Source organism: Candidatus Peregrinibacteria bacterium (assembly GCA_016699145.1).
Lineage (GTDB): Bacteria > Patescibacteriota > Gracilibacteria > UBA1369 > 2-02-FULL-48-14.
Genome location: CP064962.1, coordinates 226,246 through 341,588 on the forward strand (window position 1 = coordinate 226,246; position 115,343 = coordinate 341,588).

101 protein-coding genes, 1 tRNA gene and 5 pseudogenes (2 of these 107 only partly in view) are annotated in these 115,343 nt (G+C 47.5%); 55 read left to right on the top strand and 52 right to left on the bottom strand.

The window, feature by feature from the left end:
- A protein-coding gene (locus tag IPG41_01270) for a hypothetical protein (protein ID QQR55176.1) crosses the window boundary here: on the top strand, positions 1 to 1,552 show its 3' portion. It extends 116 nt beyond the left edge of the window; only the last 1,552 of its 1,668 coding nucleotides appear in the window; its start codon lies off the left edge, out of view; its stop codon occupies positions 1,550 to 1,552.
- On the opposite strand, the gene IPG41_01275 is transcribed toward IPG41_01270, so the two are convergent.
- The 9 genes and pseudogenes from IPG41_01275 to IPG41_01315 all read right to left on the bottom strand — a co-directional run bounded on the left by IPG41_01275 (position 1,497) and on the right by IPG41_01315 (position 11,562).
- Positions 1,497 to 2,249: a TatD family hydrolase gene (locus IPG41_01275; GenBank protein QQR55177.1), complete on the bottom strand. Its 753-nt coding sequence runs from the start codon at positions 2,247 to 2,249 to the stop codon at positions 1,497 to 1,499. The two genes, IPG41_01270 and IPG41_01275, sit on opposite strands and share 56 nt — an antisense overlap.
- Positions 2,250 to 2,259: 10 nt before the next feature.
- Positions 2,260 to 3,324, bottom strand: a complete 1,065-nt coding sequence (gene prfA, locus IPG41_01280) for a peptide chain release factor 1 (protein QQR55178.1) — start codon at positions 3,322 to 3,324, stop codon at positions 2,260 to 2,262.
- Positions 3,325 to 3,336: 12 nt separating this feature from the next.
- Positions 3,337 to 4,149, bottom strand: coding sequence for a peptide chain release factor N(5)-glutamine methyltransferase (gene prmC, locus IPG41_01285; GenBank protein QQR55179.1), 813 nt, complete (start codon positions 4,147 to 4,149; stop codon positions 3,337 to 3,339).
- Complete coding sequence (locus IPG41_01290; protein QQR55180.1) at positions 4,149 to 4,370, bottom strand: hypothetical protein; 222 nt, start codon at positions 4,368 to 4,370, stop codon at positions 4,149 to 4,151. The genes prmC and IPG41_01290 overlap by 1 nt, the downstream gene beginning before the upstream one ends.
- Positions 4,371 to 4,423: 53 nt before the next feature.
- Positions 4,424 to 4,684: a hypothetical protein gene (locus tag IPG41_01295; protein ID QQR55181.1), complete on the bottom strand. Its 261-nt coding sequence runs from the start codon at positions 4,682 to 4,684 to the stop codon at positions 4,424 to 4,426.
- 89 nt (positions 4,685 to 4,773) lie between these two features.
- Positions 4,774 to 6,665, bottom strand: a pseudogene (gyrB, locus tag IPG41_01300) (DNA topoisomerase (ATP-hydrolyzing) subunit B).
- A gap of 75 nt (positions 6,666 to 6,740) precedes the next feature.
- Positions 6,741 to 8,981 (bottom strand): hypothetical protein, encoded by a 2,241-nt coding sequence (locus IPG41_01305; GenBank protein ID QQR55182.1) that lies wholly within the window; start codon positions 8,979 to 8,981, stop codon positions 6,741 to 6,743.
- Between the two features lie 20 nt (positions 8,982 to 9,001).
- Complete coding sequence (locus tag IPG41_01310) at positions 9,002 to 9,457, bottom strand: hypothetical protein (GenBank protein ID QQR55183.1); 456 nt, start codon at positions 9,455 to 9,457, stop codon at positions 9,002 to 9,004.
- 17 nt (positions 9,458 to 9,474) lie between these two features.
- Positions 9,475 to 11,562, bottom strand: coding sequence for a DUF87 domain-containing protein (locus IPG41_01315; GenBank protein ID QQR55184.1), 2,088 nt, complete (start codon positions 11,560 to 11,562; stop codon positions 9,475 to 9,477).
- A 97-nt stretch (positions 11,563 to 11,659) separates the two neighbouring features.
- Between IPG41_01315 and IPG41_01320 the strand changes: the two genes are divergently transcribed.
- On the top strand, positions 11,660 to 11,887 hold the full coding sequence (locus tag IPG41_01320) for a DUF433 domain-containing protein (GenBank protein ID QQR55185.1): 228 nt from the start codon (positions 11,660 to 11,662) through the stop codon (positions 11,885 to 11,887).
- A complete protein-coding gene (locus tag IPG41_01325) occupies positions 11,887 to 12,219 on the top strand; it encodes a DUF5615 family PIN-like protein (GenBank protein ID QQR55186.1) in 333 nt (110 codons plus the stop codon). Before IPG41_01320 ends, IPG41_01325 begins: the two co-directional genes overlap by 1 nt.
- A 16-nt stretch (positions 12,220 to 12,235) precedes the next feature.
- Here the strand turns inward: IPG41_01325 and IPG41_01330 are convergent, their stop codons facing one another.
- Complete coding sequence (locus tag IPG41_01330) at positions 12,236 to 12,835, bottom strand: hypothetical protein (protein QQR55187.1); 600 nt, start codon at positions 12,833 to 12,835, stop codon at positions 12,236 to 12,238.
- A gap of 296 nt (positions 12,836 to 13,131) precedes the next feature.
- Here IPG41_01330 and gyrA point away from each other — a divergent pair.
- Positions 13,132 to 15,584: pseudogene (gene gyrA / locus IPG41_01335) on the top strand (DNA gyrase subunit A).
- Between the two features lie 98 nt (positions 15,585 to 15,682).
- On the opposite strand, the gene IPG41_01340 reads toward gyrA, so the two are convergent.
- The 4 genes from IPG41_01340 to IPG41_01355 form a co-directional block, all read right to left on the bottom strand.
- The gene (locus tag IPG41_01340; GenBank protein ID QQR55188.1) at positions 15,683 to 15,976 is read right to left on the bottom strand and encodes a hypothetical protein; all 294 of its coding nucleotides are present in this window, start codon (positions 15,974 to 15,976) and stop codon (positions 15,683 to 15,685) included.
- A gap of 165 nt (positions 15,977 to 16,141) precedes the next feature.
- Positions 16,142 to 16,474 carry a hypothetical protein gene (locus IPG41_01345; GenBank protein ID QQR55189.1) on the bottom strand — a complete coding sequence of 111 codons (333 nt, stop codon included), beginning with the start codon at positions 16,472 to 16,474 and terminating at the stop codon, positions 16,142 to 16,144.
- Positions 16,475 to 16,493: 19 nt separating this feature from the next.
- Complete coding sequence (locus tag IPG41_01350) at positions 16,494 to 17,486, bottom strand: hypothetical protein (protein QQR55190.1); 993 nt, start codon at positions 17,484 to 17,486, stop codon at positions 16,494 to 16,496.
- Positions 17,464 to 18,873 (bottom strand): M15 family metallopeptidase, encoded by a 1,410-nt coding sequence (locus IPG41_01355; protein QQR55191.1) that lies wholly within the window; start codon positions 18,871 to 18,873, stop codon positions 17,464 to 17,466. Before IPG41_01355 ends, IPG41_01350 begins: the two co-directional genes overlap by 23 nt.
- Positions 18,874 to 18,935: 62 nt before the next feature.
- On the opposite strand from IPG41_01355, the gene IPG41_01360 reads away from it, so the two are divergent.
- Positions 18,936 to 19,835, top strand: coding sequence for a hypothetical protein (locus tag IPG41_01360; GenBank protein QQR55192.1), 900 nt, complete (start codon positions 18,936 to 18,938; stop codon positions 19,833 to 19,835).
- Here IPG41_01360 and IPG41_01365 read toward each other — a convergent pair.
- Positions 19,832 to 20,656 (bottom strand): hypothetical protein, encoded by an 825-nt coding sequence (locus IPG41_01365; protein ID QQR55193.1) that lies wholly within the window; start codon positions 20,654 to 20,656, stop codon positions 19,832 to 19,834. The two genes, IPG41_01360 and IPG41_01365, sit on opposite strands and share 4 nt — an antisense overlap.
- 70 nt (positions 20,657 to 20,726) lie before the next feature.
- Between IPG41_01365 and IPG41_01370 the strand changes: the two genes are divergently transcribed.
- From IPG41_01370 to IPG41_01400, 7 genes are read left to right on the top strand one after another with little or no spacing between them, the layout of a single operon-like run.
- Complete coding sequence (locus IPG41_01370) at positions 20,727 to 21,980, top strand: PKD domain-containing protein (protein ID QQR55194.1); 1,254 nt, start codon at positions 20,727 to 20,729, stop codon at positions 21,978 to 21,980.
- Between the two features lie 3 nt (positions 21,981 to 21,983).
- Entirely contained in the window at positions 21,984 to 22,301 is a 318-nt protein-coding gene (rpmE, locus tag IPG41_01375; GenBank protein QQR55195.1) for a 50S ribosomal protein L31, read from the top strand.
- A 2-nt stretch (positions 22,302 to 22,303) separates the two neighbouring features.
- On the top strand, positions 22,304 to 23,434 hold the full coding sequence (gene tgt / locus IPG41_01380) for a tRNA guanosine(34) transglycosylase Tgt (GenBank protein ID QQR55196.1): 1,131 nt from the start codon (positions 22,304 to 22,306) through the stop codon (positions 23,432 to 23,434).
- 25 nt (positions 23,435 to 23,459) lie between these two features.
- Entirely contained in the window at positions 23,460 to 24,029 is a 570-nt protein-coding gene (gene ruvA / locus IPG41_01385; GenBank protein ID QQR55197.1) for a Holliday junction branch migration protein RuvA, read from the top strand.
- A gap of 55 nt (positions 24,030 to 24,084) precedes the next feature.
- A complete protein-coding gene (locus IPG41_01390; GenBank protein ID QQR55198.1) occupies positions 24,085 to 24,927 on the top strand; it encodes a hypothetical protein in 843 nt (280 codons plus the stop codon).
- Positions 24,924 to 25,895, top strand: coding sequence for a hypothetical protein (locus tag IPG41_01395; protein QQR55199.1), 972 nt, complete (start codon positions 24,924 to 24,926; stop codon positions 25,893 to 25,895). Before IPG41_01390 ends, IPG41_01395 begins: the two co-directional genes overlap by 4 nt.
- A gap of 10 nt (positions 25,896 to 25,905) precedes the next feature.
- Entirely contained in the window at positions 25,906 to 26,904 is a 999-nt protein-coding gene (locus IPG41_01400; GenBank protein ID QQR55200.1) for an aminopeptidase P family protein, read from the top strand.
- Here the strand turns inward: IPG41_01400 and IPG41_01405 are convergent.
- Positions 26,874 to 28,298: a hypothetical protein gene (locus tag IPG41_01405; protein ID QQR55201.1), complete on the bottom strand. Its 1,425-nt coding sequence runs from the start codon at positions 28,296 to 28,298 to the stop codon at positions 26,874 to 26,876. The genes IPG41_01400 and IPG41_01405 overlap by 31 nt on opposite strands.
- A gap of 206 nt (positions 28,299 to 28,504) precedes the next feature.
- Here IPG41_01405 and glmS point away from each other — a divergent pair, with 206 nt between their 5' ends.
- The 16 genes and pseudogenes from glmS (at position 28,505) to IPG41_01485 (ending at position 45,783) form a co-directional block, all read left to right on the top strand.
- Positions 28,505 to 30,283 carry a glutamine--fructose-6-phosphate transaminase (isomerizing) gene (gene glmS / locus IPG41_01410; GenBank protein QQR55202.1) on the top strand — a complete coding sequence of 593 codons (1,779 nt, stop codon included), beginning with the start codon at positions 28,505 to 28,507 and terminating at the stop codon, positions 30,281 to 30,283.
- A gap of 10 nt (positions 30,284 to 30,293) precedes the next feature.
- Positions 30,294 to 30,620 carry a hypothetical protein gene (locus IPG41_01415; protein ID QQR55203.1) on the top strand — a complete coding sequence of 109 codons (327 nt, stop codon included), beginning with the start codon at positions 30,294 to 30,296 and terminating at the stop codon, positions 30,618 to 30,620.
- 88 nt (positions 30,621 to 30,708) lie between these two features.
- On the top strand, positions 30,709 to 34,134 hold the full coding sequence (locus tag IPG41_01420) for a hypothetical protein (GenBank protein ID QQR55204.1): 3,426 nt from the start codon (positions 30,709 to 30,711) through the stop codon (positions 34,132 to 34,134).
- Between the two features lie 15 nt (positions 34,135 to 34,149).
- Positions 34,150 to 35,574 carry a pyruvate kinase gene (gene pyk, locus IPG41_01425; protein ID QQR55205.1) on the top strand — a complete coding sequence of 475 codons (1,425 nt, stop codon included), beginning with the start codon at positions 34,150 to 34,152 and terminating at the stop codon, positions 35,572 to 35,574.
- Between the two features lie 22 nt (positions 35,575 to 35,596).
- A pseudogene (ruvC, locus tag IPG41_01430) lies at positions 35,597 to 36,075 on the top strand (crossover junction endodeoxyribonuclease RuvC).
- Positions 36,072 to 37,460: a tetratricopeptide repeat protein gene (locus tag IPG41_01435; GenBank protein ID QQR55206.1), complete on the top strand. Its 1,389-nt coding sequence runs from the start codon at positions 36,072 to 36,074 to the stop codon at positions 37,458 to 37,460. The pseudogene ruvC and the gene IPG41_01435 overlap by 4 nt, the downstream one beginning before the upstream one ends.
- Positions 37,457 to 38,203, top strand: a complete 747-nt coding sequence (locus IPG41_01440) for a prepilin peptidase (GenBank protein QQR55207.1) — start codon at positions 37,457 to 37,459, stop codon at positions 38,201 to 38,203. The genes IPG41_01435 and IPG41_01440 overlap by 4 nt, the downstream gene beginning before the upstream one ends.
- The gene (locus IPG41_01445) at positions 38,200 to 39,237 is read left to right on the top strand and encodes a mannose-1-phosphate guanylyltransferase (GenBank protein QQR55208.1); all 1,038 of its coding nucleotides are present in this window, start codon (positions 38,200 to 38,202) and stop codon (positions 39,235 to 39,237) included. The genes IPG41_01440 and IPG41_01445 overlap by 4 nt, the downstream gene beginning before the upstream one ends.
- A 24-nt stretch (positions 39,238 to 39,261) precedes the next feature.
- Entirely contained in the window at positions 39,262 to 39,684 is a 423-nt protein-coding gene (locus IPG41_01450; protein QQR55209.1) for a cupin, read from the top strand.
- An 83-nt stretch (positions 39,685 to 39,767) separates the two neighbouring features.
- Positions 39,768 to 40,130, top strand: a complete 363-nt coding sequence (locus IPG41_01455) for a hypothetical protein (protein QQR55210.1) — start codon at positions 39,768 to 39,770, stop codon at positions 40,128 to 40,130.
- 55 nt (positions 40,131 to 40,185) lie between these two features.
- Positions 40,186 to 40,335, top strand: coding sequence for a hypothetical protein (locus IPG41_01460; GenBank protein QQR55211.1), 150 nt, complete (start codon positions 40,186 to 40,188; stop codon positions 40,333 to 40,335).
- A 13-nt stretch (positions 40,336 to 40,348) separates the two neighbouring features.
- Entirely contained in the window at positions 40,349 to 40,963 is a 615-nt protein-coding gene (locus IPG41_01465) for a cyclase family protein (protein QQR55212.1), read from the top strand.
- A 206-nt stretch (positions 40,964 to 41,169) separates the two neighbouring features.
- Positions 41,170 to 41,511 (top strand): hypothetical protein, encoded by a 342-nt coding sequence (locus tag IPG41_01470; GenBank protein ID QQR55213.1) that lies wholly within the window; start codon positions 41,170 to 41,172, stop codon positions 41,509 to 41,511.
- A 309-nt stretch (positions 41,512 to 41,820) separates the two neighbouring features.
- Positions 41,821 to 42,450 (top strand): hypothetical protein, encoded by a 630-nt coding sequence (locus tag IPG41_01475; GenBank protein QQR55214.1) that lies wholly within the window; start codon positions 41,821 to 41,823, stop codon positions 42,448 to 42,450.
- Positions 42,451 to 42,552: 102 nt separating this feature from the next.
- Entirely contained in the window at positions 42,553 to 45,606 is a 3,054-nt protein-coding gene (secF, locus tag IPG41_01480) for a protein translocase subunit SecF (GenBank protein ID QQR55215.1), read from the top strand.
- Positions 45,607 to 45,706: 100 nt separating this feature from the next.
- A tRNA-Arg gene (locus tag IPG41_01485) sits at positions 45,707 to 45,783 on the top strand.
- Between the two features lie 105 nt (positions 45,784 to 45,888).
- Here IPG41_01485 and IPG41_01490 read toward each other — a convergent pair.
- On the bottom strand, positions 45,889 to 47,754 hold the full coding sequence (locus tag IPG41_01490; protein ID QQR55216.1) for a DUF1615 family protein: 1,866 nt from the start codon (positions 47,752 to 47,754) through the stop codon (positions 45,889 to 45,891).
- An 82-nt stretch (positions 47,755 to 47,836) separates the two neighbouring features.
- Here IPG41_01490 and IPG41_01495 point away from each other — a divergent pair, with 82 nt between their 5' ends.
- The gene (locus tag IPG41_01495) at positions 47,837 to 48,262 is read left to right on the top strand and encodes a hypothetical protein (GenBank protein ID QQR55217.1); all 426 of its coding nucleotides are present in this window, start codon (positions 47,837 to 47,839) and stop codon (positions 48,260 to 48,262) included.
- Positions 48,263 to 48,265: 3 nt separating this feature from the next.
- On the opposite strand, the gene IPG41_01500 is transcribed toward IPG41_01495, so the two are convergent.
- Positions 48,266 to 50,440 (bottom strand): S-layer homology domain-containing protein, encoded by a 2,175-nt coding sequence (locus IPG41_01500; protein QQR55218.1) that lies wholly within the window; start codon positions 50,438 to 50,440, stop codon positions 48,266 to 48,268.
- Between the two features lie 90 nt (positions 50,441 to 50,530).
- Here IPG41_01500 and priA point away from each other — a divergent pair, with 90 nt between their 5' ends.
- Entirely contained in the window at positions 50,531 to 52,480 is a 1,950-nt protein-coding gene (priA, locus tag IPG41_01505) for a primosomal protein N' (protein ID QQR55219.1), read from the top strand.
- A gap of 2 nt (positions 52,481 to 52,482) precedes the next feature.
- Here the strand turns inward: priA and IPG41_01510 are convergent, their stop codons facing one another.
- Entirely contained in the window at positions 52,483 to 52,950 is a 468-nt protein-coding gene (locus IPG41_01510) for a hypothetical protein (GenBank protein QQR55220.1), read from the bottom strand.
- A gap of 61 nt (positions 52,951 to 53,011) precedes the next feature.
- Between IPG41_01510 and trpS the strand changes: the two genes are divergently transcribed.
- The 7 genes from trpS (at position 53,012) to IPG41_01545 (ending at position 60,945) form a co-directional block, all read left to right on the top strand.
- Positions 53,012 to 53,977 (top strand): tryptophan--tRNA ligase, encoded by a 966-nt coding sequence (gene trpS / locus IPG41_01515; GenBank protein ID QQR55221.1) that lies wholly within the window; start codon positions 53,012 to 53,014, stop codon positions 53,975 to 53,977.
- A gap of 11 nt (positions 53,978 to 53,988) precedes the next feature.
- A complete protein-coding gene (locus IPG41_01520; protein QQR55222.1) occupies positions 53,989 to 54,615 on the top strand; it encodes an S-layer homology domain-containing protein in 627 nt (208 codons plus the stop codon).
- 71 nt (positions 54,616 to 54,686) lie between these two features.
- Positions 54,687 to 56,690 (top strand): S-layer homology domain-containing protein, encoded by a 2,004-nt coding sequence (locus tag IPG41_01525; protein ID QQR55640.1) that lies wholly within the window; start codon positions 54,687 to 54,689, stop codon positions 56,688 to 56,690.
- Positions 56,691 to 56,742: 52 nt separating this feature from the next.
- Positions 56,743 to 58,404, top strand: a complete 1,662-nt coding sequence (locus IPG41_01530) for a CTP synthase (protein QQR55223.1) — start codon at positions 56,743 to 56,745, stop codon at positions 58,402 to 58,404.
- Complete coding sequence (locus tag IPG41_01535; GenBank protein QQR55224.1) at positions 58,376 to 59,752, top strand: hypothetical protein; 1,377 nt, start codon at positions 58,376 to 58,378, stop codon at positions 59,750 to 59,752. Before IPG41_01530 ends, IPG41_01535 begins: the two co-directional genes overlap by 29 nt.
- A 4-nt stretch (positions 59,753 to 59,756) precedes the next feature.
- Positions 59,757 to 60,551, top strand: a complete 795-nt coding sequence (locus IPG41_01540; GenBank protein QQR55225.1) for a prolipoprotein diacylglyceryl transferase — start codon at positions 59,757 to 59,759, stop codon at positions 60,549 to 60,551.
- Positions 60,529 to 60,945, top strand: a complete 417-nt coding sequence (locus IPG41_01545) for a hypothetical protein (protein ID QQR55226.1) — start codon at positions 60,529 to 60,531, stop codon at positions 60,943 to 60,945. The genes IPG41_01540 and IPG41_01545 overlap by 23 nt, the downstream gene beginning before the upstream one ends.
- Before the next feature lie 2 nt (positions 60,946 to 60,947).
- Here IPG41_01545 and greA read toward each other — a convergent pair whose 3' ends face one another.
- Genes greA through IPG41_01590 form a run of 9 tightly spaced genes read right to left on the bottom strand, consistent with a single transcriptional unit; the run spans position 60,948 to position 69,205 of the window.
- The gene (gene greA, locus IPG41_01550; GenBank protein QQR55227.1) at positions 60,948 to 61,457 is read right to left on the bottom strand and encodes a transcription elongation factor GreA; all 510 of its coding nucleotides are present in this window, start codon (positions 61,455 to 61,457) and stop codon (positions 60,948 to 60,950) included.
- Between the two features lie 31 nt (positions 61,458 to 61,488).
- On the bottom strand, positions 61,489 to 62,805 hold the full coding sequence (gene rpoD / locus IPG41_01555) for an RNA polymerase sigma factor RpoD (protein QQR55228.1): 1,317 nt from the start codon (positions 62,803 to 62,805) through the stop codon (positions 61,489 to 61,491).
- Positions 62,806 to 62,807: 2 nt separating this feature from the next.
- Positions 62,808 to 64,565, bottom strand: coding sequence for a DNA primase (gene dnaG / locus IPG41_01560; GenBank protein ID QQR55229.1), 1,758 nt, complete (start codon positions 64,563 to 64,565; stop codon positions 62,808 to 62,810).
- Positions 64,566 to 64,591: 26 nt separating this feature from the next.
- On the bottom strand, positions 64,592 to 65,161 hold the full coding sequence (locus tag IPG41_01565; GenBank protein QQR55230.1) for a hypothetical protein: 570 nt from the start codon (positions 65,159 to 65,161) through the stop codon (positions 64,592 to 64,594).
- A 19-nt stretch (positions 65,162 to 65,180) separates the two neighbouring features.
- The gene (locus tag IPG41_01570) at positions 65,181 to 65,714 is read right to left on the bottom strand and encodes a hypothetical protein (protein QQR55231.1); all 534 of its coding nucleotides are present in this window, start codon (positions 65,712 to 65,714) and stop codon (positions 65,181 to 65,183) included.
- Between the two features lie 25 nt (positions 65,715 to 65,739).
- Positions 65,740 to 66,798 carry an undecaprenyl/decaprenyl-phosphate alpha-N-acetylglucosaminyl 1-phosphate transferase gene (locus IPG41_01575; GenBank protein ID QQR55232.1) on the bottom strand — a complete coding sequence of 353 codons (1,059 nt, stop codon included), beginning with the start codon at positions 66,796 to 66,798 and terminating at the stop codon, positions 65,740 to 65,742.
- A 30-nt stretch (positions 66,799 to 66,828) separates the two neighbouring features.
- Positions 66,829 to 67,473, bottom strand: coding sequence for a tRNA pseudouridine(55) synthase TruB (gene truB, locus IPG41_01580; GenBank protein QQR55233.1), 645 nt, complete (start codon positions 67,471 to 67,473; stop codon positions 66,829 to 66,831).
- Between the two features lie 5 nt (positions 67,474 to 67,478).
- Positions 67,479 to 68,789: a UDP-N-acetylmuramoyl-L-alanyl-D-glutamate--2,6-diaminopimelate ligase gene (locus tag IPG41_01585; protein ID QQR55234.1), complete on the bottom strand. Its 1,311-nt coding sequence runs from the start codon at positions 68,787 to 68,789 to the stop codon at positions 67,479 to 67,481.
- 53 nt (positions 68,790 to 68,842) lie between these two features.
- Positions 68,843 to 69,205, bottom strand: a complete 363-nt coding sequence (locus IPG41_01590) for a riboflavin kinase (GenBank protein QQR55235.1) — start codon at positions 69,203 to 69,205, stop codon at positions 68,843 to 68,845.
- 47 nt (positions 69,206 to 69,252) lie between these two features.
- Between IPG41_01590 and IPG41_01595 the strand changes: the two genes are divergently transcribed.
- Complete coding sequence (locus tag IPG41_01595; GenBank protein QQR55236.1) at positions 69,253 to 69,654, top strand: hypothetical protein; 402 nt, start codon at positions 69,253 to 69,255, stop codon at positions 69,652 to 69,654.
- Here the strand turns inward: IPG41_01595 and IPG41_01600 are convergent.
- From IPG41_01600 to tpiA, 3 genes and pseudogenes are all read right to left on the bottom strand, one after another.
- Positions 69,635 to 70,819: an O-antigen ligase family protein gene (locus IPG41_01600; protein ID QQR55237.1), complete on the bottom strand. Its 1,185-nt coding sequence runs from the start codon at positions 70,817 to 70,819 to the stop codon at positions 69,635 to 69,637. The genes IPG41_01595 and IPG41_01600 overlap by 20 nt on opposite strands.
- Positions 70,819 to 71,808 carry a hypothetical protein gene (locus IPG41_01605; protein ID QQR55238.1) on the bottom strand — a complete coding sequence of 330 codons (990 nt, stop codon included), beginning with the start codon at positions 71,806 to 71,808 and terminating at the stop codon, positions 70,819 to 70,821. Before IPG41_01605 ends, IPG41_01600 begins: the two co-directional genes overlap by 1 nt.
- Positions 71,809 to 71,820: 12 nt before the next feature.
- Positions 71,821 to 72,491 (bottom strand): annotated as a pseudogene (tpiA, locus tag IPG41_01610) (triose-phosphate isomerase).
- A gap of 79 nt (positions 72,492 to 72,570) precedes the next feature.
- Between tpiA and IPG41_01615 the strand changes: the two are divergent.
- The 4 genes from IPG41_01615 (at position 72,571) to holA (ending at position 84,212) form a co-directional block, all read left to right on the top strand.
- Positions 72,571 to 77,826, top strand: coding sequence for a hypothetical protein (locus tag IPG41_01615; GenBank protein ID QQR55239.1), 5,256 nt, complete (start codon positions 72,571 to 72,573; stop codon positions 77,824 to 77,826).
- A 159-nt stretch (positions 77,827 to 77,985) separates the two neighbouring features.
- Positions 77,986 to 82,269, top strand: coding sequence for a hypothetical protein (locus IPG41_01620; protein ID QQR55240.1), 4,284 nt, complete (start codon positions 77,986 to 77,988; stop codon positions 82,267 to 82,269).
- 66 nt (positions 82,270 to 82,335) lie between these two features.
- Positions 82,336 to 83,202: a hypothetical protein gene (locus tag IPG41_01625; GenBank protein ID QQR55241.1), complete on the top strand. Its 867-nt coding sequence runs from the start codon at positions 82,336 to 82,338 to the stop codon at positions 83,200 to 83,202.
- A gap of 41 nt (positions 83,203 to 83,243) precedes the next feature.
- A complete protein-coding gene (gene holA, locus IPG41_01630; protein ID QQR55242.1) occupies positions 83,244 to 84,212 on the top strand; it encodes a DNA polymerase III subunit delta in 969 nt (322 codons plus the stop codon).
- 6 nt (positions 84,213 to 84,218) lie between these two features.
- Here holA and glnA read toward each other — a convergent pair whose 3' ends face one another.
- On the bottom strand, positions 84,219 to 85,583 hold the full coding sequence (gene glnA / locus IPG41_01635) for a type I glutamate--ammonia ligase (protein ID QQR55641.1): 1,365 nt from the start codon (positions 85,581 to 85,583) through the stop codon (positions 84,219 to 84,221).
- Positions 85,584 to 85,831: 248 nt separating this feature from the next.
- On the opposite strand from glnA, the gene IPG41_01640 reads away from it, so the two are divergent.
- Positions 85,832 to 86,602, top strand: coding sequence for a hypothetical protein (locus IPG41_01640; protein ID QQR55243.1), 771 nt, complete (start codon positions 85,832 to 85,834; stop codon positions 86,600 to 86,602).
- A 20-nt stretch (positions 86,603 to 86,622) separates the two neighbouring features.
- Here the strand turns inward: IPG41_01640 and IPG41_01645 are convergent, their stop codons facing one another.
- From IPG41_01645 to gatC, 3 genes and pseudogenes are all read right to left on the bottom strand, one after another.
- Positions 86,623 to 86,967: a hypothetical protein gene (locus IPG41_01645; protein QQR55244.1), complete on the bottom strand. Its 345-nt coding sequence runs from the start codon at positions 86,965 to 86,967 to the stop codon at positions 86,623 to 86,625.
- 145 nt (positions 86,968 to 87,112) lie between these two features.
- Positions 87,113 to 88,571 (bottom strand): annotated as a pseudogene (gene gatA / locus IPG41_01650) (Asp-tRNA(Asn)/Glu-tRNA(Gln) amidotransferase subunit GatA).
- 17 nt (positions 88,572 to 88,588) lie between these two features.
- On the bottom strand, positions 88,589 to 88,879 hold the full coding sequence (gene gatC, locus IPG41_01655; protein ID QQR55245.1) for an Asp-tRNA(Asn)/Glu-tRNA(Gln) amidotransferase subunit GatC: 291 nt from the start codon (positions 88,877 to 88,879) through the stop codon (positions 88,589 to 88,591).
- A gap of 65 nt (positions 88,880 to 88,944) precedes the next feature.
- Here gatC and IPG41_01660 point away from each other — a divergent pair, with 65 nt between their 5' ends.
- Genes IPG41_01660 through recO form a run of 4 tightly spaced genes read left to right on the top strand, consistent with a single transcriptional unit; the run spans position 88,945 to position 91,415 of the window.
- Positions 88,945 to 89,262, top strand: coding sequence for a hypothetical protein (locus IPG41_01660; GenBank protein QQR55246.1), 318 nt, complete (start codon positions 88,945 to 88,947; stop codon positions 89,260 to 89,262).
- Positions 89,243 to 89,761 (top strand): FAD synthase, encoded by a 519-nt coding sequence (locus IPG41_01665; GenBank protein ID QQR55247.1) that lies wholly within the window; start codon positions 89,243 to 89,245, stop codon positions 89,759 to 89,761. Before IPG41_01660 ends, IPG41_01665 begins: the two co-directional genes overlap by 20 nt.
- Positions 89,725 to 90,642 carry an FtsX-like permease family protein gene (locus tag IPG41_01670; GenBank protein QQR55248.1) on the top strand — a complete coding sequence of 306 codons (918 nt, stop codon included), beginning with the start codon at positions 89,725 to 89,727 and terminating at the stop codon, positions 90,640 to 90,642. The genes IPG41_01665 and IPG41_01670 overlap by 37 nt, the downstream gene beginning before the upstream one ends.
- On the top strand, positions 90,639 to 91,415 hold the full coding sequence (gene recO, locus IPG41_01675) for a DNA repair protein RecO (GenBank protein QQR55249.1): 777 nt from the start codon (positions 90,639 to 90,641) through the stop codon (positions 91,413 to 91,415). The genes IPG41_01670 and recO overlap by 4 nt, the downstream gene beginning before the upstream one ends.
- Here the strand turns inward: recO and IPG41_01680 are convergent.
- The 3 genes from IPG41_01680 to IPG41_01690 are packed head-to-tail and all read right to left on the bottom strand — an operon-like array spanning position 91,356 to position 95,027.
- On the bottom strand, positions 91,356 to 93,359 hold the full coding sequence (locus IPG41_01680) for a bifunctional (p)ppGpp synthetase/guanosine-3',5'-bis(diphosphate) 3'-pyrophosphohydrolase (protein QQR55250.1): 2,004 nt from the start codon (positions 93,357 to 93,359) through the stop codon (positions 91,356 to 91,358). The genes recO and IPG41_01680 overlap by 60 nt on opposite strands.
- A 32-nt stretch (positions 93,360 to 93,391) precedes the next feature.
- Entirely contained in the window at positions 93,392 to 94,477 is a 1,086-nt protein-coding gene (locus IPG41_01685; GenBank protein QQR55251.1) for a hypothetical protein, read from the bottom strand.
- Between the two features lie 52 nt (positions 94,478 to 94,529).
- Positions 94,530 to 95,027 (bottom strand): hypothetical protein, encoded by a 498-nt coding sequence (locus tag IPG41_01690; protein QQR55252.1) that lies wholly within the window; start codon positions 95,025 to 95,027, stop codon positions 94,530 to 94,532.
- 86 nt (positions 95,028 to 95,113) lie between these two features.
- Between IPG41_01690 and IPG41_01695 the strand changes: the two genes are divergently transcribed.
- The 4 genes from IPG41_01695 (at position 95,114) to IPG41_01710 (ending at position 98,790) form a co-directional block, all read left to right on the top strand.
- The gene (locus tag IPG41_01695; GenBank protein ID QQR55253.1) at positions 95,114 to 95,869 is read left to right on the top strand and encodes a hypothetical protein; all 756 of its coding nucleotides are present in this window, start codon (positions 95,114 to 95,116) and stop codon (positions 95,867 to 95,869) included.
- A 184-nt stretch (positions 95,870 to 96,053) separates the two neighbouring features.
- Positions 96,054 to 98,111, top strand: a complete 2,058-nt coding sequence (locus IPG41_01700; GenBank protein ID QQR55254.1) for a sodium-translocating pyrophosphatase — start codon at positions 96,054 to 96,056, stop codon at positions 98,109 to 98,111.
- A gap of 169 nt (positions 98,112 to 98,280) precedes the next feature.
- Complete coding sequence (locus tag IPG41_01705; protein ID QQR55255.1) at positions 98,281 to 98,520, top strand: hypothetical protein; 240 nt, start codon at positions 98,281 to 98,283, stop codon at positions 98,518 to 98,520.
- 12 nt (positions 98,521 to 98,532) lie between these two features.
- On the top strand, positions 98,533 to 98,790 hold the full coding sequence (locus IPG41_01710) for a membrane lipoprotein lipid attachment site-containing protein (protein QQR55256.1): 258 nt from the start codon (positions 98,533 to 98,535) through the stop codon (positions 98,788 to 98,790).
- Between the two features lie 50 nt (positions 98,791 to 98,840).
- Here the strand turns inward: IPG41_01710 and IPG41_01715 are convergent, their stop codons facing one another.
- Positions 98,841 to 99,506, bottom strand: coding sequence for a 50S ribosomal protein L25 (locus IPG41_01715; GenBank protein QQR55257.1), 666 nt, complete (start codon positions 99,504 to 99,506; stop codon positions 98,841 to 98,843).
- Between the two features lie 126 nt (positions 99,507 to 99,632).
- Between IPG41_01715 and IPG41_01720 the strand changes: the two genes are divergently transcribed.
- A complete protein-coding gene (locus IPG41_01720; GenBank protein QQR55258.1) occupies positions 99,633 to 99,959 on the top strand; it encodes a YbaB/EbfC family nucleoid-associated protein in 327 nt (108 codons plus the stop codon).
- Positions 99,960 to 99,974: 15 nt separating this feature from the next.
- The gene (gene mltG / locus IPG41_01725; GenBank protein QQR55259.1) at positions 99,975 to 100,973 is read left to right on the top strand and encodes an endolytic transglycosylase MltG; all 999 of its coding nucleotides are present in this window, start codon (positions 99,975 to 99,977) and stop codon (positions 100,971 to 100,973) included.
- Between the two features lie 9 nt (positions 100,974 to 100,982).
- Here mltG and IPG41_01730 read toward each other — a convergent pair whose 3' ends face one another.
- The 12 genes from IPG41_01730 to IPG41_01785 form a co-directional block, all read right to left on the bottom strand.
- Positions 100,983 to 102,167 carry a FecR domain-containing protein gene (locus IPG41_01730; GenBank protein QQR55260.1) on the bottom strand — a complete coding sequence of 395 codons (1,185 nt, stop codon included), beginning with the start codon at positions 102,165 to 102,167 and terminating at the stop codon, positions 100,983 to 100,985.
- Positions 102,168 to 102,176: 9 nt separating this feature from the next.
- Positions 102,177 to 103,607: a chromosomal replication initiator protein DnaA gene (dnaA, locus tag IPG41_01735; protein ID QQR55261.1), complete on the bottom strand. Its 1,431-nt coding sequence runs from the start codon at positions 103,605 to 103,607 to the stop codon at positions 102,177 to 102,179.
- 146 nt (positions 103,608 to 103,753) lie between these two features.
- Complete coding sequence (locus tag IPG41_01740; GenBank protein ID QQR55262.1) at positions 103,754 to 105,364, bottom strand: site-2 protease family protein; 1,611 nt, start codon at positions 105,362 to 105,364, stop codon at positions 103,754 to 103,756.
- A gap of 14 nt (positions 105,365 to 105,378) precedes the next feature.
- Positions 105,379 to 105,936 carry a ribosome recycling factor gene (frr, locus tag IPG41_01745; GenBank protein QQR55263.1) on the bottom strand — a complete coding sequence of 186 codons (558 nt, stop codon included), beginning with the start codon at positions 105,934 to 105,936 and terminating at the stop codon, positions 105,379 to 105,381.
- A gap of 21 nt (positions 105,937 to 105,957) precedes the next feature.
- On the bottom strand, positions 105,958 to 106,662 hold the full coding sequence (gene pyrH, locus IPG41_01750) for a UMP kinase (GenBank protein ID QQR55264.1): 705 nt from the start codon (positions 106,660 to 106,662) through the stop codon (positions 105,958 to 105,960).
- A gap of 2 nt (positions 106,663 to 106,664) precedes the next feature.
- Complete coding sequence (locus tag IPG41_01755) at positions 106,665 to 106,982, bottom strand: hypothetical protein (GenBank protein ID QQR55265.1); 318 nt, start codon at positions 106,980 to 106,982, stop codon at positions 106,665 to 106,667.
- A 40-nt stretch (positions 106,983 to 107,022) separates the two neighbouring features.
- The gene (locus IPG41_01760; GenBank protein QQR55266.1) at positions 107,023 to 107,841 is read right to left on the bottom strand and encodes a cyclic nucleotide-binding domain-containing protein; all 819 of its coding nucleotides are present in this window, start codon (positions 107,839 to 107,841) and stop codon (positions 107,023 to 107,025) included.
- The gene (locus tag IPG41_01765) at positions 107,838 to 108,899 is read right to left on the bottom strand and encodes a type IV pilus twitching motility protein PilT (GenBank protein ID QQR55267.1); all 1,062 of its coding nucleotides are present in this window, start codon (positions 108,897 to 108,899) and stop codon (positions 107,838 to 107,840) included. The genes IPG41_01760 and IPG41_01765 overlap by 4 nt, the downstream gene beginning before the upstream one ends.
- An 8-nt stretch (positions 108,900 to 108,907) precedes the next feature.
- Entirely contained in the window at positions 108,908 to 109,783 is an 876-nt protein-coding gene (locus IPG41_01770) for a hypothetical protein (protein ID QQR55268.1), read from the bottom strand.
- Positions 109,780 to 110,067: a hypothetical protein gene (locus IPG41_01775; protein ID QQR55269.1), complete on the bottom strand. Its 288-nt coding sequence runs from the start codon at positions 110,065 to 110,067 to the stop codon at positions 109,780 to 109,782. The genes IPG41_01770 and IPG41_01775 overlap by 4 nt, the downstream gene beginning before the upstream one ends.
- 100 nt (positions 110,068 to 110,167) lie before the next feature.
- A complete protein-coding gene (gene groL, locus IPG41_01780) occupies positions 110,168 to 111,796 on the bottom strand; it encodes a chaperonin GroEL (protein ID QQR55270.1) in 1,629 nt (542 codons plus the stop codon).
- Positions 111,797 to 111,857: 61 nt separating this feature from the next.
- The gene (locus IPG41_01785) at positions 111,858 to 112,046 is read right to left on the bottom strand and encodes a hypothetical protein (GenBank protein QQR55642.1); all 189 of its coding nucleotides are present in this window, start codon (positions 112,044 to 112,046) and stop codon (positions 111,858 to 111,860) included.
- Between IPG41_01785 and IPG41_01790 the strand changes: the two genes are divergently transcribed.
- The gene (locus tag IPG41_01790; protein QQR55271.1) at positions 112,041 to 112,574 is read left to right on the top strand and encodes a sigma-70 family RNA polymerase sigma factor; all 534 of its coding nucleotides are present in this window, start codon (positions 112,041 to 112,043) and stop codon (positions 112,572 to 112,574) included. The genes IPG41_01785 and IPG41_01790 overlap by 6 nt on opposite strands.
- A gap of 1 nt (position 112,575) precedes the next feature.
- On the top strand, positions 112,576 to 113,985 hold the full coding sequence (locus tag IPG41_01795; GenBank protein ID QQR55272.1) for a hypothetical protein: 1,410 nt from the start codon (positions 112,576 to 112,578) through the stop codon (positions 113,983 to 113,985).
- A gap of 411 nt (positions 113,986 to 114,396) precedes the next feature.
- On the opposite strand, the gene IPG41_01800 is transcribed toward IPG41_01795, so the two are convergent.
- Positions 114,397 to 115,343, bottom strand: partial view of a hypothetical protein gene (locus IPG41_01800; protein ID QQR55273.1) — the 3' portion only. 7 nt of this gene lie beyond the right edge of the window; the window shows 947 of its 954 coding nt (coding positions 8-954); its start codon lies off the right edge, out of view; its stop codon occupies positions 114,397 to 114,399.

Here is a 115,343-nt window from a genome sequence, read left to right on the forward strand (position 1 = left end):
AAATGAGTCCGCAGAAAACGTGCATCTATGGGAATTGGCCAGAAAAGCTGCAATCCAACTGGAAATACCTGAGCAAGTCAATCAACTTCGTAGTGTTTTTGTTTATCTTTTAAGGAATGGCCTTAAAAATTTTGAAGATTTGCCATGCTTACCAGGAATGGACTTAAACTTTAATAAATTAAAAACAATTTTAGCTTCAGCAAAGATAGAGCATGACAAAAAAATGGCAAATCCAACAGAAGGAATGCCAGCAAGCATATTTGAAACAGAAGTCAAAGCACAAACCTCTATTGACCTGATACAAGCCATCGTAGGAGATAATATTCCTGAAAACATAAGGGGAAATCCTGCTTCAATGAGGGAGCAAATAAGCAAAGCCTTGAATGATGCCTTAAAATTATACAAACAACTGGGAGATGACTTATACGAAAATGGACCCAAAGTAGCAGAAATGTACCAAGAATTAACCGGCGACACGGAGCTACAATTGCCACCTAAAAATCCATTAACTGCCTTAGATGGAGACACAGTGGGCTCTCACGGATTCACCGACTTGGCCTTCAACTTTCTCAAAGGAATTCAAGAAGGAGATCATGATAAAAGTGAAAAAGAAGCTCTAGACCTCTATCACACTCAAGAGATACTCTGGTTAACCGTAGTATTTTTCCTATTGAATTTGAGATCGATTCATCTGAAACCAGAAATCAGACAAGTTCTTAGTAGAGAAGTTTTAAATTTCATCAAAAACAATCTTCATGGAGATAAAACACAAGATAAATTTGAACAAATCGATGGAAATGAGGAGCCCATCACATATCGAAAAATAACTGTAGGTGATAACAAATACTTAATCTATGTAGGAGAAAAAACACTGGACGTGAAAAGAAAAGCAGCAGCCCTGTGGAAGGTCATGCAAGGAAATACAAAAGGCTATCCTTTTGCTTTGGTGGATGAAGGACGGGGGGAATTAATGATAGACATCTCCCCTCAAGATTTTATAGAGGGTTCACAAGCTGTTAAAGATGCTATAACCATCCTGGAAGGACTGGGGGAGCACTTAGGGTGTACTATATTACCCAGTGCTACAACTGATTATTTTAAGCTAAAACCAAGAGAAGCAGTTGTAAAAGTGAAAAGAGAGCAACCCAACAAACGCGAGAGCGTTGAGTTCATCAACGTAAAACTCTATTTACACCTCGAAATGTGTGAAACGCCATCCGGAGGCATGGTCTTAATAAAGGATGACGAACAACGCCAGTGGGCAATCGCAAATGGTAAACTGCACACCGTCAGAATGGAATATCGCATTTTAGTCAAAGAGACCTGGGTCAATTCACATTACAATTTAAAACATCCCTCTCACCACATTTTTTATCGACTCACACAGTTGATGGAAATCGCAAAACTGGTCATCCGTCCAGCAGAAAACCCAGCTCTTTATGAATATATGGAGGTAGTGGAGAAAATGCTAACAGCATGTAGAGAAAATATCCCAGCTAAAACAAACGGTCACCATTCCTCCTCACCTGCTCCGCAAACTGCTGAGGCGTAACCCCTCGAAGCTCCGCCAATTTCTGGCCTACTTCCACCACATAAGCCATCTCATTTCGCTGGCCTCGCACAGACTGCGGTGCAAGCCACGGGCAATCTGTTTCAGTCAAAATAAGATCAGCCGGGGCAAGGCGAGCGGCTTCTTGAATTTCTTTGGCGTTCGGATACGTCACCACTCCACTGAAACTGGTCATGTAACCCGCCTCCCAAACCTTTCGGCCAAACTCAGGCCCATAACTGTAACAGTGGAAAATCGCCCGCTTGGCCTTTTCTTCAAGCAAAATCCGCAAAGTGTCTTCCGCAGCGTCCCGAGAGTGCACGATGCAAGGTAAATCCAGCTCATTGGCCAGACGAATCTGCCGACGGAAAGCCTCAAACTGTACGGCTGGACTCGTATCTTTATGGTAATAATCCAGCCCCATCTCCCCCAAACCCACAATGCGTGGATGAGCCGCTTGCTCCCGCAGCAAAGCTAAGGCCTCTTCCGTCAATAAATCAGCCTCACAAGGGTGAATTCCCACCGTCCCCCACGCATCCGGATGAACCTCAATGAGGCGAAGCACCTCCAGGTTGGCAGCGGGGTCATAACCCACCACAATAAACTTAGAAACCCCTGCTGCCCGAGCACGTTCAAACGCTTCGGTTTCTTCCGCCTTCAAAGCACCAGAGAAAGGATGACAATGCGTGTCGATCCACATAAAAAGAGGATTAATTTCCAGCCTGAGCCAAACGCTGCATCTGGTCATTCAAAATCAGCGCATCCACCAAATCGTCGATTTCACCGTCCATAATGGCTGGAATGTTGCTGAAATTTTGTCCCAAACGATGATCGGTTACACGATCTTGAGGGAAGTTATAGGTGCGGATTTTATCACCGCGTTCCCCCGTTGCCGCCTGTGAAGACCGCGCATCTCCCAGTTCTTTGGCACGTTTTTCTTCTTCAAGCGCAAAGAGACGGGACCGCAAAACCCCCAGTGCCTTGATTTTATTCTTGAGCTGAGACTTTTCATCCTGACACTGCACCACCAATCCCGAAGGAATATGGGTCACGCGCACCGCAGAATCGGTCGTATTCACACTTTGTCCCCCACTCCCCCCAGAGCGAAACACATCAATACGTAAATCTTGATCGCGAATCTCCACCTCCACTTCATCCATCTCAGGCAAAACCACCACCGAAGCCGCTGAAGTGTGCACCCGGCCCTTGGCCTCCGTTTCAGGAATGCGTTGCACGCGATGCACTCCACTTTCATATTTCATCCGACCATAGGCCCCCTCTCCATTCACCTTAAAAATCATTTCTTTGAGCCCTCGCTCCCCAGGACTTTCCGAAATCATTTCCGTTGGATAGCCCTTGTTTTTGAGATAACGCAAATACATACGACTGAGCTCTTCCGCAAAAAGAGCCGCCTCATCCCCACCGGTACCCGCCCGAATTTCCATGATGCAATTCTTCTGATCGTTCGGGTCTTTAGGGGCCAGTTCCAGCTTCAATTCTTCTTCCAATTTTTCAAGCGCCGTCTTGGCTTCCTTGAGCTCTTCCTTAGCCATTTCTCGAAGTTCTTCATCGGAGTCTTCTAAAAGTTGCTCACTGCCTTCAATCTGTTTTTCAAGACGTTCCTGCTCTCGGAACAACTCCACGGCCCTTTGAAGCTCACGGCGACGTTTCAGGAGTTTTTGATAACCCGTTTGGTCCGCAATCACCACAGGATCTGCCATTCTCACTTCCAGCTCATCAAACTCGGCTGCCATTTTTTGCAATTTTTCTTTCATGCAGTGGTTGTATCAGATTTCTTCTTTTCTTTCCAGGAGAAAATGCCGGTCAAGCCCCTCCAAATCTTGTCGCAAAGTGAAGCGATAAGCCGGCAGCAAAACCGTCGCAAGTTCTTGAATCGCAAACCCTTGAGTAAAACCGACTTCTCCTAAAATGAATTTGAAATCCCAATTTTTTGCCTCCACAAAAAGACGCCTGTACAAATCGAGTCCATCCAGGCCTGCAAAAAGAGCCAAGACTGGCTCATACTTCAAAACATTTTCATCGATCGCCGCATGCATCTCCGTGCCAATGTACGGCAAATTCGCAAGCAAAGTATCAAAATCTTCCCTCGGCACCTGCCCCAGCAAGTCCGACTGCAAAAATTCCACTTCCAGCCCCAAGCGCTGCGCATTCTTGCGAGCCACCGCGAGCGCATCCAAGCTCACATCCGTAGCCATCACCTGCAGATCAGGCCGCTTGCTTTTCAAAGCCAAGGCAACGGCTCCACTGCCTGTTCCAATTTCTAAAACAGCCTTCTCAGCCACTGAAGCCGCCCAATCCACCAAAAGTTCCGTGCAAGGTCGGGGGATCAAAACCGACTCATTCACAAAAAAGTTAAGGCCATAAAATTCCTTTTCATGCGTCAAATAAGCCACAGGTTTTCCGGCTTTCAGCTCCGTCCAAGCCCGCTGCAATTCGGCCATTTTTTCCACCGGCACTTCTTCTTCTCCATGCGCAATCAAATCGAGGCGAACTTTACCGAGCAAATGACATAAAAAAAGCTCCATTTCGAGACGGAGATGTTCTTTTTGGGCCGAGCTCAGAATCTGAGCGATGCGCATTATTGATAAAACTTGCTGCGTTCCCGTTCAGTACGGAAATCTTCACGCATCAAAGCACTTTGACGAACGAGACGCTTGGTGAGAGGACGTTCGCGGTAACGACGACCTTTTACAAGATCCCCAATGCGAGAACGATTGAACCATTGCTTGAAGCGTGCAACACGCTTCTCAGAAGATTCATTTTGATCCGCACGAACCCAGAAATTGCTTTGACGAGCCATGTAAAAAACTTAAGCGAAGGGAGTATAAGGAAAAGCCACTGCCTTCGTCAACCTCATTTAATAAAATCCTCTTTATAACGCAAATAAGCCCCAATGATCAGTTCATAAACGCTTGAAGAAAGGGCATAGGCTTTGGCTCCTTTTTTTTCCACAATTCCACATTCATAAGTGTCCTGATCCAAGGGATCTTCCACAAACAAATAGGAACCTTTATCCCCCTCAACAGGTTCAAGCCGATATTCCAAGTCCCCCCACGCGGTATTGAGAAGTTTCACCAATGCCTGTAAATCCTTAAAGGTTCCGAGCTCAATCATGAAAGACGTTAAATCTCGTAATTATACCTAAAAAATCGAGGAAAAACAAGACCAAGGCTCCTTGAAAATCACCGTACTAGAAGCCAACTCTAAATATCCAAATTCTTCACGCGTTTGGCGTGGGTTTGAATGAACTTTTTGCGAGCAGAAACTTCCCCTCCCATCAAGGTTTCGAACACATAGTCCGCCTTTTCGGCATCGGTAATGCTCACTCGCAGCATGGTGCGCGTTTCCGGATCCATAGTGGTTTCCCAAAGCTGATCGGCATTCATTTCTCCCAAACCTTTGTAACGTTGAATGGAAGGCTTCTTTTCGCCAAAAGTAGCCACCAGCTCGTCACGTTCCCTGTCGGAATAAGCATAATGCACGGTCTTGCCATGCGCCACCTTATAAAGAGGAGGTTGGGCAATGTAAAGGTAGCCCATCTCAATAATGGGACGTAAATAACGGTAGAAAAGCGTCAACAAAAGTGTACGGATGTGAGCCCCATCCACGTCGGCATCCGTCATGATCACTACGCGATGGTAACGGAGCTTGCTGATATCAAAAGTTTCGCCAATGCTGGCCCCCAAGGCAATCACAAGGTTCTTGATTTCGTTGTTGGCAATCATTTTATCGAGGCGAGCCTGTTCCACATTCAAAATCTTACCACGCAGCGGCAAAATAGCCTGAAATTCACGGTTTCGTCCTTGCTTGGCGCTTCCTCCAGCGGAATCTCCCTCCACAATGTAAAGTTCAGAAGAGTGGGGATCGCGACTGCTGCAGTCGGCGAGTTTACCTGGCAAAGTCATTCCTTCAAGGGCTCCTTTACGAATCACGGTGTCGCGAGCCGCGCGAGCCGCGAGGCGAGCGCGTTGGGCAAGGGAGCATTTCGCCACAATGCCGCGAGCATCGGCAGGATTTTCTTCCAAATACGTCTCCAGTTGTTCTGCAAACACAGCTTCCACAGCGGTGCGCATCTCGGCATTTCCAAGCTTACTCTTGGTTTGACCTTCGAATTGAGGATCGCCAAGTTTTACAGAAATCACAGCCGTGAGCCCTTCGCGCACATCTTCAGCAGAGAAGTTTTGATCCTTTTCTTTTAAAAGTTCAGCTTTGCGAGCGTAATTGTTGAGCACACGAGTCAGAGCACTGCGGAACCCAGTGAGATGCATTCCTCCTTCTGGTGTGTGAATGTTGTTGGCAAAACTAACCACCGTCTCTTGAAAAGCTTGAGTGTATTGCAAAGAGATTTCAATGAGTCCCTCAGGCACCTCTTGCTCCATATAAATCACATCTCCAATTTTTTCACGGTCGCGGTTGAGATGCTGAACATAAGATTTGATTCCTCCCTCAAAATAAAACATTGTTCGCTCCCCATCGCGGTGATCGTGAATGCGAATGGTCACCCCCTTGGTGAGATAAGCCTGTTGACGAGCACGGTTGACGACCGTCGCATAATCAAAATTGCGATCAGGAAAAATTTCAGGGTCTGGAGTGAAGGTGATGGCCGTTCCGTATGCGTCGATTTTCCGGCCTCTTTCACTTCAGAAAGCGGATTCCCTTGCTTGTATTCTTGCACATAGAGTTTTCCATCCCGACTGACTTCAGCTTTGAGATGTACAGAAAGGGCATTCACGACAGAACTTCCCACTCCATGCAAACCTCCAGAAACCTTATAACCGCCTCCACCAAATTTTCCTCCAGCGTGCAGCACTGTGAGCACTGTTTCGAGAGCAGATTTACCCGTTCCTTTGTGCTTATCCACTGGAATACCACGCCCGTCGTCTTCGACGCGCACACTGCCATCAGCATGAATATCAATCTTAATGTTGCGGCAATGTCCCGCCATGGCTTCATCAATCGCGTTGTCCAAGATTTCCCACACCATGTGGTGCAAACCCGCTACATCGGTGGTCCCAATGTACATTCCCGGACGTTTTCGTACCGCTGCAAGTCCCTCCAGTACCTGAATTTGATCTGCTGAGTATGTTTCGGCCATAAATTGTAAAAAACCGGCGGTATTTTAACAAAGAAAGCCGATTCCGTCAGAGAATGTGTTTGACTAGGGAAAATTTTATTCCGTAATCGCAATGTAACTCGCTTCTAAAGCTCCTTCAAAATCTTCCAAATTCAAATCGGGCAAGGTGTGAAGCTCGCTGCCCACTTCCCAAACGATTTCAGAAAGGCGATGGGCATCCGCATCGTAAGTCCCTGAAACTGGCAGATTGAACGCAGAGGCGACTCCTTCAAAAGTGAATGTATTTTCATCCACGTCCACAACGGTGAAAGTGAAGGCGCTCACCTCGAGTCCGGCCACTTCAAATTGGCTTTGAATGAGCTCCAAAGCCACCGATTCCGTCAAAGGAACTTCTTCCACAGGAGCAAGGTCCTCATCATCAGGAACAGGAGCTTGTTCAGCCATGGCGGATTCAATCACCTTGTTCGCGTTTTCCAAGGTCAAACCTGTTGAAAAACGCAGTTCGCCCACCACCACATCATAAAGGATTTGCCCTTCCCTATCGTATTTTCCAGTAAAAGAGTACCCCGCAGTGCGCCCTCCTATGACCTCAAAAAGCCGATGGGCACTGTCGCCCAAGCTTTCCACATCTTTGTATTGAATATTATGAGTGTAAAGCTGATCCTTAGCCTCCGTGGTTGCTTCCTCTAAAGTCAGCCCCGTTGCTTCAGTTTGGCCTTCTCGAATGTTTTGCAAATAAGCATTGAGGTCTTCAAGATCGGCCACTTTCTTTTTATAATCCACCAAGCCTTCTTCAAAAGAATCATAAGAATAAAATTCTGGTGAATTCATGAATTGAACCGACAAAGTGTATTCTTTGAGCTTGGATTCAAAATAGTCCTTCACCGCCACTTCAGAATGGATTCCATTCATATAAGTTTCAGATTCATAAATCAGTTCTTCGGCCAAAGCACTGGCTTCTTTCACCGTGATTTTTTTCTCAAGAACATAGTTGAAAAGATTAGAAAGGAAGCGCAATTTGCTTTGCACAAAAGTTTGACGTTCTTCATCCAAGTTTTCTTCTGCTCCCGCCAAGGCAAAAATTTTCTCTTCCAAGGCTTTGAGCAAATGAGTGGCATCCGTGCTGTAAAACACAGAATTGCTGCGCAGCATCAGTTCCAAAAGAATGTATTCTCGATGGATTTCAGCCAAATGCTCCGCCCCATCAAAAGCGCCGCTGTCGAGCAACGCTTCAAACCGAAGCTGATAACGAGCATAAGCTTGCTCCGCCTCCACCTGAGAAGCTCGTCCCAACAAATCTTCAATTTGGGCATATTCACGGCGCAAAGCGAGCAGGGGCTCTTCATGAGGGAACAGGAGCTGTGCCGTCGCTTCTTTAACAGGGTAAAGTTCATCCCCAGGTAAAACAAAAAACAAGGAGGAATAAAGGTCGTGCAACTCCAGCGGATCTTGTTCATAGCTCTTCCATTCGCTCAACCAATAAGCCGCAGCGTTGGCATCTCCATAAAGAAAATGACTGATGGCATAGGTGAGCGCGGCCGCCTTGCGGTCTTCTTCCAGCCGGGTTTCTGCACTAGGAATCACCGTCACCACCTGTTGAAAAGACTCATAACCATTGGAAACCTGGGAACCCAGACCTGCAAGAGCAGGGCCAAAATCGCTGTTTTCTTGAGTTTCGTTCAAAAAAGCCAAAGTGCTTTCTTCATAACGGGCTTTAACAGAAAGCAAAGCCTCATTCATGGATTCACTTAAATCTTCATCAGAAAGCGCATAAATAGGGAATTCTTTCGAAAGTTTGGCGAGGCGAAGTTTAGCCAAAACCTCGTTGACTTTAAGAGCCGAAACCTTCATACGATGCCCCCCAGGCACATCCAAAGCGTTCAAAAGCTCGCCCTCTTGGGTGAAGGTCAACAAAGCCGGATGTTCCACGGCATAAACCACCAAATCTTCCGTTTCGGAATCCACACTCACCACCAGCAAATTGTGCTGCGAAAGCACCGTGGCATGAGGAGTGATCACCTCCACACTGAGTTCATCGGCAAGGGTGTAAACAAGCACACTGCCCTCTTCTAAAAGCAAATCCACATCAGAAGATTGCTCATCCCATTGCAGTTCCACCTTAGAATCAGGAAAAATCGCTACGCCATCTTTGCCATTCAAAGTGAAGGCACTGTAGTCCTTGACTTCCACGCTTTGATTCAAAGGCAAATGACCTTCATAAACAATGCCTTTTTCAACGGAAGCTTGGGAGGGTTGCAAAAAAAACAGAGTCCACGTGGAAGCGGCCAAAGCCAGAGCACCGAGTGTCAAACTGTTGAGAAGCGTGCTAATTTTCATTTAATCTGTTAGCTATCTGTTCATTGTAGCACAAATTTCAAGAATTTTAAAGCCAATGAACGCGAACGCCGTGGAAAGGCTTCTTCCAGCACCTTGGGCCAATGATTTTTGGTCCACTGTTTTTCATAAGCACTCAAAAGTCCCAGTCCACGCTTACGAAATTCACGTTCAATCACTCCCCCTGCATGCGGCGACTTATACTTGCGCGGCAAAGGCGAAGAAAAACCGTGAGCATAATGCGAAAGTTCGTGCGCCAAAGTGGCTTGCACAATCTGTTCCGGAATTTTTTCGTCGCGAAAAAGGCCATTGACCGTGATCACACTCACTCGCGCGTCTGGACGCATTTTAATGGAGCCAAAACGGCGTTGCGCCCGGCGTCCCCAATGCACATCCAAGCGGTTCACAACGGACAAGTCCGAAAAAGAACCTTTGAGGAGCGAATCGAGTTGAGCTTCCAGCCACTGAGCACTGCGCATAGTTCAAGCCTAGCAAATTATTTTTGTTCTGGAAATTGCACGGGAATGTCTTGCACAGGCGGAGTCAGAGGAGTGGCAGAAGCAACAGGCCCAGGCGGCAGCACCGTTTTAGGCGCTTCAATCGCATGATCCAGCACGCTGGCCACATTTTCAGTGAAACCAGCCTCGAGCTTCTTTTCTTCTCCACCAGCGGGGCTGGGAGCCGGCTCGGGTGTTTCGGCTTCTGTAACTGTTTCTTCCGTTTCAAATTCAGCGCTGGCATTGGATTTGGCCAGCATCTCTTCAGGATTGGTCGTTACAATTTTATCTTCACTGAACGAAGCAATCACTTGAATAGCCACGTGCTTGAGTCCGGCAAAGAAAAGTCCCTGCCCCACGCCCGAGTTGAGCAGCATGTATTTCTCCCCTTCCGTCAGATTGAAAACCTTAGAAAGCGGCTCAATGGCCGAAGGCGACTGCTTGAGCAAAAGTTGAAGCGAAGAGTTGGTGATGATGGGTTTTCCATAAGGACTGCTCACAAAATCTTCCACGTCCTGAGTAATAGTGGTCACACCCAAATAATATTTACGAGCACGCTTCACAAGTCCAAAGAGGAATTTAGCGCTGTCTTCATGTTGCATGAGTGACCAGGCTTCATCAATAACCAGGATGCGTTTTTTGAGCGAAGACCTCACACGATTCCAAATGTAATTCAAAATGATGTACATTGCGACGGGTCGCAGTTCATCCTCCAAATCGCGCACCGAAAAGACCATGAGTCCGGTGTCCAAGGTCACATTGGTCTCTTTATTGAAGACTCCGGCGTAGGTCCCTGTCACGTATTTAGCAATGCGCTGAGCCATATCGGCGGCTCCGTCCATGGCTGAAAGCACGCTGTAAAAATCTGCCATAGTGGGCACGGCGTAAGTCGAGATGTCCACCACATCCATAGTGATTCCCTTTGTGGCGTAAGTGTCGATGAGGGCTTTGTCCAAAATGCCTTCTTCTTGAGCTGAAATCTGCCCGAGCATGAGTCGCATGAGACCCGTCAGGCTGATCACCGAACTGCGCAGTAAATCACCTGGTTTGAGCTCCTCACCCTCCAACGGCGTAGGCAAATCAAAAGGATTGATGCGTCGATCGGAGTTGAGTGACACGTTCAAATAGGTTCCGCCCACTGTTTCACACAAAGCTTTGTATTCGTTTTCAGGATCAATGACAATCACGTCCGTTCCAAACATCAGCGAACGCAAAATCTCGAGCTTCACCGCATAAGACTTCCCGGCCCCGGACTTGGCAAACACCGTGGAATTGGCATTTTCAAGCGAGAAACGATCAAAAATAATGAGGGATTCATTGTGCCGATTGAGTCCATATAAAATTCCGTCGTTCGAGGTGAGTTCTGCCGAAATAAAGGGGAAAGTGGTGGACAGCGGCGAGGTGTTCATGTTGCGCTGCACCGAAAGCTCATCTAAACAGATGGGAATTGTGGAATTAAAAGCGCGCTCCATTTGCAAGTCGGCACGTTTAGAAAGCACCAATTTTCCGGCCAATAAACTTTGTAGCTCCTTACTGGCACGCCTAAGTTCTTCTTCATTGGGAGAATAAATAGTGAAATAAAGTCCAAATTGAAAGAATTTCTCCTGACCTCGTTGCAACTCAGTACGCAGGGTCTCGGCATCTTCCAAAGCGGTTTCCAAAGCCGGATCACGCACATTTCCCTTCTCTGAAGCCATGCGAATGGAAGATTGAAGTTGTGCCACTTTGGTTTTAAGCACCTTCATGATGTCCTCCGAAGAAATCGGATAAATATACTGCGAAACATCCATGGTCACATCAAAATTCACCACCGGGCTGAGCCAATTGGTGTCGATATAACGAGGATAGGTGTAAACGAAAAAAGTTTGAGCAAAAAAACCATCGATTTTGAGGTGATCATAAGCCGTCTCAAAAGAAGAAGGAGCAATCAAATCGCGAATGGAGGCAATGCCTTCTTGAAACAGTTTCTCCGCTTGCAAAATTTTTGCACGATCCGGGGCGGCTTCGGCCTTGGTGTTCACTTTGGACGCAGCGGTGGCTGCAGGGCTTGTTGAAGCGGTTTGTATGGGCGTCGTATTATCGGCCATGGATGGGGTTCTTTTTATCTTATCATCTTATCACGAAATGACCAGATTTACTAGACCTTTGCCTAGATGATGATAGAATAAAGGTACCCACTACATTATGAATCCAAAGTATAAAAAAATCATCACCATAGAGGCGGGAAAACGCGGCGGAAAGGCTTGTATTCGAAATATGCGCATTTCTGTTTATGATGTACTCAAAATGCTGGCTTCTGGGATGAAACATGATGAGATCTTGGAGGATTTTCCAGAATTAACAGAAGAAGACATACAAGCCTGCATGGAATATGCTGCAGAACGGGAACGTAATTTAAGCAGCATAGTCTAGTGAAGCTCTTGTTTGATCAAAACCTTTCGTACAAACTAGTCAACGAGCTCGCTGATCTTTTCCCGGGGTCAAAGCATGTTCGCTTACTGGGTCTTGAAGAAGCAAGTGATGAAGAGATTTGGGATTATGCAGAGAGGGAGGAATTTACGATTATCACCCAAGATTCCGACTTTAACGAAAGGGGTCTATTATTTGGCCATCCCCCTAAAATAATTTGGCTCCGTTGTGGAAATAGAAGAAGCAAAGAAATCAAAATGCTCCTCACGAAGAATCTAAAAACGATCATGAGCTTCTGCCAAGACGAAGAACTAGGATGTTTGGAGATTTATTAGAGTAAGCTGCTCAAACCTATTTAACTTTTTGCAGGGAATCTTTTTTTAAAAGCTCTCGGAGAACTTCAGGAGAAGGCCATCCCGTAAAAGATCGAGAGTTACGATCATACTCCCAATGTCTCTGCTCTACATAAGGAACAACACCAAATTTAGACACAGCGCTCTCAACAGCGCTCTCAACAGCGCTCTGAAAACCCGCATTTAAATTCTGAGCAAACCCACAGAGATCTGGAAGGTTACAGAAAGTTCGGTTAACGAAGAAAGGATAATCAGGAAGCTGAGGCAAAGAGATTTGGCAACGAACGGGATGAGTAGGCATACAGAACCTATCTTCGAGCTCATCTGCGGAAGAAAAAATCGATATTTGCGCCTTAATCGAAGGTTCCTGGCTCTTGGGATCAAGCTCAGTCCCCCACGTTGGATCGCACAAAGCAGATGAAAAACGACCTGCAAAAGGCAAAGCTGGATGCAACGATCGTATGGTCGAACGTACAGGGTCATTTCCACCATTGCTTTTCCTGAAAGAATCAATGATTCTCTTCAATTTGGGATTCTCTGCCCCTCCAAGGTGATCGTAGTAGAGTCGAGCGCTCTCAGAAAGAAATTCTTCAGGCATACGTGAGACAGATTAAGTATGTTTAACAATAAACGAAAAAAAAACTTTGTCAAGCATATCTCACATGCCTAAAAAATAAGCTGTGCTAAACTACGCGCGAAGTTCTTTTTAACTTTTCTATGCCCGACGAAAACAAACTGCCCGAAGACGAAAATTCAGACGAACTCGAACCCGAAGAAACCCAGCCTGAAGCCTCAGAAGAAAGCGCGCCCGAACCCAAAGCTGAACTTGCTCCCGAAAACTCCAACGAACTCTTTGCCGCCGGAAAAATCTTCCCTCGCCACATTGTAGAAGAAATGGAAGAAAGTTATCTCGATTACGCCATGAGCGTGATCGTTTCTCGTGCCCTGCCAGATGTGCGTGACGGAATGAAACCCGTGCACCGCCGCATCTTATACGCCATGCACGAACTCGGCCTCCGCAGCAGCGCCGGGTATCGAAAATCCGCAGCCGTGGTCGGAGAAGTGCTTGCTAAGTACCACCCCCACGGGGACAGTGCGGTGTACGAATCCATGGTGCGCCTCGCTCAGGATTTCTCGCTGCGTTACACCCTGGTGCGCGGACAAGGAAACTTCGGTTCCATCGACGGAGACAACGCCGCAGCGATGCGTTACACCGAGGCAAAAATGGAAAAAATCACGGATGAAATGATGGCCGACATCGATAAAGAGACCGTGGACTTTTTACCCAACTACGACGGACGCTATCAAGAACCCCGCGTGCTGCCCACTCGCATCCCTCAATTGCTCCTCAACGGAACCATGGGAATCGCCGTGGGAATGGCCACCAACATTCCTCCTCACAACCTCACCGAAGTGATGGACGCCCTCATCGCGCTTTCCAAAGACCCCGATCTTGAAATAGATGGCCTCATGGAATACATCCAAGGACCCGATTTCCCCACAGGGGCAACCCTATACGGCAAAGAAGCAATCAAAGGAATGTACACGACCGGACGCGGTGGAGTGACTGTGCGCGCCAAAGCCGAAATTCAAGAAGAAAAAAGTGGACGTTTCCGCATTGTGATCACGGAAATTCCTTACCAAGTCAACAAAGCCAGTCTGGTTGAAAAAATTGCCGAACTGGTGACCGAAAAGAAAATTGTGGGTATTTCTGACCTGCGCGACGAATCCAACCGTGAAGGAATGCGCATTGTGATCGAACTCAAAAAGACTCCTACCCCAACAAGATTTTGAACCAGCTCTACAAGCTCACCCCGTTGCAGATCAACTTCAACGTGAACATGATTGCGTTGGTGGATGGCATCCAACCTCGCCTTTTGAACCTCAAACAAGTGCTGGAGTACTTCATCTTGCACCGAAAAGAAGTCATCACTCGCCGCACGGTTTACGAACTCAAAGTCGCTAAAGCTCGCGCTCACATTTTAGAAGGGCTCAAAATTGCGCTCGACCACATCGATGAAGTCATCGCCACCATTCGTGCCGCCGACACCAAAGAAGAAGCGCACGCCGCCCTCATCAAGAAGTTCAAGCTCTCCGATTTGCAAGCCACGGCCATCCTCGAAATGCGTCTGCAAACCCTCGCCGGCCTGGAACGCAATAAGATTGAAGACGAACTCAAAGAAAAGATTGCCCTCATTGAAGAGCTCGAAGGCATTTTGGCCGATGAAAAGAAGGTTTTGAAAATCATGCAGGCTGAATTCAAGGAAATCAAAGACAATTACGGCGATGCACGCCGCACCGAAATCGTGCCTCACGCCCTCGGTGAATTCTCTGTAAAAGACACCATTCCGAACGAGGACATGGTGGTGGTGCTCACCGAAGAAAATTACATCAAGCGCGTGCACCCCTCCGCCTTCACTCGCCAAGCGCGCGGAGGTCAAGGTAAACTCGCCATGAGCACCAAAGAAGAGGATGAAATCGCCATTTTGCGCTTCGCTCGCAACCACGACAAACTGCTGTTCTTTACGAACACCGGGCGCACTTTCCAACTGCCTGTCTACGAATTGCCCAAAGCAACTCGCCAGGCCAAGGGAACCCCGCTCATCAACCTGATCCAACTCACCAAAGATGAAACCGTTACCGCCATGCTCGTGGTGGTGGACGAAAAATTCGGCGGACAATTCCTCTTCATGGCCACCGAAAAAGGAACCGTGAAAAAAACACCTGTCGAAGACTTTAAAAATGTGCGCAAATCAGGACTCATCGCCATCAAGCTCCGCGAGGACGACTGCCTCTCTTGGGTGAAACAAAGTTCTGAAGGAGACCATATTATGATGGTGACTCGCGAAGGAAAATGCATCCAGTTCGATCAAGCCGACGCTCGCCCGATGGGACGCGCTTCCATGGGAGTGCGTGGCATCAAACTCAGAGCTGGAGATGAAGTCGTAGAAATGGATGTGGTCAAAGACATGAGCTCCGACTTACTGGTCGTGATGGAAAATGGACTTGGAAAACGAACTCCACTTGAGGAATATCGCTTCCAAGGACGCGGAGGGTCCGGCGTGAAAACCGCCAACCTCACCGAAAAGACCGGCAAACTCGTGGGCGCCAAAGTCATTGAACCCGGCACCGAAGGCGACATCATGATTGTTTCCAAAAAAGGAGTGATGATCCGCAGCAGTTTAGACAGCGTGCCCGCTCGAGGACGCGCCACCCAAGGCGTCTACCTGATGCGTGTGAAGGGCGACGACAAAGTCGCTTCCATGTCCTTCATTGAGAAAGGAGAAGAAGGCGAAGGCAGCACCGAAGAAGAAGAAACCACAGAAGAACAGACGGCTCTTGTGTAAAACCCAGGCCACCCTTTCCACGCCCACAAACTCGCCGTCGCCCGCCAAACCAACCTCGACATGCCCCGCAACTTGGCAAAGTCAGTGACGGTGAGATGTTAGAGGCTTGAATCTAAAATATTTTCGCAACCTTTTAGAAAGGAAATAATATTTTTAGGATTTAATCCTATTTTTGGTTTATTCAAAATCACTGCTTCAGTGAGATCATCTTTGGTGCGCAATTCAAGCGATGAATCGCGTCCATCAAAAACCAAACTGTATTCCCTACCTTTATATCTAACAAGAGAGTACCAACTTCCAAAAGAATTGGCATGATAGTGATGTTCAGTCGTTACAAACTGAATTTCCTTCATGCCAACTTCAACTTCAGACATTAATTTAAAATGATCCATTTTATTGCGTGTAGCGATCTTCGTAATAAAGCTCCCGAGTGTCGAGGTGGTATTCTATCGTGTAAACCTTCCAGGCATGCCCTCCTAAAAATTCAGAATGCACAAATTCATAACCATAGTCGGTTGGCCCCCAGATTGCCTCAGTTCCGAGCGCATCGACTGGGTCTACGTCAGGAACGTAGACTTTGATTGTAAAATGGAGTCAACCATGCCTTCTGCAGACATCTCGTCAAGGAAGCGGATGTCGTAATGAACACTAGAGCTTTGAAAGTTATAGTCAGATTCATTCCTTAACACGAGAATATTTTCAGGAATAGCAACATCCGCGATGCGTTCGACTTCATTGCCATCCACGGGGCCACCAAAAAATTCGAGTACAAGCGCAAGTACGACTATAAGTAAACTTGCTAGTATGTAGAGGAAAAATCCTGTTATGCACACTGCAACTCCACCTAAAAGCAAACGACCTAACAATAAAACTGGTTTTTGAATATTCATAAGGCAATCTTATCAAAATTCAATTCCTATCAAAAGGAAATCCCCCCTTCTCAACAGAAATCATTACACTGCGTAAAAGAGGGTTGTGAACAAGAAATTGGTGTAAACCGACCGTATCCATTTCAATTGCAACAGAATCGCCGGGGGAAAGACTCATGCGTTCAGTGATCCCTAGAATTTCGAAATCGAGTACTTCCTCAAGTTCATTTTTAACAGTGAGCATTTGGCCCACTTCGCTACGAGTCCACGTCTCACTGATAAAATCTTCCCGCACTAAAATGGTATTGGCGGGCACCTGTTCTCCACGCCCTAAGTGCCAGGCCTCCCAAAAGAAAAGTCCTACGACAAGAGTCGCAAGCATTATGTAAGGGAAAATACGATTCAAACGTTGCCTTAAAAGTAAAGGCTTCTCACAAAACCATCCTAGCGGAAATCCATAGAAAAGATGCGCACCATAGGCAATGGCCAAGGCTTTGTAAGCTGTTCTTATGCCATAAATAGCTCCAAAAGGAGTCAAAACGGCTAAGGTTTCGAGGAGAAGACCCCACAGCACAGCCCACCCAATGGATTTATTTTTCATCACTAAGGAGTAAATCCATGCAAAAGTGATCCCATTTGAGAAATGATAAAAAAGTCCTGTTAGATCACTCAAAACAGTACTGGACTGCACATTCAACAAATACATTCCGTAAGACTGAATAGGTGGGAAGGGATTAAAGCCGAAAAAATGCATGGGGATGCGCACCAAATCGTAGCCCAAGGTGCCCACAAATCCACCGATCAATCCTAAGAACATTGCTTCGTGAATACTTTTTAAACCCTTCTTATAAGCCCAAAACCATAGCAAAGAAATGAGTAAGAGGCTGGGTAAAAGCACCCATCGACCCAACACGTGCATGGGAGCAGCTCCATATAGAAATCCAAGTAAAGTAAAGATAGAACCAAAGCTCAAAAACCAAAGAGCAGCTCTTACTTGTAATTCTCTATTTTTAGAAACCAAGAATGATTTCATTGTCAGATTTGTTAGGATGTAATTTTTTTTGTTCCTTATATGCATTTTCTAATCCTTTTAGAGTTTTTCCACCGGTGTTCCCGAAATGACCTGGATCATATTTATTACTCCAAGCTCCACCCCAGTCATCAAAACCATGTTGTTTGGCGATTTCACTGATTTTACGCCACGTTCCATTGGGCAGTCTTTTGCCCGCATCATCAAACGTGATCACTTGCCCCTTATTATCAAAAGCAGAAACATCTATAGCACGTCCATAGTTATGCCAACTTTTTCCACCTTTAGCGTTCGTTGCTTTTGAGTTAGTCTTCCGAATTTCATCTTGCTGATTCATAGTACGAAAATGTCCATCAGAATTAACACGCAGTCTAATTCCCATATCTTTTTCTACATGATTAATAAAATCAATGCCATTTTGTATGACGTCTGGATGACAGTCTTTTAAGCGGTCAACATTACGAGGATCCCAAGTAGAAGAAGGTCCCCAAGGATCATTTCCAATGCTTTTAGCTTTTGCTGCTACACCAGCCCCAAAAGCTCCAAAGGTACAAAAGAGACTAGGGTTTAAGCCGGTTTCCAATAAATCTAAAAATCCATCACTCATTAACCATTTTCCAAAAGAACCACCCGCCTCACTCCAACCACCATCATCAGCAGAAACATAATGCGCATCTAAAAGGGAAATAAACACCACTCCATTTATAGCCCAAAAAAATAGATGAGCTACACGAGAGTTATTTTTCTTAAAAAAGAACATGCTGGCAGCACCTACTAAAGCGAAGCCCAAGAGCCATTTCAATGGGACGAAAGCACTCACTATTAAAGTGATACCAAATATGAAAATCAAAATTTTTGTGAACGACTTTGTGAGAAGTGTACTCTTATGAAAATACTTTAACATCTTATGAAGATTCCAAAACAAAAACCTTAATAGAAAGTCCCCGAAAAAATTCCCAATAACAAAGATGATTGTTAGACCCAAAGTAAAACTAAAAGCTTGTCCTAAAAATTTGCCGATTAGTAATGAAGCACCAATGAACCCAAAGAGTAAGAAAAGTTTTTTTTGATCAAGTCGAAAAATCTCTCGAATGATCTCAAATGGAGTAGTTAGGAGTAGATGACAATATTTCTTCAAACCATAGTAAGAGATACTGTCCATTGTAGACCAAAACAAAAATCCAAATAAAAACCATACTAAATAGATCAAAAAAGAGGATTGATCAGTGGTAACATATTGACTCCAAGAATTATCAACCTGGTAATGGAATCCGTCTAACTTGAATGCTAATATGTAAGTATGGAATATCCAGCTACTGAAAAAAGTGATCCCCATTCGTAAAATGAAATGTTTTATGTTTTGTCTGAAAAACAAATCCTTCAAATGCATAGTCAAAGATTAGAACATCTGATCTGGATTTTCAATCTTCAAGCCTTTAAACAACGGTCACCATGCAAGACAAGATTCAAAGCATCGTTGATGCTATCAATCTTTGCTCAAGGAAGAAGCTCAATCTTTTAAATAGATGGCGGGTTCGGGCTATTTCGAAGAGGGTTTTACCAGCGGAAATATATAGACATTACACTCGGAATAATCAATACCTTTCCGAACTTACTTGGATATATCAACTGAAACAAGCGTTTAAAACATCCCAGCCTTTACCAAGTAGTGCGACCATGTGGCACTATGTTAAACAAATTCTTTCCGAGACCATGCAGCTACATGCTCTGATGTTTTTGATTCAACTCACAATTGAAAATGAAGGGGTCAAAGAGGCTATGCCCTATGTTGAAAAATCTTCAAGTTATAGAGCTTACAGGCTGCTATTGGATTATTATGCAGGTGAGGCAGATTTAGAGCATTTTCTGCACTTTTATAAAAAGGCTGAACCTAAAAAAAAGCAGAATAGGATTGGACTGATTAAGTGTAAATTTGTTTCACATTATTCTGATAAGTTTGGTGTCGACCTTGGGTTGAAGTTGTGTCAAAAAGCTCCTTTTAGCCAGACTCAGTTGTACTCGGCTCTGGCACCCCATTTCTCAAAAATAACTTACAAAGAAGCGAAGAAGTTGCTTAAGAGCATACTTCAAAAATACCCTCTTGTCCAAGAAATAGACCACTGTGAAGCTTGTTTTTTAACCATGGCTTTTAGTTCGGACAAGAATGCAGCGCATGCAAAGGACTTCGCAGAACTATTTCAGATAGTTACTGCCATTCCAAAGACAGCGAAAGCTGGTGATTTTCGATTGCGGGATTGTCTTTTACTCGACATTGCAAGGAAGTGTGCAGGAAATGTGGAACAATCGATTCTTTGCAAAAAGGCTATTATAAATCCGAAGCTAAAAAATTAACGTATTTTTTTAAAGTTAAAAATCAGCCATCCTTTATCCAATGCATCGTTAGAATAATATGGGAATATACCTAAAGAGGAAGCGTCTGTTTTAGAACCGTCATTCAGTAATAAATGGTCTGATTGAATAAAATAATCTGAATAAGAAGTCAGTTCATACAAAGCCTGTATATTTTCTTCGAATAGATCACATTTGCGGCAAGAAACAGCCCGACCATTATTGAAGAAACCAGCCAGACCTGCATTAGAACTGTAGAGGTACTGCAAAGTCAACTCGGGTTCTTCTTCAACTAAAAGAGTTTTGATGACGGACTCAATTTTCTTCCTATCGGATGGATGAGGTTCTCTGTAGATAAAAACTAAAGCCTTATCCAGTGAAATTGGATAGTAATGAAAAATATCAGGAATACCAATGTCGGTTGCCACCGAAAATCTATAACCTTGAATAGTGGACTCATTTATGGGCTGAAAATCAAACTCCTCAAAAGGATTTAATCCAGGTACAGAAAATTCATAATTTGATATTATTTTCACAATTTCTTCCTTACTCAAATTTGTAATACCGAAGTTTACAGTATCAGTGCCTACATATTCATTCACTGCATCAAATCTGAGCTGAGCTCCCGCGACAAGATCAATACCCCACTTGTTGAACGTCTTATTACTTTCATCCAACTCCCAACCTTCTGGGTATGCAAGAGAAAAGCCATATTCCTCATTTTCATAAATCATCCAATTTGAATGGTTCACATAGGAATAAATTCCATAAGCCCCAGTGGTCACAATCACCACAATAAGTAAAACAACTTCTCTTGGTCTCATATCCACATTTTAGCACAAATGGAATTTCGGTCTAATCCTCCTCTTGCAAAAAAGCCACCTCCCTATCATAATGCAGCCACCTATTCTGCCCTCCATGCGCCGCGCCCTTCTCGCTCTTTTGAGCCTGGTCTTATTTTCTTCCACTGCTTTTGCAGCCGGAGACCTTTCCTTGAACGCTTCCAGTTTGCAACTCAGTGCCGATTCTTGCCTGGAAGGGCACAGCATTCGCATTTGGGTGTCAGTGAGCAACAACAGCACAGAAGACCTGCTGGGTTCCGTGCGCTTCACCGCAAACGGGGTACAAGTGGGCTCGGATCAAGGAGTTTCCGCCCTTGCAGGGAAAAGTGATGAAGTTTTTTTGAACTGGACCCCTCCAAGCTATGGTACCTTCACCCTCACAGCCAATCTCAGCCCCTGGGAAAATGCAGGTGACGATCCTTCCAACAACAGCGTTTCCAAACAAGTGACCGTAGGCCAAGACACCGACCGCGATGGAGTCGCCAACAGCAGCGACAGCGATGACGATAACGATGGCACCCCCGACAGCGACGATGTTTTCCCAACCAATCGAAACGAAAACAAAGACAGTGACGGAGACGGCCAAGGCAACAGCGCCGACACAGACGATGACAACGACGGCACCTCCGACACAGAGGATCACTTGCCGGAAGATTCCCGCTACACCAAAGACCAAGATGGAGACAGCATTCCCAATGAATTGGATGAAGACATCGATGGAGACCAAGTTTCAAACGAAGAAGAAACCGCCCAAGGCACCATCACAACAGAAGCCGACAGCGACAAAGATCTGGTACTGGATGGCATAGACCTCTTCCCTCTTGATGAAACCGAATGGGCAGACCTCGATGCAGACGGCATCGGCGACAACAGCGATCCCGACATCGACAACGATGGAATTTTAAACGAAACCGATCCCGATCCCAGCAATCCCGCACCTGAAGCAGCAGTGAACGATTCAGTCATCCTCACAAGTTTAGATGAAGAAGTGACCTTCGACGCCAGCGCCTCCATGGACAACAATGAAATTGTAAAATACACCTGGACCTTTGGAGAGGAGGTGGTGGAAGGCAAAACGGTGACCCATCGCTTTGAACAAAAAGGCGCTCAAGTGGCCACTCTCACCGTGTACGATGCCGAAGGACAATCGGACACTCTGGAAGTTAAAGTGCATGTTTTTGGACAAAATTTCCTCGTCAAAGCCATTGCCTTCAGCCTCGTCTTACTTTTACTTGCGTTCTACCTTATCTATCGCTATAATCGGCGGGCTTCTGGGGAAAAACCCAAGAAAAACGCTAAAAAATAGCTTATGAAAACGGAGATTCACCCTCAATACTTCCAAGACGCAGTGACCGTGTGTGCAAACTGCAAAAAGGAATTCACGTTCGGAAACACCAAGGAAACGGTTCAAGTGGAAATCTGTTCCAACTGCCACCCTTTCTACACCGGTAAAAAGATGCTCATCGACACCGAAGGACGCGTGGACAAATTCCAACAAAAACGTGCCGCTGCAAAACCGGTGGCTAAAAAGGATCGTAAGAAGAAGACTTTGGAAGAGCGTGTGAACGAAGAGCTTTCCGCTCAATTGGCCAAAGAAAAGGCTAAACTCGCGAAGAAAGAAGACTAAACATGTTTGAATTCAAACTAGAAACGGCCTCCAAAGAGTGCAATGCTCGCTTGGGCCGTTTTTTGACTCCACACGGGGAAATCAAAACACCCGTCTTCATGCCGGTTGGCACCAAAGCCACGGTCAAATCCCTCGACCCCAAAGACCTAGAAGGATTAGGCGCTCAAATCATCTTGGCCAACACTTATCATTTGGCCATGCGTCCCGGCTCTGAATTGGTGGCTAAAATGGGCGGCCTCCACAAGTGGATGAACTGGCCTCATCCTCTTTTGACCGATTCCGGTGGCTTTCAAGTCTTCTCGCTGGGCGCAGACGAAGCGGGCACTTTCAAACCCAAAATCAGCGACGACGGCGTGGAATTTCGCTCGCACCTCGATGGCAGCACTCACTTTTTTAGCCCAGAAGAAGCCATTCGCATTCAAGAAAATTTAGGAGCAGACATCATCATGGCTTTTGACGAATGTGCCCCCGCAAACGTGGACGAAATTTATGCTCGCAAGGCGATGGAACGCACACACGACTGGGCCAAACGCTGCCTCGCCGCCAAAACCCGCGAAGATCAAGCGCTCTTCCCTATTGTACAAGGAAGCCGCTTCAAAACATTGCGCGAAGAATCTGCCAAGTTCATGGCGAGCCTCGATACACCGGGTATTGCCATCGGCGGCGTTTCCGTGGGAGAAGATTTTGAACAAAAATTTTATGCAATCGATTGTGCCATCCCTTTTTTGCCCAAAGACAAGCCTCGTTACCTGATGGGCGTCGGCACTCCCGACGACATTTTGGAAGCCGTGGAACGCGGCATCGACATGTTCGACTGCGTACTGGCCACCCGCCTTGCCCGCCACAAAGCCTTTTGGGATTTCGATGGGCGCCACGACATCAGCAATGAAATCTACAAGTTGGACGAAACGCCGCTCTGCCCCGAACTGCCCTGCTACGCCTCTCGCGATTTTTCAAAAAGCTACCTGCGCCACCTCATGATTGAAAACGAGCTCTTGGGCATCCGTCTACTGACTTTGCACAACATCGCCTTGCTCTTATATTTAATGGAACAAATTGGCGTTCACATCGCCGTAAGAGACTTTCTAAACTTTAAAAAGGCTTTCTTGAAAAGATTTAAAAGCATAAAGTAGATCCGTCATAAATAAAATCCGTGCCATGATTCGTCTCCTTAAAGGAATTGTCATCGATCGTAGCGAAAAAGCCCTCACCCTCTTGGTAAACGGTGTGGGTTATGACGTGAGCATCCCCGCACGCTTGAACCTGCAAAATGGCCAAGAAACGATGCTGCACATCCACACTCATGTGCGCGAAGACACCTTGGCCCTCTTCGGTTTTGAAAACAAACAAGAACTCGCTTTCTTTGAACTGCTCATCACCGTGAACGGTATTGGACCCAAAATGGCCATGGGCATTTTAGATCAACCCATCGAAATCATTCAAAATGCCATCTTCACCGGCAACATTTCCAAGCTCACGCAAAGCCCCGGTGTGGGCAAAAAACTCGCCGAACGCCTTATCTTGGAACTCAAAGGCAAAGTGAATCCGGACACCTTCAACTCCTCTGGAAAAATGTCGGCCTCAAGCCCCGACTTCGACGAAGATGCCGTTGCCGCCCTGGAAAGCTTGGGCTACAAGCGCCACCACATTCAAAAAGTGCTGAGCAACTACGAAGGCGCCCCCTTCAGCAGCGAAGAAGCGATTCGTTTTTTCTTGCAAAAAGCCTAGCGGTTTGACTAAAGGAACAAATGGAGTATGATTTTGGACATACCCAAAAAGACCTATGCTTGAAGATGGATTTTTATCAGAAACAAGAAAAAAGCCGGCTACACCAGAGCGCTTTAGCAAAATAACTCTGATCCAATTTCCGGGCATTGGAAATGGAGTTTTAGACGAGGCAAAGACTCCATTTTTGAACAGCAAATACTTCAACAAGGAAGCGGCTGGAAAACCTTTCGAAGCTTTAGCTGCTAAAGGGATACAAACAGAAACAGTCCATGTGGCTTGGAATAAAGTCAAAGCCTCCCTCCCTCAAATCCCTGGGCTGGCCATCGCCACCAATTGTCATGCCTATTACAACGACCCTGAGTACAAACAACGAGTCATGGAAATGGTGAGCCAAACGATAGATCCTTACTTAGCTCAAGAGGACCCAGGTCTCATTTGCTTTCAAACCCACAGCTTCGGCGCCGTAGTGCTCACCGATTATTTAAAGAAAGCAGAACAGGAAGGAAAACTGGAAGCCTTCAAAGCCAAAGGCGGAGCATTCGACGTGATGATGCTCAGCCCCGCTCTCGATGAAATGGGAGCAGGCTTAATCAGTTCCAAAAACAAAATCATCCAAACCCTAGGCATGAAGGTGGATCGAGAAGCCATTGAAGGAATTTACCGAAGCAGAGCACGCCGCGTATTGGGCCTTTCCATCAAAGGAGATCCTTTGACAGGAAGGTGGATGCCTCAAGGAGAAAACATCACAAACCTCACTTTGGAACCTGAGTGGGGGAGATGGAATACATTTGTGCATGCGATCACAACGGGCAATGCACATCATTGGGGCATTTTTACCGACCCCAATGCTCAATGGGTCATGACAGAGTGGCTGAAGGGGACTAATCTAAGCATATGACCCGCGGTCAGTTAGCCGAAAGAACTAGGCGATCGATAGGAGGAGACCCACACGCACTCGCTCAATTAACACAAGGTCTTTTTGATGAGGCTGGAATGGCCTCCATTTCGCCCAGCGATACAGGGGGCACTAATACTGGATATGGAGATGCTCTCGACCCTGTAAGAGCTGCTCATTGCACCATTAGGAACGAGAGCCAACGAACCGGTGCATTGATTCGAGGTCTTTACCAAAAAGTAAACGAGCTTCGACAAAAATACCCAAACAGACCCGTACGCATTGCAGAATTGGGCTGCGGCCCTTTAGCGCCCATTGCTCTGAGCGTAGCCAGTCTTTTTCAACCGGAAGAAGTCCGCTTACTCCTTGTCGATATTCATAACGAGTCCTTAGCAATTTTAGAAAGATTGAGTGAAAAGCTCAAACTTAAAGGGCACATAGAGACTCTAGAACAAGGAAATCTTCTTGTAGGGAACTGGGGCCATCTAAGGCCAGATATTGTGGTACTTGAAGTCATGATGGCAGCTCTTCTGCGTGAACCACAAGGGGCTGTTACAGCCCATCTTGCCCCTCAATTCGAACCATCAACCCTCTGGTTACCTCAAAAAATTGAAGTTACAGGAAGCCTATTTCATGGAAGTGAAACTCCAGCTTCCAAATGGATTTCCCTTGGACCCATCTGCAGCATTGATCCTCATTTTAGAGAGCGTGCACGAGAAGGCACACCCTTACAAAAGTTGATATCGGTTAAGAGGGGTTTTCAACTACCAGAACCACTAACACGCACTCAAAATCTTCGTTTGCACACGAGGGTAGAAGTCATACCTGGGATAGAAATACCTCTGGGTTCAGTAATCACCAAAGATGTGATTTCTGAATGCAATGGCAGAGCTCAAACTGGACACCGGGGCATCCATGTCCGCTACACAATGGGAGCGGATCACGTGGACTTCCACTCCACAGAATCGTAAGCTGAAGACCATGCGCCTCCTCACTCACCTCACGAACCTTCGCTACCTCATCGGCTTCACGGGCACGGCGGGTTTCATGGTGCTCACTCCCACTAAAAACCTCTTTTTTACGGATTTTCGTTACCGTGGCTTCGCCAGCGCTCTTGCCGCTCATCCCATCAAAGAACCCTTTGAATTTGTAGAACTCGACGAAGAGGGCAAAGCCAAACTCAAAAAATGCTTCGCGAATAAAACCATAGAGTTTGAAGCTAATCACATGAGCATCAGCGAGCTGGAAAACTGGAAAAAACGCTTCCCCACGAGCCGCTTTGTGCCGGCTAAAAAAACGATCGAGGAGCAGCGTCATCTCAAAACCGAAGATGAAATTCGAAAACTCAAAAAATCCCAACAGATCAATGAAGCAACCTTAAAAGCCGTGCGAAAACTGCTCAAACCGGGCGTAACTGAACTCGAAATCGCCTGGAAAATCAAAGTGATCGGCCACGAGCTCGGCGCCGAAGACATTTCCTTTGAACCCATCGTGGGCTTCGGACCACACAGCGCCGTGCCTCACCATCAAAACACAGCCACTAAACTGAAAGCCAGCGACCTCGTGCTCATCGACATGGGTATGAAATTTGAGGGCTATTGCAGCGACATGACCCGCACCTTTCTGCCTCGCAATTATACAAACGAACAAGCAAGCATTTACCTAAAAGTACTGCACTCTCAAGAAGCCGCCATCAAGGCTCTCAAAGCAGGTGTCCGCTGTGCCCAACTCGACAAAATCGCACGCACTTCCATGGGCAAGGATGCAGAGTTCTTCGGCCACTCGCTTGGCCACGGTGTGGGCCTCGACGTGCACGAATTCCCCTCTCTCTCAAGTAGCAGCAAAGACGTACTCAAAGAAAACATGGTGGTCACCGTAGAGCCCGGCATTTACCTGGACGGCAAGTTCGGCGTGCGCATCGAAGACTGCGGCCGCGTCACAAAAACAGGCTATGAGAATTTTATGAGGGTGGAGAAATAAAAGTTAAATCGATGCTCTTGGAGGGATCCACCGAACCGAACGAACGGTTCCAGGACCTTTTCCGAATTAATGGATCGAACAAAATTCTGAAGATTATCCACAGTTAGAGAAGCGCTGTGCCCATTCGCATCCAAAGCAAGAAGCGTCGTACCAAAACCAATGGGTCCACGTGTATCGATCCAATCTGTACCCTTGTTTTCAGGGACATTGCCAGAGAGCTCCTTAGAGACCGCACCTAAAATAGCACCAGAGGTACCACGTTTATTCCTGTGAACAATAAACAAACGTCCCAAGCCTGCATGAGACCGATCCAGCTGAAAAGGAACCCTTCGAGGGTCTCGGCTACCCACCAACATATGGTTGTGATAAACCGTAGAAAGTTCACCAGAATTCAGAAAACGATCAAAAACTTGCCCAGCAACCTTAGAAACCTTGAACTGTCCCTCGCGAGTGGAAGCAGAATTGTGAGGAGACCAAACAAAAGCACGAGTAAACTCATGGTCACTTAGAAAGGCAGGATGCCAGTTGCCTCTCTCCGCCGCCGTCTTAGGCTCATGATCATAAACATCAAAGGCCCCTCGCCTCAAATGACCCGCATGGAAAGCATCTCGAGCCTCTTCTACCCGCAAAAGAGGTGCACGAGCAAAGTTCAACGCCCATTTCAAAGGTTCTTTCCCATCCGCTAACTCTGCTTCTTCAGCAAAATGTTCAAAAGAGCGCGCTGTTAAAATACCATCATTCTTCTTTCCATGAGGATCTCTAAAAGAAGCATGTACGCTAACGATATCACTACCTCTCATCAGTTCTTCAATGCTTCGAAAACGCCAAATACCAGAAGGTACATTGCGTGGATCATCAAAATAAGGGTCAGGATCATAAAAACCAACTCGAACTCCTTTAGCCAAAAGACGACGAGCCAGAGCAGAACCCACATTTCCAAAACCAATAAGCCCAGCAGCAGAACCTTCCACTTCGCGAGCCTCATAAAGGTCGGGCTCCTCTCCTGCATCTTTGGGAAATCGTCCTGCTAAAACAGCAGCATTCGTTACATGCCCTCCACGAGCCAAAAGCCCCAAAGCGGCTTCCACATTTTCAACCACAGAATTTGTATTGGCACCGGGTGCATTTTGGTAAGTAACACCTGCAGAAAAAGCATCATCCGGAGAAACACTTTCTTCACCCACACAACAAAGTCCAACATAAGCCAGATCAGTACCCTTTAAAGCAGCATCATCCACCACACCACCACTTCTTTTAAAAAGCAGTTGAGCACCTTCTTTCCGTAAAACCTCACCCAAGGCTGCACCTGAATAAGAATTATTGGCTTGGGTCCGAATGGGAAGAATACCCATCTGAGAGAGCTGCACATCCAAAGCTTCATGAGGATTACCCATAATAAGGGCTTTCATTGGCCTGTCCCCAGGCTGAGAAGGCATAAATATCCTAGCATCATCAACATGATGAACTTCCATACTTTTAAAAAAGATAAGGAAAAACTAATGAGCTTTTTCCGCAGAGTAAAGGCAAAAAACAGACTTTCAGCTTGATTTGCCCACATCCCCATGGCCTGCTACAATTCCCCGGTAATAAAAAAAGTTTTATGTGCGGCATCTTCGCCTATCTCGGACCCAATGAAAAAGCAGCAGAAATTGTGCTCAAAGGATTAAAAAAACTGGAATACCGCGGTTACGACTCCTGGGGTATCGCTGCCCAAGTTGCAGGGGGTGACATTAAAATTGAAAAACATGTGGGGAAAATCTCTGAAGTCATCAATCTCAGCGAAAAACTGACTCAGCCCTCACACCTCGCCATGGGGCACTCCCGCTGGGCCACTCACGGAGGCGTCACGCAATACAACGCCCACCCCCACACCACCGAAAACCAAGACATCGTGGTGGTGCACAACGGTATTTTTGAAAACTATTTGGAACTCAAAGAGGCGCTCATCGAAAAAGGTCATCAATTCCGCTCAGAAACCGACAGTGAAATTTTTGCCCATCTCATTGAAGAAGAAATCGCTTCTGGCTTCGAAACCGCCTTCAAAAAAGCCTGCGCCAAAGTCACCGGACGTTTCGCCATTTTGGCTCTCCACAAAGGAGAGGATAAGCTCATCGCCGCCCGCCGTGGCTCCCCACTCATCGTGGGCAAAGCCGATAATGGAGCGCTTTTCGTAGCCTCCGACGTGCCCGCCTTCTTGGAATACACCAAAAAAATCCAATACCTCGACGACAATCAAATGGTTGTGCTCGACGCCGAAGGCACCCATTTTTATGATCTGGACAGCGACCGACTCATCCAAAAACGCCTCATTTCCATCGACTGGAAAGAAGAAGAAGCCGAAAAGGGAGACTACCCCCACTTCATGATCAAAGAAATCATGGAGCAAAAAGAAACCTTAACCAGAGCCATCAATTCGGAACCCGCCTTGATCCAAAAAGCCGTAGAAATGATCAAAAACGCTTACGGCACCACCCTCGTGGGCTGCGGCACCGCCGGAAAAGTAGCCATGATTGGCGAATATTTATTTGCCAACATTGCCAAACGCCATGTGAATGTGAAGTTCGGCTCCGAATTCAAAAGCGCCCGCCACTTCCTCACAGAACGTTCCCTGGTCATCGCCATTTCTCAATCGGGGGAAACCGCCGACACCCTCGAAGCGCTGGAAATCGCCAAAAGCAAAGGAGCCAAAATCATCTCGATTGTGAACGTAGAAACCTCCACCATGGCCCGCCTGTCGGACCTTGTGATCCCCTTAAAAGCAGGACCCGAAAAAGCCGTGGCTTCCACCAAAGCCACCACCTCTCAAATCGCCATTTTAACCTTATTGGCTTACGCCGTGGCCGGACGAGCGGACGAAGGCAAGCAACTGCTCATTGAAGCAGAAGCCAAACTCAATGATCTGCTCAACCCTCGTTATGAATGCCACATTGAATCGGTAGCCGATCAAATCAAGGATGCCAAAGACATCATGATCATTGGGCGCGACATGAATTTTCCCATCGCCCTTGAATCCGCCATCAAATTGCAGGAGGTGTCTTACATCCATGCCGAAGGTTTTGCCGGTGGCGAATTGAAACACGGCCCCATCGCCCTGATTTCAGAGGGCACACCCTGCATTGTGATCGCCCCCAACGACGAATATAAAAGTGAAATCTTATCCAACGCCATGGAGTTGAAAGCGCGCGGCGCACTGCTCATTGGCATTTCGCCCGACAACGCCGAAATTTTCGACATCTGGATCAAAGTGCCTAGCGTCGGCAACGCCTCCCCCATTCTGGACTTGATTCCCATTCAAATTTTGGCGTATAAACTAGCCGTCGCGCGTCAAACCGACCCCGACATGCCTCGCAACCTCGCGAAATCTGTTACTGTTAAATAACCCCTTTCTTATGAGTCTCGAAAATGAAGCCGATATTGAAACCCCAAAAACCTTGGAAGCTGTTTTGACTCTGCTATCTACAGAAGACCGACAGAATGCCCTAAATGGTCTCGCTGAAGAGAAGCGTTTACAAAGAAAAAACACCGAAGGAAACTGGGTTTCAGTTGGCGTAGTAATAGCCAATGAAGAAGGCATAACAATTCTAGGGGAAAAGTCATCTGAAGAAGGAGTTGAGCAGCAGTCAGCTAAACCAGCTACGATCCAAGAGAAGAAGATAGATGTGAATATAAACCATATTCCATGGAATATGGTGAAAGAAAAGCTTCGCATTCTGTAGAGCTAAAAACACCGCCCATTTCAGCTCCCTTGCGTAAGGGGGCTTTTTTTGGTACAATAAAAGGATTTTAAAACATAAATAAAAACGTATGGCGCATCCTTTACCTCTTAAAAAAAGCTTCGCAGCCCTATTCGGCTTCATGGTTCTTTTCACGACCGTCGGGCCTCGTGGACTGAGCCTCACCATTCCCACTGTGAAAGCAGCGACCTTCACGGTGAGCAACCTTGACGACGCAGGGGCAGGATCTTTACGCCAAGCCATCACAGACGCAAACGCCAGCCCTGGTGAAGACCTCATCAGTTTCAGCGTAGCCGGCAGCATCACCCTGCTTTCAGACTTGCCCATCATCAGCGACTCGGTAACGGTCGATGCCACGACCACCGTTCAAGCTGGACCCAACATTGTCTTAAATGCCACAGGAAGAACTCAAGGACTCGGGGTTTCTGGAGGAACTTCCACACAAATCAAAGGGATAGGAGTCAGTGGAGGAGATAATTGCATCGGCGTCTACGGCGGCTCTGGCATTGAAATTGGAGAAGCCACGGCTGAAGGAGGAATAGAAGTGGACGGTTGCACCAACGGAATCCATCTTGGAAACGGCAGCGACATCACTATCATCAATACTTCTGTAGGAACCAATACCGCAAACACCGGCAACGGAATCAATATGTCCAACCCCACCGACGTGGTGGTGGGAGGAACCAGCGAAAGTGAACGTGTGGTGGTTTCTGGCAACGATCAAAATGGAATTTACATGGTGAACGCCGACAACGTGACCATTCGAGGAAGCTACATTGGACTCCATGAAGATGGGGTCACCGACCAAGGCAACGATCAAATGGGAATTTACGTGGACACGGGTTGCACCGGCATTGTGATTGGAGAAGGCACGCTTTCAACACGAAACATCATTTCTGGGAACGGACAAGACGGAATCAAAGTCGATTCCGATGGAACAATCATTCAAGGAAACTATATAGGTCTCAATGCAGCAGCCAGCGCGGTCGTACAAAACGGCGGCTCAGGAATTCTGCTCAGTTCTAACATCAATACCGTGGGTGGAAGCACCAACGGAGAAGGCAACGTGATTTCCGGCAACAACGAATCGGGAGTTTCGATTGAAGCCTCCGGCAGCACCCTCATGGGCAACTGCATTGGAACCGACGGCAACTGCGACGAAGACGCCGCTTTCATCAACATGGATGATGCGATTTTGATCGAATCCACTGCCAGCGACAACATTATAGGAGCGGATGGCGACAACGAAGCCAACACCCTCCACCAAAGAATGCCTGGAAATTTTGCCGTTCACGTTTTGAATACGGCTGGAGATGACAATCGTTTCAGCAAAAACAACTACCTCGATCTGAGTGCCGGGGAAGCCTTCACCGAAGTTGCCGCACCTGCGAACAGCAACATTGAAGACCCTGTGCTCACTTCTGTGATTCAAGATTCCAGCTCCACCGTTACGCTCACTGGAACCACCGGCAGTGGCTTCCGCGTGGATGTGTATGCCGATGGACTGTGGGTCGATACGGGAACAGCCACAGGGGACGGTGCTTTTGACCTCACCGTGGACAGCACATCTGATCGCTTCACCGTTATAGCAACAAATACAACAGGAGGCTCTTCTGGAACCCCTGCCATTGTCACGGCAAGCCCCGATGTCACTGCCCCAGCTGCCCCCACCGCCAGTCCCAGTCAAAGCACGGCCCTGCCCGGCAGCATCGTGAGCATTTCTGGAACTGGTGAAGAAGGGGCCAAAGTCTATTCCAATGGAGCAGACACCGAAGCAGCTGTGGATGAATTTGGCAATTTTGAATTCGACGTGACGGTTTTGGCTGGAAACAATTCTTTTGAAATAACCCTGGTGGACGGCATGGAAAACGTGTCTGAAGCCGTAACGGTCAGCATTTTGGGCCGAAGCAGCGGGGGCGCTGCCACCAGCGGCGGAGCTTCAAACGGAGGCAACTCTTCCAGTAATGAAGACGCCGAGGAACCCGAGGAATCCGAGGAACCCGAAACTGGAAACATCGTAGACCCCGACAGCCAAATCATCATCGATACCGATGGAGCTCCTGACAATTCCAGCAGCATGGCTGGGGATGAAGAAGTCGTGGAAGAAACAGAAGAAAACCCTGCTTCTAACCCCGCCGAAGAAAATCCAATGAATTCGGAAACCCCCAGTGCTCAAACAGAAAGCTCCAAGCCCGTCAAAAACTTCATAGAAGAATTCTACTACGAAGTCGTTGAACCTGTTAAAATCAAAAACATCCGCGACAGCTTGCCTCAAGATCCGCTCATCGAAGCCGCTTTCACCGCTGAATTCGATCCTCTCAACTACTTGGAATGGGAATTGGCCAACAGGGGCCTCACGCTTGATCAAGTGAACCAAGATAACGACGGAGATGGACTCACCAACGGCGAAGAAATTCAATACGGAAGCAACCCCCTGGTCACCGACACCGATGAGGACGGGGAAGACGATATTCACGAAATCTTCGTGAAAGGAACCGATCCTGCGCATTACGATTCAGACCATGACGGATTGGCCGACACTCTCGACGCCGAACCTCAAAACTTCAACACTTTTGAAAACCGCGTGAGCGAGGAAGAAATCAGCGCTCATGTCACCGAAGAAGGAATCAGCACTCCCCTAGGGATGACCGACTCCGATGAAGACGGTTTAGCAGATTTGTTTGAACTCTACCTGAGCACCGATCCCTTGCAAAAAGACAGCGACGACGACGGTCTGAGCGACGGAGACGAATGGACTCAATATGGAACCGATCCCAATAAAGCCACCAGTGCTTTCCAAGTGGGAGGACTGCGCATCGTCAATGCTTTGAACAACGAAGTCATGGTGGAAGGACAACAGTTCTACATGGGACAAGGCCCAGCTGAAACCCAAATCACTTTCTTTGAAATGCTGAGTGGTGGAACTTTAGTGCCCCTTGGGGAAACCGAAACGGATGAAGCTGGTCGTTTCAACCTGCTCACCCAAGAAAAATTGAGCCCCGGAAAACACACTCTCATTGCCCTTGCAGGCACTCAAGAACGCCCCTTGGACTTTTCAAACCCCTTCCATGTGGAAGTGGTGAAATACACGGGCAAACCCGACTACATCAGTTTGAACCTTCAAAATGGATCCAATCTCACTGAACGTCGACCCACGCTCGATTTGCGAGCCACCGACAATTACATGATTGTGGTTTCATGGAGGAGCACCATCTACAGTCAAGTTTTGATTGCAGACAGTGCGGATCAAACAGTCTACGCAAAGCCCATGGAGAACTTGGAATGGGGCGAACACACCGTCAGTTGGTATGCCGTTGACCCCAGCGACAATCAAAAAAGCGAAGCCACACAATTGTCCTTCACAGTGACGAATGCCGCCTTCTTGAACGGAACCAATGGAGCTCAAATGGGCCTCATTGTGCTCGGAAGTATTGCGGTGCTGGCCATCTTGAGTACCCTGGGCCTCTCCTTGCGAAAACCCAAAAAGAGGAATTAGTGGTATATTGAATCCATGCCGCTGCCAAAGACTAAAATCATCGCCACTTTAGGCCCTGCTTCAGAAAGCAAAGATCAAATCCGAGCTCTGATTCAGGCTGGAATGTCGATTGTGCGTTTGAATTTTTCGCACGGCAACTATGAAGAGTTCAAAAGCATCGTAAAAAAGGTGCGTGAACTGGAAAAAGAATTGGGGAAAACCGTGCTCATTTTTCAAGATTTGCAGGGTCCCAAAATTCGGCTCGGCGTCTTGCCACCCGAAGGCATCGTCGTAAAAAAAGGCCAAGTGCTACATTTGGACACGCGCAGTAAAATCCATCAAGCTCAAAAGCCCCTGCCTCTGCCTTATGCCCCTTTGCCCAAAGTGCTCAAAGTGGGCCACCGTCTCTTCATTGAAGACGGACTCATCCGCACGGTGGTCACTCGCATTCAAGGGCCTTTCCTAGAACTCAAAGTGGAAGTGGGTGGTCTCTTGAAAAGTCACAAAGGGGTCAACATTCCCGACTCCAAATTACCCAACGAACTGGCCCTCACTGCCAAAGATAAAAAAGACCTGCATTTCGGAATAAAAACTCTAAAAGTCGACGCCGTCGCCCTCTCATTTGTGGAAGAAGCCGAAGACGTGGAGCGCGTACGAAAAAAAGTGCAAAGCCTGAGCAAAAAGCCCACTTTTTTAATCGCAAAAATCGAAAGACCCAAAGCCCTGAAAAACCTGCATGAACTGGTGAAAGCCGCTGACGCCGTCATGGTGGCTCGCGGTGATTTAGGCGTAGAAACCCCCGCCGAAGCAGTGCCGCTGTTGCAAAGACAAATCATCCAAGAATGCCGCTCCGAAGGCAAGCCCGTCATTGTAGCGACTCAAATTTTGCAATCGATGGTTGAAAACGCCGTGGCCACTCGCGCCGAAATCAGCGATGCCGCCACTGCTATTTTTGAGCAAACCGACGCCTTCATGCTGTCGAACGAAACCGCCACCGGGAAACATCCCATAGAAGCCGTGAAAACTTTATTTCGAGTGGCCAAAAGCACCGAAGCCGCCATTGAGAAAAAGCAAATATTGCTGCCTCAAGTGCAAGAATTCGGTGCTATGGGAGGAACTTTGGAAGACCACCGCATGGCCAAAGAAGCCTGGCGCCTCGCTGAAGACATTCAAGCCGACGCCCTGGTGATTGCGACCAAACAAGGCTACACCGCTCGAGCCGTTTTGCGTTACCGCCCCAACTGCCCCATTGTCATTGTGAGCAATGAAGCCGCCCGCGCACGCCTCTTGCATTTTCATTGGGGAGTGAATGAAGTTCTCCTTATAAAAGGCCGCCTTCGTGCAGAAGAAGTGCGAGAAAAGTTGCGTAAACATCCTCATTTTCAAAGCAAAAAACGCCTGGTCTTTTTACGTTTAGGGAAAAGTAAACGCTCTCTTGTGGTGATGGAACTGGGCCGTTAAGATGAAGGCCTAGCCCTTCTCCATGCGCATCCTCGGTTTAGACCCCGGCCTCGCCACCATCGGCTACGCACTTTTAGACTGCCAAAAGGGCGGGAAAAAACTGCTCACTTGCGGAGTGATTCGCACGGCCGCTCACTCGAGTCTAGGGGCTCGCCTCAAAGAAATTCATCAAGATTTTGGCCAACTGCTCAAAGAATTGAAACCCGACCACTGTGCAGTTGAACAAATTTTTTTTCAAAGAACATCACCACCGGAATCAACGTGTCTCACGCTCGCGGCATTTTACTTTTATGTTTGGAGGAATACGGCATCCCTTTGACTGAATTTTCGCCCAGCGCCATGAAGCGCGCCCTCACGGGTGACGGACGCGCCGACAAAAAAAACATCCAAAAAATGGTGATGCTCGAACTGGGGCTGCGCGCGGCTCCTCAGCCCGATGACGCCGCCGACGCCGTAAGCCTTGCCCTGACGCTCGCGGCTACAGTAAGATGGGCCCAATGAATCAACGCCTCTCTCAACTTGGAATCATTGGTTTTTCAGCGCTGCTCATGATGAGCGTTGGGCTCTTTGCCTTTCAAAGCCTAAACAAACTCAGCCAAAGCAGCATTTTAAACGCCGATGAAAAAGCCCCCACGAGTTTGTCTTACGAAACCCGTCTCCAAAAAGGAGACGAATGGTTCCAGGCCGGACACTACACCGAAGCCGCCTCCGAGTATGCTTACGCCATGCAACTGGAACCCGAACAAGCAGCCCCCTACCTCAAACTGAGCACCACCTACACCGCATCAAACGACCCCACAAAAGCCGAAGAAAATGCAAAAAAAGCCTATGAATTAGAAGCCGTGCCACAGAATCTCGCGACTTATGCCCATGCTCTATTGAATTCCGGCAAAATCAACGAAGCCAAAGCGCTGCTCGAATCCTCCTCCACTCCAGATCAAAGCCTCGCCTACGTCAAAGGCCTTTTGGCTCTTGCGGAAGGGGCCGACGGAAAAGTTTTTTTTCAAGAGGCCCTACAGTTGAGTGGACCTGTGCTGCCCACTAAAATTCAAGGGTTTCTCAGTGCTTATGAAACGTATGAAAGCGCCCAAGGTGCAAGCCAGACTTATCTGAGTGCCCTCCTGAGCAAAGCTTTGCTGGATGCCAACGAACCCCGTTTAGCCCAAAACATGGCCCTGAGCACTCTCAAAATTAAAAGTGATTACCGAGATCTTTGGATGATACTGGGCTATGCACAACTGGAATTGAATCAACTGGCCGAAGCCGAAGACTCCTTCAAAGCGGCTAAAAAAATCGACTCCATCAAACCGGAAGTGCATTATTTGCTGGGCAAAACTCACTACTTGCAAAAAGAGTACGACGACTGCATCAACGAAATGGAATTGGCTTTGCTCTACAATTTTGAACCCGCCGCAGAAGCCTATAAAAAAATGGCCGAAAGTCACAGCGCCCTCGGGCAATACAACGAAGCCCTTTCCGCCTACGAAGCCATGATCAATGTCGACCCTCATTCCATCACCCTTTTTAAAGAACCCATACGCATCGCAACAGAAGAAGTCAAAGACTTGGACCGAGCTCAAACCTTGGCTCAAAAAGGAACAAATCTCTTCCCCAGTGAAGCCCTTAGCCACAGTTTACTGGCCAGCGTTCATCTTAAAAAAGAAGAGTTGGAAGCAGCCGAAACTTCCATTCAAATGGCCTTCAAACAAAACGCCAAAGACCCAGAAGCGCATTTGATTGCGGGCCTCATCCGTGAAAAACAAGACAATATGGAAGGGGCAAAGTGGGAATACAAAAAAGCCTTCGAACTCAGTCAAGCTGGCGATCCCATCAACGTGAGCGCCGCTGAAAACTACAACCGTTTGATGACCCCCGTGAGTGAATGAGCTCTCTGCCTCTCAGCATTGCTTTCGGACTGATTTTTGGAAGTTTTTTGAGCCTGCTGATTCCACGCTTACACCAGGGCGAAAAGGGCATTGTTGCCGGACGCTCTCATTGCCCTGAGTGCAAACACCTACTCCGTGCCATCGATTTGTTGCCCTTGCTTTCTTACCTCTTTCAAAAAGGACGCTGTCGCTACTGCAAAAAAAAGATCTCTTTTTGGTACCCGATTACAGAGCTCGCCCTGCTGAGTTTCAGCATCGGCCTAGCCTTACTCTACCCCGAACCCAAATTTTACGCGCTGCATTTTCCTTTGCTCTTTGTTGCCGTTTTCATTTTTTTGTACGATTTACGTTACAAAGAAATTCACGAGGCGATTTTACTTCCCGGCATACTCTATGCCGTGTTTTATGGACTCACTCAATACGGCTGGGAAAGCACTGGCCTGGGCCTCGCCATCGGCGGTCTCTTTTTTGGCCTTCAATTCGTGCTTTCACGCGGACGCTGGCTGGGCAGCGGAGACATTGAAATCGGCCTCTTCATGGGCGCCTTGCTCGGCTTTCCTCACATTTTGGTGGGAATTTTTTCGAGTTATCTTTTGGGCAGTTTCTTAAGTCTCATTCTGCTCGCCACTAAAAAAGCCAGCGGTCAAACCGCACTTCCCCTCGGCCCTTTCCTCATGTTGGGAACTGTGCTAAGTTTCGTTTGGGGTGAAAAACTTCTTTCCCTCTATTTCAGCGCACTATGAAAATTGTCATTTTAGCCGGAGGAGCCGGATCGCGCCTCTGGCCCATGAGCTCCAAGAAAAAGCCCAAGCAGTTTCAAAAATTGGTGTCCGATAAAACCATGCTCCAAGAAACCTGGAACCGTGTCTCTTTTGTGAAACCTGAGGACATTTATGTGAGCACCAATGCCGAATACGCCCACTATGTGCGCGAAGAACTGCCCGACTTGCCTAGCGAAAACCTCATCCTAGAACCCAGCATGCAAGACACCGGACCTTGCATCGGCTTGGCCGCCGCACTCATCGCCAAAAAAGACCCTGAGGCTGTAATGGCCATTGTTTACGCAGATCATCTGGTGCAAGACGTCGCTGAATTCGAAGCCAAACTGCGAGCTGCCGAAAAACTTGCCGCCACCGAAAACACCTTGAACATCATTGAAGTGAAAGCCAAGTACCCCAACACCAATCTAGGCTACGTGCGCATCGGACGCATGCTGCACGAAGAAGACGGCATCGAAATTTATGAGTTCAAAGCTTTTAAAGAAAAACCTGACTACGAAACCGCCAAACGCTTCCTTTCTTCCTACAGCTACCTCTGGAACACCGGTTATTACGTGTGGAAAGTTTCCACCATCCTAGAAGAATTCGCCAAACACTTGCCCAAGACCTACGAGCAACTTCAGTCGATCGCTTCTGGCACCCCGCTCGAAACGGCCTACCCTCAGTGCGATAAAATTTCCATCGACTATGGGGTGATGGAAAAAGTGGATCCCTCCCGCGTGCGCATCATTCCAGCCGACCTCGGTTGGAGCGACATCGGCACCTTCGCTTCCTTACACGAAGAACTCGCCCGCAGCGCCAAAGACAATCTCATTAAAGGCAAAATCATCGCCGTAGAAAACGAAGGCTGCGTGCTCTACAACGAAGGCTCCGACCCCATTGCCACCTTCGGCCTCAAAAACATGGTCGTGGTGAACGCCGGCGGACATACCCTGATTTGTTCGAAGGAAAAAAGCAACGATTTAAAAGAGCTTTTAAGTAAACTAGAAAGCCTTTAAAGTAAGAAAACTTAGTCATTTTCAATGAACAATCAAACTCCCATCAAAGAAGTGCTTAAACCTTGGGGCAAGGAACTCTGGTTTGCCGTCGAGCCCGAATATGTAGGGAAAATCCTCTGCCTCAAAAAAGGCCACCGCTACTCTTTGCAATACCACGAAAAAAAGAAGGAGACGCAATACCTCATGAAGGGCAAAATCAAATTCTACCTGGGCAACAGCGTGGATGCACTCGATGAAATCATTCTGAACCCCGGCGACAAACTGGACGTGCACCCCGGTGTGATCCACCGCGCGGAAGCCTTGGAAGACTCCGAAATTTTCGAGGTCTCCACGAACGACTTAGACGACGTTGTAAAACTGTCAGACGACTACGGCCGTAGCGGCAAAGGCAACGATTTTGAAAACGATGCAAGCTTGGCTAGAAAGTCAGAGTTATTCAAGCTTTGATAGAAGGTAAATCACAAAGAGACATTTCAAAAGGCTAAAAATCAGCATCGGAAAAGTCACAAGGGGTTCACGCGTAGTTAAATTTGGGAAAACAAATTGGAATAAAATGCTGGAAAATTTGTGAAACATTGCCTAGCACTGCAGGGCTGGTTCGCTCGCCAAATAATCCTCAATTCAAGCCCATGAACTTAGTCGCACTATTAATATCAATAACAGCATTGGTCGTTTCCACCGCCGTTGCAATATGGGGTTGGTGGCGACATCGAAATGTTTATGACATTGAAAGAACCTTGTTTTTTCGACAAAATGAAGCTAAAAGATCAGATCAAAATTCAAAGCACAATGAAGAATTAAAGAAAAAACTCAATTCTGGACATTACACAATACTGCACACCGGAGAATATGGTGGCTACATAGAATTGATCCTTGGAAAAATTAAAAAGTGATTGTTGCGATGGCCTATGGGGCTCACTTTTTGTTTTATTTTCATCCTGTGATAAAATGGGCTCGCTTAAAATTTTCCATTATGAAAACAGCACAGTTTACATCGAGCAAGATGAGGATGGAATGTTCATCGGATCAATCCCAGCAGTGAAAAATTTTAACGATATTCAGCTTTCCGTAGAAGAATACGAAAAACTAAGAAAATAAAAACCACTCAGAAATGAAACGTATCGACCTCACCCACACCTTCACGCACGACATGCCCGTTTACCCGGGTGATTCACAGCCAGAATTGATCGAAACGGCTGATGATTACGAAGGTGGAAAAATCATTCATTATCAGCTCAAAACCAGTATGCATGTGGGCACTCACATGGACGCCCCTTTGCACATGCTCCCCAATGGCAAACGCATCAATGAGTATGACGTGGATCATTTTTTTGGCAGAGGCCATCTCATAGATGCACGAGGCAAAGCGATAGATCTTGATTTGCTTGAAGGACAATCCATTTCAAAAGGAGACATCGTTCTCATCCTCACAGGCTTTTCCAAAATCTTTGGCACCCCTGAATATTACGAATCTTACCCAGAGATAAGCGAAACCTTCGCCTCAAAAATGGTGGAACTGGGTGTCCATATTGTGGGTACAGACACGCCAAGTCCAGATCGATCCCCCTTTGCCATTCACAAAATATTGCTAGGAAGCGACATCTTGATCATTGAGAATCTTACCCACTTAGAAGCTCTGTTGGGGCAGGAGCCATTCACGGTCACTGCCTTGCCCGTTAAATTTGATGCGGAGGCAGCTCCGGTTAGAGTGGTTGCGGAAATTTAACCAGGGTTTACACTTCGTGCATATTTTACAATATTCAAACTTGGACGTTGTACGAAAAATATGCTAGAATGTAAGCATTACAGTTTAAAAAAACAAAACTATGAAAAGTCCCGATAGAATAGACATATTTCCCTTCACCATCTATACAACCGTTGTAAAAAATAAAACAAACGGTATATTTTCGTAGTACAAGTAACCCACTGAACATGAAAAACTTAGCTACAATAATGGCTTTAGTATTATTAGCCTTTCCTGGCTGTTCCACCTCAGAACCTAGCGGAACTGAAAGTGAAATCACAAATGACCACGAAACAACGGGGGATCATGATCAGGGTGCACCTGAGGATTCAGAAAAAGAAGTCGCCTGTGAAGACTCAGGAGGTAGATTCTCAGATGAAACTTGCGAATGCCCAGACGAAACCTATGGAGACGCAGAATGGCCTCTTTATACTTATGACGAAGAAACGGGCTATTGCATAGATGCCCTTGGCATTCCAGGCGGAGCGCTTGGAGAAGAAGAAAAAGAGAACCACCCTCTAGCGGAGTAAAGTCAGACTGTTTTACCTCACACAACAGAGGAGTAACATATTTAGGTTTAAAATAATTTATGAATAGGAAGGTAAAAAAAACATTATTATGGATCCTAGTATTTACAGTAATGATATTAATATTATTCTTTTTCTTTGCCTTAAGTCATGCAATTCCATTTGATGAAGTACTGGAAGGACCTAAACCAGGAGAACGAAAAATCGTTACATACATACTTTTAATTCTAATACTAACAGAAATCTTTTTATTAAAACGTATTTTTAAGAAAGAATAAACGGAACATTTGATCATATAAAAGAAAAAGCCGAATGCCACTCCTACCCCACTCAAACCTTGTCCGTCTTTTCATTCTACTCGCGATACTCGCGGGAACAGCCTTTGGGCTCTACATCCATTCCAAACCTGAACCTCTGGTCGGCGACATCCACACCCACGCCGACTTCAAAGTGTACCTAAACGGAACCGCTTATGACTTTGCCCAAGAAAAATACATGTCTGAAGAAGGCTCCCCACTCAGTCCCTTCGCCCACCTGCACGACGGGGATGGAACGGTGATTCACAAACACATGAGTGGCATCACTCTCGGTGATTTTTTTGAATCCATTGGAATGAAGCTCAGCGAGACCTGCTTCACCTTAGACAACGGCACCACCTACTGCAACGACGCGGAAAACACCCTAAAATTTTTCGTGAACGGAAAGTTGAACAAGAAATTTGATCAATATGAATTCGGCGATTTAGATCGCCTGTTGCTCACTTATGGAGATGAAACAGAAGAAGAGCTCCAAATTCAAGTTCAAAGTGTGGGCGACAAAGCCTGCATTTATTCGGAACAATGCCCCGAACGAGGCACGCCTCCCGACGAAAGTTCTTGCACCGGCGCCACAGATGGCTGCCTACCCGCCCAAGCGCATACTCATGCGGAAAACGCAGGGTGAGAATACAAAAAAAGAATTTGACAAGTCGACAGCAATTGAGCGGCTTGTTTTAAAGAAGTTTGGCCGTATAATTTCGCCGCAAACTATCCTTTATATTTTCCTATGGCGTGGACTTCTAAACGTACGCTCGCGGCAAAAACTCTGCTCATTTTGGTGTTCGCGGGTCTGCTTTCTTATTTCGACAGCACTACCGATCTCAAACTGGGGCTCGACCTCAAAGGGGGAACTCAACTCGATTACTCCATCGACCTGAGTGAAGTGGCCCTTGCCGACCAAAAACAGCTGGTGGAAGGGGTGAAAGAGGTGATCCGCCGCCGCGTCGACAGCCTAGGGGTGGCTGAACCCAGCATTTATGATTCTAAAGTGGGAGATGAATTTCACGTGATTGTAGAATTGGCCGGTGTTCAAGATTTAGAAGAAGCCAAAGCCATCGTAGGGAAAACCATACAATTGGAATTCAGAGAAGAAGAGCCAAACCCGGACAACAGTAAGCAAGTGGCTTGGGCCAATGAAGCCGCTAAAAACTTCCTAAGCCAAGTGAATGCCGGTGAAAACTTTCAAAGCCTAGGAGAAAAAGAACGCAACGAAAACAAACAAAACGTGCAATTCACAGCGCACACCGGCTCTAAAATAGAAGATTTGCCTGCCGACCTCCAAACGGCTATCGAAGGGAAAAGTGAAGGCAGTCTCGTGGGTCCCTTGGATCTGACAGGAGCCTACACGGTGAACTCAACAGGAAATTTGAGTGCCTTCAGCGGAACCGGTCTCATCCAAGTGGGAGCACGTCACATGGAAACAGAAGAAAAAGAGATTCCAGAAACCGTCAGTGCTCGCCACATTTTAGTGAGCTGGAATGAAATCAATGAGGAGCAAACACGCAGTAAAGAAGAAGCCCTCGCCCGCATTCAAGAAGTGCAAAACAAACTTGCAGAAGGGCAAAGTTTTGAAGAACTCGCCAAAGAATATTCTGAAGATCCTGGCAGCAAAGATAAAGGAGGCGACCTGGGAGCTTTTGGTCGTGGAGCCATGGTGGAAGCCTTTGAAGAAACGGCATTCAGCACCGAAGTGGGACAGATTTCTGAACCTATAGAAAGCGATTTTGGTTACCACCTGATTCAAGTTTACGACAAACAAGAAGCCGCTACCGAAACAGTGGAGATCGAAAAAATAGATGTGAACAGCATCATCTGGAACACCACCGCCGATCCTTGGAAAGAAGAAGCCGTCCTCACCGGGGAACATTTTGAACACGCAGACGTTCAATTCAACGGCTCTTATCAACCTTTTGTGAGCATCACCTTCGATGAAGAAGGAGGTAAAATTTTTGAAGAACTCACAGGAAGAAACATCAATAAAAGCATTGCCATTTTCGTGGGTGGAGAACTGATTTCCGCTCCCACGGTTCAAGCTCAAATCAGCGGTGGACAAGCACAAATTTCAGGGAGTTTCACCATTGAAGAAGCTCAAGAACTGGCTCGTGATCTCAATACCGGAGCCATCCCTGCCCCCGTTGAACTGGTGGGACAACACAACATCAGCGCCACCCTTGGGGAAGAAGCGTTGAATCAAAGTTTACACGCAGGACTCATTGGTGTGCTCGTGCTGGCCCTCTTCATGATTCTCTACTACCGCTTGCCAGGACTCATCGCCTCTGTCGCTCTGGCCATCTATTCGGCCTTGCTCATCTTCGTGATCAAAAGCTCAGTCCCCGTACTGCTCTCCATCTTGGTCAGCCTGGGCATCTTCTCTTACCTCGTCTACCTCATCCTCAAGAGTCGTGATTCTTTAGGAGAAAAATGCATCGCCTTTGTAGTGGCTTGTTTTGGACTCTTCTTCCTGGCTTCCGTACTGGCTAGCCCCATCACCCTGACCTTAGCGGGCATCGCCGGGGTCGTGCTCTCTATTGGAATGGCCGTGGACGCGAACATCCTCATTTTCGAACGCATGAAAGAAGAACTCCGAGAAGGACGTACCTTACACAGTGCCATCGATGAAGGGTTCAAGCGAGCCTGGGAGTCCATCCGCGACTCCAACTTTTCTTCGCTCATCACTTGTGGCATTTTGTTCTACTTTGGCTCCTCCATCATTCGTGGTTTTGCAGCCAACCTAGCGCTCGGTATTTTGGTTTCCATGTTCAGCGCCATTTTGCTCACACGCACCTTGTTGCTCTTCACTGCCGAAAGCGGCCTTTCTAAAAAAATGGGGCTCTGGGGCAGCAACATCAAAAAAGAACCCAAACCTTGGCCTATCATGAAGTTCTCTGGCCTTTGGACAGCTCTCTCTGGCCTGCTCGCCGTAGTGGCCATTGTGGCCGTGCTGATTTTTGGAGTACGCCTCGGCCTCGATTTCACCGGTGGAACCAGCCTGGAAGTGAAACTCAATAACCCTGAAATAACCAAAGAAGAAGTGATCAGCGATGTGGAAGCAGTGGCCAGCGCTCTGGGCGAAGATTTGGGCTCCCCGCAAGTGCTTTCCAACGACGAAGGCCATTTCATCATTCGTCTCAAACACATCTCTGAAGAAGACCGTGTCGCCCTCATGAGCAAATTCAAAGAAAGCAGTCCCAATTTAGAGGAGATCCGTTTCACAACCGTAGGCCCTGTGATCGGAGACACGCTCAAACAAAAAGCAGCTCTGGCCTTGGGACTCACTTCCATCATGATTGTGCTGTACATTGCCTTTGCCTTCCGACGCATCCCTAAAGAGGTCAGCCCTTGGCGCTTTGGGATGTCCGCTATTGTGGCCTTGATCCACGACGTGCTCATTGTTTTTGGCGTCTTCGTGGTGCTCGGGCATTATTACGGAGTAGAGATGGACGCCCTCTTCATCACGGCGCTGCTCACCATCATGGGATTCTCGGTGCACGACACCATTGTGGTTTTCGACCGTATTCGCGAGAATTTGCGTCACCGCAGTGAAAAAGAAACTTTGATGGAAACCGCGAACAAAGCCCTCAATCAAACACTGGCGCGTTCCATAAACACTTCCATTTCTACGCTCATCACCATCGTGGCCATGCTCATTCTGGGCCCCGAAAGCATTCGCATGTTCCTACTCGCGCTGACCGTGGGTATTGTGGCCGGAACCTATTCCTCCATCTTCATTGCCAGCCCTCTCATGGTTTGGTGGAACAACTGGGCCGTCAAACGTCGATAAAAGCCATTGGGTGCAATAAAAACCTATGTTACACTAGGCCCCGCCAGATTGGCGGGGCTTTCTCTTCCAGCCCAGATCTTCAGAAGGAAATCAAAAAAATGCACCCATAGCTCAACTGGATAGAGCACTGGTCTTCGGAACCAGGGGTTGGGGGTTCGACTCCCTCTGGGTGCACCAGTTACTGCTTAGAAAGTGGATCAGTTTTTTACTGTGCAAACTTGTTCCACAAAATATTCAAAGCCATCCATTATTTCTTGAGAATTCATTGCATATTCTCGATCATCACCAAAAAACTTTACGCTGAGCCTTCATTAAGTAATTATCATAATACGTGTAAAGAGCGACTGCTCTTCGAGAATTATCTCCATCAATTGGAGTAAGTCTAACAACATATTCATATCCAGAAAATTGCGAACGAGCAATCTCCCAACTCACCCGAACTTCACCACTCTCTCCATTCTCTCCATCAAAATAGTATACGTATAAACCAGGATCACACTTACCCCTATGCAGAGCATAAGCAGCATTGAATTGCGCTTCCGAAGGCATTGTATGCGTAGGAACAGCCTTTTCCTTTTCCTTCGGCGCCTCCGGTTTCACAGCACTGGCTTTTATCACTTTAGCCTTCGATGAAGAAGTTGAAGCCGGTTTAGTTGAACCAGAAGTTTTCGCCGATGCCACGGGTTCTACAGCTTTAGTATGCGAAAATTTTGCAGCCTTGAGACGCTCAAGCCATTCCCTATAACGTCCCGTCACAAGGTCCACATATTCTTCAACCGTTTGTCTAGCCTTGGCACTGCCCTCCCCTTTACTCGTTTGCAAACGCACATTCAAGTCCACTCCCAATTCTTGACCTTCTTGTAAAATACTTCGGACCACACAATCTTCCATCAAATCTTTACCCGTTTTCGCAAAAGCCTCTCGGATTTGCTCATCTTCGAAACCCAGCTCATGCTTTTCATTGAACTGAAACGCTGCCAGTAAAGTGGAGGAATCTCTAGTTGAATCAGGCAAACCTTTAGCCGTATAAAAAACCAAATCTCCATCCACTTCCAAATCAGGAGTTACACCCTGCAAAATCACCTGAATTTTAGCCTTAAAGTGAGCAAAAGGCCCACCTTTATAGTCCCCAATCACAGATGGCAAATCATTGCCATAAACTTCTTGCAATGCTTTGAGAAGTCGTACGGTGTATTGAATGCCCGTTTCAGGAGAGTTAAGCAATTCCAACTGACGCATGCGCAACTGATCAGGAGTCAAAGTCTTCCGCTCTTCTAAAGAAAAAGTATTCCATGCGTTGATTTGAGTGGGCCCAAGCGAATGCACCAAGCCCAAAGCTAAAAATTCCCAATCTTCACCAAACCGCTGCACAATTAAAGCACGCGTATTTTCCTTTCCTTCAGCTTTAAGAGCATCAATCCCATCATGCAAAATTTTAAGCACACTCCCTTCACTTTTAGCAGCTTTAGCACGGTCTAAAAAAGGTTCATAATCGTCATAAATGCCCAAATCTTTAGCCCATTGCAAAGCCCCAGGATACTGCTTCTCTTTTGCCTCAATAGTGTCAGAAATTTCACTCCGTACTTGTCCAGATGTAAATGCTGGATCCACCTGGAAATCAGATTCTGTTTCAATAAAGGCCAATAACAAAGCCATCTTAGTTACAGTCAGTGGATACCTTTCCTTTTCCATGGCACTCACAAGAGCGTTAGCCCAACGCCCAGCCTCCACCTCATCGTTCGGAAAACGGAATTCCAAAGCAGACTGCAGCGCCCTTTTCGCCAAAGCAGGCTCCAAAGCTTCCGCTTGAGGAGGAGGCGTCAACTCCCACTCAGATGCCCCACACTCTGGTTCCTGCACCGATTCTATCTCAGTTTCAGAAGAAGGCAGCGATGCCGTAGGAGTTCCCCAATGTTCGCTTAGGGCGGCAATCGCTGTACCAAGCTTGAGCCTCTGTTCTAAAAAGATACCTCCTCCCGTACCAATACCACCAAAAGCTGCCAATACGAGCCCCTTTCTCAAATGACTTCGGATTTTATCTAAAAAACCTCTACTGGAAGCAGAAGGGACATCCCTCGATGAGGAGCCTCTCCTCAACGGATTGAGAGCTCGAACAGATTTCCCATACTTTTCCTCAGGCTTGCCCATAAATCCATGCAATTAAAACATGATAAAAACTCATTGTCAAACATTTGCCAAAAGAGTAAAATAGACTCTTAATAAGGTTCGCATGGAAACGAAAACTGAGACCACAGAATACCGCCAACCCATTGAAACAGCTGGAAGCTATACTCTGGACTTAGCCGAGGTAGAAGAATGGATACGACAAAAGCGATCTTTTAAAGTGACTCTGCATTTTCATTACAAACATGGAGGATGGTCCGCCATGAAACAGGACTACGTTTGGCTGGCTGGAATTTTACAAGAACCGGTCTTCAGCACTGTAGCGGGTCCTAATGACCATTGTTCCACAGCGACCTGCACCCAAGAAGGCATCGTAAAAGCAGAGCTTAAAGAAGACGTAAAGCTTTCCATCAAATGGAGATTTTTAACAAAAAAAGAAACCGCAGGGGAAACACTGCTCGCAATCACAGACAAGGTTTTAAGCTCAATTTTCAAACTTATGAACTGGAAACCAACGGATAGGAAGCCCTAATCTTCACTCGCGTATCAAATCCATGACCACTAAGTAACGGTAAAGCTCCACGGCCATTTCAGATCGAGAGCGCCCTTCAGTGGCTTCAAAAACAGTGCCAGGTTCTTCTTCTAAAATACCCAATTCCGAAGCCTCACTCACATAAATGGAGTACCAGGCATGGGAGTTCAAATCTTCATAAGGCAATTCCTCCGTCACCGTCCCTTCTTGAAGGCCGGCCTCATAAACATTGAAAAGCATCTTCAAGGCCTCCACCTTGTTGACCGGTTCCCCGGGCTTAAAGCTGCCATCCGCGTAACCATTCACCCACCCCTCTTCTTTGGCATAACAAACGTATTTAGCGTACCACGCGGTGCCCACATCGCTAAAACAGTTATTGTAATGAGCTCCAGGAGTGTAACCTCGACCTTCGATCAAAATCTTCAAAAGTTCTGCACGATTGATGGTGACCTCAGGTTTGAAACTTCCATCGGCATACCCTTGAAAAACGCCTCCTTCCACCAAGGCATGAATCTCGGCATAGCGAGAATGAAGATAAGAAACATCCGAGAAAATCCATGCTTCAGGAGTTACGGCAATTATGGAACTCGCATCCACAATGGCCACTCCATTTTCATTGTAAGTTTCCAATTCAAAATAATAGGTTTCCCCCGCCTCCAAACCGCTGATGGTTGCAGAAGTGGTGTAGGCATGAGGAATGACTTGAGTGAATTCCAAATCGTCGTCTTCGGTTCCATAGTGCACTTCATACGAAAAGACCGAGTCCCGCACCAAACGATTCCAATCCAAAGAAACGGAATCCTCATCATAAGAGATCACGCTCAAAACCAAGGTGTTGAGCTCTCCTTTATCGCTCGAAGAAATTTCCCCTTCCTTCGTACCGGCATCTTCATCAGTATGAGTCGTTTCCACCTCCACCTGAGCATTGGGAGCCCCAAATTCAGCCCAAAAATTATAAAGATGCCCCTCATCGAAATCGGTGACTCCATTGAGTTGCGACGCCTCCGCATCCAAAGGAGAAATCACCGCCACTACTCCTTCCACGCCACTCAAATCGGAAAGCTCCAAAGCCTCCTCCATGACTTCATCGGGACCTATCGTTTGAGAAGTAGATCGGAGCAAGTTTGCACCCTGCTCGTCATAGGGCACCAAAGTGACCGCAAAACGGATGTTTTCAGGTTTTTGAATATGGAAATAAAAACTGGAATCCGAACCCGTGTTTTCAAAATAGATGTAATTGCTGCCATACAAAGCAGGAGCATAGTTGGAATCCAATTGCTGATAATCCGTCCCCGTCTCCCCTTCCAAAAGCAAAACCGAAGGATATAAATTTCCTTCTTCATAAGGTTCAAGGCTCAAATTCCAAAGCGTGAACTGACGAAACACTTCGTTGAATTCATCCCCCCGAGCGGCCACCACACTTCGAACAGTTTCATACAGTCGAAGGTCACTTTCATATTCCACTTCAGAAGCAATATACGCTTCCCAAATTTCTTTCACCACATTGTCATTATAGTATTCTGACAGAAAGCGAGGCCAAATGTTGAGTCCGTATTCAAACAAAGAACCCGTGGGAACAAACGAGGCAAAAATGGAATAATCCGGATAGTCAAAAAAGTCGGCCAAATAATTCACATAATCATTGATGGAATCGTATTGCAGATCCTCCACCCAAGTGGCCGTGGCCTCAGCCCAGTTGATGCCAGGATAAGTGTAGGCGAAACTCACTCCATAACCGAATTGAACCGTATGAAAAATTTCATGGCCCGTCGTGACCTGCAAATATTCTTCAGAAAGCCACGGATCCAAAGCCACATAAGGGTCCCCATTGCTGAGCAAACTGGTCACCCCCAAACTCCCGGACGCAAGATATTGATCCGTATCGTCCAAAACAATCAAAAGCAGCTCCCCTTCTTCCATGGGGTCTGGATAATGAAGGTCTTCTATTAAAACTCCATACGCATACTCGGCAGACTCAGCCACAATGTCCACAATATCAGGAAGATCATTGCCATCTTCATCCGCTTGCTCCATCAAAAGCTCAGAAAATTCAATACGATAATGCTCCGTTTCATAGGAATACTGCTTGATGAGACCATGCCCCAACTCCACCGCTTGAGCAAAATCAGGTGTGAGTAAAAGAACAAAAAAAGGAAGGACGTAACGAAGGTTTTTCATAAAATATAAGAAGGCGTGAAGCAGGCGCCTCATTAAAACACAGACTCGCACTTTTTGTAAAACCCTTTATAGTGAGACAAAAATCCCCCTATGAACTACGCCGACGTTTTCGTTCAGCATCCTTATTCTCGCAAACAAGCCTCCTTCGTTTATAAAATCAAAGAAGGAATGCACCTTCAAGCCGGAGACGGCGTGCTGGTGCCCTTTCAAAAAGGAGAAAAACTGGGCCTGGTGCTGCGAATCCATCAAGAAACCCCTTCCTTCAAAGTCAAAGAAATCACTTCTCTTCTCGAAGAGCAACCGCTGCTCTTTCCTTGGCAAAGGGAACTGGCACAATGGATAAGTGAATACTATTTTTGTTCATTGTGGGATGCCCTACGCCTCTTTTTACCCAAAAACATCTTTAAAAAAAGCCGGGCTAAGAAAGTTATGAACAAAAAAAATACCCAAGAAAAAAACGAGAAAATACTCAATGAAGAGCAGCAAAAAATCCTCGATTTTTTCTTCCAAAAAAAACCTAAAAAAAGCCTCATCCAAGGGGTAACCGGCTCTGGCAAAACCGAGATCTACAAACGGCTCATCCAAAAAACACTAAAGGAAGGGGGACAAGCTCTGCTCTTGGTGCCTGAAATCTCACTCACACCTCAATTCATCCATTATTTTCAAGAAGATTTCCCTGACCTCGCCGTGATGCACAGCAGAGTGAGTGAAGGCGAGCGTACCGAGCAATGGAGAAAAATCAAAAAGGGAGAACTGAATCTTGTGCTCGGTTCCCGCTCCGCTACTTTTGTGCCCTTTAAAAATTTACAACTGATTGTGATGGATGAAGAGCATGAATGGAGCTACAAACAAGATCAAAGTCCTCGCTATCACACCCGAACCGTGGTGGAAAAAATACAAGAACTGAGCTCCTGTGCCCTGGTCCTCGGCTCCGCCACTCCCAGCCTCGAAAGTCGTGCCCAGGCCGAAGTAGGAGCATTGACCCACTTCACCTTGCTCAAGCGGGCCCTAGGAACTCCTTTACCCAAGGTAGAAATCGTCGACATGCGCGACGAATTGAAAAAACAAAATTTCAGCATGTTCAGCGAAAAGCTTGAACAAAAAATTAGATCAGCTCTCGACGCCAAAGAACAAGTTTTGCTCTTCTTGAACCGACGCGGCTCCGCCAGCTCCACCCTCTGCCGAGAGTGCGGCAAAGTCTGCGAATGCCCCGATTGCCATTTCCCTTTCACCTACCATGCTCGAAACTTCTATCGACCTCTTTTGCTATGCCACCATTGTGGAAAGCAAGTGCCTTTACCCGAGCACTGTGAACGCTGCGGCAGTGTGCGCATCAAACAATTGGGTGGAGGAACCGAGAAAGTGGAAAACGAATTGCAGCGCCTTTTCCCACAAGCCCGATTGGCTCGCGCCGACAAAGACACCATGAGCAAAAAAGACAGCTTCACAGCTCTGCATCAAAAAATGAAAAATGAGGAGGTGGACATTCTCATCGGCACTCAAATGATCGGCAAAGGTTGGGATCTGCCCAAAGTCAGCCTCGTGGGTATTTTGCTCGCCGACATGGGTCTCAACATTCCCGATTTCCGCAGCTCAGAACGAGGCTTTCAACTGCTCACTCAAGTGGCAGGCCGGGCCGGACGCGCCGACACTCAAGGCCAGGTGCTGGTTCAAACATACAATCCTGAACATCCAGTGATTCACTACGTGCAAAATCACGACTACGAAAGCTTTTACGAACAAGAAAAATGTTCAAGAGAAATCGATTTACTTCCTCCTTTTGGAAAAATCGTTAAAGTGATTTTTTTAGAGAAAAGTGCCACACTCTCAGAAAAAAAGGCCAAAGCCCTCTTAGAATTTTTACAAAACGACCTCTCTCATAAAAGCTACGCTGCCCCTGCTTTTCTAAACAAAACCAAAGGCAAAATCCAATGGAATGTACTGGTGCAAGGCCTTCATCCTCGCAAGCTGATCCAAAACTGCCCCAAAGAACTCCTAGAAGGGGCCCGCATCGACGTGGACCCTATGATTTGCATTTAAACTCACTCCGTCACTTCTGTTTCAGGTTCCTCCAACTCTGATTCTTCTACCACTGTCCTCACGGTGTTATAAATGCAAGCCATTTCTGTATTGACGCAGACATCTAAAGCACCACTGTAATCTCCAGGAGTGATCGGATCCATAAGGAAACTAATCTCCAAGGACTCCCCCAGGGGCAAGTTCTTTTTGTAATCAAAACTCATAAAGCCAAAAAAGTCGAACTCCCAGCTTTCAACATAGGCAGGAACCGACTCTTCCATAAGAATCCCTTCCAAGTAATCTAGGCCAACATCAATACTGGTCAAAGTTTGAGATTCAGTGGATTCATTTGTAACTTTCAGAACAATATCAAAAGTCTCACCCACTTGTACCCGACTGGGAGCATCAATGGTGACTGTAACATCTTCAGGATAAACACATCCATTCAAAAGAAGGGCAGAAAGAGCAATAAATAAAAGAATTTTTTTCATATAGAGGAGTGTACTCACATCTTAGCTTTTTTTAAAACAAAAATTAAGCTATAAATAGCCCATGCGCATTCTTTCTGGAATCAAACCCACCGGACGACCTCATCTTGGAAACTATTTGGGCGCCATGCGAGAGCACATTGCCCTGCAAAATGAAGGCCATGAATGCTTATATTTTGTGGCCGATTACCACGCCCTCACCACGGTGAAAAACGCGGCCGATCTCAAAGAATTTCGCCGCGGAGTGGCTCTCGACTACCTCGCCCTTGGACTCGATCCCAACAAAGTGACTTTTTTTTACCAAAGCGCTGTTCCCGAACATGCCGAACTCGCTTGGATTTTAAACTGCATCGCCCCTCATGGGCTCCTGGAACGCGCCCATGCTTGGAAAGACGCTCTCGCCAAGGGTCAAAGGGAAATGAATGTGGGGCTCTTCACTTATCCAGTACTGATGGCAGCGGATATTTTGATTTACCAAACCAACCAAGTCCCTGTGGGCCAAGATCAAAGACAGCACGTGGAAATAGCACGAGACATTGCCGAAAAATTCAATGGACATTTCGGAGAAACCTTCACCCTTCCTGAACCTCGCATCGAGAAATCCGTGGCAACTGTCCTTGGAACCGACGGACAAAAAATGAGCAAAAGTTACGGGAACACCATCTCTATTTTCGACGACGAAGCTGTCATTAAAAAACAGATCATGGGCATCAAAACCGCCAGCATCGATTTGAAAGACCCCATGCCCATTGAAAATGATCTCATTCTAGGACTTTATGAACAATTTTCTAGTTCACAAGAACTCGACGCCTTAAAAGCCAACTATCGAGCTGGCGGCTTCGGCTACGGAAAGGCCAAAGAAGCTCTCTTTGAAAAAGTACTGCACTTTTTTGCAGAAGCACGAGCTCGTCGTAAAGAACTCGAAAGCTCTCCTCAACTTGACGAACTCATGGAGCTTGGCGCTCAAAAAGCACGCACGCTCGCTCAAGCCACCATGCACTTGGTTTACAAAAAAATAGGCCTCGATTGACCCCATGCCCCATGAAAAAACTCCTCGCCCTTATCTTAAGCCTCACCTTATCGGCTCCTTTATCCCTGGCAGAGAGCAGTGCCTTGGACTGCAGCCATCCCTTTGCCGACCTCACCGACCATTGGGGTGAGAATTCCATCTGCGAGCTCTATGAACTGGGAGTGGTGAGCGGCTACTCCGAAAAAACCTTCAGCCCCAACACTGAAATGACCCGCGCCGAGTTCGTTAAAATTCTCGTCGAAAGTTTGGGATACCACGTTTATGCGGTTCAAAGCGCCGCCTTCACCGACCTTCATCCTCAAGATTGGTACTACGCCGTGGTGAGCTTCGCCCGGTCCAAAGGCTTTATCTCGGGTTATTCAGATGGGAGCTTTCATCCCAACGCCCCCATCACTCGGGCAGAAGCAGTGGAATTGCTCATGAATGCCTCGGGCCACTCCAGTGCCGACACCACGAATTTAAACCACCAATTTTACGATGTCACTGCCGAAGATTGGTTTGCCCCCGCCTTGGCCTTAGCCTTAGAAAACGACATTGTTCAAGGATATGGAGACGGAAGTTTTCGCCCAAATAACCCTATTTCCCGAGCCGAAGCTTGCGAAATTTTGGTAAACGCCTTAACCACGGTACTCAATTAAAAAACTCTTCCAAAACGCTTGAAAAAAAGCTCATTTTCGGGTAGAATAGAGAGATTCATACAAAAACAAAAATGTCCAAATCCAAAAAAATAGTCTTCGCTTTATTCGGCCTCGTGGTTTTAGGAGGTCTTGCCTTCGCTGCAAGTCAAAGCACTTGGCTTAAGGGAACTTTTGGACAAAATCCAGGAGGGGGTACCGCGGGATCAGGAGGTCTAGGTACAGATCAAACTTCTGAAGGCGGGACAGAAACCGACGAAGAAGAGGTGCCCACCGACACCGGCTCAGGGGGGAGCGGCACTCTACCCGTGAATCCAAACTTTGGCGGAGGTGGCTTATTTCCACCCAGTGGAACGGGCTCAAACGATACACCCGTCTATATCTACCTGAGTGTAGAAAGTCAAAATGGAGATTTTATAGAAGGGTTGAGTGAAAATCAGTTCAGCAGCGACGAAGAATTTTTAAGTTTTGAAGAAGAAAACAGCTATTACCGAATTGAAGTCGCCGAAGAAGGCAATTACGAAGTGACCGTTCAAGAAGCGGGTTACATCACTCGCAGCGGAACCTTCAGTGCTGAAGAGGAAGACGACACCATATCTGTTGAGGCCTTGGAATTGCCCTATGGTCACGTGATCACGGTAGTGAGCAACACAGGCAGCAGTATTTCAGGGGCAAGTGTCAAAATAAGTGCCTCTCGTTCCAGTTTAACTCCCTGCGTGAATTACGAAACCAACAAATACGGATGCACCCTTGCTCCTTCCTCTACCACTCGAGCCCAATACACCGTCAGCAAAAGCGGTTACAGCTCCGCTTCTGGAACGTTCAGCCGTTATTACACCCGCACCAGCCTGACTTCCGTAACCGCCACTGTCACTCTAACGCCAGTAGTAGCCACGCCCGATGAAGAGGAAGCAGATGAGGAAGGAGACAGCGACACCCCTTCTCAGGAAACCGATCCCAGTAATGAAGATGAAGACACCGACTCGACTGGAACCGAATCCACTCCCTACTCTTGTGCAGATCTCGAACTGCTGCCCAATGGCTACCAGTTGAGTGCCAATGAAAATGAAAAAGAAGTCGCCCTTCGCGTCACCTTGGAGTTCAACAGGCCCAGTGGCTCCCCAATCAAATGGAATGATACTCTTATCTTAAGTTCCAGTGGAGGCCAAAGCTTTGAAAGCAGCACAGGCACCACCGGAAACCCTCTTCGTGTGGACCTTTCCACCACCACGGGTGACGACGTGAGCATGGACTTTTTGGTCACCGTAGGAAATGGCGACATCATCAACGCTTACCTCTCCCGCGAAAGAAGTGCCTGTAACGATCGTCTCGTGGTGACTCAAGCCAGCACAGACAATGAAGGAAACGACGACGATGATGACAATGATGATGACGATTCAGACTCCGCCAACATCAACGTCGGATCTGGAGGCTCTTCTTCCAGCTCTCGTGATACCATCCTTTCCAGCGAAGACTACACCTGCACCGACAGCTTCACCGACACCGAAAACATCTGGGCCGAAGAAATCATTTGCCGTATGTACCGAGCCGGCATTGTGGAAGGACGCTTTCCTCCTTATCTTTTCGTGCCCAACGACGGCATTAAAAATTCCGAAGCCATCAAAATGATCGTAGGTTTGCTGCAAGAAGAAGAGGAAGAAGATGCCTATGGACTCAGTGAAGGATTTACAGACGTCAAAAACAACGACTGGTTTTCACCCTGGGTGAAACTGGCAGAAGAAGCAGACATCATTCGTACCCGAGACTTCGGAGGCTATTTCTTTCCTGAAGAAAGAATCACTCGTTGCCAATTGGCCCTGAACATTGTGCGTGCCCTTGAAAGAACAAGTTACAATTACGAAATGGATTTCAGCGACATGGACGGAGACGAATACTGCGCTTACGCCGTGGACATTTTGAGCGAAATGGAAGTGGACGTGCCTTACGATGATGACAACGATGAAGTACCCGTCATTGAAGGTTATTCCGACGGAACCTTTCGCCCCTACCGAACGGTCAGCCGCGACGAAGCCCTGGCCATGATCTACCGCGCCTACCTCGCGGAACTCGCGGAGTAAAAATCCCCCATTTTTCATTTGCGATTCTTCGGGAGCTCGCTATACTGTAGCCATGCCGACCAAGTACATCTTTGTCACGGGTGGAGTTTGTTCGAGTTTGGGCAAGGGAATTGCCACAGCTTCCATCGGTGCTCTCTTGAAATCGGCGGGGTTTAAAGTCTTCACCATGAAGCTCGACCCCTATTTGAACGTGGATCCTGGAACCATGAGTCCTTTCCAACATGGAGAGGTCTTTGTGACCGACGACGGCGCCGAAACAGACTTAGACCTAGGTCACTACGAACGCTTCATCGATGAAAATCTCAGCGTGCTTTCTTCTGTTACAACAGGAAAAATCTACACCGAAGTGCTACAAAAGGAACGCCGTGGAGACTATTTGGGCGGAACCATTCAAATCATTCCCCACATCACCGAAGCCATCAAAGGGCGCATCAAAGAAGCGGCCAAACAAAGCGGAGCGAAAATTGTGATGGTGGAAATTGGAGGAACTGTCGGAGACATCGAGGGCTTGCCTTACTTGGAAGCCATTCGTCAACTGCGTCACGAGCTTGGGAAGGAGAACACATTATTTGTTCATCTCACCCTGCTCCCTTACTTAAAAGCATCGAAAGAGCTCAAAACCAAACCCACTCAAGCTTCGGTGCGCGAACTGCGCTCCATCGGTTTACAACCCGACATCATCCTGGCTCGCGCCGACAAAAACATCCCTTCTGAACTGCTCAAAAAGATTTCGCTTTTCTGCGATGTGGAAGCCAAATGCGTGATTCCTGCCGTGACCGCCAAATCCATTTATGAAGTGCCTTTGAACTTCAACGAATATCAAATCACTGAACTGGTCGCTGAAAAATTGCATCTCGGCAACGTGAGCCCCATGCTCGAAGACTGGCAAACCCTCGTCTCCAAAATTTTGGCAAAACGCGAACCTGTGGCCATCGCCCTCGTGGGCAAATACACCGACCTCGACGACGCTTATCTTTCTGTGATCGAATCGCTCAAAATTGCCTGCTACCACCAAGATCTAGAGCTGGATCTGCATTGGATCGACGCTGAAAAATTACAAGAGCAAGACGAAGAAACCTGGAACGAACTGCGCTCCGCTCAAGGCATCTTGGTACCCGGAGGTTTTGGCATCCGTGGAACCGAAGGCAAAATTCTCGCCGCGAAGTACGCCCGTGAAAACAAAATCCCTTACCTGGGACTCTGCCTGGGCTTACAAATCATGACCATTGAATACGCCCGCACAAAACTCAAAAACCCTGCTCTCACTTCCGAGGAATTCGATGAATCACAAGAGCTTGATCCTGGCGAATATGTGATCCACTTTCTGCCCAACCAACACCGCAATAAAGAAAAAGGCGGCAGCATGCGCCTCGGGGCCTTCCCTTGCATGCTCAAAGAAGGCACGCTCGCTCACAAATTGTACGGCCGAGACATGGTCATGGAACGCCATCGCCACCGTTACGAAATCAACAACGACTTTGTAAAAAAACTGAAAGACAGCGACTGGACCCCTTCCGGAATTTTTGAAGAAGGCAACTTGGTTGAAATGGCCGAACTCAAAAACCACCCTTTCATGATCGGGACTCAATCTCATCCTGAATTTTTATCTCGCCCTCATCGGCCTCACCCGCTCTTTGCCGGATTCATTGAAGCCGCCAAGGAATTAAAAGCCATCCCCACGCCCAATGGCTCAATTTCAGTACACAGCAGTTAACGCCTCCGGGAAAAAACTTTCCGGCATCATTGGCGCCAACACCGAAGACGACGCTCGAAAACAATTGAACACCTTTGGTATTTCGCTGCTCTCCATTGATCAAATGGGGGAAACGCCCGTCGCCACCGTCACTCACGAACCCGGCACCAGCAGTGAGTTGCCCAAATTTGAGTTCGAAGCTTATGACAAAGCCGGAAGAAAAGTGCTGGGAACCATTCCCGCCACCAGCGGCTACAAGGCCTTCAAGCGACTCATGGAGGAATATCAGTTTGAAGTCTCTTATGTGGTGCCCGCCGGAGCCAGTGAAGAGGATCGCCTCAAAGCCAAACAAGAAGGGCTCGCCGTTTTAAAAGCCGAATATGAGGCCCAGCAAAAACAAAAAGATGCAGCCGAAGCTCAAAGTGAAAAAATGAGCGCCGAATTCGAAGTCAAACGCCAAGAACTCCTCAAAAAAGTGGATTTCATCTTGAGCAAAATCAAAGAACTTGTGAACACCTTCGCTTCAGATCTCAAGCCTGAAGCTCTCAAGCTCATTCAAGGTTACGTGGATAAATTGCTGCGCATCAAGAGCAGCACAAATTTAGATTACATTGAACACACTTCTGAAGAATTGCTGAAAAAAGTCCAGGACCAAGAACTGTTCCTGACCAAAGAAAAAATGGGCGCCGAACGCGATAAACTCAAATGGGAGGCTCAAAAAATGATGGCCGAATTGCACTCCAAACCAGCGGAATTGGGGCTAAGCGAAAACATTGAACATCTGCACAGTCAATGGACGGGATCTAAAAACCCTTTCATTCAAAGTTTGGGCACTTTTCTGGAACGCTTTGTTCCCTCAGCAGAAGAAAAAGACTTGCAGCAAAGGATCAAAACCATTCGAAATCAAATGTGGACGTATCAAAAAATCGTATGGACCGCACCGGCTTCCACCAAAGAAGACGCCAGGGCCAGCTTGTTCAGCCTCAAAGAGGAGAAAAAAAGATTGGAGCAAGAATTGCGAAGCTTAGTACGAAAACGCAAACAAGAAGCTTCCAATGAAGCGGATACCCCTGAACCTCTCATCACCGAAGAAGTGAATGGCTTCCTGGCTTGGCTACTGACTTTTTATTTGGCCGCCTATTTCATAAGCTATTATGCCAGCGCCAAAACCTTGCCGGGCGGCAATCCATTGCCTGGGGATTTCAATCTGCTGGATTCTGAACTGCTCCGAAACTTACTGCTCAGTGTTTTTATTTGGCATGTGCTGCTCAGCTTAAAACTGGAACACTTGCGTTACACCCAATGGGCAACGGCTTTAACTCTTGCAGTTGGGGTTCTACTCAACGCCGCTCTCGTGTACAATCTGTGAAGTTATGATTCCTATTCTGTACGAATCCGGTTTTATTTCCATCCAAACCCTCTGGGTCTTCGCGGCCATCGCGGTACTCATCTCCAGTTATCTAGCTATTGAGCGACTCAAAAGAGCTCGTGTCAATTTCACTTTGCTCATTGAGCACAGCACCTTCATTTTAATTTGGAGCCTCCTTGTATCCCGCACCTTGTTTTTCATCACGAACCACGATATCTATCGCCCCGCTTTCGACCTCAGAACTTTTTTCAGTTTCTTCTCCATTTGGGACCAAGGCCTTTCTTTTTGGGGCGCCATTTTTGGAGGAGGAATCGTGCTTTTCCTTCGGCTGAGAAAATCCGAAGAAAGCCTTTCTCGTTGGGCCGACGCCCTCATGGTGCCTTTGCTAGTGGGCCTTGGCATCGGAGCTCTGGGCGCCTTTTTAGGGGGATACGCCTACGGCACACCCACCGAACTTCCCTGGGGAGTGCTCTATGAAAGTTTCAATGTGAAATACACCGTGCCCATTCATCCGGTGCAACTCTATGAATGCTTGGCCATAGGATTGATTTTAGTCGGGAAACGCGGCTTGCAAAAAAAGACCTCTTGGTTCCAAAAAGACGGAAACTCCGCCCTCTACTTTGCAGGCAGCTACAGCTTCATCTGCTTTTTTCTTGAATTCCTAAGAGGAGATGATACACTCCAGCTCTTGGGTATTCGCCTCACTCAAATTGCTTTTTTCTTTTTAACCCTGCTCTTCGCTTTCTTCATTTGGAAGCGCCTTAAACACCCTCACCATGGATCTCCTAAAACTCTTTAGTCCAGCTTACCTCTTCGATGCTTTTCCTGGCGCTGAATTTCCTTCACGCGTTTGGGTTTACGGCTTTTTCTTAGTGCTTTTTCTCTTGGGTTTAGTCCTGCCCCGCTACTTAAAAAACCGACCCCAAGCAAAAATGGAGCGCGTCTTTTTTGGAGGAATCCCCTATCGACTTTGTGAATTCGCCGTCGTAGGACTTTTCTTCACCTTCTTAAGAGATCAAAATGTGCCTTACCTCGGCATGCGCGTATGGATGCTGGCCGTCGGCCTCTTCCTGCTCATCTACTTACTGTACGTTTGGAGGAACTACCGCAAAAACTTTGCCACAGTGCTTCTCGCCAAAGAAAGCAAGAAAGAAGTGGATAAATATCAGCCCAAAAAGAAGACTCGCAAGTAAAGCTAGGCCAATTTCAAAACCTCATAATCGGTTTTTCCATCCTTCATACTCACCGTCACCACATCGCCCACTTTAGCTCCAATGAGGGCCATCCCCAAAGGCGCTTCGTTAGAAATGCGACCATTGAAGGGATCAGCCTCTGTGGAACCTACCAAAATCAAATCAAACTCGGTCTTTTTCTTTAGATCCTTGATTTTAACTTTGGTTCCAATTTCCACCACTTGCTTGGAGTGAGACGTGGTGTCCACCACCTTGGCACTCTTGATCATTTCTTCGAGTTCAAGGATACGTCCCTCCATAAAAGCTTGCTCGTTCTTAGCTTCTTCATATTCGGAGTTTTCAGAGAGGTCTCCATAACTGATGGCCTCCTTGAGACGTTCAGCCACTTGGCGACGACGAGTGGTGCTTAAAAGTTCGAGTTCATCTTGAAGAGCCTTGAGGCCTTCTTTGGTCACAACCAAGGCTTCATCATTTGAGCAGCTTGGGCTTTTTGGTGGTTTTGCGGTTGCCATAAAGGGTTTGTTAAGAGTCTAAGGGTTAAAATCAGAAGTATGAACGAATCTTAATGCTCTTGGGATGTTCGCGCAATTTGTGAAGCACCTTGGCTTCAAGCTGACGGATACGTTCACGAGTCACGCCAAATTCATTGCCCACTTCTTCGAGCGTGTGCCCAATACCATCCTTGAGCCCAAAGCGCATCTCAATGATTTTGCGTTCACGAGGCGACAAATATTGCAGCATCTCATGGATATTCTCTTTGATGAGCTGGCGATTCGTTTGCTCGGAAGGACTGAGTGCATCGTCGTCTTCAATAAAGTCTCCCAGCTTGCTGTCTTCCTCGGCGCCCACCGGGGCTTCGAGAGAAACAATATCTTGAGAAATTTTAAGAATATGGCGCACCTTCTTCTCATCCATATCCATTTCAGCCGCAAGTTCTTCAATCAGCGGCTCACGCCCAAGTTCCTGCACCAAGCGGCGCTGGGTGTGAGTGAGTTTGTTGATGGTCTCCACCATGTGCACCGGAATACGGATGGTGCGAGCCTGATCCGCAATGGCACGGGTGATGGCTTGACGAATCCACCAAGTGGCATAGGTTGAGAATTTGAATCCTCGGTTTGGATCGAATTTTTCTACCGCACGGAAAAGACCAATGTTTCCTTCTTGAATGAGGTCCAAAAAGCTGAGCCCGCGTCCAATGTATTTCTTGGCAATCGAAACCACGAGACGAAGGTTCGCCTCGGCGAGTTTGGCCTTAGCCGATTGATCGCCCTTCGCAATCTTGCGTGCGAGATCCGCCTCTTCTTTTGCCGTGAGCAAATCCACTTTCCCAATTTCACACAAATACATGCGAATGGAATCGTTTGCAATTTCCGAAAGATCGACGGTCTTTTTTGCCTTGTCCTTCTTTTTTTGAGCCGCAGCCGCTGCTGCGGCTGCATCGTCGTCATCGTCCTTTTTTTTCTTTTTGGCGGCTTTGTCTTCTTCAAGTTCATCTTCCCCATCTGTTGCCCCTTCAGCAAATTCATCTTCCGGCCCCGCTTCCACATCCGCAAGTTCCAAAAGATCATCGTCCAGCAAATCTTCATCCGAAGGACCCTCCTCCACTCCTTTTTCTTCTTTCTTTCCCCAGATCATCTCATCTTTTCGATCGATGAGTTCAATGCCAAGCTCCATGAGAAGCGTATAAACTTCATCGGCAAATTCAATGTCCTCTTCCAAGTTGGGAAGGGCATGCATGAGTTCTTGTTGAGTGACGAAACCGCGTTGACGACCCTTATCGACTAAATCCCGCACTTCTTGAGGATATTTAGCCAAGTTCTCTTCAGAGAAGTGAGCGATGAACTTCTTCGTTCGGGCCATGATTAGAGGGTTTCGAAGTAAAGCAGCGTGAGGACTTTGACGAACTCTTCTCGAGCGCCTTCGCTCGTGGGGTTTTTCACCTCGGCTTCAAAGGCGATTGCGCGAAGTTTTTCAACCTGTTCCAGACCACTCCAAAACGTCTCGTCCACCGTGCCCGCACGATTATAGTGATCTTCAATCTGTTTGTAAATGGAACTTGCAGGCACTTCCGTGCTGAGTTTGGCAAGTTGAGCCGAAAAGTCTTGGCGGAAGTCCAAATAATGGCCTTCTTCAAGGCGGTAATAAGGTTTGATGAGGTCTTGTTGCTCAGCATTTTTTACAAAAGTTTCAAAACCATCAAGGCCTTTCCATAACTCAAAGAAAAGGTCTGGATATGTAAGGAGCAAGCCCAAAAAATAAGTGACCAAGCGTTCTTTGTGCGAAAGTTTGCTGCCAAGAACTTCTTCCGTCTTTGCATGACTTCGACGAGGATTCACCTTCATCTGCTTCAAATAATCATAAAGCATCTCCACCGGCGTACCCACTTCCTTAGAAAGTCGCTTCAAATAATGGTCTCGCTCCACCGGATGCTCCACACCCCGAAGCAGTTCTAAAAAAGCATCCGAAAAAGCCTTCTTCCCCAGCGGCCCACCAAGGTCGAATTGCTTTTGATATTTTTCAAAATAAAAATCCAAATACGGCACTCGTGCCGAAACCGCATCCACCCACAATTGTGGATCTTGTTTCACGGCATCCGCAGCGTCTTTCCCTTCTGGAATTTGCACCACATGAATCTCAAGCCCCAGCGGTTGAGCAGTGAGCACCGCGCGTAAAAGTGCATCTTGCCCCGCCCCATCCGAATCAAAGGCCAAAGCCACTCGTTTAGTAAAACGTTTCACCAACTTGAATTGCTCCTCCGTAAGCGCCGTACCCGAAGTTGCCACCACATTGTTGACGCCCGCCTGCCAGGAGGCCATCACATCAAAGTAACCTTCCACAAAAACCGCCAAATCCTCGTCCTTCACAAAGGGTTTCGCTCGATTCAAATTGTAAAGCACGCTGCCCTTGTGATAGAGCTCGTGTTCCGCAGAATTCAAATATTTAGGGTTGTCGCCCTTCTTAAGAGCGCGTCCACCAAAGGCAATTGTGTCCCCTTGCACATCGTGGATGGGGAACATCAGCCGCAAACGGAATCGATCGATCACTTCACTGGCTTGGGCATCGCGAGCAAGCACCAGTGTGCTGCGCAAAAGATCGTTTTTTTCATGTTTTTTTTCCAGCAAGGTTCGGTACAAAAGGTCTTTTCCATCCGGCGCAAAACCCACTTCAAAAGTTTTAATCGTGGCCTCGTGCATACCGCGCCCCTGGAGGTAAACGAGCACTTTTTCGGCATCTCCTTTTTCGAACAATTTTTGAACAAAAAAATTATTCGCATCCTCGTGAGCCGCCTTGAGTCGCTCTTTATCATCTTTCGAAATTTTAGGTGTAGATCCTGAAAATTTCGGCAAATCCACATGTGCTTTCTCTGCTAAAATTTCGAGGGCTCCTCGAAAATCCACACCCTCAATGTCTTGAATGAATTGAAAGATGTCCCCGCCCTTTTGGCAGGAAAAACAATAAGCCAACTGCTTTTCGGGGCTGACGTAAAAACTCGGCGTTTTTTCCTGATGAAAAGGGCAGCACGCCTTCAAATATTTGCCGCTGCGTTTGAGTTGCACATAGGGCGCCACAACGTCCTCCACCGAAAGTTTGGATTTGATTTCTTGAACCGGATCGAGCATTGAGGGGCTTAGAGAGCCGGATTATATCACAAAGCTTTAAATTCCACGCTTTCCTTGAACAAAGTGCGGATTTCCTCGTAACGAAGTCCAGGGCAAATTGCGGCCGGAGAAAAGACTCCATAAAAATCGGTACCCTGTTGGTCAAATAAAAATTCCAGGCCCGTGAAGCCCTCACATATTCCTCCTTCTGAATCCCATTCAAAAGCTTGAGCAGAAGCAAGTTCCATCTCTCGAAGGCTTTCTATGGGATTTCCATCGTCATACTTTTGATCACTCAGATACTGCTCTGCCGGAGACAAAGCTTCCCTTCCAAAACTATTAACAACAAGCGCGGGGCCAGCATGTTCATAAACTCCCCCCTCCTCATTCCATTGCATAAAAATCAAGGTTTCTCCATAAGAGCCTTCCCCCACCGTTTCACGGAAAATAAAGAGGTCACCAGGGTAATCAAAACTGAGCAAATCATCGGAATATTGTTTCACCGAAGTCTCTTCCATAGAAGACAGATCGGTAGACTCGTCTGCGGGAGCCACCGTATTGCACGCCGAAACCAAAGCGAGTGAAAGGACTGCGACTAAAGAAAAAAGCTTTTTCATGATTTCCAGGTTTTATGATTTAAAGAGTTTGAATATTCAAGTTTTTCAGAATTTGATCCAAAGCTTCACGCCCAGCCTCGGCATCGGCCTCAGGACAGGTCTTCAAGACAAAACGCAGCACCTCTTCAGAAAAAGGAACCAAAGTCACACTCAGCGCGCAAGTGCCCTCCGCATCCATAAATTGATAAACATCATACGATCCGACCCGAACCGGCGCCCCGGCTTTTTCGGCATCTTCAGCCACTGCAGCCACCCAATCGCTCATCACTTCCAGGCTGCTGCCTCCTAAAATTTCAAAGTGAGGCACAGAGGCATCCGCCGTTTCCATCAAAGTCATCAGACCTCCATCGTATTTCATGGAGTAAGAAAAAGTGCCATTTTTACTGGAGAAAGCTGCATCCAGTGGCAATTCCATCGCGGCTTCAGAAGAAAGGCTCACCACACCCTGCAAGTCCGTGTTAGACACTTCCAAAGGTTCTTCGTCCACTTGAGGCTGACAAGCGGTCACGAGCAAAGAGAGGGAAAAAAAGGCGAACAAGAGTTTTTTGGGCATGGAGGAGGAAAAAGACAGCCTCAGTCTAACTCGCTGGTTTTTTGGAGTAAAGCAAAAGCATCAATAAAAGCATGAAACCCAGCACCAAGATCAACGCCAGCAACTTGCCTTCCGTGTGCAGCAACAGAGCCAGCGAACCGAAAAGCGCAGAGCTGAGGGTGTAAAAGAGAACAATGCCCCGATCGGAATAACCCGCTTTTTGCAAACGATGATGCAAATGCCAAAGATCCCCCTTAAACGGCGATTGGCCCTTGAAAAGGCGACGCAACAAAACCCAAACAAAATCAAAGAAAGGAAAACTCAAAACCAAAAAAGTGGTGGCTATTTTTCCTCCAGAAATGAAAGCCGTCACGGCCAGCAAAAAACCGAGCACCATAGAGCCGGTGTCTCCCAGCAACATTTTGGGTTTAGGAAAATCCCAATACAAAAAAGCCAAACTCGCTCCAAACAAGATGGCCGAAAAGGCCACCGCCAAGGTTTGATCCACGGAATGAAAACCCGGCCTCATGCTCAAAACCAAAAGCACAAAAGACGCCACCGAAGAAACGCCGCTGGCCATGCCGGGCACTCCATCGATCCAATTGAAGGCATTGACCATGGCCACCACCCACGCCACCGTCAACAAGTCGGCTAAAATCGTAAACGTAAACGTGAGTTGCCCCAAGGTTACGGGGAACTCCCACACATCCAAAAGAAGGGGTTCGGGACCAAAAGGATTGGTGATGGAGCTCACTCCAAGGCCTCCCAAGACCAGCAAAAGCGCAGCCACGATTTGAATGGCAAAACGAAGGTAAGGGGAAAGTCCACGGCGATCATCCCAAAAACAAGTGATGGCCAAAAGAAGCGTGGCCAAAAGCACCGCTAAAACAGAGGGGCTCAAAGGCAAAAAATGCAAAACGGTGAACAAAATACCCAGCACCACCGCCACTCCCCCAGGGTAAGGAATAGGAGCACGATCATGACCGTAACGCTCCGGCCTATCCATCAGCCCCCAGCGAGGGAAAAAACGATGCGCTAAAAAAGAAAGCCCAAAAGTACTGACGAAAGCCGTTGAGAACAAAGCCAAACAAGAAAGAAAAGGCATGGATTATTTATCTCACAGAGCTTAGAAATTTCAAAGCTTAAATTCACCAACGCGAGTGCGTCGAAGACCCGTTAAAATGGCTCCACAGCCCAATTTTTGCCCCAAATCGTGCACCAAGGACCGAACATAAGTGCCACTGGAAACCCGAACTTTAAAAGTGAGGCGCGGCAAGTGCAATTCCAAGTCCTCACCTTGCATTTCCACTTCCACCGCTTTCAACTCCACAGGTTTGCCAGCACGAGCCAGCTCATAAGCCTTTTTACCCTGAATTTTTTTAGCGGAAAAAGCAGGGGGCATTTGCAAAGTTTTGCCCCAAAAAGAAGCCAGCACTTCTTGAACAGTTTTTTTGTTCAATTGACCTAAGTCAAATCCTGTTTCTTTCACCTGCCCCTCAGAATCGTAAGTGTCCGAAATTTTGCCCAACTCCGCTTCCACTTCATATTCTTTATCTGCCTTCATGTACTGCGAAATTTGCTGGGTGGCTCCTCGCCCCACCGCCACCACCAAAAGTCCCGTTGCCAAAGGATCCAAGGTGCCCAAATGTCCAATTTTTTTCTCCTTCAAAAGGCCGCGCAGTTTGGCCACCACGTCGTGGCTGGTCCAAGCCGTGGGCTTATCCACCAAATAAAAACCTGGCACATGGGATTCACGAAAGGGGAAAGGAAAATCACTCATATAAATCAATTTAGAGGCACCTCAATGTCCATGGGACGACTTAAAATTTCACGCACAATTTTGCGATCATCATGCGGAATTTTGGTTTTGCCCACCACTTGAAACTCCTCGGCTCCCTTTCCGGCCACCACCACCGTATCCCCCGCCCGAGCCAGGCCCAAACCAAGACGTATGGCCTCCCGTCGATCTAAAATCTGCCAAAACCCTTTGCCTTCTTCTCGAGGAATCCCCTCGCGCACCATGGCAGCAATCCTCAAATGGTCTTCTGTAAAAGGATCGTCATCGGTTAAAATCACCCCGTCCGCATACTTGTGAGCCACCGCCCCCATTTTAGGCCGCTTTGTAGTGTCCCGGTCACCCGTGGCCCCAAAAACCACAATGAGCTTTCCCGGTGTGAGTTCACGGAACATGCTGAGCACTTGATCGAGAGAATCCTCGGTATGAGCATAATCCACCACCACCGTGAACGGCTGCCCCTCTTGAATGACTTCAATGCGACCCGAAACCGGCGTCATGGCATTCAGTGCCGTTTGAATGCTTTGCAAGTTGATACGATGAGCCGTCGCTACCGTCGCCGCCGCCAAAGCATTGTAGACGTTCATACGTCCCGGAATGTGCAAGTCAATATTCACTTCTCCATTTGGAATCCGATACAAAAAGCGCGTCCCATCCGGACGAGTTTCCAAATTGCGAGCCACATAGGCCCCCTTTACCACTCCATATTCAAAGACTTGATCCACCGGAAAATCTCTAAAATAAGGCCCGGCAGCTTCATCCATATTCACCACAGAAACTTTGCCCATGCCCGGTTTGCGCGGAGACACATTGAGCTTGGCAAAAAGACGTCCTTTGGCCTTCATGTATTCCTCCATCGTTTGATGGTAATCCAAATGATCTTGAGTCAAATTGGTGAAAACCGCCGTATCGACATTGATGCCCCAAATGCGATTTTGAATCAGAGCATGGCTGGTCACTTCCAAGACCAAAACTTCACAACGCGCATCCGCCATTTCTCGGATTTTGCGATTCAAATCGAAAGGGCTCATGGTGCTCTGCTTGGTCAGGTTCACTTCCTCTTGATCTCCCACTTTAAAATTCACTGTGGTGAGCAAACCCGTGCGCTTGCCGGCAGTTGAAAAAATCTTATGGATCATATTGCACGTGGTGGTCTTGCCCTTGGTGCCTGTGACCGCAATCACCACCATATTTCGCGCAGGAAAACGATAAAAAAGCGCCGCACAAACAGCCTTCCATTTATGATAGAGCAATCGCAAAGGATGCTGAGGCGGAACAAGCTTGCGGAAAAAATCCTTCATGGCATGGGGTCAAGCGGGGCCATTATAAAAGTCCACCCCTTGTTTGTACACGTCTAAAACAAATCTAAAACAGACCTGACTTTTTCCACATCCTTTTGAATGTGCAGCTTCAAAGCTTCCACGGATTCAAAAGTCTGCAATTCCCGGATTTTTTTCACCACCTCCACCGTGGCCTGTTCACCATAGACCTCACCCTCAAAATCGAGCAAAAAAACCTCGACTCGAACCTGAGCGTCTTTGAAAGTCGGCTGCGGACCAAAACTCATGGCCCCTTTAAAACGACCTTTTTTCAAAGTGACCCAAACCGCATAAACTCCATGTTCCAAACCTGAAAAGTTCCCTTCTACATTCAAAGTGGGAAAGCCCATAGCGGCCCCCCGCCCCGCCCCGTGTACGATTTCACCTATAAGTTGCATCAAAAAAATGCTATCATAAAGACAGTCCAAAATTAACCCCACGCTTCATGTACACTTATTATGGAATTTGGATCGACCACGCCAAAGCCTTCGTTCTCAAAGGCAACAAAATGGGCGAGTTCACCTTACAATTCTTGGGCTCCAACGTGGAACCCCACAATCACGGAGGGGAAAGTGCCGAACACCTCACCGTGACCAATCAACACCGCCACGAAGAACGCCGCAAAAATGAGATGAAAGCCTTCTCACGCGAAATTTTAGAACTCATCAAAGACCCGGACGAAATCGTGATTTTTGGACCCGGCACCGCCAAACACGCCTTCAAACACGAACTCGAGGCACACAAAGCTTTGGCCTCCAAACTCAAAGGCGTAGAAACATCCGACCACCTGAGCGAAGCCGAGCTCAAAGAATTTATGAAAGACTATTTCAATTTGCCTCAACATTAGAGGCCCCAAAACTCAAGTTTGAAAAAAGCAGCAGGTAAAAAAACAAATCGTTTTTAAACCAAGGCGTGTCGATGAGGCCGTGAATAAGAAAGTAGAGCAGTACATAAGTCGCAAAAAGGCGCACTCCTCGGCTTTTTTTAGCCGTGAACAGGGTCCACAAACAATGCCCCAAAAGGAACACGCTAAAAAGCAGGCCCAAAAGCCCATGGTTCACCCAAAAAAGCAGAAAGACATTGTGCGGCTGCAAAACGACATAATCCAAAGGTTCACTCCCCAAAACTTCCGCTACATTTTGCTCGTAATGCATTTGGAATTGACCCAAGCCCAAGCCCAAGAAAAAATGCCGAGGCTGCTCGAGCAAAAAGGCCGTGGTCTGCCAAATTTGGCCGCGCTCATCCAAACTGGAATAGTCGGTTTGAAGTGTGGGTAAAATCTTCACATAAAAGGCAAAAATCAAAAAAATCAGTCCCAATACCCCCACCAAACCTTTGAACCAAAAAGTCTTAAAAAACGGCAGCGGAGCAGCCCTCAGTCCATAAAGCCCAAGCACACCCAAAGCCCCCCCCATGGCACCAAAAGAACGAGTGGCCAAAATCAAAAGCCCCGTGATTAAAAAGGGAATCCAAAGCCGCAAACGCTTTGGTTTTTCCACGAGTTCAAAGGCAAAAAACAAAAGCGCCGGAATCAAATAAATCGCCAAATAAACAGCAGAATCCAAAGGACCTGCCAAACGCCCATCGAGCATCACATTGAAACCAAGTGCGTTGTAAAGCACAGAAAAAAGTCCGAAACAAAGCGCCCCATACGAAAGAATTTTAAGCCCTTTCCAACGTTGTTCGTCAGTGCTGTAGGTCTGCAAAAACGTGACCGCAAGCAGCGTTCCAAAAAAGACAAACTTGGCAAAACGCAGAGCATTCACCGCATCGAGCAAAGGCAGCCACAATAAACTCAACAAAGAAAGTCCTACAAAAATCAGCAAAACTCTTTCACCAAAAAAACCCTTTAAAACAGCTCTGGGTCCCTTCACCACCACCAGGCAAAAAAAGGCAGCCAAGATCAAGATTTCTTGCAGATTGCTGGGGTAGAATCCAAAAGAAAAACGCAGCAAATAAGACTGCAAAAAAAACAAATTGAGCCCCAGTAAAAAAGGAAGTATTTTTTTCATCACAATAAGCTTGCCATAAAAAACCAAAAAAGAAAGGCATGAGAAGCGGTCAAGTGCGGCCACTCTAAAAACGCCAAAAGCCCAAAACAAAGAAGGCTGGTTGCCAAAGCAAAACGACCTTGAATATCCCTTTCTTGAATCCAAGGCAAAGTTTTGGCCAAAAGCCAAAGACCGGAAGAAAACAGCAAAATCAAAGCAAAAAAGCCGGGAAAAGAATCAAAAAAAGGCAAGGGAGGCAAAAGTAAAAATCCCTTTTGATGAAGCCAAAAAAGGCCGCCATAAAAGACGAGGCTCCAGATGCCCACGGCCAGCAGCCGCCAAACCCGCTTGGGAAGCCGAAGCAGCGCAGAAATTCCAAGACAAAAAAGCACCACCCAAAACACCCATAAAGCTTGCAGCAGGATCAGTGCTATCCCTGTCATCAAAAGCACTCCCAAACTGAAAAGCAAATCTTGTTTAGAACTGAAAAAAACACTTCGTAAAAATGAAAGCACAAAAGCGGAGCCAAAAATCACTAAAAGGGCTCCCTCACCCCCAAACGGAGCCTCTAAAGGAAGCACCCCTCCACCACGTGAGAGAAAGGTCTGAACCACTGAAAGCGCCAAAAATAAAGCAGCGACCATAAAAGCTCTTTGAGACAAAAGCAGCATGGAAGCTTTTTCACGAAAAATACTGCGAGCCATCACAAAATAAAGCAAAGGGAAAAGTAAAACTGTTTTAAGCCCCTCCAAGCCCAAGCCCAATTGTAAAGTCCAAATCCCGAGGCCCAGCACAAAAAGAGGAACAGGCCACAGCTTCCATTCGTGACGGCGAAAAGACTCATGTTCGAATAAAAAGTAAAACAAGATCGCCGCCAAAAACACCTCCGGTAAAGTCACCGGCACCCCTAAAAAAATCCCCTGAACCACATACAGGGGGAAGAGTAAGGGCAAAAGGGCCACCAATCGAGGAAAGAGTCCACCCGGCAAAGGCCTCAAAAAAACACTCATAAAATCCGGAAATTAGAAAGCTTTCAAACCGCTGCACAAATCCCTCAAAGCCGCCATAGGGTCAGCCGCTTTGACCACCCGCTGGAAACCAAAACACCCACTGCCCCCAATTCCAAGGCCTTGCGCACGTCGGCCCCTGTTTTAATGCCAGCCCCCACAATCACCTTACCAGGGCCAATCCTATTCACTGCCTCTTGAATCAGCTCGGGGCGAGCCGAAGAAACCGATACATTTCCCCCGATCAACTCCGGCACTTCCACCGCCACAAAATCGGCACCCATTTGAGCAAATTTATTCCCCTCTTCTTCATTTTCAGCACAAACCACGCTGAGCATTTTATATGGCTTCATCCGTTCCAAAGCCCGCTGAATTTCAGAGTCGGAAAGACGACGTTCAGAATGATTGAGCATGCTGCCATCGATGCCCTTGGAACGAGCCACTTCAACCGGGATTAAACCTGTATAAGCGCCATAATTCACCCCATCCATATGCTGAGACAGCACGGGAATGCTGACCGCAGCCGCCAACATTTCAAGATCCAAAACCATCCCGATGATCGCCACATGCACCCCCATTTCATTGGCCACACGTTCGTGCATTTTGGCAAGCTCCACAGCCCGGGCCCCAACGGCCTCTTCATAAGCTTTAAAATTCGTGATGAGAATGGGCGTTTGCAAGGGCATGAACAGGAAGGAAAAGGCGGTTGTAAAAAATCAAAAATTATGATACACTGTAAGGATTTAAAACCAAAACAAAACGCGTATGGCAATTTTCCCGCATTCATCAGCCTTCTTCAATCCGTGGAAGAAAAATCTCTTCTTCTTCATGAGCGGAGAAGCTCCCAGTAGCGGCGCAGAAGCCTTGCCCGCTTGGAAGGAAACTTTGCTTTTGCAAATAGAGCAAGCCGAGCTACGCACTGAAGACGAAGACCGTCTGAGAAAAGAAGTGAAAGACTGGAAACCCACTGAAAACGAACGTCAAGATCAATTTGAACTGCGCATGAGATACGCCACCAATAAAGCTGAAATAGCCAAACGCACAGGAGAAAAATACGGGGATCTAGTTAAAGAACTCACCGCTGGAAAGAAGGCTAAAGACGCCTTGCCGTTTTTACAAAACACAGAGGGCAAATCTCTCTCTGACCACGTGGCCGACCATGAATTGGAACAAGGCAAGCAATTCACCGTGAACTTCGGGGTTGGAGTGGAAGGCATCAATCAAACACAAGCTCGCCAAGCTCAACGCCGCATTGGTCTGCACCACATTTTTGCCGATCAACCAGAAATCACCAGACTCGCCGTAACCGATACAAAAGGCAACACGGTAACTGTCCTACGTTGCCCCGACGGACGCTATCGAGAAGAAGGCAAGCTCAATAAGAAAAGACATCACCCCATCTACCAAGGATACAGCGTAAAAATTCTTGAAATTGGAGGAAAAGATGAAGCCAAGAAAATGGCCACACAAGAAGCCGAAATGAAGTCCGATCAAAAGATGGAAAAGGCCGCACAAAGCCGCTTGCAAGACGCTCAAGCAAGCGAAGCGAAAGCAGCCGAAAGCAGCAGTGTCGCTCAAAATGAGACTCATAAAAAAGCAGCCCTAGAAATGGCCGGTGTTCAAAGCGGCAAGCCCGAAGCAGTTGCTAGTGAAATTGCACTCAGCCCCGAAGAAGAACAAGCCTTCAACGAACAAAACCGGCTCTTGAGAAATGGTGTGAACGCTTTGACTCAAGAAGTCTTCCTCAGCGACTCGAAAGCCGGGGAAATAAAGACGGCCTGCGAACAAGAACTGACCGATAAAAAGTTCAAATCCATCGTCTATGAAGGAAGAGAAGGAGAACTGCAAAAAGTCACCCTCACTTTAGTGGATAAAAAGGGAATCGAACACAAATACACAGGAACATCCAGTCACCCCATTGGCGTCAATGCTTTTGTGGATGAAAACTTACCCGGAATCGCGCCCGGCGCAGAAAGCGTCAAAGCCTATGCTTGGAACCGCGAAGCTTTTAAAGACTTAATCAAAGACCTCGCCAAAACAGGAGGAGAAATCGTTCACCCTGAACACAGTTCCCCTTATGACAATGGAGTGATCTATGGAGGCGTGCGAAAAGCCGCAACCACCGGTGAAGAAGGCGGAACCCTTGCTGAAGTGGCCAACCCTGAATACGGAAAAGCCCACCAAAACCTCAGCCAAGTGGATAGAAACAACGACGGCAGCATCGACATCAAAGATTACGAATATGTACAAAGCCTCAAAACAGGCGAAGGCGCTCGCCTGCCCGACGCCCTAAAAAAGTGGACCGTCGCCGATTTTGAAGCCAACAAGCACCGCATCGATCACATGGATCAATTCTGGGATTCCCTGCAAGTGCTCGGTAAACAAAGCGGAAAAACCGAAATGGAACTGCTCAGACCCTTTTTGGATGGAAATAAAATCACCTATCAAGAACTCTGCCGTCAAGTGTATGGACAAAGTCCCGAAAAGCTTTGGGAAGATTATTCAGAAATGCGCGATGCCTTAACAAGGCAAAACGCTCAATCCGACAGTGAAAAAACAAACATCAAGAAGAAAGACCGCATGGGAGAAAGCAAGGACGAATACTACACCTATGCCGAACTCAAAGCAGCCACTCAAAACGATGAAGCCTTCTTTGAAGCCAGCTATCGCCTGCTCGAAGCCACTCGCGTTTTAGAAAAAAACAAGAGCAGCATTGTGGAAGGATCGGTGGAAAACGGCACCCCAGAAACAGCCAAAAAATTGGTGGCTCAACTCTTCGATCCCACCGATACGGCTCCCCTTGCCAGACGCACGCTCGGCGAAGTTTTGCGAGGCGAAGAAATCGAAGCCAGCATGGATTCCACTCATCGGGACTACTTAATGAAAGGAGAAAATCGTTACGAAACTCACATCTCTTCCGCAGGAGCGTATGCTTTGCTGCTGGGGGAATTCGCCCACGGGGCTGAAATGGACTACAAAGGGCTCTCTGCTCGGCTCACTCAAATGCGCAAGGCCGGTCTTCTGTTTTACGAACAAATGGCTCCTAAAGACCAAGAACGCCTCAATCGTTCCCTAGCCAAAGAATGGGGCATTACAGCCGAAGCCGTGCCTGCAAAACTGAAAGCGGCCGCTGAAGGCGCAGCCTTGGATGAAAACAAACTCCAGTCTGAAAAGCCCTTCACTCCAGAAGAAATTTTGCTCATTCAATTGGGCATGATTCCCGAGGCCTCTCGCCGTGAAGCCGCAGACGTCGCCAGCGTAGAACGCATCAAACTCAAAGAAATGAATGAAGAAGCTCGAAACAAAGTGGCCGAGGCCGTCAAAGCCATCGGAAAGGCTTATCAAGAAAAAACAGGTCAAACTCTCTCCGAAGAAGAGCTCAAGAGCTTGGAACAAGAAGCCTTGAACCAACTCGTCATTCGTGAAAACAAAGGGGCCCTCGGTCTCGCCTTCAAAGTCAGCGACGGAAACGTGGATGCAGGAGCAGGTTATGCCCGAGAATTGGTCCGTGTGCCCATGGGCGACAAAGGGTACCTCAGCATCAACGCTGGAGTAGGAGTCGCTTGTATTGAAGAACTCCGCATCGTCGAAACACTCAGCGTGGGCGCCGATGTCAAAGTGGGAACTCGCTTTGGAAAAGAAGACCAAAACCGCGCTTCCGCTGCGGTGGGAGCAGCCATCTCTGTAGGAAAGGTGAACCTGGGGGCCAAAGTCGGCATACAAGTCAAAAAAGACAGCGAACGCGTGTGGTACCTTGGAACCGGAGTGGGAGCCGCAGTGGGCCTCGGCCTTGAAGAAGGCGGCACTTCCGTGAAATTGGCCTACCTGGAAGCAGGCCGTGATTTGAACGCAGCAGCTCAAAGAAAATTCCGTGAACTCAAAGAAAAAAATCCTGAGTTTGAAAAAGAACTCAACGACTATATTCTTAAAACCTTGGACGCCTATCGCGCCGAAATCGACGCTCAAACAGAAGGCATGTCCGAAGTGGAAAAAAATCAATACTTGCACATTCTCGCAACCAGCATTGCTGAAATTTATTTGCAAGAACGCGGCAATGAAGCCATTTCTGAAATGTGTGCCATTCAATTTGGAAAAATTGGAGTTGCTGCCGGAGTCGGTTTGACGGGATTCTTAATCCCTTACTTTGGAGTTTCCTTCAAAGGACGCCGCGTGGTGCGTTACTTCAAATCTTCCGACGCGCCGAACATGGATGCAATTGCCGAAGCCAAATTGCGTGAACAAATTGCAGCCGAAACCCAAGGCAGCGTGGGTGACGTGGTCTACCTGTCTGGAAACCTCACCATGACCGAAAGTGGAGAGCGCAGCATTGAAAACTCCATGCTCAAATTCGAAGAAATGGGCAGCTTGGAAGGCATCAATACGAAACTCCGCGCTCAAGGCATGGAATTGGTGCCCAGCGCCAACGATGCCAGCAAACTTCAACTCAGGGTCAAAAATGCAGATGGTTTTGTGAACCTCTATATCGATCCTGCCTCTGGCATTCAAGCCTCCATCGGTGCAGATGGAATGGGCTACCTCAACCTGGACTACCACGACGCCCTCAGCATTTTGCGCATCGACAAAAACACCGCCTTTAAAGAAGGCGGCGGTGGAGTCAAAAATGTGGACATTTACATCAGCAACAATCCTCAAAAAACACCCAGCAGCATCAAAGATCAAACCGGAGACCGCCTCACCTGGCGTCAAACCGACATCTACCCTGCTGATTCGGGCAAGAACACCTTGGAAACCGCCATGCACATCAAACGAAACACTTATGTGGAAGGCACGGCTGTTTACAAGAACGAAGCAGAAATGTTGGCAGCCATCGCTGCGGATGGACTCGGTGATCTCAACAATGTGGACGCCAAAACCGCCCGCGAAACCTTGCAAAAACGCATCCAGGTCATTTTGGAACAGAGTGAAAGCGCCGAGGGTGAACCCCGCGTGGAACAACTGGATGAATACATCGACGTACTCATCAAAAGCCGCAGCATCAGCTACATTCAGCTCACCAGCGACGCGGCTTACAGCAAAGCCATTCTAGACGGTGCCAAAACGAAATTGGGCGGAACTCTGAGCAATGAAGAGGCCACTTATCTCTTGCAAAACTTGCTCGTGGAATCCCGTGCCAAAACCCCAGGCAGTGCCGAGGCCTTAGCCAAGCACATTTTAGGATGGAACACCGAAGCATTGAACAATTTCTGTGCTCAACATGGACTCGATAAAACCATGAGTGCTCTCATCATGGAACACTATGCCCAGACACTCAGCGGTTTAGGAGGAGCCGACCTGCCCAGCGAAAGCTTGGGAACAGGTTACGCCTTCCACACGCTCATCGGTCCCACCGCCACTGGAGAGTTGGGCCGAGGCATCAACTCCAAATTCTCATCTGAATTGGCCGGAACCGAAGCGGTTACGGTAGAAAACCTGATCACAAAATTCGGCATGAGCGAAGAACAAGCCAACGCTTTCATTGCCGCTCAATTGAGTGAATTCCGTCACCTCAAAAATGTCAGTTCTGAAAACGCAGACCCCATGACTCGAGTCCGCTCACCTTTGGGAATGCAACTTTTGGAACAAGCCCCTGCCCTCTTTGATCCTCAAACGGCAGAAGCACTTGTGAAAGCAGTCGAAAGCAAGAGCATCGATAAAGAAGCCGCTTATTGGAAAATCTTCGCCGACGCTCTCAATCAATTGGAGACCACAGGCACTTACTTGAGTTCTTCTGGTTACGCACTCTCTCGTGACTTCCACATGGTGATGGGCTTCCTCGAAAGCTGTCGCAATTTCACGGTTGCTTACAAAGAAAAATCGTTGACCCTGCGCCAAAGCAGCGTGAAAGGCGTCAACACCTACCAAGGCGCCACAGGCTCCCTGGGAAACAACTTCACGAGCGCAGCGGCAGCTGTGAAAGTGGCACCTGAACCCAAGCCGAGCGAACAAGGAAGCGTTGAAGTGATTGATAAACGCCAAGAAGACGGCGGTACAACCGAAAATAAAGATAACACTCTGAATTAGTTTTTAAAAAACTACTTTACAAAACATGAAAAAGATTATACTCTATACGACTATCTTCAGTTTTCTCCTAGGAAGCGCCTGCGCAACCGAAGAAAACAGAGTCCCTAAAGAAGACGGTAGTACAGTTGAAACCCCTAGCAATCTCCTCAATCCATGACGATGAAAACCCTCACTACCTTTTTAACAGGAATGTCCCTGAGTCTCTTGCTCGCCGTGGGCATTGCCTACGCCAGCAATGAAGACACTACAGAAGTCGATTCCATCGACTCTGGGAATTACGATGAAAACACCGACACCACCTGTGACGGCGACACTCACGAACACATTCATTACAACGATTCCACGGATACTCGAAGTCGAATGTTCATTGGAGTGGTTCACGAATTCGCCATTGTCTTCGAAGACGATTTTTTAGATAGCGTGGACACCAGCACCATGACTTGTACCAACGGGGACGGAACCTATCGCAACTGTGGCTTCAATAAAGACACCGACTTGGGCGACGTGGTTTACTCCACCTCCAACGGACACTGGAACGGCGTGACCGTCACTTATCAAACCCTCGATTGGATTGCCGGAAGTCCCGTGGGACTGGTTTGGCGTTACGGAACCGACGCCGATGCCGATGACTATGATGACAAACCTTGGCTCGGAAGCGGAGGTCAAAAAGTAGAAGGTATTTCTTTTGAAGCCGAGGACTACAGCATTGAAAGCACCGCTACCACTACAAGTTGGACCAAAATGGAGTTCTTCTACACCAACCCCAATGGGGATTACATGGACACCGACAACTGGACCCATGTGTATACCAACGACGTTCAAGCTCATCAAAATGAAGTGGATCCCGATGGAGACTACATCTATTGGTATGGAATCAACGGAACGGCCGTTTCCAACTTCCCTGCGTGTTACGCCGCAGCCTGCGCCTCTCTCTCCATCACTCCCGAAACAGCCGACTTGAACATGAGTGACGTGTTTTCAGACGTCAGTTTCACGGTCACGGCTACAGGCAGTGACGGAAGCGACATCACAGGGGATTCTCGTTTCACCTATTCCATCAATCAATACGGCAGCGCCAATGACGCCGCCGATGCCGATGGCAGCCTCCACTACGGCCCTTTCAGTCGACTTCGAAGCAAGAATCCGACCAATATTGCAGACAGCACGGTGATCTTCAGAAACACTGAACCTGGAGACAGCCTTTATGTTTACGTGAGCAACTACGAAGGGAATTCCTACGAAAGCTCTTGTTACGCCGAAGTAGAACTGCCCTACTGTACCGACCTCAATATCACCAATCCCGTAAGATCCAGCGGCGTGCCCTATATCGGCCCCGTGCATGGCGACACTTACAGCACCCCCATCGATATTGAAACCGAAACCAGCACCGGCGAAAGCTGGCCGTTCAACGTGACTTATGGATCCACCGATCCAGCAGCGACCTTCGACGGCCAAAGCAACCCTTACGTCACCCTCGACACTTCCATTGCAGCTTACACCAGCACAGATTCTGCAACCGTGAGCGTGGGCCTCAATGATCAAAACAGCGATGGCGAATCCGACGACGTTGCAGGCCTCTGTAACGACACGTTCTACTACATTCTCATCCCCAATCTGTCCACTCCCACGTGTGATTATTTGGAAATCACTGAACCCACGGGCACCATCACGGCTGAAGCCATGGAAGACGGCAATGTAGAAATTTCTTGGGAATCCTTCCTCACGGATGGAACCCCCAACCCCAGCACCTATTTGTGCACCAGCTCCAACCCCAACGGACAATTCCGCGATGCCACCGGCAGAACCACTTCCGCCAGCATCAGCACGCCTTTGACCACTGTGTTTTACACCGGTGAACCCGGCGATAGCATCACCTGTCAAAGCGTCGCTCCTTACAGTGGAGCCGCTTGTGTGGACACCCTCACCAGTGAAACCGAGGGTGGAGGCGCCGTGTGTGAGGACCTCAGCTTAGACGACCCCTACATTGTCAATGACGACGGCAGCCAAACCCTCATCAACCTAAGCAGTCAAAACGACTTGCAACGACTTTATGCAGAAGACACCGCTTGCTTCCCCTTTGAAGTGAACGTGGAACCCAACTTCAACGGAACCCTGCAAGCCAGCGCTTACACCGACAGTACGCGAAACACTCGAAGCAGCGGATTGCTCTCCCTGAACGTGAACAGCAGCGGTACTTACGTGGGCAACCCCGCCACCATTGGAATCAGCGAAACAAACAGCTATACCGGCACTCTCTGTTGGGAAAACTTCAGTGAAAACCAAGTTCTCGATCTGCAAGTGGTGGACTCTGAATCCGTTTGTGCCGACTCAATCACCCTGCCTCCCATTCGCGTGATTGGGGACGACGACGATGATGATGATGACGATGATGACGACAATCCCACTTGTGAAGACGTCGTAGATGTAGATGAAATCGATGCCGGAGGAATCTGTGAAGAATATTCCATGGAAGTCTGCGTAGAAGACGAAGACATCGAAGTTGTGAGCAGTGGAGACGAAATCTGTTACTACGATGAAGACGACACCGATCACAGTGACCCTATTGACTGCGAAGAAGGTGAACTCACCATCGAAGCAGAGCGCAATCGTGAATGTTACGAGGTTGAGATTGAAGGCAACGTGTGCAGCGGCGAAATCAGCGTCGAATACAACGGCCAAGTCTGTTACGACGACAGCCCCGAACAAGAAGAAGTGGGCGTGCTGAACAAGTACATCTACACCTTCAACTTCAGCTCTGAAAAAGTTTACAATTCCGATGAAGACGTCTTCTTCACTCACGACGAAGACCGCACCTTCTACACTTTGGAATACACCCCTGCCGGAGCCGAAGACACTCTCGTCTTCACCGACGACATGTGGGACAGCAATGGAATCGAAGGAGTTTTCGGTGACGGAGCCAATGAATCCACTCAAGGACACATTTGGCTTGCAGAAGAACTTTCTGAACTCACCGATTATCAATACAACTATCAAACCATCAAATCCTTTGGTTTTGGAGAAGAATACGAAGCCGGTTCCCAAGGCCTCGCCGACTACGTTTCAGGTTTCACCGAAAGCAGTTATCAAAGTTTCGTGGCTTACCTGCAATACGAAAACAGCAGCGATCCCTACTCTTCAACGTACATCCATGCTTGTGCTGCTTCCACCGAAGACGGGGAAACCGTTTATGGTGAGGATGGCCTACTTTGCTACAACCCCGAGTACAGCCCCGAAGACGAAGGCCGCGTCGTGATTTTGAACGCCGACGCCATCCCCAGCGATGCCACTCTTCGCATCCGTTATGTGGGAGTGATCGAATCTGGGATCACCGCCGAATGTGACGAAAGCGACGATGAATGTTTGACGGAAGTGTTCCTGAACTCGGCTCAAGTGTTTGCCGACCCAGAGGACATTGAAGATGTTTCAAACGACGACGACTGTGACGAAGACAACGCCTGCAGCGAAGATTCTTCAACCCTCGTGGTGCTTTGTTCTTACCTCATGACCCAAAATGCCGGAGACATCTATCTTGAAGGCGACTTGGACAGTGGATCCGACATCTCCTGTGCCTACATCAATGACGAACAAAATTATAGTTCATACAGCAACACCGACGGCCTGGTGATTTTGGACGCCGGCGACGGAGACGGCGATGAGGACCAAGAAGATGAAGACAGAGACATCACCTATCACGTGGAAAACACCAACAGTGAGGTCTCCATTTGTGACGACTCCAATTCAGACAATTTGATTGGAAACCTCAGCTCCTATGTTTGTGAAATCGTCAGCGCCGTGAGCGAGCTTTGGAGGAATGAAACCGTCAGCGAAACCACCGACTCCCACGTGAGCCAAGCCGTGCGCAACGCCGACACCAACCAAGCCAGTGCCAACGAAGTGTACAGCGGCTGGGATGCCCTAGCTTCGGCCCTCACCAATAACAATAACCCAGACAGCGGAATCCTTTACTTCCAAGGAAATGGAACGAATTCAAAAGTGACCCTCACAGGAACCTTCGTGGTGCCTTGTGGCGCTTGGACCTTGGTCGTGCAAAATGCCAATCTACACTTTGCCACCGACATTGAGTACGCCACTTCCTGCACTGCGGAATCCGGCAAAAACTACACCACCGACTTGCCTTCCATCGCCTTCGTCGTAGAAGGAGGCGACATCTACATTGAAGACTCCGCTTACCACCTTGCAGGGGTGTATTACACCAATCAAAACATCGACGGCGACCTTCGCAGCGCCGTGGACGGAGCCCTCACCTTCGATGGATCGCTTTACGGAAACGTCGATCCTCTGCTCGACGCCGCCAACTACGTCGGCCCCCCAACCCTCGACGGAGGCAGCGTGGTGGTGCGTTACGACAGCCGCATCCTTTTGAACACCCCCCCCGCCCTCTCTGAATATGTGGACGTGGACACGCAAAGAGGAGTGAATTGAAAGGAGGGAGAAAAATTTGACAGAATCATTCTATTGGAAAATAATGAGGTTTATTAAACAATAGAAATGGCCCACGAAGAAGATGCCACCAGCGACACCATCACCCAAGAGATCATCTTTGGAGATAGAATGTGTCCAGTCAAAGCACTACCACTGCCCGAAGGCTACAAAGGTGCCGTTTATCTCAATCCAAACATAGAAATTTCTGGCCACAGCAATGACGATGTGGTTGCTTGTGCCTCGGGAAGCAGGGCAGCCCTGCTCATCGTCTTTGATGGAATTTCAACAGGTAAACCAGGAAAACCAACTTATGGCTTTGAATCAGGCCCCGTTGCAAAATACGCCGCAGAAATAGGGTTGGCCTATGCAAAAGCTCACCTAGCAGCAGGACGAGCATTTTCATTGCAAGAAATGCATCGGCATATAGGAGAAGCAGTAAAAACAGCCTTCATCCAGAATACACTTCCAAAAGGAGGACTCGTGGGTGTCAGTGCACTTCTATTGCCGAATGGAGTGATCCATGTCCATCGCTTTGGAGACGCTGAAATAGCCCTAAGTGGTGTTAACGGGGGGCGTTTCTGGGTCCCTAACGAGCTTTTGCCTCAAAATATGGCTTTGAGAAGATATCAAGAGGATGGAGATATCTCAATAGATCAGGTTTTAATACCAGAAAGAAAAGGTGCCCCTATCACCAACTTCATCCTCACCAGTCGAGGTCTAAGCAATCCAGAAGGGCCCGACTGGATCCACCGCTTGGCAGCAGGACAGCGCTTCATCATGGGCAGCGACGGTCTTATGATTTACGATCAGCTCAAAGCGCTCCATGAAACAAAGGGTGATGCACAACAGCTTTTAAGTGAAGTTGCCAATCATGCAAACAGATTTTCCACAGACAATATCTCCGGTTTTGCCATTCAAAGAATCGCAGCTTAAGCACTCTGGTCTTTTTTTGAGATGGCCTCTACACTGCAAGCATGCCCCAGTCCAACTTCTACTTCATGGCCGGTGAAGACACTTTTTCCCTACTGGAAGAAGTGGACCGTTGGAAATCCGGCTTTCTAGAAAAATACGGCGACACCGACATAGAAGAGCTGGACGGAGAAACCGTGGCCGTCGAGACCATTGCCGGTGCCATCCAAGCCATGCCTTTCCTCTCCCCCAAACGCTTGGTGATTTTAAAAAACTTCCTCAGTGGGAAAAAAGCGGAGCAGGCCAACGAGCTTATTCCTGTGCTCGAAAAATTGCCCGACTCCACCTTTCTGCTCATGGCAGAACTCACAGAACCGGACAAGCGCAGCAGCCTGTTCAAGCACCTCACCACCGCTGCCACCCAACGCCTCTTCCTCAAGCCCAAAGGGGCCCAACTCAATCTATGGATTCGCCGCCACATCGAAGCCCTGCATGGACAAATCGACCCCGGCACTGCCGACTACCTGGCGAGTTGGGTGGGCGACGAGCTCTTCCGCCTGCACAATGAAATCGAAAAGCTCACCCTTTTTGCCCAAGGAAAACCCATCAGCCCTGCCATGATCGACGAACTGGTGGCCGATCAAGTCCAAAAATCCATCTTCATCCTCACCGACCTGCTCGCTCAAAAAAAACATGCCGAGGCCCTGGCGACCCTCAAAAAACTGGAGCAACAAGGGGAAGAAGCCGGCTACCTCTTTGCCATGGTCACGCGCCAATTCCGTCTGTTGCTCGAAATGAAAGCTCTGGCCGACCAAGGTCAAAACGCAGCCGCTATTGCCCGCACCATGGCCGTGCACCCCTTTGTGGTGCAAAACACCCTGCGCTACGCCAAAAATTTCACCTACGAACAGCTCCAAACTGCCCTCTCCGATCTGCTCACTCTAGATCGCCGACTCAAAACGGGCCTCATCTCTCTAAAACCGAGAGAAGAAGACCCGTTCTTATTGCAACTCGAGAAGATCATTCTCAGCTAACAAAGCTTAGCACTCCAAATATCGATCTGTTTCCCACTTGGAAACGGAGGTGCGATACGACTCCCATTCTTCACACTTGGCCTCGTAGTACTTAGCAAAAACATCCGCGCCCAAAGCCCCGCGAATCACTTCGTCTTTGGCCAATTCTTCAATCGCTTCCTTGAGGTTGGAGGCCACCGTCTTAATGCCCTTTTCGCGCATCTGCTCAGCGGTGAGTTCCCAAATGTTTTCTTCTACCGGAGCCGGAGCCACAAGGCCTTTCTTGATTCCATCCAGACCTGCAGCCAACATCACGGCAAAGGCAAGGTAGGGGTTGCTGGAAGGATCGGGGCAACGCAATTCAAAACGAGAGCCCTTAGCCGCAGTAGCAGGGGTAATTCGAGGAATACGAATCAAAGCACTACGATTTCGCTGTCCCCAAGCCGCATTCACAGGGGCCTCATAACCCACCACCAGACGTTTGTACGAATTCACCGTAGGGTTCATCACGGCGTTCATCGCACGGATATGTTCCAGTTGCCCAGCAATGAAGCTTTGAGCCAAGGCCGAAAGTCCATAAGTGCCTTTAGGATCAAAAAACGCATTGCGTCCATCTTCAATAAAGCTGAGAGATTGATGCACGTGCATGCCGCTTCCATTCACTCCAAAAATAGGTTTGGGCATGAATGTGGCGTGGAGGCCAAGCTTAGCAGCCCTATTCTTAAGGGCCAATTTCAAAGTGATGGCATTGTCGGCACTGCGCACCGCATCTGCATAACGAAAGTTGATTTCATGTTGGCCAGGAGCCACTTCATGATGCATACGTTCAATTTCAATGCCCAGCGCATCCAGGTCAAAAGCCATGAGACGACGCAGCTCCAGAGCCAAGTCGTCGTATTGAGCGAAGTAACCCGCGCTATCGTGAGGCAAAGTCACGGCATTTCCTTCTGCATCGCGCTTAAAAAGGAAGAATTCAAGCTCTGGACCCACATTGTACTCAAACCCGAGCTTGGCCGCCTCTGCAAGTTGGCGCTTCAAAATTTGACGAGGGCAGCCCTCATAAGGCGTTCCATCGGGCAAATGCACGTCACAAATCAAACGAGCCGTCACATCTTCACTGTTGAGCGTCCAAGGCAAAACCGCAAAAGTATTGAGGTCAGGACGAAGGATCATGTCCGATTCCGTAATAGCGGTAAAACCACTGATGGAAGAGCCATCGAACCACATGTCGTTATCGATGAGTTCTTCGAGTTTGTGCACTGGAGCCGTCACAGCCTTGAGCACTCCATTCACATCCACAAATTGAAAGTCCACAAATTGCACTCCATTTTCTTGAGCCATTTTCAGGACCATTTCTTTAGTCACATTCTTATGAGGAAACTTAGCGTACATGTGCTCGCGTCGAACGCCTCGAAGCGCAGCGGGTGCAGTGGCCGTAGCGGTAGCCGTGGTCATGGGGAAAGGGGTTAAAATTAGAAACAAGTCCTTTTTAAGGATTTTATAAAGATCAAACAAGGGCTTTCTTGAGCCTAAAAAACACTGTCAAACACTTGCTACACCCCCGCCTTGACCTTTAAAATTCCAAGCACTATGCTGTAGCAAATTCCGACTGTCGAAAATTTCTACAACCCAAAGTTCTCTTGTCTAATAACCTGAAAAGTGTCCTGACGAATATCGGTCTGAGCAAAAAAGAGGCCGCTGTTTATTTGGCGAACTTGGAGCTGGGCACGGCCCTTGCGTCTGAAATTGCAAAAAAATCCAAACTCAATCGAGTCACCACCTATGACGTGCTCGAAAAATTGATCAGTGAAGGCCTGGTCAGCTCTCAAATGATCAAAAAAGTGAGCTGCTTCACGGCCATGGAACCGGACCAGCTCCGCTTGGAAGTGCGGAAACATTATCTGGATTTCAAAGAAGCTTTGCCGGAATTTCGTCGCCTACAAGGGAAAAGTTCTCATCCACACATCCGTTATTACGAAGGTTTGGACGGCGTGAAAAAAATCTATGCAGACACGCTCAGCTCCAAAACTGAAATTTTGAATTACGCAGATTCCAAATCCATCCGTGAATTCTGGCCCAAATACGATCAAGAATACGTTAAAAAACGCGTGGAGGCTAAAATTTATCTGCGCGGAATCGCCCCTTTAGACGAACACGGAAAAAAAGTCGCACAACAAAACGAAAGCATGTATCGAGAAATCCGTTTGGTCAAAGCGGGGCCCTTTTCGTTCACCAATGAAATCAACATTTACAACGACAAAGTCGCCATCGTTTCCTTCAGCAAAAACACCATCATGGGCATGATCATTGAAAGTGAGGAAGTGGCCAACACTCAACGCGCCATTTTCATGATGGCCTGGGAATTTGCCGAAAGCACGGGTTTACGAGAAGTTCAAGCATCACAAGAATAGCAAGGCTAACTCAAAAAACTTCACCGCTGCATCAAGCCATTTTGCATCAAGACTTTTTCATGATGATCGACACGACCCTCCAAACGATCGTGAGCCAAGCTAAAAGAACTGAATTCCTGTTCCAATCGCTCCAGGGAAAGCGCTAAGTTTTCATGCATGCCCAAATGTTCCATTTTAAAATCATTGAACTCATCTCGTGTGAGCAAATTCTTAAACATGTTGTCATGCCCCACCAGCATGATCTCGACATTTTCGAAACGCTCGTCAATCCGTTCAAATCTGCTATCAATCTGCTCAAATTTTTGATCCATCTTGTCCTCCAAGCGTTGAAGTGCCTGAATGATCATTTGATTCGTAACGGCCATACACAGTTTTAAAGAAAGGATGCTCAGCGTAACAAAGAAAATTTCAAAAGTCCTGAAAAAAACTTACAAAATGAAAAAGGCGTTTACAAAAAATACAATTCTTTTAAAAACCGCGATTCGAAGGTTTCCTGCTCTCAGTGGTACCTTAAAATTGAGGATGCCGCTTGTGCCAATCCGTAGCCTGTTCATAGGCATAAGCTGCTTGCAGCAATAAAGGGCTCAGACCACATCGGCCCCAGAATCTGCAAACCCACAGGAAGCCCCGCTTGAGTGAAGCCACAAGGCAAAGAAAGTCCAGGAATACCCGCAGCAGAAGCAGGAATGGTGAGAGCATCGGCAAGATACATCGCAAGAGGATTGCTGGCCTTTTCCCCCACCTTAAACGCAGGGGTGGGAGAAGTAGGAGCCATCAAAAGATCCACCTCTTTAAAAGCATTGGCAAAATCCTCAATAATGAGCGTGCGCGCTTTGAGCGCCTGCTTGTAATAAGCATCAGCATAACCAGCTGACGAAACGAAAGTTCCCACCATGATGCGACGCTTGATTTCAGATCCAAATCCTTCTCCACGGCTCTTGCGATAATAGTCCAAAAGGTCATCGGCATTTTCAGCTTTATGTCCAAAACGAATGCCATCGAAACGCGCTAAATTCGTGGAAAGTTCCGTGGGCATGGTCACGTAGTAAACAGACACTCCGTACTTGGTCATGGGCAAACTCACTTCCTTCACCGTTGCACCGAGTTTTTCATATTCCTTCACGGCATCCATCACTCGTTCCTTAACCTCCACATCCACGCCTTCCATAAAGTATTCCTTGGGGACTCCGATGCGCAGTTCTTTCACACCTTTCTTCAAATCCGCCATGTAGTCCGGCACAGCGACTTTAGGAGTCGTAAGGTCTCGATCATCATGCCCAGAAAGAAGATTCAAAAGAAGAGCTACATCTTCACTGCTGCGAGTGAAAACCCCCACTGTGTCCCAACTCGAAGCCATTCCGGTCACTCCAAAACGACTGATGCGTCCATAGGTGGGCTTGAAGCCAATGCATCCACTGAGAGAACCCGGTTGACGCACAGAACCTCCGGTATCGGTCCCAAGTGAATAAAAAAATTGTCCAGCAGCAACACCCGCAGCGGAACCTCCGGAAGAACCTCCGGCCACATAGTCTTTATTCCAAGGATTCAAAACCACTCCAAAAGCAGAATTCTCAGTGGAAGCTCCACACGCAAATTCATCCAGGTTCAATTTTCCAAGCAAAGAATAACCCGCCTCTTTTAATTTTCGGGTCGCCGTCGATTCATAAGGAGGAACAAAATCTTCGAGCATTTTTGAAGCCACCGTCGTTCGTATGCCACGCGTGTTGAAAATGTCTTTCATCGCTGAGGGGATACCCTCCAAAATGCCAATGGCCTCTCCGCGAGCGATTTTTTCATCCACTCTCTTCGCTTCGGCCAGAGCCAAGTCATCCGTTCGAGTAATAAATGTGTTCAAATGCTCAGAGCGCGCAATTTGATCCTGACAGGCCTTGAGCAAATCCATGGCAGAGAACTGCTTTTCAACAAGTCCTTTATGGGCTTCGGTAATGGTTAAAAAATGTAAATCCATTATTATAAACCAATTTTTTAAATGACGCGTTTAACGCGAATTTGATGGGCTTCTTTAGGAAGTGGACTGCACTCCAAAAGTTCATCCGCTGTGCAAAGCGAAGCGCCGAATTGATCTGCACGAGCCTCCAAAGAAAGTCCCGTCACCTGAGAAGTTTCTTTTACAGAAGAAGTGTCCAGCTCCTTCAAAACTTCAACATAAGTCAAAATATCTGTGAGCTGGCCGGCATAACGCTCCATTTCCTCGTCCGTCAGATGCAGACGAGCGAGTTTAGCGATGTGCTGTACTTGTTCTTTGGTGAGTTTCACGCGCCAACTCTAACGGAGGAGTAAAAACGCTTCAAGATCAAATAAAAGTACGCTATAGTAGCCACATGGAAAAAACATTAAAGAATTTAGCCTCCGTATCTCTGCTCTTCTTAGTGCTCACGGGGGGGTTGCACCTCAGTGCCACCTTTTTATGGATACAAGGAGAACAAAATGCCACTCTAAAACTGTTTTCTCAAAGCTTAGATTTGCCTTTTTTACTCAGCGCTCTGCTCTATGGCAGCACTCGTTTTTCCCTTTCTATGGAAGAAGCCACGAACAAAGGGAAAGTTTTTTTTATCGCATGCAGCCTCGTTTCTGCTTTGATTTTAAGCGTTGCTCTTTTTACTAATTTTGCTTTCCCCGATGCCTCCCTCTTCCGATAAAAAAATCGTGATGGCCTTTGGGACCTTCGACTACTTTCATGCAGGTCACGAGGATTATTTACGCCAAGCCAAAATCTTAGGAGACCAATTGATTGTGGTGGTGGGCCGCGATGAGACGGTAAAAAAAGTAAAAGGCTTCACTCCAGGTATGAATGAAAAAAAACGTCTGCGTGATGTAGCGGCTTGCACTCATGTGGACAAGGCGGTGCTCGGTTACCCCGAAGACAAATATTACGTCATCAAAAAACACCGACCTCACATTTTGGCCTTGGGTTACGATCAATTTGCCTTTACTTATGGGCTCAAAAACTTTTTCATCAAAGAAAACTTGGACATTGAAATCGTGCGCTTGGATGCATTTGAACCTCAAACCTTCAAAAGCTCTCTGATTCGAAACAAACTTGAAGGCGAAGAAAAACTCACCCTTCGCATCCCTTTACCCGACTCTTCTAAAGCCACGCCATGCGCCCCCGAAGCCCTCACTCTCTTCGCCGACTAGCGATTTTGGCGTTGCAAAACGTCCATCGCAATTGGCTGCTCAGTGCCGCCACTATTCTAATGATGGGACTGATCCTCTTCATTTTCAACGTGATGTTGCTGCTCAATATTCTGGCCCAAAACAGCCTGGACGAATTGGGTAAAAAAGTGGATTTGATCGTTTATCTCACCGATGAAGCTTCCCTTTACGAAGTAACCGAATTGGCAAATGCGCTCGAGACTCAAGCCGAAATCGTTCAAGTGGAATACACCAGTAAAGACGATGCCCTCAAAGCTTTTTTAGCCCAGTACCCAGATCAAAAAGACCCTTTCAAAGAGTATGGGATCGAAAATCCTCTTCCCGGTAGCTTGCGCATCGTGACCGAAACCCCCGGCGACCATGCAGACGTGCTGCAATTCATCCAAGACTCGGTTTATGGAGAATTTTTGCTCGACACCGAAAGCACCAACGAAAACCAGACCATTGCGGAACGACTGCTGAATCTCACTGCATTCACTCAAAAACTCATCCTGGGCGTGCTGGTTGCTTTTTTGATCGGAACTTTGCTCATGAGCATGAACGCCGTGCATTTGAGCATTTTCAATCGAAAAACCGAAATTCAAATCATGCAATTGGTGGGGGCCAAACCTTTCACCATTTACAGCCCATTTTTGATGGAGGGTGCGCTCTACAGTGTGCTCGCCACCTGCTTCAGCGGACTTTTATTGAGCATTTTTTTAAAGAGCACTCAACTGCTCCCTCACCTGAATTTTGCCCAAAAAAGCTCCCCTTTCACCTTGGCGGGGCTTGAATTTTTATGCAGCATTGCGCTGGGCCTTTTGGCCAGTTCCCTAGCCGTACGGCTTTATTTGCACCGCTCTTTAGTCCTCGACAACGCATGATCAAAAACTTCACTGGAATCATCATCAAACGCAAAGAATGGGGGGAACAGGACTGCCTCGTCTCTGTATTGACCGATGAAGGCACACGCCTGGACCTGGTAGCAAAGGGTGCAGGAAGCCCTCGATCGAAACGCAGAGCACATTTGGAATTGATGAATCAAGTCAAAGGCACTGTGTATCAAAGCAGCCATCAGCTTTATTTGCAGTCGGTGGAATGCATACAAAGCCATTTCCACTTGAAACAAAATTTTGAGCGTGTCTTGCAAACTTATCTTCTTTTAGAAGTGATTGAGCAAAGTTTGATGCCCGAAAACGGAGACCCTCACTTGTACGAACTTTTAGAAAAAACATTACTCCACCTCAATCAAAAAGAAAGCTGTCACCTAGGGGCAGAAATCGGCCTGGTGAAATGGGGGGAAGCCCTCGGAGTCTTACCCAGTTTTAGAAGCTGTGGAAATTGTCATCAGCATCTGGCAGAAAAAGCACAATGGAATCTAGAAAAGCAAGTTTTGCACTGCTTGAACTGCGCCGCACCCCAGGGAGAAGACTTGCCTCTAAAATACTGTAAAGCTCTGGAATATTTTAAAAATGCCAGTTTTGAAGAGTGCCATTCTCTCGTTTTTCAAGAAGAAGAAATCAAAAAACTACGTGAACTGATCCCTTACCTCTTGCGCAGCCATTTGGAACGCCCCTTAAAAAGTCTGGAGGCCAGCTCAAGAAGCACCCAATTCCTTCCAAACAGCGCTCACAAAGCGCTGCCCATCCAAGCCTGAAAGTTCACGACAACTCAGTCGATGGATGCGTATGGAGTGCCCCCGAGTGACATAAGCAATCAAGGGACAAGGGGCTTTGGGCTTGCAACACGCGCTCAAAATCACCGGCAAATTCTCTTCCTCAGTCACCAAAACCTTCTGAGAAAAAGAAGGGGAGGAAGGCCCAGCCAACTTCGCTTTGGGCTCCTCTTTTTCGACAAGCAAAGGAGCCTCCAAGCTAGGAGATTCACGCAGCTCTCGACCAGCCAGCAGATTCAATTCTTTGTCCTGGCTATTGAACCAATTGCGAATCTTGGCTTTGGCGGCAGTGGTTTTTGCAATGGAATACCAATAGCGATTGGGTTTGGCATTGGAACGCGTCGTGATTTCAAGCACGTCCCCGTTTTGCAATTCATAATCCAAAGGCACGATACGCCCATTGGCCTTGGCATTCAGCAATTTGTGCCCCAATTCCGTGTGCACTCTATAGGCAAAATCAATGGGCGTGGAGCCACGAGGCAATTCCAAAACCTGGCGTTTCGGCGTCAGTACAAAAATACGATCCGGGTACACGTCCATTTCTGAACTCACCTCTCCCGTTTCCGAAAGACCTCTAAGCCACGCCAGCTGCTCCTCCACCTGAGGATGCAAATGCAAGGGCCCCATGCTGCGCGCCTTGCGAATACAAGTGAGCTTTTCCTCATCAATTCCGCGTTTCAAAAGCAATTCTTCCACCTTGCTTCGATCCGAAGGAAACATGTGTTGAAAATCTTCCAACCAAGGCTGAACCCACGTCAGCAAGTCCGGTTCTACCTTCACCATGAGCTGGATACGCCTCACGGTTTCGCGCACCATTTTTTGCTGCTGAGGAGTGAGCGCGCTTTTTTGAGAACCATTCCCCATTTTATAGGCCCAATGCGAGGCAATGCCCAATTCCGATTCTCGATGCATTTGCAAAGTACGGATCTGCACCTCTGTGGCTTCGTCATACAAATCCCCACCCAATCCCAAAACTGTGGTGTGCAAACTGCGATACCCATTGGGCTTGGGCACCGCCACATAATCTTTAAATCGTCCCGGCAAAGGCACAAATTTCTGATGGATGAGGCTGATCGTGGCGTACAAAGAGCTCAATTCTTCCTCCCCTTTTTCATAATGATCCGGCAAAAGAATACGTACCGCAAAAAGATCATAAATCGAATCCAAAGAAAATTTCTCCTTTTTTTCCATTTTTTGATAGAGACTCCAGAGGTGCTTGAAACGCCCCTGAATTTTTTCCACTTTTATGCCTTCCCGGACTAAAAATTGCTCCAGATTAGAAACGGCAAATTCCATGCCTTTTTCACTGCGAGCGCGTTGGGAAGCCACTTGAGCCAGCAAATCTTCATAGGCCTGCGGATACAGGTATTTGAAGCACAAATCCTCCAATTCACTTTTAATGGAATACAAACCCAAACGGGAAGCAATGGCGGCATGCACCAGCAAAGATTCGCGCGCGATGCGCTCTTGTTTTTCTTGAGGGACAAACTCCAAAGTTCGCATGTTGTGTAAACGCTCAGCCAGCTTAATGAACACAATGCGCACATCCTTCGCCATGGCCAAAAACATTTTCTTCCACTTTTCCGCTTCCGTGTCCTCTTTACGAATCTTCACCACTGAAAGACGATTCATCCCCTCCACCAGACCACTCACCTCAGAGCCAAACTGTTTTTCAAGAGCAGCAAGGCTCACCCCCGTGCCTTCCAAAACATCGTGCAAAAGAGCCGCTTGCAAGGTTGTCAAATCTGGGTTCAAAGGCAGCAAAATTTCAGCCACCGCCACCGGATGGACCAAATACGGCTCACCCGAATAACGCTGCTGCCCTTCATGAGACACTTTGGCAAAAGCATAAGCCTCATCCAAAAGCGCCAGATTGAGATCCGGCCTTTGTAGAGAAAGGATATTGCGTAAATCTAAATAAGCCATGCCTCTATCTTAATGAGAGGAGCAAAAAAGGTCTACAGATCCGAAACACTTTCAATGAGATCCAGATCCGATCCTTCCACTTCCACCACTCGAATCCCTTTGACCAGGGCTTCTTCATTGAGTTCAATGTCCAACAATTTGTTTTCTACATAAGGAATGATTTGTTCATAGTAGGCCAGCAACTTTTCGCGAGCAAAGTAATGAGCCCTCAAACGGATCAATTCTTGACCATAACCCACAAAAGCATCCAAAGCAGCCGTGCTGGCATAAGCATCCAATTCCTCCAATTCTTCAAAAAAAACAGCTTCTCGTTCGTCCTTATTCGTCTCCACGGTCGAAAAAGCTCGGGTCAAGGTTTCAACTTCACTTAAAAGAACTTCCCGACTTTGCAAAGCGCTGCGATGATAAAAATTCAGTTCCTGCACATATTCTTGCAAAGCTTCACGTCGATCCGAAGAGCGATTCAAAAGTTCATTCACATCCACTTGAGCGCTTTCATAGACTTTAGAAAAATCATGGATGTGTTTTTGCAAAGCATCGTCCCCATTTCCTTCCAAACCCAGATCTTCCCCTGCATCGAGACTTTCATCGTCTTCCAAGCCCGTGTCCCCCAGGTGCATTCCTGCCCACAGCGAGTCATCAGGATAGCGGCTTTGCCCTCCTTCAGAAGGCTCGGAAGGGTCTTGCGTTTCATCTTCCACTTCACGGGGTTCATCTGTAGAAAAATCGCGCCCCTCCCGCCATTGAACAATTCCATAGATCAGTAAGGCTAAAAGACCCACTCCCAAAACTCCACCACAGCAAAATTTGAACTGACGGACTCCCAAACCGGCTTCTTTTAAAATATCCAAAAATCCTCCCCCCTCTTCCTCAGAAAAAGCAGCCGCTCCAGATTCTCCTTTGGAATCCATGTCCAATTCTTTCAGTTGATCTTTCACCTTACGACGACGTTCCAAGAGTTCTTTGCTCGCATCCATATCTTGCACTTCAAAAGTGTCGAATTGTTTCAAAACTTCCGGAGCATCCACTTCCAACTCCTCTTTGGGAGCTTCCTTGGAATGGGAATCTGGATTTTTAGGTTCCTCTGCAGGACGAGACGATTGAGAGTGATCCGCCATAAATTAAAATTTCATCAGTTCATTATAACACAAAACCAGCAAATCCAACAGGTCAAAAAGGCAAAAGCCAAAAAATCACCATAAGAATAAAGAGAAAGATAAAAATGGCTTCCCCCTGCATCTTACCTTCAGAGTGGAGCAGCTTGGCGGTGACGACTAAAAGCCAAAGGCTAGAAATCCCTCCCAAACCTGGAAGAATTCCCAACACATTCACCAGACTGGCATAGCCCAGCACCTGAAAAAACCCTTGGGCACTGAGTTTGGAATGGAATAATTTTTCTGCTACCAAGCCCATACAGAACAAGATGAAAATCCGAGCCAAGGCCCCGCTCAGTGCAAAAAACAAAACGGCGAACAGATCCGGCCGATAAGTCACCCATTCGACCCGTATGGGAAAGAACAAAGGACACAAACTCAAAGCCAGCGTACCCAGCCCAATGCAAAGCAAGGCATTGCGCCATTTACCGCGATCCTGAGCCACGGAATGCAAAGCGGCTTCTTTCAATTGCAAGATCTGCCAAGCTTCAGAAGCAATGTCGGCAAAATTCATAAAAACAAAAAAGAAGTAAAACTGTTTTACAGAATAGCAAGGCTGTGCTTAGATTTGAATGTATTTTTTATTCCTTATCTTGCATTATGCAACAAAATACAACCGACTTTATTGCCAAAATGGCATGGGAAACCACAAAAACCCATTGGAAGGATTTCATGATTCTACCCACAGCCGTTGGTGCCATGGTTTGCCTCCTCATGTGCTTAGTATTCCTCGGAGGCGCATCTCCGGCTAAAAGTTTCATCGCTTTCTTGCTTTACATCGCTTGGATTGTGTTCCTCGTTGCTTTTGCAGGCGCTCTCGCCAAATGGTGCAGCGATCTTTACAACGGCGCCAAAAAGCTAGACATTCAAGAGGGACTCCGCTACGGGCTTTCCCGTTTTTGGGGAACGCTCGGAACAAGTCTGTTAACAGCGATCAAAATTGTCCTTTGGTCTCTTCTCTTAGTGATTCCAGGTTTGTACAAGGCAGTGATGTACTCCAAGTCCACTAGAGTCTCTCAACTTGAAAAAATTTCAGGTGGCGATGCCAACCGCATCAGTCAAAAAATGATTTCCAGTGCCGGATTCATGCGCACACTCGGAAACTACTGTGCAATTTCCTTGGTCAGTACTTTGTTTTTTTATCTCTTCGCATTGGCCGCAGCCCTTGTGAGTGGAGGATTTGGATTGGCCTCTGAAACTCTCGGGGGGATTGTATTTATACTTGCCCTCGTCGTCGGAGGAATGGTTCTGAACATCTTTATTTTGGTTTACGGCACTTACGAATACCTCATCTACCGTGATGAGAACAAAGCAGAGCTCACTGCTCTCATGAAGACCTTAGCCAGCATGAAGTAGTTTTCAGGCTAAGTTAGATTAACAAAAACTAAATAAGCCCGAGTGTCAATAAAAGACGCCCGGGCTTATTTGCTGCCAATCTGATTTTCACCTAGAGGCTATCTTAAAATCCTCTGCGTTCTTGCTCTTCCCTTTTTTTGAGATAGCCTCTAAAATTTCGCCGAACTTTAATCTTTTATTATTTATGGATATTTCAGTACTCGCAATAGGAGCCAGCGTGCTCGCACTTGTCTGGGCCGGAGTGCTCATCGTGAACGTGCTGTCTAAAAACGATGGCGACGAACGCATGAGTCAAATCGCCGCCTCCATTCAAGAAGGAGCCATGGCCTACCTCAACCGTCAATACAAGACTTTGGCCCTTTTCACCATCCTCTTCTTTTTACTGCTCGGTTTTGGTCTTCCCGAAAACGGAATGATCACCGCCGTCGGCTTTTTGGTTGGAGCCATTTTCTCGGCCCTCGCCGGTTATATTGGAATGGGGGTTGCCGTGCGTGCCAATGTACGCACCGCTGAAGCGGCCAAGCAAAGTTTGCCTGCCGCTCTCAATGTGGCTTTCAAAGGAGGCGCCGTGACCGGTCTCGCTGTAGTGGGACTCGCCTTGCTCGGAGTTTCCGGTTTTTACTGGATACTCACCGTTTCCATGGGCATCACTGTGGATAAAGCACCTGGAATGCTGATCGGATTCGCTTTCGGAGCGTCTCTCATCTCTCTTTTTGCTCGTGTGGGAGGAGGAATTTACACCAAAGCGGCCGACGTGGGTGCCGACCTCGTGGGTAAGATTGAAAAAGGAATCCCTGAAGACGATCCTCGAAACCCTGCAGTGATCGCCGATAACGTAGGAGACAATGTGGGGGACTGCGCCGGAATGGGAGCAGACCTCTTCGAAACCTATGCCGTGACCCTCATCGCTGCCATGATTTTGGCGGCCTCCACTCTCACCACTAAAATCGGTGAAGTGGGCGTGACCTATCCTCTCGCACTCGGTGCCGTGGCCGTACTCGCGACCATCATCGGTCTTTATTTTGTGCGCCTCGCTCCAGGTAAGAAGAACATCATGGGCGCCCTCTACCGTGGAACCATCGCCACAGGACTCATCTCTGCCGTTGCATTCTACTTTGTGACGAAGGAAATGATCAACGACATGAACATCTACTACGCAGGCCTCGTCGGTCTCGCCCTCACCTTAGTGATCAACGTCGCAACCGAGTACTACACTTCTAAGGACTACAACCCTGTACGTTCCATTGCAAAGGCCTCTGAAACAGGAGCTGGAACCAATCTCATTGCCGGTCTCGCTCAAGGAATGTTCTCCACCTTCCCCATGGTCATCGCCATCGTGGCCGCCATGTTCGGGTCTTACTGGCTGGGAGCTCACTCTACTCTTGAAAGCGGAGTGTATGGAATCGCCATCGCAGCCGTAGCCATGCTTTCCACCACAGGTATGGTGATCGCAATGGATTCCTATGGACCCATCACCGACAACGCCGGAGGAATTGCTGAAATGTCCAAGCTCTCTGAAAAAGTCCGTGAAAACACCGACGCACTCGATGCGGTCGGGAACACCACCAAGGCCGTGACCAAGGGGTACGCGATCGGTTCCGCCGCTCTGGCTGCCCTCGTGCTCTTCCAAGCCTACGGCGAAGAACTCTTTAAAAACAGTGGAACTGAATTCATCTTCAACCTATCTGATTATCGCGTGATGATCGGTCTCTTTTTAGGAGGAGCCCTTCCCTTCCTCTTCTCCGGCTTCCTCATGCAAGCTGTGGGACGAGCAGGCTTCAGCATCGTTGAAGAAGTGCGCCGCCAATTCCGTGAGATCAAAGGCATCATGGAAGGCAAGGCTCGCCCCGACTACGGCGCTTGCGTGGACATCGTGACCAAGGCCGCTCTCAAAGAAATGATCCTTCCTGGACTCATCGCCGTGTTCAGTCCCATCATCGTCGGCTTCGTTTTCGGGCCCTTGGCCCTCGGAGGAATGCTCGGCGGAGTGATCATCACCGGTCTGCTCATGGCCATCAACATGAGCAACGCCGGAGGAGCGTGGGACAACGCAAAGAAGTACGTTGAAGACGGACACGGAGGGGGCAAGGGTTCAGACACCCACAAAGCCGCCGTCGTCGGAGACACCGTGGGCGACCCTTATAAGGACACCGCCGGACCTGCCTTGAACGCCCTCATCAAAGTGATCAACACCGTAGCCCTCATCCTGGCTCCGATCATTGTGATGCACTCTTGGCTTTAAACGTTTTGAACTTTACGATTTAAAAAGAGACCTCCAAAGGGGGGTCTCTTTTTTAGGGTCGTGCTGAAGAAAAACTGAAATGATTTTGTGTCAACGACAATCACACATAAAACCTTCTCTTCCAAATGAAAAATTTGCTAGCATAACCTCTCCTATCGCCCTTGCTTCAATGCCCTGGAATCCTTTCAAATTCAAGTACAACGCTGCTTATCTTAAAGAGGAAGGTTCGCACGCCATCTTGGAACTGAGACGTGGCACCCAAACCGAACTCATCTACTTTCCAAAAAGCCTTTTGCCTCTTGAGGCAACGGTAGGCTCCAGCTTCACACTCAAAATTGAAGACAGTGAAACAGCTCAAAGTTCTGAAGCAAAAACCATGCAGAGGCTTTTGGAACAGCTCATTCAATAAAAATCTGCTCCCATGAAAAAACTCTTCTTCTTTCTTTTAATGACCGCTGCCCTTGCCGCATGCACCCACCAGAACCCAGCTTGGCAAGGTTTCTACTATCCTTCCGGCTCTGCGGAAGACGGCTTTGAAACACAAAGTTTCGTCAGCAATGAGGCTTGTGAAAACTGGACTTTCGAAAAAATGGGTAATGAAACTACAGAAGGTGAACACTCTTACTGCGGCTACAATTGCAGTTATGATGATGAAGGCCAGTATGGCTGTGAACTTTAGCACGAAAAAAGCCCCGCAAGCGGGGCTTTTTAGTTTTGCAAGCGAAACAATTACTCTTCCTTCTTTTCGGTGGCAGCCCCTTCGGCCGCTCCTTCATCCTTCTTTTCTGTGGTCACTTCCACTGTAGATACATCCACTGCCTCAACAGGAGCCACTTCTTCTTCATTGGCCACCGTCAAGGAAATAACGGAAGCTTCAGAATCCGCAGTGATTTTTACATTCGCAGGAGCCACGAGATCAGAAACGTGGATGGAAGAACCGAGATCCACGAGGGATTCGATGTTCACCACAATCTCATGAGGCAAATACGCAGGAAGACAGGTCACTTCCACTTCGTCCATATTCTGGATCAAAATAGCACCCGTATCTCGTACAGCTGGCGATTGTCCCTCCAAACGAAGAGGCACATTGGCCGTAATCTCTTGGTCCATGCGCACATTGATGAGCTCAACATAGGCAATATCATCGGTCACAGGGTGGGTGTCCACGCGATGCACAATCACATTTTTTTTCCCCTTTCCATCCACATCGAGTTCAATCACCGTATTCATCCCCGCAGTGCGGTACAAACGACGGAAGTCCCCGTAATTAACGGTGAGGCTCATGTTTTCTATTCCTTTCCCATAGTATTCAACGGGAATAAGAGACGCTCGACGAAGGTTTTTCGCGAGAACAGATTTATCTCGAACAGATGCAGAAAGTGTTGCTTTATCCATAAAAACTAAGAATGCGGAGGGATTTTAACGAGAGCCAAAGGAGAAAGCAAGCTTAAATTCACTTTATGTTGGAACAACACGCAAACTAGCAGTATAATCCCAGCGCTTTAACTCTAACGCAAAACCATGGGACTCTTTGGACAGGCTAAAGACCTTTATAAACTTCAAAAGAAAGCCAAACAGATTAAGGAAGAACTCAAAAACCTCCACATTGAAGCCGAAGTGGAAGGGATAAAAGTCGTGATCAATGCCGAGCAAGAGGTGCAGGATGTGTTCATCCCCGAGGAAATGATGAAACCTGAAAATGTAGAAAAGCTGCAAAACGCACTCAAAACCGTCTTCAACAAAGCCATCAAAAAAGCCCAGGAAGTGGCCGCAGAGCGCATGCGCGACATGATGGGCGACCTCGGTATGGCCATGCCTGGAGCCGAAGGCGAACTCCCTCAAGCTTAGTCACAAACTCAACTCATGGAAAAACGAATCCTTCAATTCCTTTGCTTGCTTGTACTCCTTATTGGAGCCTGGCATTTCTGGAATCCTTTTTGGAAAAGCGACCTCAACGAAGCCGTGGATTCCACGAGCAGCGAAAAAATCGTTTTCTCTGTTGAAAAAGGTTCCAGCGCCAAACAAATCGCCGGTGCTCTAGAAAGTGCAGACCTGATTGTGAGCGAAAACAGTTTTGTAAAAACCGTGGAAAACGAAGGCCTGGATGGAAAACTTCGTTACGGCAGCTTCGTACTCAGCCCCAGCATGACCCTGCGCGAAGTGGTGACCGTGCTCACCACCGAAGGCACCGGAGAACTCGCCTTCACCGTACCTGAAGGATGGACTATTGAAGACATGGACCTAAAACTCACCGAACTCGGTCTGATTGAAGCGGGGGCTTTTAAAGAATGTACTCTTCAATGTGACTTCAGCTACGACTTCCTCGACGAAAACCAAAACCTAGAAGGTTACCTCTTCCCAGACACCTATTTTGTAGACAGCGCTACTTTCAGTGTGGAAAGCCTCATCAATCAAATGTTACAAAATTTCGATAAAAAATGGACGGAGAAAATGCAAGCCACTTTGGATGCCTCAGGAAGAACCCTCGACGAACTCGTGAACGTCGCCTCCATGCTTGAAAAAGAAGTGCGTACCCAGCCCGATTTACCGCTTGTGGCCGGCATCATTTGGAAGCGCCTGGACGACGACTGGACGCTCGGCATCGACGCCACTCTTCTCTATAAAGACGAGGACCACAGCCTCACCGCCGAAGATTTGGCAGAAGAAAGTCCCTACAACACCCGCTTAAACACCGGACTCCCTCCAACGCCCATCTGCAACCCAGGCCTCGCCAGCTTAGAAGCCGCTCTTGAACCCAAGGCAAGCGATTACTGGTTTTACCTCACCGACAGCGAAGGAGACGTGCATTATGCAAGCACCAATGCAGAGCACGAGGAAAACAAGGCGGCGTACATTGAGTAGAGGCCACCCCTAAAACTCCGCATTGATGGTCACCACGACCGGCGCACTTTGAGTGCCATCCGCTGCGGTCGCCACAACAGTGTAAGTATTGACTCCTGCTTTTAAATTGCCATAAGAGGCATCCGCTACATAACGGAAAGTTGCATCCCCCGGAGCAAAGCCCCCCAAAGTGTAAGGAGAGTTGTTGCCGGCCCAGGTCACCGTGACCGTTGCAGCGGTTCCACACGTGATGCTGCCCTCAATGGCAATGGCATCTTTTTGAATAGTCACATTCAGGCCCGGCGAAGTCACTGAGGCACATAAGCCAGCCACGGGCGTTTCGGGTTCCACAGGTTCAGGCGTTTCGGCTTCCACAGGTTCATCCGTTTCCTCGGTTTCCTCATCCACTTCCTCTTCTGCAAGCTCTTCTTTATCCGGGGCCGGTTCTTCTGCTTCTTGAAAGGCAACGGCTGTACCCAAATTCCACATCACAAAACGATCACCCACAAAATCGTCCCCGGCTTCCCCGAGCAAGTTGAGGCTCTCGCGAGCCAGCAAGGCCAGCTCCGCTTCTGAAGTTAAAATGGATTTTTTTCCTTTCTCGACACGCACGCTTTCAATGACCGAATCCCCTTGACTGCGATCCACATAATCGACTCTCATGCTGCCTTCAAAAGAATAGACGTACTGTTTGGTGCTCTGATTGGCGATAAGAAAAACCCCCTGAGATGATTCCATATTCATGGTCTTGCCCTTCAAAAACAGATCGATGCTTTGCTCTTCAGAACTTTGCTTCACCCACACCCGACCTGTTAGCAGCTCCAAACTCACCTGCGTCTCTTCTTCCGACACTTGAGCGTCTTCAAAACGGAGTTTTGTGTTTTCATCCAAACGGAGCTCCATGTCATCGGCGAAACGCAAAGTCACTAAGCTGTCATTTTGAGTTTGCACAGTGTCTCCCACCAAAAACATCTGGGCATCCGCAGCCGGAGTCGCCTCGGTTTGTCCCCACTCCAAAACTTCGGCGCTTCCTTCATTGAGCGTCAAAGTGGCCTCATCTTTTTTCTCTTCCATCATGGAGCGCATAAAAGTCACACAAGCCTGCAACAAGAGCAGCAGAATGACCAAAACCACCACCAGCCAAAAAAAAGATTTGAAACCGCTGGAGCGTTTTTTGGACGAAGCTTGATAACGACGATAATAAGTATAATTCATTTGAACGTGTCAAAGACCCATTTCTTTCTTAATGGCATTCATGTCTCGCAGCAAGTTTTTATCTTTCTTGAGCTGTTTCTCCACTTTTTCACAGGCGTGCATCACCGTGGTGTGGTTCTTGCCTCCAAAGGCTTCTCCAATCTGTTCATAAGCGGCCCCGAGCTCATTTCGGATGAGATACATGGCCACCTGACGAGGCAAAATCACATGGCTTTTTCGAGAGTCCCCCAGCATGTCTTCGGTCGAAAGCCGATAGTAAGAAGCCACCAATTCCAAAACATCTGCAAGATGAATGCTGCGAGTTTCACGGAGTTCTCCTTCCTCTTCCAAACCTTCCAATTGAGTGCGTCCCAATTTTTTAATGATCTTGGCGACGGAGCGCACGGTGGGCGTGGAGTGTTCGAGCTGAGCTTGAGCAATGGCCTGAACGAAAACCCCTTCCAACTCACGCACACTTTCATGCACATTCATCGCAATGAATTGCAAAACTTCTGGATGAATCAGCACTTCGTGTTCTCGACATTTGGAATGCAAAATAGCCAGGCGAGTCTCAAAATCCGGGAACTGCACATCCACAATCATTCCCATTTCAAAACGACTCACCAGACGATCTTCCAGCTGATCCAGCTCCTTGGGCGTACGATCCGAACTGATGATGATTTGTTTTCCATTGTCATAAAGCTCGTTGAAGGTATGGAAAAATTCTTCTTGCGTACGGTCTTTGTTCGCCAAAAATTGAATGTCATCAATAATCAAAACATCCACTCTTCTGTACCGATCCTTGAATTCTTTGGAGTTGCGACGTCCGATGGCTTCCACAATTTCATTGGTGAAACGTTCGCTGGTCATGTAGACCACCACTTTATTGGGATCATTGCGCAGCACTTCATTTCCAATAGCTTGCAAAAGATGAGTTTTCCCCAGCCCCACCCCTCCATAAATAAAGAGTGGATTGTACAAAGCCCCCGGCCTTTGCCCCACGGCCATGGCCGCGGCATGAGCCAAACGACTGCTGCCACCCACCACAAAATTTTGCAAACTGTATTTGGGGTTGAGGCACTTGCTCGAAATCCCTTCAATGAGGCGCACTTCTTGCCTCCCAGGAAGTTTGCGCGATTTTTTTTCTTTGCCATTGAACAATTTAGTGACATCCAGCGAACGTACATCTTCGGGCAAAGCCAATTGCGGGTCCACTTCAAACATCACTTCACGCACCTGAGGATGCACCTTTTGAATGGCCTGCATCAGCTGAGATCCCAATTTGTGCTCCAGCCAATCCTTGGCAAAAATATTGGGCACTCCCACCACCAAAAGTCCATCGTGATAAGAGAGGATGGCGGTGTTTTGAAACCAAGTGAGAAAGTGAGGCCTTTTTACATCTCCCTCCACTTTTTCAAGGATGCGAAGCCAAAGGTCCTGTCCAGGAAGTACGGCATCCATAAATAAAATTTCAACTTATTGGACGCTCATAGTAGTAGGAATTGTGCAAAACTCGCAAGCCACAATTGTGCAAAACTCTTTGACAGAAAAGCTCCCAATTGCAAAAGCTTAGTGCCTCCCAAAAAGTGAGCAACAAGCTCTAGTCTTTACAGCAAGTTCAAAACGTCGTTGAAAGTGATGTATAAAATAAAGACGAGTAAAAACACAAAGCCAGCCAAATTCACAAGATTGGCCCAACGAGCCAAGCCCGAACGGCCCGTGACGGCCTTGAACAAAATGCCCGCAAAATGCCCTCCATCCAAAGCGGGGAAAGGCAGAATATTGATCACTCCCAAGCTCAAAGAAAGCATGGCCACAAAACGCAAAGTGGCCGCAAAACCATCTTGAATGGTGATGCCCGTCATTTGAGCAATGCCCACGGGGCCCGAAACCCCTTCCGGCACTCCTTTTGCGGTAACAAATTGTTTTAAAACATCCACAAAAGTCACCGCTGTCACCTTACCCAAACGCCACATTTCCTGCAGCGCCACTCCAGGGGCAGAAAGCCCCAATTGCACTTCCTGCATCCCCATCAAAGTGAAAGGGACATAACCTTCATAAACCGAGGTTTTTCCAATGCTGGGCGCAAGATCCGCAAGGCCCACGCCCATGCGGCCATCTTCGCGCAAAAGAATGGTCAGCGTCACCGTTTCACCTGTCGCTTGCTTCAAAACTTGCACACGGATAGATTCACCTGTTCCAGAACTTTGCTTGTGAGCCGAAATCAAATCCAAAATTTGCTGCGCCTTAACCACCTGAAACTCGGCCACACCCACAACGCGATCCCCCACCTGAAGCCCAGCCTGTTCCGCAGGAGAACCTTTTTCCACAAAACTAATGACCGGAGCCTCAGTAGGCAAAATTAAATCCAGATCAAAAGTCCCTAAATTCGGACGATAAACCTTCAAAACAAGAGGCGAAACCAAGGTGTCCAAAGCCGTATCAAAATCTTCCAGCGAAAGCAAAGGATGCACTTGCCCCTCAGGATCTTTCACAGAAATCAAAACATCTCCTTGTTGCAAGACACCATGAAAAAGCGCATCCACTTGATCTTGATAAACCACAGAAGGCAAAGCGAAAGCCTCCAATTCAATTTCATCCAAAAGCTGCGGATTCAAAACTTCCTGGCTTTGCGTGCCATCGGCATGCAGTACCGTAAGCTCGGGAGCAGTGCCTTCCTCCACTTCAAGCAAAGTGCTTTGCCATTCTTCAAAAGTTTCAAAGCCCAAAATTCGATCCCCCTCTTTAATTCGATCGGAAGTGGACTGCGAAACCACAAAGCCCGGTTCCACCTGCATGGTCCCATTGCGAAGACTGGAAAAAAAATCATCCGAAGTGGCAATCAGCGGCTCAATACCGACCCAAAAACCAATGGTGAGCAAAACAAAAGAGAGCATCAAATTCATCAGCACTCCAGCGCACACAATAAAAGCCTGCACCCTCAAGTGCTGATTGCGAAAACTGCGCTTACTGGTCTCCGCTTCTTTGCCGGCATCCCCTTCCCCGAGCATGCGCACAAAACCTCCAAAGGGAATCCAGTTGATGGAATACAGTGTTTCGCCTTTTTTAAAGCCCCAAATGCGCGGGGGCAAACCCATGCCGAATTCCTCCACCTTTACGCCCGCTTTTTTTGCGGCAAAAAAATGCCCCGCCTCATGAATCAAAATGAGCAAGGAAAAAATAAGAAGGAAAGCAAGGACAGTAAAGAAGATGGACATGGAGAAGGGTTAAATCAAACGGTCATGATGGTCGTTTCTTTTTTCTTGGCCTCTTGATCGATTTGAGCATTGATGGCGTTCACTTCTTCTTGCAAATCTTTTTCAGCCTTGGTTCGTTCATCTTCTGTAAGTTGAGCTTCATGCTCCATACGCTTGAGTTGAGTCATTACCTCGTGACGGAGGTTTCGCACCGAAATGCGAGCTTCTTCCGCCATGCGGCCCACCACTTTCACAAGGTCTCGGCGACGTTCTTCCGTGAGCGAAGGAATGGTCAAAATCACTGCCAGACCATTGTTAGTAGGGTTCAAATTCAATTCCGATTCACGAATGGCTTTTTCCAAACCCGCAAGCATGGATTTATCCCAAGGTTGAATCTGAACGGTGCGCCCATCTGGAACCATCACGCTGGCAATCGCCTTCACCGGCTGCATCATGCCATATGCCTCCACCATCAAATTTTCAACCAGCGAAGAAGAGGCACGACCGATCTGGAGTCCACTGTATTCTTCCAAAAGATGTTCGAGAGTTTTTTTAAAATCTTGTTGAGCTTTGTTCACGAGGGCATGAGCCATAATTGAAATTTTTTAAGTTTTTTAAGAGATGAGGGTCCCGACAGATTTGCCGAGCGCCGCTTTGAGCAAATTGCCTTTGCTGCGCCCATTGAAAACCCGCACGGGGAGCCCATTGTCTTTGCAAAGCAGAACGGCCGTCAAGTCCATCACGCCGAGTTCACGGTCCAGCACTTCCTGATGAGTGAGTTTGGAAAAGAGCTTGGCTTTTTTATTCTTCATGGGATCGCTGTCGTAAACTCCCTCCACTTTGGTGTCTTTTAAAAGTTCATCACATTCCAATTCCAACGCCCGTAAGGCCGCCGCGGTATCGGTAGTAAAATAAGGATTGCCCGTTCCACCTGCACATAAAACCACTTCGCCACGATCCAAACAGTTTCGTCCAAACTCCGGTACATAAGGTTCGGCAAAATAAAAGTTGCCATGCGCTGCAAGCACGCGCGTCTTCACTTTGAGGGTTTTCAAAGCCTCCGCAAGCAAACGTGCATTCATGAAGGTCGCCATCATGCCCACGGCGTCAGAGGTGGTGCGAGCAATGGCCAAAGACTTGTTGTCTCGATAGCGCCAAAAATTGCCGCCGCCCACCACCACGGCCACTTGTATGTTCTTTTTCACCACACTTTGAATGCCCAAAGCAGCCGCCATAAGAGCGGCCCCGTCGGCCCCGATTCCATCGGGGCCTCCTAAAACCTCTCCCGACAATTTCAATAAAATGCGCCGTTTTTTCATGATCAAGTGAAAAGAAAATAACCGATTAAAATTCCGAGCACCGCTCCCGAAAGAGCCAGCAGCGTTCCTTTTTGTTGAGGAACCGTGCGCCGTGCATTGGCCAAATCTGTGAGCAGGTTGGTACTGATCACCACTTCTTCATCTTTATTGCGCTCCACCACTTCTTCAAAACTGTGCTGAGCCACCAAAAGCACAAAGCGATCAAAAGAAACACTCACCCTTTTGGAGGGCAAATTCTCTGCTTCTTTCTCGGGACTCAACTCCTTTCGCTCAAACGCAATTCCTTCTTCATCTTCGTCAGGCAGATAAATATCGTCCATGGATACAAGGCGTGAAAAAACGCTAGTATCTTACTGAACTTCACATCAGGTGTCCAATTTGTTCGGCAACGGTCAAAACAAGACGTGCATCTTGCTCCATACAATCGGCACAAACAGGAATCACCAAGGCTCCGATCAACTTGCCATCCACCGCATGCACAGCGGTGTAAAGATGCGAGGCATCTGCATAAGATTCCGGAGCACCCACCGTGGAAAGCAAAGGGAAAACTCGAGGAGTGGCGGCTTGGATCAAAGCGACTTCTTCTGCCGAAAGTCCCTCGGAAGCGGCCTTCCACATTCCATCCACCCCTGCTAAAACAGCCTTGCCGTGATGAATGACAGACTGGAGTTGCATCACAATGCTGCGCAAAGCCAAATCGGCACTGCCACTGGATTCTCGCACCAGTTTGGCCACTTGTTGCAAAACCACCAAACGTTCATTGGTGTCTTGAAAACGCGCATTCAAAACTTTTAAAATTCCCAAAATAATGCCCACCGCCGCATGAGGATCACTGGCGACCAAAGATTCAAAATTTTTCTGAGAAAGTTTGAGTAAAACACTGTCGCTTTGAGCCGTAACGGTAGCCGCACGCGTTTTGTCCGAAAGCAAAGCTCCTTCTCCAAAAAAATCGCCGGTCCCCAAGGTAGCAATGCGCTTTTGAGCGCCTGCTTGATCTTTCAATGATTTATCCACAAACAAGTTGCCCGAAAAAACATAATAAAAATCTTGACTGTCTTCGCCTTCCTTAAAAATCACAGTGCCAGCAGGGGCACTCACTTTGCTCCAAAACCCTTCCCCTCCAAAACTTTGAAAGATGACGGGATCGGTGAGATTGATGAAGAGATGCTTCACATTCATTGGCGCACGAGGTTAGCGATCAGTTCAGGATCATGTGCGCGAAGCAACATGTCTTGTTCAGTAATAAGGCCTTGCTTGTACAGTTCGGCGAGCGAAGAATCCAGCGTGATCATTCCATCCGCTTTTCCAATTTGCATCATGGAATAAATTTGATGCGTTTGACCTTCTTTAATGCAGTTGGTGATGGCATCGTTGCGCACCAAGAGTTCAAAGGCCATGATGCGGCCTGTGCCATCGGCGCGAGGAATCAGGCGCTGCGCCATAATACCAATCAAGGTGGTGGACAGTTGCGTGCGCACCTGACTTTGTTGGTGAGGAGGAAAAATATCGATGATACGGTCAATGGACTGAGCCGCATCCTGAGTGTGCAAAGTCGCAAGCACCAAATGACCGGTTTCTGCCAAAGTAATGGCCGCCGAAATCGTTTCAAGGTCACGCATTTCCCCAACCAAAATCACATTGGGATCTTCGCGTAGCGCTGCACGAATGGCATTGGGAAAGGAATTGGTATGCGTGCCCACTTCTCGCTGAGTCATCAGCGCCATCTTGGGGGAATGCACAAACTCAATCGGGTCTTCAATAGTGATGATGTGCACTCGACGGTTTTGATTGATTTCATTCACCATGGCCGCAAGCGTAGTGGATTTACCCGAACCCGTAGGTCCTGTCACAATGAAAAGTCCTTTTGATTTTTGAGTGAAGCCTTTAAGAAGAGGAGGCAAACCCAATCCTTCCACAGTAGGAATTTCACTGGGAATGGCACGAAACGCCACCGCAGGCCCATCCGTATCCCAAAACACATTCACACGAAACCTCCCCGAACCCATGAGCGCATAAGAAGTATCGATTTCTTCGCGTTGTTCAAAAAGCACTTGCTTATCGGCAGAAAGAATCTGATCAATCACTTCTTTCATATTTTGAGCCGTCATCACTTCTGCATTTTGCATTTCATACAAGTCCCCATTGGGCAAACGCACCAGCGGCACGCGCCCGACTTTAAGATGCAGATCAGGGCAATTGTTTTGTACGACTTCTTTGAGATAAGTATTGATATCCATAAAAGGGTTTATTGAGGTTCATCGAAGCTTTCTTCAAATTCATTAATCGGTCGGGGAGCATGAAGGGAAGCTAAAAATGTAGAATCAGGGTTATTGAGGTGCGCCAATGCACACGCTTCATTGGGGTTCATGCCATTGTAAACATGAATGGCAGCCACCAATTCAGAGGAAAGTCCCACCAAAGGAATTTCTTCTTCCCAAGCGGCTGCATACAAAGCAATGAGTTCCCAGTTCAATTTTTCATTCAAATCTTCAGCGGAAGGGGACAAAACAATGTGGCAATCTTTGGGTCCAGGAGGGGGGACGGTAGCGAGCTCTCCTGGCAAAAGCACTTTCACTTCTTTGCCTGCCTTAGCCGCAGATTTCTTCAAAATATTCATCGCAAAAAGAGACAAATCTCTGTCTAAAACCAAACGGGCTTTCGTAGGCAAAGGGAAAGCGGGAGCTTTTCTTTCAAAAAAATCCACATCCATATTCAACCCGTCGGCAGGAGCTAAAAGATGATGGGATTCATTAAGCTCCTTAAAAATGCCGCTCTCTCTGAGTTCAGAAACATCAGCAAACGAAAAAGATTCTCCCTTTTCAAACTTTTCAAAGGGCCACATCCCAAAAAAATCATCGAGCAACAAAGCAGCACGTGCCTGAACATTCAAAGATTCCGCAAGTTTCAGCTCATCAATCTTGGCCTTATCAATAATATTTTCCGTTCCAATCTCATGAAAATGCGCATAGGTAGCCTTCAATAAATCTTCATCCGATTCCAAAGCTGCTTTCACTCGTCCATCCAAATCAAGACCCAGCAAGTCGTTTAAAACCAAATAGGCCAAGCCTGTGATCTCCTTCGCATTGTCTGTGAATGCTTTTTGAACGTCGAAGTTCGTCATGCTTGGGATTTTTTAGAATTCACTTTTTGCAGAAGATTCATTTTTACAGATTCAAATTGTTGCTTCATTCGTGTATTTGCCACTTCATGACGGCGTGCGGCCTTCTTCTCCACATCCATCTCCATGTCTTCAATTTCACGCAAAATCAGTTCACAAGTGTGCAACTCTTCTTCAGGCCAACGTTTAAACACGGCTTCCCATTCCTCAATACCGCCTTTACGACCAAAATAATGGGCTAAAACCTCATTTTTTGACGCGCGGAGGGCGAGAGCGTGAAAATCCATGGCGTTTTTTTGAATTTAAATCTCATCATTATAACAAAAAAGCCCCCTTTTTACAAGGAGGCTTTTAGATTAGAGGCCAGCTCAAAAAACGACCGGCATTTTACATCATCCCGCTCATGTCGGGCATTCCGCCTGCAACCGGCTTTTCTTCGGGAATTTCCGTCACCACTGCACCCGTCGTAAGAATGGTTCCTGCAACAGAAACCGCATTTTCAAGAGCTGAGCGCGTCACCATGGTGGGGTCCACAATACCCGCTTCCACCATATCGAGGTAGCGATCGTTCAACGCGTCGTAACCATAAGTTTCGCTGCTTCCACGACGGATTTCCGTCACCACCACTTCCCCATTTTTACCTGCATTTTCTGCAATTTGACGGGTGGGCATCGAAAGCACGCTGGCAACCAGACGGGCCCCGATGTTCTCATCTTCATTCGCTCCTTCAAAACCTTCCAAAACCTTCGCCGCATGTAAAAGGGCACTTCCTCCTCCGGCCACAATGCCTTCTTTCACAGCCGCTTTGGTCGCATTCAAAGCATCCTCAATGCGCATTTTCTTTTCTTTGAGTTCCACCTCACTGGCAGCCCCCACTTCAATCACTCCCACTCCTCCCGAAAGTTTCGCAATGCGTTCCATCATTTTTTCACGATCGAAGTCGGACTTGCTGTGTTCCATGGTGGCTTTGATCTCCGCCACACGAGCCTCAATGGCCTTGGCATCGCCCTTCCCATCCACCAGCATGGTGTGGTCCTTGGTCGCGAGCACTTTTCCGGCGCGGCCCAATTGTTCGAGCGTGGCATTTTCCAATTTGAGTCCCAGTTCATCCGAAATCACGGTGCCTCCGGTGAGCACGGCAATGTCCTTGAGCATTTCCTTGCGACGATCCCCAAACGAAGGCGCCTTCACCGCAAGAATGCTGAAGCCTCCGCGAATCTTATTGACGAGCAAGTTGGTGAGCGCATCTCCATCCACATCTTCGGCAAGCACCACCAGCTCTTTTTTACCCGATTGAACCAGCGCCTCCAGCAAAGGCAAAAGCTCCTTGAAGCTAGAGATCTTCTTGTCGGTAAGAAGAATGTGCACATCGTCATACGACGCTTCCATGCGAGCCGGATCAGTCACCATGTAGGCAGAAATATAACCATTGTCGAATTGCATTCCCTCCACGACTTTATAAGAAAGGCCCATCCCATGTTTGGTTTCTTCCACGGTGATGGCTCCATCGTGACCCACTTTTTCCATGAGTTCTGCGAGCACTTCCCCAACCTGTTCATCTTGAGCCGAAATGGTTGCGACTTGAGCGATTTCTTTCTTGGTTTTCACAGGCTTCGCCAAGGTATAAAGTTTTTCAACCACTTTCGCAAGTGCCTTGTCCATTCCTTTTTTCAAAAGCACAGGGTTGGCGCCAGCCACCACATTGCGAATTCCCTCTTCCACAAGCGCAGCCGCCAAAACGGTTGCCGTCGTGGTTCCATCCCCAGCCACGTCGTTCGTGCGTGTGGCCACTTCTTTTACAAGTTGAGCTCCCACGTTTTCTTCGGGATCTTTAAGGTCAATCTCCTTCGCGATGGTCACTCCATCGTTGGTGATGAGCGGCCCTCCAAATTTTTTCTCAAGGAGCACATTGCGCCCTTTGGGCCCCATGGTGATGCGCACCGCAGCCGCAAGTTGATTCACACCCGAGAGCACTTTTTGACGAGCCTTGTCGTCGAAGATGATTTGTTTTGCCATGGTTTAAAGTTGGTTAGTGAGAAAAATAATTGAACTAATTATTTATTCATGAACAATTAAATTATTCGATAATTGCAAGGATGTCCTCTTCTTCCAAAAGGAGCATTTCCTGCCCATCCATTTCCACTTCCGTAGGTCCATACTTTTTAAAGAGTATTAAAAAATCAAAAAGCTTCTTTTCATTTTTTGTTGTACTTCCCTTCCTTCCTGCATCTCTCTTGCATAAATCCTGTATCCTAAACCCATGAATTCAGCTCTCATCGAAAAAGCAAAAGTAAATCCTGACGCCTTTGGCAATCTCTACGAGGCGTTCTACGATCCACTCTATCGTTTCGTATACATAAGAGTTAAAAATCAAGACCTCTGTGAAGACCTACTCAGCCAAGTCTGGGAAAAAGTCCTCACTCATCTTAAAACCTTGAAAAGCAACGCACCCGAAGTATTCAGAGCATGGATTTTCCGAATCACCCTCAACACCATCCATGAGCACTTTCGCCAGCACGGTAAAACTCTACTCCCTTTCCCAGAAGATTGGGATCCGCCAGGAAACGAAGATCCCATAGAAGAGCTTCATGGAAAAACCCTAGAAGAAAGCATCACTCTAGTGCTCCACAGTTTGCCTCCAATAGAACGTGAGATTTGTAGCCTTAAAATTTTCGGGGAACTCAAGAACAACGAGATCGCAAAATGCGTCAATCGATCTGAAAATCTAGTGGCAGCTTATCTTTCACGGAGTCTAAAACAAGTCCGCACACGCTTATCCTCTCACCTCTATTAATATGGAAAATCACAACGAATTCCTCAAAAAACTGCAATCGGCCTCTGTACCACAAAACCGTAGCTTCAAAGCTAAACTCAAAGAAGCCTTGATAGCTCGTGCTGAGCAAGAATACCCACCCAAAACTCGGTTCAATCCTTGGCTTAGAGCACTACGCATACCCTTTTCCGTGTTGATTTTAACCTTGATCATCACGCAAATTGCAATTCCAAGCGGCGATGATTCCAGCTCCACCAACGCCCTCAGCGCCTTCATTCAAGAAGCAAAAGCCAGCTATCCCGAAACTGAAGGGAAAATCTACCATGCCAAAATCAAGGGAGAGATGGAATACTATTTTGAAAGCGAAACCTTTAAAGGTTGGCAAACGGTAAGCATCATAGAAAAAGACATGTGGACAGCACCAAACGGAGAGCTAAGGCAGGAAATGAAGATCAGCTCTTTCAATGGTCCCAATGAGTTCGGTGACTTTGAACAAGTGGACCAAACCGATCTAGGCCTATCCAAAAAAGACAGCTATGGAAACATCATTCCTTACACCTTGCTCCAAATCACAGGCACCACAGATGGATCAGGAGGAATAGATGAGCCCATTGGCGAGCCCATTTACAATGTCCATCCTGGCAAGCAGTACGATGATGCGGATTTGAGCAAACAATTTTTAAACCAAATCACTTGTGTGACCAAGGAAGCGGGAGAAGATTTTGATGCCTACGCTTGGTCCACAATCAATAAAGACAGTCTAATATCGGAGGGTCTGATAGTAACGAGCTTCCCACACGATAACAAATACAAAATAGTGGATGAATTGTTTGAGGCCGCCAGCGGCAGCCTTTCCAGTCAAGAAGTCATTGCAATTTTGGAAAAAGTACAAGATGAACCCCAGATCACCTACGAAACCATCGAAACCAATGGAGTAAAAGAAGTCGTCATATCTCTAAATACAAACGACTTCATGCCAATCAATTCAAGTAGCAAAGAAGATCTAATAAAAATCGATAGGAAGGAAGAAAATCTCATCACGATTCACTTCAACCAAGAAACTCATCAACTCATTTCGATGAAAAGCGAGGTCCTATACGATGGAATTGTGCAAAACCGTTCCAGTACAACCGTAGTGTCCTACGAATACTTAGATTACGAAGCGAATAAGGCTTTGTTCGAAACCAATGAAGACTTTGTCGCCAGTCCATACTTCAATCGCTTTGAGCAGAACATTGAAGATTTCGAACCAGGGTGTTACGAAGCTTATTTAAAACTTCCCGATGAAGAAGCAAAAGAGTGGCTAGAACAAATAAAAAGCCAGTTCACAGAAGCAAATATGGAACTATGGAATCACCCTCTATCCTTGACCCTTGGCTATTACCGATTGCCAGGAGAAAATGAAATCAAAGGAGAAGGCTTCAAGAAATAGATAAATTCACAGAATAAGCAATACAGGGGATAGCTGAATCTTAAGCCCTCTTTGCTCGTTTTGCAGCCCGTTTCTCCTCTTTGGACTTTTGAGGGGCCTTTCCTTTGCTGTCCCTTCTCTGAAATTCACCTTTTCCCATAGCGTGAGTGGGTTAATGTGAAAAAAGTGTAGAGGCTATCTCAAAAAAAGGGAAGGACAAGAACGCAGAGGACTTTAAGCTGAAAGAGCTTGATGCAAACAAGCAACTTGTTGTTGACCATGCAGAACAAAACCCACATACCATGTGCCAACTTTCATCTGCGTAGTCAAAGGAACAACAAAGTAAAAACCACGTACAAATTTTCTATAAATCAAAAAATCAGCACCCGCCATGAGACAAGTGCTGATTTCTACTCAAAATGAAGCGCTCCTTTAACACCCTCCTCCGCCCATCATTCCATCGTCACTTTGCCAACTGCTGCACCCATTTTCATCAATAGTGAGTTCCTGAGGCTGGCTGGGTTCTTCTACATCAGCTTGCTCTTCCGAACCTTGCACAGTCACAGCAGTGATTCCTCCACCAATCACCACGCCCTCTATCACAGACTCACCCTCCGAAACCTCTTCTGTAGAGACAGAAAACATAGTGGAAAGTCCATCTCCAAGCCATGTTTTATTTTGTTCAAGACTGAGAGTAGGATCAAAGAACGCAATGCTGAAACGCAGCATCAGACTGTCCTCCTCCCCAGAAAAGAAGAGAGTACTTTCACGCACCTGTCCATTGCCATCTGTAGAACTAGAAAAAGAAAACACTTCACTGGGGAGCAAATCATCCTCCACAAACATGACAACACTGGACCCATCCGCCGTTGTAAACGCCACCGGTCTTCGTTCAGAAAAATAAGAAGCACATCCACTCTGCTCACTCACAATGGCAAGCAAGTTCTCAAGCACAACAGTACAATAAGCATCTCCATTCGAATCCATCAGTGTTTCTTCCGCAATTACTACATCCCTCAAATCAAGAGCTCCTTGCGCTTCAGATAAAATGTGTTCCAAATCAGGAACTTGCAAACGTTCCTCCAAAGCAGCAAGCTCCTCAACACTCAAAGCTTGAATCTGCTCAGAAACTTGGGAAACCAATTCTGCAGCGCTCACCGCAGGGACGGGGTTAACATTAAAATGAGAATCTGGCTTTTGCAGCACACTGAATGTGAAAAGCAAAACAAGAGCTAAACCAATAGGAAAAAGTCTTTTCATAAGATTAAAAGATGAGCCTTCAAACCGTTTCGAAGAAAGAAGAGCTCGTCGTAAACGGGCACGGTGCAAAGGAAGGTCCGGCGTGGACTTGTTCACGTGCTCAAGTTTTTCTTCAATTC

Excerpts from the sequence above, each read along its gene's own strand:
- IPG41_01275 (QQR55177.1), bottom strand. The coding sequence starts at position 2,249 with ATGTGGATCGACACGCATTGTCATCCTTTCTCTGGTGCTTTGAAGGCG.
- prfA (QQR55178.1), bottom strand. The coding sequence starts at position 3,324 with ATGAAAGAAAAATTGCAAAAAATGGCAGCCGAGTTTGATGAGCTGGAA.
- prmC (QQR55179.1), bottom strand. The coding sequence starts at position 4,149 with ATGCGCATCGCTCAGATTCTGAGCTCGGCCCAAAAAGAACATCTCCGT.
- IPG41_01290 (QQR55180.1), bottom strand. The coding sequence starts at position 4,370 with ATGGCTCGTCAAAGCAATTTCTGGGTTCGTGCGGATCAAAATGAATCT.
- IPG41_01295 (QQR55181.1), bottom strand. The coding sequence starts at position 4,684 with ATGATTGAGCTCGGAACCTTTAAGGATTTACAGGCATTGGTGAAACTT.
- IPG41_01305 (QQR55182.1), bottom strand. The coding sequence starts at position 8,981 with ATGAAAATTAGCACGCTTCTCAACAGTTTGACACTCGGTGCTCTGGCT.
- IPG41_01310 (QQR55183.1), bottom strand. The coding sequence starts at position 9,457 with ATGCGCAGTGCTCAGTGGCTGGAAGCTCAACTCGATTCGCTCCTCAAA.
- IPG41_01315 (QQR55184.1), bottom strand. The coding sequence starts at position 11,562 with ATGGCCGATAATACGACGCCCATACAAACCGCTTCAACAAGCCCTGCA.
- IPG41_01320 (QQR55185.1), top strand. The coding sequence starts at position 11,660 with ATGAATCCAAAGTATAAAAAAATCATCACCATAGAGGCGGGAAAACGC.
- IPG41_01330 (QQR55187.1), bottom strand. The coding sequence starts at position 12,835 with ATGCCTGAAGAATTTCTTTCTGAGAGCGCTCGACTCTACTACGATCAC.
- IPG41_01340 (QQR55188.1), bottom strand. The coding sequence starts at position 15,976 with ATGGATCATTTTAAATTAATGTCTGAAGTTGAAGTTGGCATGAAGGAA.
- IPG41_01345 (QQR55189.1), bottom strand. The coding sequence starts at position 16,474 with ATGAATATTCAAAAACCAGTTTTATTGTTAGGTCGTTTGCTTTTAGGT.
- IPG41_01350 (QQR55190.1), bottom strand. The coding sequence starts at position 17,486 with ATGAAATCATTCTTGGTTTCTAAAAATAGAGAATTACAAGTAAGAGCT.
- IPG41_01355 (QQR55191.1), bottom strand. The coding sequence starts at position 18,873 with ATGCATTTGAAGGATTTGTTTTTCAGACAAAACATAAAACATTTCATT.
- IPG41_01360 (QQR55192.1), top strand. The coding sequence starts at position 18,936 with ATGCAAGACAAGATTCAAAGCATCGTTGATGCTATCAATCTTTGCTCA.
- IPG41_01365 (QQR55193.1), bottom strand. The coding sequence starts at position 20,656 with ATGAGACCAAGAGAAGTTGTTTTACTTATTGTGGTGATTGTGACCACT.
- IPG41_01370 (QQR55194.1), top strand. The coding sequence starts at position 20,727 with ATGCAGCCACCTATTCTGCCCTCCATGCGCCGCGCCCTTCTCGCTCTT.
- rpmE (QQR55195.1), top strand. The coding sequence starts at position 21,984 with ATGAAAACGGAGATTCACCCTCAATACTTCCAAGACGCAGTGACCGTG.
- tgt (QQR55196.1), top strand. The coding sequence starts at position 22,304 with ATGTTTGAATTCAAACTAGAAACGGCCTCCAAAGAGTGCAATGCTCGC.
- ruvA (QQR55197.1), top strand. The coding sequence starts at position 23,460 with ATGATTCGTCTCCTTAAAGGAATTGTCATCGATCGTAGCGAAAAAGCC.
- IPG41_01390 (QQR55198.1), top strand. The coding sequence starts at position 24,085 with ATGCTTGAAGATGGATTTTTATCAGAAACAAGAAAAAAGCCGGCTACA.
- IPG41_01395 (QQR55199.1), top strand. The coding sequence starts at position 24,924 with ATGACCCGCGGTCAGTTAGCCGAAAGAACTAGGCGATCGATAGGAGGA.
- IPG41_01400 (QQR55200.1), top strand. The coding sequence starts at position 25,906 with ATGCGCCTCCTCACTCACCTCACGAACCTTCGCTACCTCATCGGCTTC.
- IPG41_01405 (QQR55201.1), bottom strand. The coding sequence starts at position 28,298 with ATGGGTAATCCTCATGAAGCTTTGGATGTGCAGCTCTCTCAGATGGGT.
- glmS (QQR55202.1), top strand. The coding sequence starts at position 28,505 with ATGTGCGGCATCTTCGCCTATCTCGGACCCAATGAAAAAGCAGCAGAA.
- IPG41_01415 (QQR55203.1), top strand. The coding sequence starts at position 30,294 with ATGAGTCTCGAAAATGAAGCCGATATTGAAACCCCAAAAACCTTGGAA.
- IPG41_01420 (QQR55204.1), top strand. The coding sequence starts at position 30,709 with ATGGCGCATCCTTTACCTCTTAAAAAAAGCTTCGCAGCCCTATTCGGC.
- pyk (QQR55205.1), top strand. The coding sequence starts at position 34,150 with ATGCCGCTGCCAAAGACTAAAATCATCGCCACTTTAGGCCCTGCTTCA.
- IPG41_01435 (QQR55206.1), top strand. The coding sequence starts at position 36,072 with ATGAATCAACGCCTCTCTCAACTTGGAATCATTGGTTTTTCAGCGCTG.
- IPG41_01440 (QQR55207.1), top strand. The coding sequence starts at position 37,457 with ATGAGCTCTCTGCCTCTCAGCATTGCTTTCGGACTGATTTTTGGAAGT.
- IPG41_01445 (QQR55208.1), top strand. The coding sequence starts at position 38,200 with ATGAAAATTGTCATTTTAGCCGGAGGAGCCGGATCGCGCCTCTGGCCC.
- IPG41_01450 (QQR55209.1), top strand. The coding sequence starts at position 39,262 with ATGAACAATCAAACTCCCATCAAAGAAGTGCTTAAACCTTGGGGCAAG.
- IPG41_01460 (QQR55211.1), top strand. The coding sequence starts at position 40,186 with ATGGGCTCGCTTAAAATTTTCCATTATGAAAACAGCACAGTTTACATC.
- IPG41_01465 (QQR55212.1), top strand. The coding sequence starts at position 40,349 with ATGAAACGTATCGACCTCACCCACACCTTCACGCACGACATGCCCGTT.
- IPG41_01470 (QQR55213.1), top strand. The coding sequence starts at position 41,170 with ATGAAAAACTTAGCTACAATAATGGCTTTAGTATTATTAGCCTTTCCT.
- IPG41_01475 (QQR55214.1), top strand. The coding sequence starts at position 41,821 with ATGCCACTCCTACCCCACTCAAACCTTGTCCGTCTTTTCATTCTACTC.
- secF (QQR55215.1), top strand. The coding sequence starts at position 42,553 with ATGGCGTGGACTTCTAAACGTACGCTCGCGGCAAAAACTCTGCTCATT.
- IPG41_01490 (QQR55216.1), bottom strand. The coding sequence starts at position 47,754 with ATGGGCAAGCCTGAGGAAAAGTATGGGAAATCTGTTCGAGCTCTCAAT.
- IPG41_01495 (QQR55217.1), top strand. The coding sequence starts at position 47,837 with ATGGAAACGAAAACTGAGACCACAGAATACCGCCAACCCATTGAAACA.
- IPG41_01500 (QQR55218.1), bottom strand. The coding sequence starts at position 50,440 with ATGAAAAACCTTCGTTACGTCCTTCCTTTTTTTGTTCTTTTACTCACA.
- priA (QQR55219.1), top strand. The coding sequence starts at position 50,531 with ATGAACTACGCCGACGTTTTCGTTCAGCATCCTTATTCTCGCAAACAA.
- IPG41_01510 (QQR55220.1), bottom strand. The coding sequence starts at position 52,950 with ATGAAAAAAATTCTTTTATTTATTGCTCTTTCTGCCCTTCTTTTGAAT.
- trpS (QQR55221.1), top strand. The coding sequence starts at position 53,012 with ATGCGCATTCTTTCTGGAATCAAACCCACCGGACGACCTCATCTTGGA.
- IPG41_01520 (QQR55222.1), top strand. The coding sequence starts at position 53,989 with ATGAAAAAACTCCTCGCCCTTATCTTAAGCCTCACCTTATCGGCTCCT.
- IPG41_01525 (QQR55640.1), top strand. The coding sequence starts at position 54,687 with ATGTCCAAATCCAAAAAAATAGTCTTCGCTTTATTCGGCCTCGTGGTT.
- IPG41_01530 (QQR55223.1), top strand. The coding sequence starts at position 56,743 with ATGCCGACCAAGTACATCTTTGTCACGGGTGGAGTTTGTTCGAGTTTG.
- IPG41_01535 (QQR55224.1), top strand. The coding sequence starts at position 58,376 with ATGGCTCAATTTCAGTACACAGCAGTTAACGCCTCCGGGAAAAAACTT.
- IPG41_01540 (QQR55225.1), top strand. The coding sequence starts at position 59,757 with ATGATTCCTATTCTGTACGAATCCGGTTTTATTTCCATCCAAACCCTC.
- IPG41_01545 (QQR55226.1), top strand. The coding sequence starts at position 60,529 with ATGGATCTCCTAAAACTCTTTAGTCCAGCTTACCTCTTCGATGCTTTT.
- greA (QQR55227.1), bottom strand. The coding sequence starts at position 61,457 with ATGGCAACCGCAAAACCACCAAAAAGCCCAAGCTGCTCAAATGATGAA.
- rpoD (QQR55228.1), bottom strand. The coding sequence starts at position 62,805 with ATGGCCCGAACGAAGAAGTTCATCGCTCACTTCTCTGAAGAGAACTTG.
- dnaG (QQR55229.1), bottom strand. The coding sequence starts at position 64,565 with ATGCTCGATCCGGTTCAAGAAATCAAATCCAAACTTTCGGTGGAGGAC.
- IPG41_01565 (QQR55230.1), bottom strand. The coding sequence starts at position 65,161 with ATGAAAAAGCTTTTTTCTTTAGTCGCAGTCCTTTCACTCGCTTTGGTT.
- IPG41_01570 (QQR55231.1), bottom strand. The coding sequence starts at position 65,714 with ATGCCCAAAAAACTCTTGTTCGCCTTTTTTTCCCTCTCTTTGCTCGTG.
- IPG41_01575 (QQR55232.1), bottom strand. The coding sequence starts at position 66,798 with ATGCCTTTTCTTTCTTGTTTGGCTTTGTTCTCAACGGCTTTCGTCAGT.
- truB (QQR55233.1), bottom strand. The coding sequence starts at position 67,473 with ATGAGTGATTTTCCTTTCCCCTTTCGTGAATCCCATGTGCCAGGTTTT.
- IPG41_01585 (QQR55234.1), bottom strand. The coding sequence starts at position 68,789 with ATGAAGGATTTTTTCCGCAAGCTTGTTCCGCCTCAGCATCCTTTGCGA.
- IPG41_01590 (QQR55235.1), bottom strand. The coding sequence starts at position 69,205 with ATGCAACTTATAGGTGAAATCGTACACGGGGCGGGGCGGGGGGCCGCT.
- IPG41_01595 (QQR55236.1), top strand. The coding sequence starts at position 69,253 with ATGTACACTTATTATGGAATTTGGATCGACCACGCCAAAGCCTTCGTT.
- IPG41_01600 (QQR55237.1), bottom strand. The coding sequence starts at position 70,819 with ATGAAAAAAATACTTCCTTTTTTACTGGGGCTCAATTTGTTTTTTTTG.
- IPG41_01605 (QQR55238.1), bottom strand. The coding sequence starts at position 71,808 with ATGAGTGTTTTTTTGAGGCCTTTGCCGGGTGGACTCTTTCCTCGATTG.
- IPG41_01615 (QQR55239.1), top strand. The coding sequence starts at position 72,571 with ATGGCAATTTTCCCGCATTCATCAGCCTTCTTCAATCCGTGGAAGAAA.
- IPG41_01620 (QQR55240.1), top strand. The coding sequence starts at position 77,986 with ATGAAAACCCTCACTACCTTTTTAACAGGAATGTCCCTGAGTCTCTTG.
- IPG41_01625 (QQR55241.1), top strand. The coding sequence starts at position 82,336 with ATGGCCCACGAAGAAGATGCCACCAGCGACACCATCACCCAAGAGATC.
- holA (QQR55242.1), top strand. The coding sequence starts at position 83,244 with ATGCCCCAGTCCAACTTCTACTTCATGGCCGGTGAAGACACTTTTTCC.
- glnA (QQR55641.1), bottom strand. The coding sequence starts at position 85,583 with ATGTACGCTAAGTTTCCTCATAAGAATGTGACTAAAGAAATGGTCCTG.
- IPG41_01645 (QQR55244.1), bottom strand. The coding sequence starts at position 86,967 with ATGGCCGTTACGAATCAAATGATCATTCAGGCACTTCAACGCTTGGAG.
- IPG41_01660 (QQR55246.1), top strand. The coding sequence starts at position 88,945 with ATGGAAAAAACATTAAAGAATTTAGCCTCCGTATCTCTGCTCTTCTTA.
- IPG41_01665 (QQR55247.1), top strand. The coding sequence starts at position 89,243 with ATGCCTCCCTCTTCCGATAAAAAAATCGTGATGGCCTTTGGGACCTTC.
- IPG41_01670 (QQR55248.1), top strand. The coding sequence starts at position 89,725 with ATGCGCCCCCGAAGCCCTCACTCTCTTCGCCGACTAGCGATTTTGGCG.
- recO (QQR55249.1), top strand. The coding sequence starts at position 90,639 with ATGATCAAAAACTTCACTGGAATCATCATCAAACGCAAAGAATGGGGG.
- IPG41_01680 (QQR55250.1), bottom strand. The coding sequence starts at position 93,359 with ATGGCTTATTTAGATTTACGCAATATCCTTTCTCTACAAAGGCCGGAT.
- IPG41_01685 (QQR55251.1), bottom strand. The coding sequence starts at position 94,477 with ATGGCGGATCACTCTCAATCGTCTCGTCCTGCAGAGGAACCTAAAAAT.
- IPG41_01690 (QQR55252.1), bottom strand. The coding sequence starts at position 95,027 with ATGAATTTTGCCGACATTGCTTCTGAAGCTTGGCAGATCTTGCAATTG.
- IPG41_01695 (QQR55253.1), top strand. The coding sequence starts at position 95,114 with ATGCAACAAAATACAACCGACTTTATTGCCAAAATGGCATGGGAAACC.
- IPG41_01700 (QQR55254.1), top strand. The coding sequence starts at position 96,054 with ATGGATATTTCAGTACTCGCAATAGGAGCCAGCGTGCTCGCACTTGTC.
- IPG41_01705 (QQR55255.1), top strand. The coding sequence starts at position 98,281 with ATGCCCTGGAATCCTTTCAAATTCAAGTACAACGCTGCTTATCTTAAA.
- IPG41_01710 (QQR55256.1), top strand. The coding sequence starts at position 98,533 with ATGAAAAAACTCTTCTTCTTTCTTTTAATGACCGCTGCCCTTGCCGCA.
- IPG41_01715 (QQR55257.1), bottom strand. The coding sequence starts at position 99,506 with ATGGATAAAGCAACACTTTCTGCATCTGTTCGAGATAAATCTGTTCTC.
- IPG41_01720 (QQR55258.1), top strand. The coding sequence starts at position 99,633 with ATGGGACTCTTTGGACAGGCTAAAGACCTTTATAAACTTCAAAAGAAA.
- mltG (QQR55259.1), top strand. The coding sequence starts at position 99,975 with ATGGAAAAACGAATCCTTCAATTCCTTTGCTTGCTTGTACTCCTTATT.
- IPG41_01730 (QQR55260.1), bottom strand. The coding sequence starts at position 102,167 with ATGAATTATACTTATTATCGTCGTTATCAAGCTTCGTCCAAAAAACGC.
- dnaA (QQR55261.1), bottom strand. The coding sequence starts at position 103,607 with ATGGATGCCGTACTTCCTGGACAGGACCTTTGGCTTCGCATCCTTGAA.
- IPG41_01740 (QQR55262.1), bottom strand. The coding sequence starts at position 105,364 with ATGTCCATCTTCTTTACTGTCCTTGCTTTCCTTCTTATTTTTTCCTTG.
- frr (QQR55263.1), bottom strand. The coding sequence starts at position 105,936 with ATGGCTCATGCCCTCGTGAACAAAGCTCAACAAGATTTTAAAAAAACT.
- pyrH (QQR55264.1), bottom strand. The coding sequence starts at position 106,662 with ATGAAAAAACGGCGCATTTTATTGAAATTGTCGGGAGAGGTTTTAGGA.
- IPG41_01755 (QQR55265.1), bottom strand. The coding sequence starts at position 106,982 with ATGGACGATATTTATCTGCCTGACGAAGATGAAGAAGGAATTGCGTTT.
- IPG41_01760 (QQR55266.1), bottom strand. The coding sequence starts at position 107,841 with ATGAATGTGAAGCATCTCTTCATCAATCTCACCGATCCCGTCATCTTT.
- IPG41_01765 (QQR55267.1), bottom strand. The coding sequence starts at position 108,899 with ATGGATATCAATACTTATCTCAAAGAAGTCGTACAAAACAATTGCCCT.
- IPG41_01770 (QQR55268.1), bottom strand. The coding sequence starts at position 109,783 with ATGACGAACTTCGACGTTCAAAAAGCATTCACAGACAATGCGAAGGAG.
- IPG41_01775 (QQR55269.1), bottom strand. The coding sequence starts at position 110,067 with ATGGATTTTCACGCTCTCGCCCTCCGCGCGTCAAAAAATGAGGTTTTA.
- groL (QQR55270.1), bottom strand. The coding sequence starts at position 111,796 with ATGGCAAAACAAATCATCTTCGACGACAAGGCTCGTCAAAAAGTGCTC.
- IPG41_01790 (QQR55271.1), top strand. The coding sequence starts at position 112,041 with ATGAATTCAGCTCTCATCGAAAAAGCAAAAGTAAATCCTGACGCCTTT.
- IPG41_01795 (QQR55272.1), top strand. The coding sequence starts at position 112,576 with ATGGAAAATCACAACGAATTCCTCAAAAAACTGCAATCGGCCTCTGTA.